Genomic DNA, 84,163 nt, shown 5'->3' on the forward strand with positions numbered 1-84,163 from the left:
CCGGTAGCGCACGAACGACGGCACGGCGAGCGCCGCCACGACCACCAGGACGACGACCAGGACGCCGCCACCGGCAGCCGCGGTCGCCGTACCGACCATGGCCGCGGTGGCGCCATGCGCGACGTCGGCGATCCGCGGGCCGCCGGCGACCACGACGATGAAGATGCCCTGCAGCCGGCCGCGGACCTCGTCGGCGGCCGCGGTCTGCAGCATCGAGGTGCGGAAGGCCGCCGAGGCCATGTCGGCGGCGCCGCCGACGACGAGCATGAGGACGGCGACGACGAGCCAGGCATGGGCCGGGCCGGGGAGGGAGTCGGCGGCGAACACGGCCAGGCCGAAGCCGACCATGGCCAGCCCCCACACCACGATGCACCAGATGACGGCGCGGCCCTGAGCGGTGATGCGCGAGACCCAGCCCGAGAAGACGCCGCCGAGCACGGCGCCGATGGGGATGCCGGCGAAGAGCAGCGCGAACGCCAGCCCGCCCTCCTCGGGGCCGAGGAAGCTCTCGTGGGCGATCTCGGGGAACAGCGCCCGCGGCATGCCGAAGACCATCGCGATGATGTCGACGATGAAGGACATCATCAGCACCGGCTGGCCGCGCAGGTAGGTGATCCCCTCGATCACCGACCGCAGGCCCGGCGTACCGGTGGCGATGCCCTCGACCGGCAGCGCGGGGAGCCGGATCACGGCCCACATGGTCGCGAGCAGGCAGACGGCGTCCGCGAGGTAGAGCCACGAGAAGCCGGTGAACGGGATGAGTACGCCGGCGATGAGCGGGCCGCCGATGGCGCCCGCCTGCATGACCGTCATGTTGAGGGAGTTCGCCGCGGGCAGCAGGTCAGCGCTGAGGAGCCGCGGCAGCACGGCCGCCCGGGTCGGCTGGTTGACCGCGAAGAACCCCTGCTGGACGGCGAACAGGCAGAGCAGCAGCCACACGTTCCCGACGTCGAGGGCCGCCTGCAGCCAGAAGAGCGCGGCGGTGCCGATCAGTCCGGTCGTGGTGATCATCAAGATGGTGCGCCGGTCGAAGTGGTCGGCGAGCGCGCCGCCCCACAGGCCGAACACGACGAGGGGGACCAGGCCGAAGACCCCGGTGAGGCCGACGTACGCCGACGAGCCGGTGTCGGCGTAGATCTGGGCCGGCACCGCCACCACGGTGAGCTGGGCGCCGACCACGGTGATGATGTTGGCGGTCCACAGCCGCCGGAAATGCGGATCCTGCAGTGGCCGGGTGTCGGCCAGCATCCCGCGAAGACTCACCAGAGAAGGCTACGGAGGTCGTCGCTCGGGCGATGAATCGAGCCCGGTGCGACGGTCGACACGTCATGAGCACCCCGGAGCAGAGCGGCGTCGGTCCGCTCGACATCACCTTCACCGAGACCCTCCGCCAGAGCGATGCCAAGGGCGGCTGGACCTATGTCGTCTGGCCCGAGTCCGTCGCACGCTTCGGCACCCGCGGCCGGGTCAAGGTCCGCGGCACCGTCGACGGGGCCCCCTTCGAGACGTCCTTCATGGCGCTCGGCGACGGCACCCACAAGCTGCCCGTCGCCAACGCCCTGCGCGTCGACACGGGCAAGCGCGCCGGCGACACGGTCGAGGTGCGCCTCACCGAGCGCCTGGCCTGAATGCCCGGCGCTACTGGATCGGGGCTACTGGATCGGCGGCCAGCAGTACCGGAAGTGCGGGATCTGATCGAAGTCGGTGCTGTCCCAGCCGTAGCCGGTCACGACGTCGCCGACGGCCTCGGCCCCGCGCACCAGCGCCCCGAGCACGCCCCGGTCGAGCGCGCTCTGCCGATCGACGGGTGCCCGGACGGCCGTGTCGACCGCGAGCTGGGCCTGCAGCACCTCGCGCTCGTACGCCGCCCAGCGGGCCCGCCCCGCGGCGTACTCCGGCTTGTCGCGATAGGCGACCACGACCCGGCTCCCGCCCCGGAACCGGCTGCGGACCTGGCCGTCGGCGGCCGGCTCGCTCTCCGCGCCCGTCGTGGTGACATGCGCCGTGCCGCCGATGATGTTGCCGACCTGGTCTTGGGTGACCTGGGCGCTGTAGCAGTCCCGCGGCTGGACGCCGACGATCTCCAGGTGGGCCTGCAGCAGTTCCTGCGGCGTGCTCGGAAGGTACGGGAAGGGCGACGGTACGACGGGGCGCCGGTCGGTGCGCGGCATCACGACCCGGCGGATCGCCAGCCAGTTGAGCACCGTCACCCGGACGTCGGGAGCGGGCACGACCTGGAGGGGGCGGGCGGCGGCCATCCGCTCCAGGACCGCACCGGCACCGTCGGCGGCATCCGCGGGATGGAGGACGACGACGCCGGTGACCCCGATCAGCACCCGCGGGCTCTCGCCCTCGTCGCCACCACCGGTGGCGGCGACGCCGACCCGCCGCGCGATGCCGAGGCACCGATCGGGACCGAGGCCGGCCTGGTGCAAGTACTCCAGCCCGAGGTCCTCGTCGAGCACGGACGGCTCACCCGGCGACCGCGCCGCCCACCGCTCGCGGGCGTCGAAGGCGACCTGCGCGGCGGGTGCCGTCGGCGGCAGGCCGGCGGTCGCGGCGTGCACGACCTCCCACTCGACGATCGCCGCCTTGCGGATACCGAGCCCGCCCGGCACGTGGTCCGGCACCCGGGCCACCCCGTAGACCAGGTCGGGCCGCCCGGCCAGCCCGGAGCTGCCGAGCCACGCGGCCAGCTCCTCGAGCGGCTGCTGGCGACCGGTCGCCACCCGGGTGAGCACGACCGGCGAGCGGTCCGGCGCGAGGTAGGGCGTCCGGGCCTCGTCGCGTCCGGCCCGCTCGTGCGCGGCCTGGACGGCGGGGTCCGCGCTGACCGCCGCCACCGGGGGGACGGGTGCGGTCCGGCCGCGCACCGTCTCGCGCAGCGCCTGGCCGAAGCCCGCTCGGGCCTGGGCGAGTTGCGCGCCGAGGTCGACCGTGGTCATCGCCTCGCGGTCCGGCATCGGCCCGTACAGATGCTCGCCCGCCGGCCCCAGCAGCACCCGCCGGGCCCGCTCGGCCCCGATCGCCTCGTCGACCGACGTCTGCATCCGGGCCATCGCGTCGTCGTACGTCGCCCGCTGCTCGGGCGTCATCGCGGCGAGCTGCTCCTCGCTGAGGCGCCCACCGCTCGCCATCGCCTCGCGGCTGGCGGCCAGTCCCTGCCGGATCGCGTCGGGGCTCAGCGCCCGGCCGATCTGCTTGAGCTTGTCGAACACACCTGCACGCTGCTGGTCCGGGCCCCGGCCCGCAACCGTTCGGCACCGGCCTGAGACCGGCGTGAGACGGCCCCGCCGAGCGAGTCGAGGAGACTCCGATGAAAAAGTTCGTGACAGGCTGTCGTAGGCAGCGTCCCCCGTTCGTGGATGGGGTGAGCGGCGGTCATCGGGACCGCCTCGCACCGACCGATACCAGGAGATTCCCATGACGCAGTACCTGCTGTCCGTGCACGGCAACGAAGAGGAGTACGCCGCGGTCCCCGAGGATCAGTGGCCCGAGATGTTCGCCGCCGTCGACCGGTTCAACGACCAGCTCCGTGCCGACGGCGTCTGGGTGTTCGCGGGGGGCCTGGAGGGCGCCGAGACCGCCACCGTCGTCGACGCGCAGGGGGACACCCCGGTGCTCACCGACGGTCCCTACCTGGAGACCAAGGAGCATGTGGGCGGCTTCTGGATCATCGAGGTGCCCGACCTCGACGCCGCGCTGAAGTACGCCGCCGCCGGCTCGAAGGCCTGCCAGGGCAAGGTCGAGGTCCGGCCGTTCCAGGCCGAGCCCCCGGCCGAGGCGTGAGCGAGGAACCCAGGTCTGCCGTCGAGCGGATCTTCCGCGACGAGTACGGACGGCTGATCGCCTCCCTGGTCCGCCGCTTCGGTGACATCGACATCGCCGAGGACGCGGCCGGGGAGGCGCTCGTCGCCGCTCTCGAGAAGTGGCCGAGGGACGGCGTTCCGCCCAACCCCGGCGCGTGGCTCACCACCACCGCCGGCAACCGGGCGATCGACCGGCTCCGGCGCGAGAAGCTCCGCGACGGCAAGCACCGGGCCGCCGTCATGATCGAGGACGACACTCCCCACGAGCCGACCGGCGTCATCGAGGACGACCGGCTGCGGCTGATCTTCACCTGCTGCCATCCGTCGCTCGCGCCGGAGGCGCGGATCGCGCTCACCCTGCGCCTGCTCGGCGGCCTCACCGTCGCCGAGATCGCCAGCGCCTTCCTCGTCCAGGAGACGACGATGGCCCAGCGGATCACCCGCGCCAAGGCCAAGATCAAGGGCGCGAACATCCCCTACCGGGTGCCCGAGACCGACGACCTGCCTGCTCGGGTCGGCGCCGTGCTCGCCGTACTCCTGCTCATCTTCAACGAGGGCTATCTCTCCTCCGGCGACGGCGATCCCGTCCGCGAGGAGCTCACCGGCGAGGCGATCCGGCTGGCCCGGATCCTCCACCAGCTGCTGCCCGCGGACCTCGAGGCGACCGGGCTGCTGGCGATGCTGCTGCTCACCGAGGCCCGTCGCTCGGTGCGCATCCGCGGTGGCGAGCTGGTCCCCCTCGACGAGCAGGACCGCGGCGGCTGGGACCACGCGCTCATCGCCGAGGGGCACGCCCTGGTCCGCCAGTGCCTCGCCGCCAACCGGCCCGGCCGCTACCAGATCCTCGCCGCGGTCAACGCCGTCCACACCGACGCGCCCACCGCCGCCGCGACCGACTGGTCCCAGGTCGTGGCGCTCTACGACCAGCTCGCGCGGCTCGACCCGTCCCCGATCGTCGCCCTCAACCGCGCGGTCGCGGTCGCCGAGCTCGACGGCCCCGAGGTCGCGCTCGCGATCGTCGACCGGCTGCCGCTCGACGGCTACCACGCCTGGCATGCGACCCGCGCCGAGCTGCTCCGCAGGCTCGGGCGCAGCGCCGACGCCCGCGGGCAGTACGACGCGGCGCTGGCCGTCTGCGACAACGTGGCCGAGCGCGCCTACCTCACCCGAAGGCGCGGCCAGCTGGCTTGATCGAGGCTGAAGGTTTGGGAGCGGGCGGCCGGTGACAGGAGACAGGCATGCGCATCCGAGTCATCGCCTCGTTGCTGTCCGCGGCCGGTGTGGCCCTCGCCGGGACCGTCGTGGCCGCTCCGCCGGTCCAGGCCGTCGGCAAGGTGATCGCGGTCTCCGGCGACCTCGTGGCGCACGGGAGCGTCACCCCGGGCACCAGCAACCCTGCTCGACAGCTGGTGAGTGGCCGGGTCCGGGTCGTCGAGGACGACGATCTGACGACGGCGACGGTGACGCTGGGTGCCGTTCCGGGGCCCGCGGATCAGGCATATCTCCGGCTGAACATCGGTCAGTTCAGCGCCACCGGGAGTTGCGATCCGACCGCGGAGTACACCACGCGCATCTATGGATCGCTCGATGCCGGCTGGTCGCGGTCGGGAGCGACGTACACCTTGGACAGCAACAGTGAGTGGCTGGTCGACGACTACAACTGTGCGTTCGCGGCGGTGGCGGGTGATCTGACGTCGTCGCCTCCCACCTACGACGTGCTCGGAGGCACCCTCAACCCCGAGTACGCGCAGCCCGCGCTCCAGGTCGCCTCGGTCGAGCTGCTCGGCAAGCCGAAGCTCAAGCTGGTGCCAGGCGTGTGGACGAAGATCGACGTCGAGGTCCGCAACACCGGCACCGGCGTCGCCGGCCAGGTGGTGGTGCGGGGAAAGGGCAAGGGCCTCAAGGTGAAGGCGGGCACCGTGCCGTACGAGGTGTACCCCGACTCCACCGGCACCGCGAAGCTGACGGTCAAGCTGACGAGGAAGCGTACGGCCAAGCTGGCGATCGCCGTCTCCAGCGGTGTCGCGCAGGCCGCGACCGCGGTGAAGGTGAAGCCGGGCAGGGCCCCGGCACGGCTGCGCGCGGGGAAGTACCGCAGCAAGAACGGCAACGTCACGTTCCAGGTCAAGGGCGGCCGGATGGTCGGCTTCCGGATCTACGCGCAGACCACCTGCGGCGGCTATCCGGAGTTCCCGACCCACACGATGACCTGGTACGACATGCCGACGACCAAGGTCTCGCGGGCCGGCATCGTCGACGCCGTGGACCGCGGCGAGCTCTACACCGCCACCTTGTCCGGCCGGGCCAAGGGCAGCAAGGTCAAGGCGAGGTTCACCTACGGCGGCCCGGACCGCTGCCGGGCATCGGAGTCGTTCGTGGCCCGCCGGGTCGGGTGAGTCGGCGGTCCCTGCAGTCCCTTCCTCGGACGGCCCGCGGCCGCGCGGCCCGGGCTCATCGGCCCAGCGGAAGGGGGACCACGACCCCTGCTGCCCGGGTCATCCGTTCCGGGATCGTCGGTCCGCCCAGCACGAACAGCGGAAGAGGACGAGACGATGCAGGCTCGACGTACGGCGATATTGACCGCGACCACGGTGATCGGCGCGTCACTGGTGACGATCGGGACGATGCCCGGTGCGAGCGCGGGCCCCCGGCGGGCGGACCTCGTGGTCTCCGCGCTGGGCACGCCGCCGGCGACGGTGAAGCACGGCAGCTCCTTCGAGCTCGGTGCCACCGTGGCCAACAAGGGCCGCGCCAGCGCCAAGCGGAGCTCCCTGCGCTTCTACCTCTCCCGGGACCGGGCACGGAGCGCCGACGACATCGTCGGCGGGAGCGTGGCGGTGAAGCGGATCAAGCCTCGCAAGAAGAAGACCGTCAGCGGCAAGGTCCACGTCCCCGTGGGAGCCAGCGGGACCTACTGGGTGCTCGCCTGCGCGGATGCGACCGCGAAGGTGAAGGAGACCAAGGAGCGCAACAACTGCCGGGTCTCGAAGAGCCAGGTGGAGGTCGACGCGGGTCTGCACGCGGCCCTGGTCGGGCGGCTCACCTTCCTCGATGAGGGGGAGCGGACCGATCCGACCACCGGGCGGGTCGAGACCTGGCGGCACACGGCGTCCGCCTCGATCTCGATGGCCGTCGACGGGGACCCCCGCAACCCGACCTTCGCCAGCACCGGCAGCACCTACGAGCGCGCCGGATCGGTGGTCGCTCTCGAGGAGTCGGACAGCTGCCGCGTCGAACTGGACCGCGAGGAGACCGGCGGCGGGACGCTGAGGTACGCCGGCGACCGGTTCAACGACGACATCAACGGTCGTTTCACGCGCACCGACCTGAGCGGGCTGCGGATCGGCCTGTCGCTGCGAGCCGACTGGACCGCGACCACCACGCGGACCGGCCGGGGCCAGTTCCCGTGCGACCCCTCGACCACCACCACCCAGGGCACCGTGCTCGACGTCAGCAGCATCGAGCTCGCCGAGGTCTCGGCCGCGGGCACCGGGATCACCTACCGCGTCGTCGGCTGGGTCGGCGAGCAGAACACCTCGTCCGAGTGGGACAGGGTCGAGGGCACGCTGACCCTGACCCCGCGCTGAGAAGATCTCGGCGACGCACGGCGCTCGCGACGGCGCCTCGGGTCGGTGTTTCCTAGGCTGGGCCCATGACGCTCGCTCCGCTCGCTCTGCCGACCTCGCCCGACGACTGGCCCGCCTGGTTCCGGGCCTACACCGAGGCGGAGCTGGACCGGGCGACGGCGCTGGTCGGCGCGCTGCGGGCGGCGCCGCCCACCGACCCGATCGACGCCCTCCGGCAGTGGGACCGCGCCTCGGGCCACCTCGGCAACGCGTCCGCCGCGGGCTCCCTCTTCGGCAACGTCCACCCCGCCGCGGAGGTCCGCGACCTCGCCGACGCGGCCGAGCAGGAGGCGCAGCGGATCGCCACCTCCTGGGGTCTGGACCGGGCGCTGTACGAGGTGTTCGCCGCAATCGACGAAGCGGCGGTCGCCGCCGACCCCGCGGCCGCCCGGATGCTCGCCAAGGTGCGCGACGACTTCCGCCGCTCGGGCGTCGACAAGGACGAGGCCACCCGGACCCGGATCGCGGAGATCCGGGAGCGGATCACCGAGCTGGACCAGGAGTTCAGCCGGGTGATCCGCGACGACGTACGCACCGTCCGGGTCGCGCCGCGGCAGCTCGCCGGGATGCCCGACGACTGGCTGACCGCCCACCCGGTCGACGACGAGGGCATGGTCACCGTGACCACCGACTACCCCGACTCGGTGCCGGTGCGGATGTTCGCCCGCGACCAGGACGTCCGTCGTGACGTCACCATCGCCTTCCTCGACCGCGGCTGGCCCACCACCGAGCCGCTCCTCGCCGAGCTGTTCGCGCTGCGCCACGAGCTCGCGACCACGGTCGGGTACGCCGACTGGCCGTCGTACGACGCCGACGTGAAGATGATCGGCGACGGACCCGCCATCCCGGCGTTCATCGAGCGGATCGTCGCGGCCGCCGAGGAGCCGATGCGTCGCGACCTCGCCCAGCTGCTCGAGCGCTACCGCCGCGACTTCCCCGACGCGGCCGAGGTCCCCGGCTACGACTACAACCACTACGCCGAGCTGGTCCGCGCCGAGAAGTACGACGTCGATTCCCAGCGGGTGCGCACGTACTTCGACTTCGGCAAGGTGCGCGCCGGGCTGTTGGAGGTGACCGGCCGGCTGTTCGGGCTGCGCTACGAGCAGGTCGACGTACCCGCCTGGCACGAGGACGTCACCGCCTATGACGTCTTCCGGGACGGTGAGGCCGAGCGGATCGGCCGGATCCACCTCGACCTGCACCCGCGCGAGGGCAAGTACAAGCACGCCGCGCAGTTCACCCTCGCCGACGGCGTCAGCGGCGAGCAGCTGCCCGAGGGGGTGCTCGTCTGCAACTTCTCCCGCGGCCTGATGGAGCACGACCACGTGGTCACCCTGTTCCACGAGTTCGGTCACCTGTTGCACCACGTGCTCGGCGGCCACGGCGACTGGTTCCGCTTCGCCGGCGTCGCCACCGAGTGGGACTTCGTCGAGGCGCCGAGCCAGATGCTCGAGGAGTGGGCCTGGCACGCCGACGTGCTGCGGACCTTCGCCACCGACGCCGCCGGCGAGCCGATCCCGGCCGACCTGGTCGCCGCGATGCGGGCGGCCGACGACTACGGCAAGGGCATCTACGCCCGGACCCAGATGTTCTACGCCGCGATGTCGTACTGGTTCCACGCCGATCGGGCCGCCGCCGAGATCCCCGACCTCACGTCGCGGATGATCGAGCTCCAGGACCGCTACGCCGCGCTGCCCTATCTCCCCGGCACCCACATGTTCGCCAGCTTCGGCCATCTCGGTGGCTACAGCTCGGGCTACTACACCTACATGTGGTCGCTGGTGATCGCGAAGGACATGTTCAGCGCCTTCGACGAGTCCGACCTGTTCGCACCCGAGGTGGCACGCCGCTACCGCGACCGCGTGCTGGTCCCCGGCGGCGCAGGCAACGCCGCAGATCTGGTCGCCGGGTTCCTCGGTCGCCCGTTCTCCTTCGAGACGTACGCCGCCTGGCTGGCCCGCTGACCGCGGCGATCGACCAGAGCGGCGTCCGGTCCGGGCCGGTGGCCGCCTCCGGGGCGCGACCGGGATCCGGGCCGTCCGGGTCCGCGCCGGCGAGGGCGAGGGCCAGCGGATCGAGCCGCGCCCGGGAGACAGCGGGCCGGGCACGCGCGGCGGGCGACGGCACACGGCGGGAGCGTCCGGCGTCGAGGCGGTGCGCCCACGCCCATACGCCGCCCGCCATACCCAGACCCAGCGCGAACACGACGAACACCGACGCGGTGGTCGGCGTGGTCGGCCGGCCGCGGGTGAGCGCCAGCGTGAGGGCCGGTCCGGCGGCGCCGAGCGCCCCGAAGACCGCGACGAGCCCGGCCTGGGCGCACCGCATCCGGGTCGGGATCGTCGGGGCGGACGTGCCGGCGCCGTGGCGCGCCTGCCAGGGACGTGCCGCCAGGAGTACGCCGGCCGCGGTCACGACGGTCGACGCCGCTGCGAGCGTGGTGAGTGCCTCGGGATGGGTGCCCATGTTTCGGGTGTCCGTTTCGCTGGGCGGCGGGGCCCGAGATCGAGGCCGCGGTGGTGGTGTCGGGGTACCCCCGGAAGCGGTCGGGGCGCACCCCGGTCCCGGGGTCAGGCGGATCGGCTCCGGCGGTGCGATCCGAGCAGGGCGGCGCCGGCGGCGGTGAGACCGAGGCCCAGCAGGCCGAGCGCGACGGAGGGGCCGCCCGTGTTCGGCAGTCCGTCCTCGGTCCGCGTGGACGCCGCGGCGTGGACCTCACCCTTCGGCTCGGCGTACGCGACGACGGCGACGCCGCCGACCTCGCCGGGCTTCTCGGTCTCGCCGCCGACCTCGCCCCCGACGTCGCCGCAGGGGGTGGTGTTGGTCTCGACCGGGGTGGGGTAGCCGTGGGTGGGCCGGTCGCCGGGGAAGGTGTGGCCGGTGGTGGCGGTGAGGGTGAGGGAGCCGTCGTTGTTGCGGGTGGTGGTGTAGTTCCCGGTGGGAACGGTGCCGTAGGTGGCGTTGCCGGTGCCGCAGGGGTCGATGACCGGGATGGTGGGCGGGACGATCTCGACGACCGGGTTCTCGGGCGGGGTGTCGTCGTCGCAGGGGGTGGTGTTGGTCTCGACCGGGGTGGGGTAGCCGTGGGTGGGCCGGTTGCCGGGGAAGGTGTGGCCGGTGGTGGCGGTGAGGGTGAGGGAGCCGTCGTTGTTGCGGGTGGTGGTGTAGTTCCCGGTGGGGACGGTGCCGTAGGTGGCGTTGCCGGTGCCGCAGGGGTCGACGACGGGGATGGTGGGCGGGACGATCTCGACGACCGGGTTCTCGCCCTCGCCCTCGTCGGTCGGACAGGCGGAGAGCGGGACGTTCGCGGCCTTCTCGCCCTTCTCGGCGAGGCGGACGGCGACGGAGTCGTGCGCGTCGGGGAAGTTCCACGGGAAGGTGGAGCCGTCCCAGCCCTTCAGGGTGTTCACGCTGACGATGACGATGTGGTCGAGTACGCCGCCCGGCCGGGCGACGTACTTGCACACGACGACCTTCTTGGCGTCGTCCTCAGCCGACGTCGTCGGCTCGCCGGCCCCCGTCGTCGCCGTGGTCGGGGCGTCGCGGTCCGACGGGTCGGCGGCGAGCGCCGGTCCCGCCAGCGCGGCCGTCAGCAGTGCGATCGCCGTCACGACGACACCGAGCAGACGGGTCCGGGGTATGCGTGCAGGGCGCGCAGGGAACGTCACGATTCTCCTTCAAGGGCGTAACGCCGATGAGGTCTCGGCGTTGAGCCGGAGAAACCGCCCGCAGATTTCTCTGGGATCCGGGGTTCTCCGGCCGATGATCCGGATGCGCCGCCGAGAAGAACGCGAAGCCATCTCAACATGGCCCGGCGAGCGCTCCGGCCGTCCGATTCTCGGATGCGATACGCCTGAGCGGCAGCCGTGGCGAAGGCCACCTTGCGCCGCGGGTAAAGACTCGGTGAGGTGCGCAATTGCGGAGTCAGCGGTCGCCTTGGCTGGCTAGGGTCGGTGCCGTCTCCTGTGGACGACCTGGCGGGTCTTCGGGTGGGCGCTCTCGGGAAAGGGAGCAGCCGCCACTTGTGAAAGAGGACCGGACGGGTGTGGGGGATCATCTCGTCGTTCGAGGCCGACATCGCCTCGAGTCCCGATGTCCGTGCGCTCTGGGACCGGGGACAGCCGCCGTGGGTGGCCCTGGAGGGCCGCGCGGCGCTGCTGCACCGCGCGGTGCTCGCCAACAGCCTGGCGCTCGCCCACTTCGTCTCGGCCGACGATGTCCGTCACCTCGAGGCGCTGATCGGCACGGAGGGGGCGCCGACCGTCGCCCGCATCCAGGAGCGGGTCCTGGCCCGGATCGACGACCCGGACCGGTCGTTGACCGTCCGCCTGGTCGGGCGACTGGGACGCCTCGCCTGGGGATCGCGGGCCCGTGCGGGGACCTCCGTCATCAGCGGCAGTCCCGAGCTGGAGCAGACCTGCGCCGAGGCGGCGCTGCGCCTGCTGTTGGTGGGGGCGCGAGCCGAGGAGCCGCCGGTCATCCGCTCGGCGGCGGACCTGGGCGCGGTGATCGACAGCCAGGACCTGGGCGCCTGGCGGGCATGGGCCGCGGCATCCGCGGCCGCGCCCTGGACCGGACGGGTCGAGGAGCACCTGGAGCTGGTCCGAGCCGGCGGCCGGATCGGTGAGACCGCGGGCCTGGAAGCCTTCGTCGGGCTGGTGCAACGCGTCACCCGCGAGGACGAGCGGCGTACCGTCGCCGACCAGATCCGCTCCAGTGTCGACAGCACCGGCCTCTCACAGCGGGAGTTCGCCGCACTGGTCGGGACCTCGCCGTCGCGGCTCTCGACGTACCTCACCGGTGCCGTGGTGCCCTCCGCGATGATGGCGCTGCGCATCGAGCGGGTCGCACGGTGGGTGGTGGCGTCGAGTGCCTCCTCTGGCCCTGACGGGCCCGCCGGTCCCCCGTCGCGGCCGCGGCGCCCGAGCGATCACGAGCTCGGGCCGAGGGCCCGGCGCCGGCACGCGCGGACCCGTCCCGACCGGGCGTGAGCCGTTCCTGCTTGCGTACGCCTCGTCGATTGCGTACCATTGCGATATATCGCGATACGGACACGAACTGTTTGCGCGATATCTTCAACTCCGACCCGGGGCCCACGAGGCCCCCGACATCGAAGGAGGTCCCGACATGGGACGCCATCACGAGAACCTTGGTCAGTACGACGACCGCGACCCCTGGGGTCGCTCCGAGCCCCGCGGATTCCAGCGCCGCCAGCGCGGCGGGGGCCCCGGTCCCTGGGGCGGCTGGGCCGGCTGGGACCAGTGGGGTGAGCCCGGCCGCGGCCGGGGACGCCACGGTGGTCCGGGCTTCGGCCCCGGCGGGCCGGGGCTGCCGCCGCCGTGGCTCGCCGGCCTCTTCGGCATGGGACGCCCCGAGCCCGGCCGAGGCCCGCGGGTCCGCCGCGGCGACGTCCGCTCCGCCATCCTCGGCGTGCTCCGCGACGCCAACCAGCGCGAGGAGTCGCCGAACGGCTACCAGGTGATCCAGGCGATCACCGACCGCAGCGGCGGCGTCTGGAAGCCGAGCCCCGGCTCGGTCTACCCGACCGTCCAGCAGCTCCAGGACGAGGAGCTCGTCGAGATCGACGAGGCCCGCGGACGCCGGGCCATGCGACTCACCGCCAAGGGCGCGACCTGGTGCGAGGAGCACGCCGACGAGCTCGCCGCCGTCTGGGTGCCCTTCGACCGGAGCCGGGAGCGGGCCCAGGGCGGCGCGGTCGACCAGGGTCACGCCGACCTCAAGGCCGAGATCGGCCAGGTCATGAGCGCGGTGTGGCAGATCGTCACCGGCGGCTCCGACGCCCAGCGCCAGGCCGCGGTCGGTGTGCTCGTCGACGCCCGCCGCAGCCTGTACGGCATCCTCGCCGACGGCCCGAGCCGGGAGACCGACCCCGACGACCCGGCCGACCCGGCCGACCCGGAAGACCCGCAAGACCCGACCGACCCGGAAGACCCGGCCGACGGCTGATCCGGATCCGCCGACCCGGCGCAGATGAAGTCGCAGATCCCGCCGACCCGGCGCAGATGAAGTCGCAGATCCCGCCGACCCGGCGCAAAGTAGCTCGACTGGAGTTCACTCTGCGCCGGGTCGATGCGTTCTCCTGTTCAGTCTGCGCCGGGTCGGCGCATTCTCGGGTTCAGTCTGCGCCGGGTCGCGCGAGGTGGATCAGCCCGTGTAGTAGTCGTCGGCTACGTCGAGTGCTTCGTCGAGGATCGCGAGCCCCTCGAGCAGCTCCTCCTGCGTGGTGGTGCACGGCGGGGTCACGTGGGTGCGGTTGAAGTGGACGAACGGCCACAGGCCGCGCTCCTTGCAGGCGGCCGTGAAGCGGCCCATCGGCTCGGCGTCGGGTCCGGCGGCGTTGAACGGCACGAGTGGCTCGCGGGTGGCGCGGTCGCGGACCAGCTCGACGGCCCAGAACATCCCCAGCCCGCGTACGTCGCCGACCGACGGGTGCTTCTCCGCCAGCGCGGCGAGACCGGGGCCGATCACGTCGGCACCCATCGCGCGCACGTGGTCGAGTACGCCGTCCGACATCACCCGGATCGACGCGACCGCAGCCGCGCAGGCCAGCGGGTGACCGGAGTAGGTGAGGCCGCCGGGGTACGCGCGCTCGCGGAAGGTGTCGAAGATCGACTCCGAGATCACCACGCCGCCGAGCGGCACGTAGCCGGAGTTCACGCCCTTCGCGAAGGTGATCAGGTCCGGTGTCACGCCCCAGTGGTCGATCGCGAACCACTCGCCGCACCGCCCGAAGCCCGCCATCACCTCGTCGGCGATCAGCACGATGCCGTGCTCATCGCACAGCGCGCGTACGCCGGCGAGGTAGCCCGGCGGGGGAATGAGGATGCCGTTCGTGCCGACCACGGTCTCGAGGATGATCGCCGCGATGGTCGCGGCTCCCTCGACCATGATCGTGTCGGCCAGGTGCTGCAGCGCGCGCACACCCTCGTCCTCCTCGGACGTCGCGTGGAAGGCCGAGCGGTAGGGATAGGGGCCCCAGAAGTGCACGGAGCCGGGGATCGACGGCTCCGACGGCCAGCGCCGCGGGTCGCCGGTCAGCGCGATCGCGCCCGCGGTGGCGCCGTGATAGCTGCGGTACGTCGACAGCACCTTGTGCCTGCCGGTGTGCAGCCGCGCCATCCGGATCGCGTTCTCGTTGGCCTCGGCACCGCCGTTGGTGAAGAACACATGGTCCAACGAGCCGGGTGCGCGCTCGGCGATCAGCCGGGCCGCCTCGCCGCGGACGTCGTTGGCGAAGGCGGGCTGCACCATGCACAGGCGGGCGGCCTGCTCCTGGATCGCCGCCACGAGTGCGGGGTGCTGGTAGCCCAGGTTGAGGTTGACCAGCTGCGAGGAGAAGTCGAGGTACGTCCTCCCGTCGTAGTCCCAGAACCGCGACCCCTCGCCGCCGGCGATCGGCAGCGGGCTGATCCGGTCCTGCGCCGACCACGAGTGGAAGACGTGCGCGCGGTCGTCGGCGACGACGGTGTCGACGGTGCCCATGGCGGCGTCGGTGGTGATCCCCTGGTCGGTGGTCGTCATGGCGTCACCGGTTCCGCGGGAAGCCGAGGTCGATGGTCGACGTCGCCGGATCGGGCCAGCGCGAGGTGATCACCTTGGCCCGGGTGAAGAACTCGATGCCCTCGGCGCCGTACATGTGGTGCGAGCCGAACAGCGACGACTTCCAGCCGCCGAAGGAGTAGTGCGCGACGGGCACGGGGATCGGCACGTTGACGCCGACCATGCCGACCTCGATCTCCCGCTCGAACCTGCGTGCCGCGCCGCCGTCGCGGCTGAACAGCGCGACGCCGTTGGCGAACTCGTTGCGGTTGACCAGGTCGATCGCCTCGTCGAAGGTGTCGACCCGCACGACCGAGAGCACCGGGCCGAAGATCTCGTCGCGGTAGACCGACATCTCCTCGGTGACGTGGTCGAGGAGCGAGGGGCCGAGGAAGAAGCCCGACTCCGGGACCTCGGTACGGCGCCCGTCGAGCACCACTGTGGCGCCCGCCTCCGCGCCGGCGGTGATATAGCCGGCGACCCGGTCGCGGTGGGCCCGCGTGATCAACGGCCCCATACCTGTATGGGGAAGGGTGCCGTCGCCGACAGTGATGTCGAGGGCGCGGTTCTCGATCTCCTTGACCAGCTGGTCGGCGACGTCGCCGACCGCGACCAGCACGGAGACGGCCATACAGCGCTCGCCGGCGGAGCCGTAGGCGGCCGAGATCGCCGCGTCGGCGGCCATGCCGAGGTCGGCGTCGGGCAGCACGATCATGTGGTTCTTGGCGCCACCGAGGGCCTGGACCCGCTTGCCGGCACGGGTGCCCGCCTCGTAGACGGCCTGGGCGACGGGGGTCGAGCCGACGAAGCTGACCGCCGCGACGCCACGGTGGGCGAGCAGCTCCTGCACGGTGCCGGCGTCACCCTGCAGCACCGTGAACACGCCGTCGGGCAGGCCGGCCTGCTGCCACAGCTCGGCGAGCAGCAGCGCCGCGGACGGGTCGCGGTCGCTGGGCTTGAGGATGAACGCGTTGCCGGTCGCGATCGCGTTGGCGCACATCCACAGTGGCACCATCACGGGGAAGTTGAACGGCGTGACGCCGGCGACGACGCCGAGCGGCTCGCGGATCGAGCGCACGTCGACGCCGGTGCCGACCTCGGCGGAGAAGGAGCCGCGCAGGTGCTCGGCGATGCCGACGGCGTAGTCGATGTTGTCGAGGCCGCGGGCGACCTCGCCGGCCGCGTCGTCGAGGACCTTGCCGTGCTCGGCGGTGATGGCCGCGGCCAGCTCGTCGGCGTGGGAGCGGACCAGCTCGCGGAACGCGAAGAGGACCTGGGTACGCCGGGCGAGCGAGCTGTTCCTCCAGTCGCGGGCCGCGCCGGTGGCCGAGGACACCGCGCGGTCGACGAGCGCAGCGTCGGCGAGCTGGACGGCGCCGGTGACCTCACCGGTCGCGGGGTTGAACACGTCGCCGGTCCGGGCGCCGTCGACGGTGAGCCGAGCGCCGTCGAGCCAGTGGGGGATGTAGGTCGCGGTCATGGTGGTGACCGTAGGTCGGGCGCCGTCCGGCCACCAGTGGCAGACTGTCTCAGATCAACCGAAGCGGTTGACACTCTGACAAGGAGGCCGAGCGCGTGCTGCCTACCCTCGCCGACGTTCTCCTCCTGCCCGAGCTCCGCCGCGGCGACCCCGTCGTCGTCGCGGGCCGCGATCGCCTCGACCGTCGGGTCCGGTGGGTCCACGTCAGTGAGCTGAGCGACATCGCCGAGCTGCTCGGCGGCGACGAGCTGCTGCTCACGACGGGCATCGCGCTGCCCGCGTCCGCCGCCGCCCTGCGCCGGTACGTCGACGGGCTGGTCGGGGTCGGCATCGCCGGCCTGGCGATCGAGCTCGGCCGGCGCTACACCGACGCCCTGCCGCCGGCCCTGGTGGCGGCAGCCGAGGCACAACGCCTGCCGTTGGTCGCCTTCCGGCGCGAGACCTCGTTCGTGGCGGTCACCCAGGCCGTGCACCAGATCGTCGTCAACTCCCACCTCGCCGAGCTCGAGGCCTCCGAGGAGGCGCACCGCGCGTTCACCCGGCTCACCCTCGGCCGCGCCCGGCCGCAGCAGGTCGTCGACCTGGTGGCCGAGATGGCCGACCGGCCGGTGGTCTTCGAGAACCTGGTGCACCATGTCATCGCCTACAACACCGCGGGGCGTGACCACGACGCCGTGATCGGCGACTGGGAACGGCGCTCCCGCAGCGCGCGGATGCTCGGGCCGGGAGGTCCGGGCGCGGCGGTCGACGTGGGCCCGGCGCCCGGCCGGTTCGGCCGTCTCGTGCTGCTCGCCGACGGCACCGACGAGGCGGTCATCCCCCGGCACCGGATGCTCCTCGAGCGCGGCGCGACGGCGTTGGCGATGGGCCGGCTGATCGACCGCGACGCCCAGAACCTCGAGCTGCAGGCGCACCGCACCCTGCTCACCGAGCTCGCGGCCGGCGTCGACGTGCCGCACCTCGCCGCCCGGCTGACCTCCCTCGGCCTGCGCTGGAAGGGCCGGCACGTGACCGGGCTCGTGGTCCGGATGCCCGGCCCGGACGGCGGCGCCGGAGAGCTCCGTGCGGTCGCCTCCGACCTGCTGGACGAGTTGCGGGTACGCCGCACCAGTGGGCTGGTCGGTCCGGTCGACGACGAGCGCGTGGTCGCCCTCGTCGCCCACGCACCGGGGTCGGCGGACGCGGTCGCCGACCGGATCGTCGAGCGGCTGGCCCGCGCCGGCGCCCGCCTGGTGGTCGGCGTCGGCTCGGCGGTCGACGACGTCGCCGGTGCCGGGGCCAGCGTCCGCGAGGCCCTGGTCGTCGCCGACTCGGCCGCGCCCGTCGATCCGCCGCGGGCGGTCCGGCTCTACGACCTGCGCCTGCGCGGACTGCTCCACCTGCTGCGCACCGACCCGCGGCTCCAGCAGTACGTCGAGCGCGAGCTCGGGACGCTCCTGGCCCATGACGCCCGCACCGGTGAGCGGCTGGCCGACACCCTGGCGGCGTACTGCCGCAGCGGCGGCAACAAGGTCCGCACCGCCGAGCTCTGCCACATCTCACGCCCGGCGCTCTACGCCCGGCTCCAGCGGATCGGCCAGATCGTCGACATCGACCTGGCCGACCCGGAGAACGTGCTGGCCCTCCACGTCGCGCTCCTCGCCCGCGAGGTCATGGCCGGGCCGACGGGGCAGACGGGTCAGCCGAGCATCAGGTAGTCGGCCGGCAGCACCAGCGGGTTCTCCTCGTCGATCCACGGGATCGGGGCGTCCTCGCACCGGCCATCGACGTCGCACCGGCGCAGCGTGCTGGTGCCGTCGACCTGTCCGACGACCCGGCCCCCGACGCTCCAGCTGCTCATGCCGGTGAAGCCCGGCAGCTCCACCGGCGTACCGCCCGCGGTCGGCTCGATGGTCGCCACGGACCCGTCGCCGTCGGAGCGTACGACGACGACGTGGTCGCCGTCGGGCGAGAGCGTCGTGGTCGAGATCCGTCGGCCGAGGTCGCGGATGACGTCGCCGGTCGCGGCATCGACGACGGTCCAGCCGGTCGAGCTGCCGTCGTCGTTCATGGACGTCGCCACGCCGTCGTGCACGGCGACCGGTGAGAACGGCAGCTCCTTCACGTCGCCGGTCCGCCAGTCGACTCGCTGGGCCGTGCGCCGGCCGGTCCCGACGTAGGCGAAGTCGCCGTCCAGCTGGACCTCGCGGACGCCCGACGTGCTTCCCTCAGGAAGCTCACCGGGCAGATCGACCCGGACGGTGGCGAGCTCCTTGTCGCTCGCCACGTCCCACACGTGGATCCGGCCCTCCTTCACGAGCGGCTCCAGCCAGGCCACGCGGGCGCCCCGCGGATCGCCGGCGACGCTCCAGGCGTCGGCGGGGATCGCCAGCGGCGTGACCGTGCCGTCGGGCCGGACCAGGCTGAACGGCTTGCCGCCGGTGCTGCCGAACTGCTGGGTGACGAGGCCCACCGACGTCTGGGCGAGGTGGTGGGGCGCCGGGGAGAGGTCGGCGCTCCCGTCGCCGACGACGACGTGCTCGCCGACCGCCCATGCGCCGAGCGCGGCGTACGCCTCGTCGGCCGGGTCCTGGGTGGCGACGTGGGAGTTGCGGGTCGGGCCGTCGTCGAGGCCGGCGACGACCGCGGTGCCGACCCCGGCCACCGCGACGACGACGGCCGCGGCCGTGATGGTCCCGACCCGGCGCCGGGTACGGCGCGCGCGGCCCGCCGCGGCGATCGCCGGTGTGTCGGGGTGGGGGATCGGCAGGTCGTCCACCGTGCGGTGGAGCAGATCGGCGAGGCGCTCAGCCACGGTGGCCTCCGGTGGTCAGCGAGGGGTGCGGGGGAGTGGGCTCGGGAAGCTCGACACCGTCCCCGAGCAGGCGCCGCAGGTTGCCCAGCGCGGCGGACGTCTGACTCTTCACGGTTCCGGTGCTGACGCCGAGTAGGTCGGCGGTCTCCTCGACGGAGAGGTCGTCGTAGTAGCGCAGCACCACGACGGCGCGCTGCCGCGGCGGCAGCTGCGCGAGCACGGCCATCAGGTCGATCCGGTCTCCGGTGGGGCCGCGCGGGTCGTGGTCGGTGTCCGGCTCGGGCAGCTCGGCGGTCGGCCGCTCACCGCGGAAGGAGCGTCGCCGGAACCAGCTGGTCGCCGTCGTCACGAGCGCTCGCCGTGCGTAGGCGCGCGCGGCGCCGACGTCGCGGATCCCCGACCAGCGGCTGTAGGTCCTCGCCAGCGCCGTCTGCACGAGGTCCTCGGCGAGGGCATGGTCGTGGACGAGCAGCACGGCGGTGCGGTAGAGACTCGGCCAGGCGGCGTGGACCAGCTCGGCGAACTGCTCGTCCGTCGGGCTCCGAGATGCGCGCGGCGCCATACGGCCATCCTCTCGTGGTGCGGTGCTTGCACTGAGAGGGACGCGCGAGGCGCCGGTTCGGTTGGGTGGGATCCGAAGTGGTCAGGTGAGCGCGATCGCGCGGTGCACCCAGGTGGCCGTCACGCGCATGCCGACGTTCTCGTAGAGGCTGAGGGCACCGGTGCGCGAGTCGGTGGACAGCGACGAGGAGGTCGCGCCGTGCTCGCATCCGGCCGCGAACGCCGCCACGAGCAGGGCTTGGGCGACGCCGCGGCGGCGGTGCTCGCGGGCCACGGCCAGCTTGGAGACGTAGGTGTCGGTGCCGGCGTTCCACGCGTGGGCCGCGGCCACGACGTCGCCGTCGGGTCCGGTCACGACGTGCAGGTGCCACGGCTCGGCGCCGGGACGTCCCCACACCTGCGCGGCGAAGTCGTCGAGGGTGGTGCGCTCGCGGACCGACCACTCCAAGAACGCGTCCTCGGTCACGATCCAGATCCGCTCGCGGTCGGCAGGCGCCGCCTCCCGCAGCCGATAGCCGGTGGGCAGCGGGCGCTCGGCCACGTGCGCACCCTCGGGGAGCCGCAGCATCCAGCTGGTCCAGCGCACGTGGTAGCCGAGTGCGCCCAGCAGCCGGTCGCCCGCCGAGTCCTCGGGCACCGGCATGCCGACGATCGCGACCCCGCGCTCGCGGGCGAGCCGCCGGATCCAGTGGGCCAGCCACGAGCCGATGCCCCGCCCGCGGTACGCCGGCGCGACCGCGGCGTCGTACCGCTCCTCGCCGAGGTGCTCGGCGTAGGCCACGATCCGCTCGCCGTCGAGCACCGCGACCGAGCTCGCCCCGAGGTCGTACGACGGCCGCCCCCAGTCGGCGACGAGGTCGGCCTCCTCGACCTCGACCGTGCCGACGTCGTGCTGCTCCTGCTCGGCGATCACCGCGAAGACCGCGGGTGCGTCGGCGAGGGTGAGGGGGCGGGAGGTCAGCCCGGAGGGCAGCGAAAGAGCGGACACCCGGGTGAGTCTGGACGACTCACCCGGGTGTCCGCGCGCGATTTATGCGGAACCGAAGGGGGTTCAGGCGTTCTTGATCGCGGAGATGTCGAACTCGAGCTTGATCTTCTCGGAGACGAGGACGCCGCCGGTCTCGAGCGCGGCGTTCCAGGTCAGGCCCCAGTCCTTGCGGTTGACGGTGACGGAGCCCTCGAAGCCCACGCGGATGTTGCCGAACGGGTCCTTGGCCGAGCCGTTCTCCTCGAACTCGATGGTGACCGGCTTGGTGACGTCCTTGATGGTCAGGTCGCCGGTGATGTTCCAGTCGTCGCCGTCGCGGGAGACGTCGGTGGAGACGAACTTCCACTCGGGGAAGGTCGCGACGTCGAAGAAGTCGGCGGAGGTCAGGTGACCGTCGCGGTCGGGGGCGCCGGTGCTGACGCTGGCCGGGTTGATGGTGAGGGTGACCGACGAGGCGGCGGGGTTGGCGGTGTCGATGTGCGCCGTCGCGTTCCAGTCGGTGAACTGGCCGCGGACCTTGGTGACCACCGCGTGCCGGGCGACGAAGCCGAGGCGGCTGTGGGCGGTGTCGAGGGTGTAGTCGCCGGTGATGTCGGTGAGGGCTGAGGACTCGCTCATGGTGGGGCTCCTGGATCGTGGGGTTTGTTGAATCTTCAAAGACCGGAACCAATGGTGACACGTCAACCATTCCCGGGCAAGTGTGTGACCCGGGTCACCCTGCCGGGCGCCCTCGCGGGTCGGTACCCGCAAATGCGACAAGCCGCCCCGGTCGGGGCGGCTTGTCGAAGAGAGTCGCGTGCGTCAGGCAGCGTGCGAGTGCGTGGCGGCGGGCTGGCCGACCTCGACCCAGACGGCCTCCATGCGCGTGCGCCCGTCGGCGCCGGTCACCGGCAGCCAGCGCATCTCCAGATGCGTGTCGGTCATGTGCGTGTTGGTCATGGGTCACCTCCTGTTCACCTTGTGTTCACCAAGGTAGCACATCCCCCACTCGCGTGGCTGAAAGAGGGCGATCCGTGCCACCTGCGCTCCACTTCGGCAGGCAGGCGTCCGGTCCCCCGCGCATTGTTGCTCCACCTGCTCGCGAGCCGGCAGAGATCGAGGCCAATCGGGTCGATCTGCCCGATTCCGGGCAGGAATTTGAACAATCGGCTCTGGGGGTGCACGCTCACCGGGTGCACGTCGATCAGCGACTCCTCCAGCACGTCCAGGACAGCACCGGTCTGGGCACCGCAGAGGCGATCCGGCTGGTCCAGGACGTCCTCGCCTTCCATGACGAGACGGTGGAGGCCTGGGTCCGGCGTCGGCACGCGGAGCTCAAGACGCACGGCGCGAGGAACGACGAGATCTTCGCCCGGCTCCGCGAGGAGCTGCGGACCACCGTGGTCGCGGCGCCGGAGCTGTCGGAGCGTCAGCTCCGGCGAGTCATCTACGGCTGAGAGAGGACCAGGACATGTGCGGGATCGTCGGCTACATCGGCACCCAGCAGGCAGCGCCCCTGCTGTTGGAGGGGCTGGCCCGCCTCGAGCACCGCGGCTACGACTCGGCCGGGGTCGCGGTCCTCGGCGGCAGCGGGCTCAAGGTGGCCAAGCGAGCCGGCCGGGTCCGTGACCTCGCCGACGGCCTGCCCAAGCGGTTCGGCGGCAAGATCGGCATCGGGCACACCCGCTGGGCCACCCATGGTCCGGCCAACGACGCGAACGCCCACCCCCACACGGACCAGGCGGCCCGGGTCGCGGTCGTCCACAACGGCATCATCGACAACGCGGCCGCGTTGCGCGCCGAGCTCGCCGACGACGGGGTCGTCCTGGCCTCCGACACCGACACCGAGGTGCTCGCCCATCTGATCGCCCGGTCGCGGGCGAAGACCCTCGAGCAGCGGATCGCCGAGGCGCTCGGCCGGGTCGAGGGCACCTACGGCATCGCCGTGGCCCATGCGGACTTCCCCGACCGGCTCGTCGTCGCCCGCAACGGCAGCCCGCTGATCATCGGCGTCGGCGACCGCGAGATGCACGTCGCCTCCGACCTCGCGGCCCTCGTCCGCTACACGACCAGGGTCGCCCACCTCGACGACGGCGAGATGGCGACGATCACCGCCGGCGGCTTCACGACGTACTCCCTGGGCGGGCTCGAGGCCACCGGCCGCACCGAGCTGATGGCCACCGACCGCCGCGCCCAGGAGGTCGACATCGACCCGGCGGCGTACGACGCCGGCGAGCACGACTCCTTCATGCACAAGGAGCTGCTCGAGCAGCCCTCGCGCGCGGAGGCGGTGCTCCGCGGCCGCCTCGACGACCGGTTCGGCACCGGGCACCTCGGCGGACTCAACCTCGACGCACGTGAGCTGCGCGGGATCCGCCGGGTCAAGATCCTCGGCTGCGGATCGGCGTACTACGTCGGACAGATGGGCGCCTCGCTCCTCGAGGAGCTGGCCCGGATCCCGGCCGACGCGGAGCCGGCGAGCGAGTTCCGCTACCGCAACCCGATCGTCGAGCACGACACGCTGTACGTCGCCGTGAGCCAGTCGGGCGAGACCATCGACACCCTGCTCGCCGTCCAGGAGGTCCAGCGCAAGGGCGGTCGCGTGATCGGCCTGGTCAACGTGGTCGGCTCCGCGATCGCGCGCCAGGTGGACGGCGGCATCTACCTGCACGCCGGCCCCGAGGTCGCCGTCGCCTCGACCAAGGCGCTGACCAACATGTTCCTCGCCTTCGGCATGCTCGCCGTCCAGCTCGGCCGGGTCCGCGATCTCTCCATCGCCGACGGCAAGCGGCTGATCGCGGGCCTCACCCGGATCCCCGAGCAGATCGACCAGGTGCTGGCGACCGAGGCCGAGCTCGCCGTCATCGCGAAGCGGCTCGCGGAGGCGGAGAACCTCTTCTTCGTCGGCCGGGTCCGCGGCTTCCCGGTGGCCCGCGAGGGGGCACAGAAGTTCAAGGAGATCAGCTACCGGCACGCGGAGGCGTACCAGACCAGCGAGCTCAAGCACGGCCCGCTGGCCCTGGTCTCCCCGGACGTCCCGACCGTCGCGATCGTCCCCGACGACGAGCTGGTCGAGCGCAACGTCGCCGCCCTCCACGAGATCGCCGCCCGCGGCGGCCCGCTCGTGGTCGTCACCCACGCCGGGGTCGACCTCGGCGACCTCGACCGCCCGGGTGGCGCGGTGGCCGGCCGGATCGACGTACCCCGCAACGAGCGCGAGCTCGACCCGATCCTGCTCACCATCCCCTTGCAGCTGCTGGCCTACCACGCCGCGCTGGAGCTGGGTCACGACATCGACAAGCCCCGCAACCTGGCGAAGTCGGTCACCGTGGAGTGAGGGCCCGGCCGCGTCCGGTCAGGGGATCTCGACCGTCACCCGGACGGGCGCGTGGTCCGAGAGCTGGAGACCACCCGCGAAGGGCTGCTCCATCTGCCAGCTGGTGACCCGCGCGTTCGGCGGGACGAAGACCCGGTCGACGTGCCCGCCCCAGCGCAGGGAGACCGGCGGCGGAGTCGTCCAGTTGTTCCAGGAGTTGAGGTACGGCAGGGAGTTGTAGCTCTCGGCCGCGTCGAAGGCGTCGTCGTAGCCGATCGAGTTGAGGAACGTGAGGGGGCCGTCGAGCGCCCGGTTGCGGTCCGAGTTGTAGTCGCCGGCCAGCACGACCGGCAGACCCGCGGCGTTCGGGTCGGCGTTCAGCGCTCCCCAGAACGCGGCCATCTGGGCCAGGCGGTCCTGGTCCGAGGCGGGCGCCGCCGGGTTGGACAGGTGGATGCTGGCGAGGATCAGTGGACGGGTCGTGACGGTGTCGGTCACCCGGACCCAGCAGCCGCCGTGGCTGTAGCCCGAGAAGCGCACCCCTCGAGCGGTGTCGGGGACGATGTCGAACTTCGCCGACTTGACGATCAGCGACTGGTTGCGGGCGTTGGGCTGATCGGGCAGTCCGACGCCCACCTGGCAGGCGCGTTCATAGCCCGCCGCCGTGTCCAGCTCGTCGACCGCGGGACTCGACTCCTGCAGCGCGACCGCGTCGGGCTGCACCCGCTCGATCAGCTCCTTGGCCGCGACCTTGCGGTCGTCCCACGGACGGTTCATGCAGGCCGGGACACTGGAGCTGCTGCACATGTTCCAGGTCATCATGTTGACCTGGATCCCGCCGCCCGTGAACCGGCTGGCCGGCTCGGTGTACTTGCAGCCGGCCACGCCCCATGCGCCGGTGCCCCGCGGGCCGCTCGGCCGGACCTGGAAGCAGTAGGTCTGGCTGGGGGCGAAGCCGCCGATGAGCGCGCCCGCCGTGCCGGTGCCCGTCGCGGGCACGGTGACGACCTTCTTCTTCTTGTGCTTCTGGATGTCCTTCTCGCCCGGCACGTAGGCGAGCTCGTACGACGTCGCGCCCGGCACCTCGTTCCACCGGAAGGTCAGCGCGACGGTGCCGCCCTGGGGCTGCTGACGGTCGACCCACACCGGCTGGACCGGGGCGAGCCGCGGCGACGTACGGCATCGGGACTTCGACCACTTGCCCTTGCGCTTCCCGTTGTAGGCACGCACCTTCACGCAGTAGTCCGCGCCCTGGGCCAGGCCGTCGATGACGTGGGCGGTCTTGCTGGTGCGCGCCTTGCGGGCCTTGCCTCCTGGCGTCTTCCACTTCACCTTGTACGACGTCGCGCGGGACGCGCGCTTCCACTTCACCTTGAACGACGCGGTCGAGCCGTCGATCCGGGGCTTCTTGAGCTTGACGCCCTTCACCTTGGCCGGCTTCGGTGCGGCGCTGGCCGGTTCGGCGACGCCGACGACGAGGCCGGAGGTGCACAGGAGGACGGCGATCGCCGCGAGCAGCAGCTGCCGCATGCGGCGGTGGGTGGTGTCGGGCCTCATGAAGTTCTTTCTCGTCGCGGAGCATGACCGTGTGCCGAAGGTGAAAGCGGATGCAGCCATTCCGGCATTACATGGTGTCCTTACCAGACAGTGCCCGGTTGAACCCTCCTCGACAGCCGGGTGACCCAGCGCACCGCGACGTGGATCACGCTCCGCACGCTTGACGGCACTACGCTTGACGGGTGAGTGACACCGAGGAGCAGCCCGCCACGTTCGCCGACCTCGGTCTCGGCGCCCGCATTCTCAAGGCGCTCAAGGACATCGGCTACGAGTCGCCGTCCGCGATCCAGGCCGAGACCATCCCGCACCTCCTCGAGGGACGCGACGTGATGGGCCTCGCGCAGACCGGCACCGGCAAGACCGCCGCGTTCGCGCTGCCGATCCTCGACCGGCTCGACCTGGCGCAGAAGACGCCGCAGGCGTTGATCCTCGCCCCGACCCGCGAGCTCGCCCTCCAGGTCTGCGAGGCGTTCGAGAAGTACGCCGCCAACCTGCGCGGCGTCCACGTGCTGCCCGTCTACGGCGGCCAGGGGTACGGCGTCCAGCTGTCCGCGCTGCGCCGCGGGGTGCACATCGTGGTCGGCACGCCCGGCCGCATCATGGACCACCTCGACAAGGGCACCCTCGACCTGACCGAGCTGCGCTTCCTGGTCCTCGACGAGGCCGACGAGATGCTCAACATGGGCTTCGCGGAGGACGTCGAGACGATCCTCGCCGACACGCCGAGCGACAAGCAGGTGGCGCTCTTCTCGGCCACGATGCCCAAGCAGATCAAGGCGCTGTCGTCGAAGTACCTCAACGATCCGGTCGAGATCGCCATCGAGCGCAAGACGCGGACCGCGGAGAACATCCGGCAGCGCTACCTCATGGTCAGCTACCCACAGAAGGTCGACGCGCTGACCCGGATCCTCGAGGTCGAGAACTTCGAGGGCGCGATCGTCTTCGTGCGCACCAAGAACGAGACCGAGACGCTCGCCGAGAAGCTGCGTGCCCGCGGCTACAGCGCCGCCGCGATCAACGGTGACATCGTCCAGGCTCAACGCGAGCGGACCGTCAACCAGCTCAAGGACGGCAAGCTCGACATCCTGGTCGCGACCGACGTCGCCGCGCGAGGCATCGACGTGCCCCGGATCAGCCACGTCTTCAACTACGACATCCCGACCGACACCGAGGCCTACGTGCACCGGATCGGCCGCACCGGCCGGGCCGGGCGCAGCGGCGACGCGGTCTCCTTCATCACCCCGCGTGAGCGCTACCTCCTCAAGCACATCGAGAAGGCAACCCGCTCCACGTTGGAGCAGATGCAGCTGCCGGGCGTCGACGCGATCAACGAATCGCGGCTGAGCCGCTTCGACGACCAGATCACCGCGGCCCTCGAGTCGCCGCAGATCGACTTCTTCCGCGACGTCGTCGGTCACTACATCCGTGAGCACGACGTGCCCGAGGTCGACGTCGCCGCCGCCCTCGCCATCGCCCTGCAGGGGGACACGCCGCTGCTGCTGGAGGCCGAGCCGGAGCCGGAGCGTCGTCCGCGGCGCGAGTTCGACGACCGGGGCGACCGGGGCGAGCGCCGGGACCGTGACGGCGGCCGCGGCGACCGGGGTGGACGCGACCGTGCGCCGCGTTCGGGCGGCAACTTCCAGGCCTACAAGATCCAGGTCGGCAAGCGGCACCGGGTCGAGCCGCGGCAGATCGTCGGCGCGCTCGCCAACGAGGGTGGTCTCGACCGTCGTGACTTCGGCAAGATCACGATCCGGCCGGACTACTCGATCGTCGAGCTGCCCGCGCAGTTGACCAGCGACCAGTGGGAGCGGCTCAAGAGCACCCGGATCAGCGGCAAGCTGATCGAGCTCGCCAAGGACTTCGGCCCGCCGAACCGGTCCCGTCGGCCGCGGGACTGACCTACCCTCGGGTCCCATGGGGAGCCCGCGGCATCCGGGCGGGTCGGTCGCGCTCGCGATCGGCGCGCTGCTGGTGAGCGCCTGCGCGGGGACGTCGTCACCGGTCGCCGAGTCGGAGCCGTCCGCGCCGTCGGTCGCCGTGCCGTCGGCCACGCCCACCGAGCCCGCGCCCGAGGTCTCCCGCTCCGGAGCCCGGGCCGACGTACCGACCGCCGCGATCATGGCGCAGCTGGCCCGCCGGGCCGAGCGGATCGCGAAGCGGACGCCGCTCGCGCCCCTGCCCGCCGAGATCGACGCCGGCTCGAACCGGGCGCTCGGCTACCGGGAGATGCTGGAGTTCGGATTCCCCGCCGACCAGTGGCCCTACCTCGACGCGCTCTGGCAGCGCGAGTCCGGCTGGAACCACCTCGCCGAGAACCCCAGCTCCGGCGCCTACGGCATCCCGCAGTCGCTGCCCGCGACCAAGATGGCGGTGGTGGGTGGCGACTGGCGGACCAACCCGGAGACCCAGATCCGTTGGGGCCTGGCCTATATCGCCGCGAGGTACGGCAACGCCCAGAAGGCCTGGGAGCACTCCGAGCGCACGGGTTGGTACTGAGCTCTGTGCGATAGTCCCTGCTCAAAAGCACCGGTTGTCGTCGGATTTTGGTGCTTTTGAGCAGGGACTGTCGCGATCAGGCGATCCGGGCCAACGCGGCGTCCTGCACACAGGCGGCGGCGGCCATCATGCCGGCGGACGCGGCGACGAGAACCGAGGCCATCGGCATCGGCAGGCCCGGGCCCTGGGCCAGGTCGCCGGCGGCGTAGACGCCCGGCAGGCTGGTCCGGCCGAAGGCGTCGACCACGACCGCGCCGACCTCCGACAGCTCCAGGTCGAGCTGCTCGGCGAACGGGGCCGCCTGCCGCCAGTCGGTCTTCACGATCATCCCGCCGAGCGTCAGCTCGGTGCCGTCGGCCAGGGTGACGACCAGCCGGTCCTCCGCACGGCGTACGGCGGCGACCGGGTCGGTCACGACGGTCGCGCCGAGGCGGTCCAGGAGCGCGCGCGTGGCCTCGTCCGGGGTCTCGCCGTGGGTGAGCACCACCCGGTCCGCGGAGAGCGGCTGGAGCATCGAGGCCATGGCGCCGACGTGGGCGCCGGCGCCGAGGATGCCGATCGGCGTGCCGGCGTACTCGTGGCCGTGGCAGAACGGGCAGTGTGCGACCAGGTCGCCGAAGTTCTCGGCGACCCCGGGCACGTCGGGCAGGGTGTCCCGGACGCCGGTCGCGAGCAGGACCCGGCGCGCGTGCACGGTCGGCTCGCCCTCGATCTCGAGGACGAACGCGCCGAGCTCGCCGGAGATCCGGGTGACACCGGCGCCGGTGGTGTCGAGGAAGCGGACGTCGTCGTACGCCTCGGCGTCCTTGCGTGCGGCCAGGCGCAGCTCGGCGGGCGGGGCGCCGTCGTGGCCGAGGAAGTTGTGCATGTGGCCGGTCGGGTCGTTGCGGTAGTGGTCGGTGCTGATGACGATCGCCGACTGGTGCATCCGGCCGAGGGTCTGGGCGGCCTGGAGGCCGGCGGATCCGGCGCCGATCACGGCGACGTCGTAGCGGTGTGAGTTGTCCATGTGCCTAGGATGTGACTTCATGTTCACATGAAGTCAAGTCGCAAGGACGTCCGGTGGTCGGTGGGGGAGCTCGCCGCGCGGTTCGAGCTGGAGACCCACGTGCTGCGGCACTGGGAGGACAAGGGCCTGCTCCGGCCGGAGCGGGACTCCGCCGGACGGCGGGTCTACGGCGAGGACGACGCCTACCGCGTGGCGGTGATCCTCGCGAGCAAGGCGTCGGGCATGAGCCTGGAGCAGATCCGCACCCTCGTCGACGCCTCGGTCGACGGTCGACGCGACGCGCTGCGCGCCCACCTCGACGAGCTGGACCGGCGACAGGCCGAGCTCGAGCGCTCCCGTCACCTGACCCAGCACGCCCTGGAATGTCGCGCCCACGACATCACCACCTGCTCGGGTTTCCAGGCCCACGTGGCCGACATCGTGGACGGTACGACGCGCGGCATCCGCTTCCTCGCGGCGCACGGGTGACGCGGCTCGGCCGAGGCGGCGGCTGGTAGAACCTAGGTCATGCGGCGGACCTCGGCAGCCCTGACCTCCCTGCTCGTGCTCGGCGGTGCCCTGAGCGCGTGCTCCGGCAGCAGCGCGACGGACGAGGCCGACGCCGCGGCGCGGAAGCTGGAGAAGGCCCTCGTCGCCGCTGCGGCACCGGCGAAGGACGGCGAGCCGAACCCGTTCGCCGGGCTCGCCTTCAGCGGCGGCACCCTCGACGAGGTGCTCGAGGCGTACCGCGGCATCGTCGGCGGGATGGACGGCGTCACGCCGACGGTGACGATCGGCGAGGCGTCCGAGAGCAAGGACCTCTACACCGCCCCGGTCACCTGGTCCTGGCCCGTCGTCGACGGGGCCGACCCGTGGTCGTACGAGACCGTCGCCGAGTTCCACCCCGCGAGCACCCTCGACGAGGGCCCGACCCAGGTGGTCTTCGCGCCGGAACTCGTCGCGCCCGACCTCGCCGAGGGCGAGGCCCTGGACGCCGTCACGCAGGCGACCGACCGCGGGGACATCACCGGTGCCGGCGGCGCGGTGCTGGTGACCGAGCGTGCGGTGGTCAGGGTCGGCATCGACCGCTCGCGGGTCGACCCGGCGGTGGCGCCGGACTCCGCGCGGTCCGTGGCCCGGCTGGTCGGCATCGACGTGAAGCCGTACGTGAAGGCGGTCGAGGGAGCGGGGCCCCGCGCCTTCGTCGAGGCGATCACCTATCGGGCCGGGCAGGAGCCGCCCGGTCTCGCCGACGCCCTCGCCGCGATCGCGGGCGGCCACACGGTGGACGGGGAGGTCGCCCTCGCCCCCAGCCGCGACTTCGCCGCACCGATCCTCGGCCGGGTCGGACCCGTGACGGCCGAGATGGTGGAGAAGGAGCCCGAGAAGTACCGCTCCGGTGACGTCGCCGGACTCTCCGGCCTGCAGGCGCGCTATGACGACCAGCTGCGGGGCAGCGCCGGCCGGGTCGTCTACGCCGTCCCGGCGGCCGAGGGCGCCGACCGTCGTGAGCTCTACCGCCACGACGCCGTTGCGGGGCAGCCCCTCGCGATCACCCTGGACGAGCGGCTGCAGGCGCTGGCGGAGGAGACGCTGGCCGCGACCGGCCCGGCCGGAGCGCTGGTGGCGCTGCGCCCGAGCGACGGCGCGATCCTGGCCGCGGCGAACGACGAGGCCACGGACGGGCAGAACTACGCCACCTTCGGCCAGTTCGCCCCCGGGTCGACGTTCAAGATCGTCACCTCGCTCGCGCTGCTGCGGGCCGGGCTCACCCCCGACAGCCAGGTCGAGTGCACCCCCACGGTCACGGTCGACGGCAAGGAGTTCAAGAACTACTCCGACTACCCGTCGAGCTCGCTCGGGGCCATCCCGCTGCGCGAGGCGATCGCCCAGTCCTGCAACACCGCCCTGATCGGTCAGCGCGACGCGCTCGATCCGGGCGATCTCGCCGCGGCCGCCGCCACGCTGGGCCTCGGCGTCGACCACGACCTCGGCTTCCCGGCGTACTTCGGCGAGGTCCCGGACCCCGGCAGCGACACCGAGGCCGCCGCCGCGCTGATCGGACAGGGCAAGGTGCTCGCCTCGCCGATGGCGATGGCGACCGTGATCGCCAGCGTCCAGGCGGGGCGGACCGTCGTCCCGCGCCTCGTCGACCAGGTCGACGTCACCGTGCCCGCGGAGGTGACGGCGCTCGCGCCCGGCGAGGCCGACCAGCTGCGCGCCATGCTCCGCCAGGTGGTGACGGAGGGCAGCGGCCGCGGGCTGGCCGACGTCCCCGGTCCGCCGGTGATCGCCAAGACCGGCACCGCGGAGTACGCCGACGGCGGCACCGTCCGCACCCATGCCTGGATGGTGGCGGCGCAGGGCGACCTCGCCGTCGCCGTGTTCGTGCGGACCGGAGAGTCCGGCTCGCAGACCGCCGGCCCGGTCCTCGAGGACTTCCTCCGCAACGCGCAGTAGCCCCTCCCGCTCTTGTCCGGGCGCGCAGGCCCGGGCCCGGCAGCCCCCGCCGTTCCACCCATGCCCGCCCCCTCAGGCCGGCAGCGTCAGGTGGGTCGCACCCAGGTAGGCCCACTGATGCCGGCAGCGTCAGCCGGGTCGCACCCAGGCCGGCCGCCCCCGGCCGGCAGCGTGTCGGACGGCGGCGAAGCCGCACGGAGCGAAGCCCGGTCGATCCGGGCCCGCGCCGCCCGGGGTCCACCCATGCCTGCCCCCTCTGGCCGGCAGCGTCAGGTGGGTCGCACCTGAGCCGGCCGCCCCGGCCGGCAGCGTGTCGCCCCGCGCGCAGCGCGTCGAGGACGCCCGCGGGGCGAGCGAAGCGAGTCCCGTGCGGCTGTCCTCGACAGGGCGACACGCTCGGCCCAATCAAAACGGAGAGAGCCCCTCATCGCATGGGGTCGACGAGGGGCTCAGTCGTATCGGTGCTCCCTCCGAAGTACGACTGGTGCCACTCTAGCGCGCTGCCGGTGAGGGACAAGACCTGAGGCCCAGATTTCCTCCGGAAGCCCTCCGGAGGTCGGGACTCGGCCTCGGATCGTGGCCTCCCGGAGTGACCGGCGCAGTGCCAGAGTGGGTCCATGACCTTCCGTGACCGTCTCGCCCACCTGCTCCCGGAGTCACGCCGCCAGCTGTACGTCGGAGGTGAGTGGCGTCCTGGCGCGGGCGGGGCGCGCATCGACGTGCTCGATCCGGCCGACGGGTCGGTGCTGACGGATGTCGCGGACGGCACGCTCGACGACGCGCGGGCTGCCTTGGACGCGGCCGTGGCCGCCCAGCAGGGATGGGCGGCCACGGCCCCGCGCGAGCGCGGCGAGATCCTGCGCCGCGCCTTCGGTCTGGTGACCGAGCATGCCGACGACCTCGCTCTGGTGATGAGCCTGGAGATGGGCAAGCCGATCGCCGAGGCCAAGGGCGAGGTGACCTACGGGGCGGAGTTCCTGCGCTGGTTCTCCGAGGAGGCGGTGCGGATCCATGGCCGCTGGATGCAGAACCCGGCGGGTGGCAGCCGGCTGCTGACGGTCCGCAAGCCGGTGGGCCCGTGCCTGTTCATCACCCCGTGGAACTTCCCGCTCGCGATGGGCACCCGCAAGATCGGGCCGGCGGTGGCGGCCGGCTGCACGATGGTGGTCAAGCCGGCGTCGCAGACCCCGCTGACCATGCTGCTGCTGGCCGCCCTGCTCGCCGAGGCGGGCCTGCCTGCCGGCGTACTCAATGTCGTGACGACATCAGACTCCGGCGGGCTGAGCAGGACGCTGCAGGCCGACCCGCGGCTGCGGAAGGTGAGCTTCACGGGGTCCACCTCGGTCGGCAAGCGCATCGTCGAGCAGTCGGCCGGCGAGTTGCAGCGGGTGTCGATGGAGCTCGGCGGCAACGCGCCGTTCCTGGTCTTCGCCGACGCCGACCTCGACGCGGCCGTCGAGGGCGCGATGATCGCCAAGATGCGAAACATGGGCGAGGCCTGCACCTCGGCCAACCGGTTCCTGGTCGAAGCCTCGGTCGCCGACGAGTTCGGCACCAGGCTCGCGGAGCGGATGGGCGGGCTCAAGGTCGGCCGCGGCCAGGAGGTCGGCGTCCAGGTCGGACCGCTGATCGACGCGAAGGCCGTCACCTCCGTCTCCGCGCTGGTCGACGACGCGATCGACCGCGGCGCCCGCCTGCTCACCGGCGGCCGCGCCCCCGGAGGTGCGGGCTTCTTCTATCCGCCGACGGTGCTGACCGGCGTGCCCGCCGACGCCGACGCGGTGCGCAACGAGATCTTCGGCCCGGTCGCCCCGATCACCACCTTCACCGAGGAGGACGAGGCGATCCGGCTCGCGAACGCCACCGAGTACGGCCTCGCCGCCTACGCCTACACCCGCGACCTCGCCCGCACCATCCGTCTCGCGGAGCGCCTGGAGACCGGCATGCTCGGCATCAACACCGGCCTGGTCTCCAACCCCGCCGCGCCGTTCGGTGGGGTGAAGGCCAGCGGGTTCGGCCGCGAGGGCGGGTTCGAGGGCATCGAGGAGTACCTCGACACGACGTACGTCGCGCTGCCCGCCGGGTGAAGCCGCGGGACTGGCCCCGCGCGGACCGAGTCATGGCTCCGCTCGCCCGGACCCCGAGTCCGGCCATGATGCTAATATGCGTTTATGCGAACGACCATCGATCTTCCCGACGCGCTCGTCCGGGCGGCTCGAGTGCGGGCGGCCGAGGGCGACGAGACCCTCAAGGACCTCTTCGCCCGCGCCCTTGCGCGCGAGCTCGGTGGCGCGGGCACGAAGCGGCGGGGTGAGCTCCCCCTCATCGCCTCCAAGCGGCGGGGGATGGTCGAGACCAGTCCCGAGGAGCTCGAGCAGACGCTCATCGACGATGACGTCGACCGGCTCCCGTGATCCTGCTCGACGTGAGTACGTGCCTGGCCGGCTTCTGGCCCGCGCACGTCTTCCATGCTCAGACGCGGTCGTGGCTCGATGAGGCTGCTGATGACTCACTGGGGCTTTGCCGGATCGTCCATCTGGGCTGGCTACGGCACCTCAGCAACCCGGCCGTCCTCGGCGAGGATGTGCTTACTCGCGTCGAGGCGTGGAACTTCGTCGCCTCGGTCCTCGCCGACGCGCGGTTCGGATGGGTCGACGAGAGCCGCGATGTCGACGATTGGCTCTCGTCGCACGCCGCCGGCGTCGACCACAGCCACAAATTGTGGACCGACGACTACCTCGCCGCCGTGGCCTTGGCCGGCGGACACTCCTTCGCCACCTTGGAGACCAAGATCGCCCGACGGTATCCGCGGCTCGAGGTCGTCAACCCGGCAGTCGGCTGAACGCCATCGCTACCGGCCGACGTCCCCGACCTGAGGGGACGGTGGGCATGCGTGATGCGGTGGCATCGATGCCTGCGCATGGCGTCGATGACGCGGTGCCGCTCCCGGTGGTTCGCGGAGGGATCGCGGAACATCTGGCCATGCCCTGAACCCCAGGCTGGTGCGACTTGACCTGAACCGGACCTGAGGTTGTCCACTCGACGTGGACCGAGCCGATGAATCCGATGGCCGATGTCGGTCCTGCCGTGCAGACTCCAAGGACCGTCATGACCGATCAGCTCTCTCCCCTCGTGCCCACGCCGGGCGATCCCGGCCCCGGGCTCCGCGGCCCGCGGCGGCTGCCGCGCGCCCTGACGCCGTTCCGGCACTCCTCCTACCGGCGCCTCGGGGCGGCCCTGGTGCTGACCAGCTTCGGCGGGGGCGTGTGGATCGTGGCGCTGGTCTGGGAGGTGATCCGGATCGGCGGCGGCGCCAGCGCGCTCTCGGCGGTGACGACGGCGGGCGCGGTGGGGGTCGTCCTCCCGGCGCTGCTCGGCGGAGTGGTCGCCGACCGGGTCCCGCAGAAGCTGATCCTCATCGTGACCACGACCGTCGAGCTGCTCGGCATGACGCTGGTCGCGGTGCTGTCCTTCGCCGATGTCGCCCAGATCTGGCACCTCGCCACCGTGGCGTTCGTGGCCGGCATGGCGATGGCGTTCTACTACCCGGCCTACTCCGCGTGGCTGCCGGCGCTGGTGCCCGAGGAGGACCTGCTCGCGGTCAACGGCTTCGAGGGCATGGTGCGCCCGACCATCGGGCAGGCGCTCGGCCCCGCCGTCGCCGGTGTCGTGGTCGGGGCCGCGTCGTCGTCGGCGGCGATCTCGGTGGCCGCGGTGTCCTACCTGGGCGGCCTGCTGGTGCTGCTCCTGGTGCCCCTGACCGCCGTACGCCGGGACCTGCCGGCCGCCGTCGCGGGCGCGGGAGGAGGTGCCGGTCGGGCGGTGGCGACAGCGCTGGCCGACATGCGCGAGGGCTTCGCCTACATGGTGCGCACCCCGTGGCTGCTCGCGACGCTCCTGTTCGCGTCGGTGATGATGCTGGTGATCATGGGTCCCCTCGAGGTCCTCGTCCCGTTCCTCATCAAGGACGAGCTGGGTGGCGGGCCCGGCGACCACGCCGTCGTGATGGCGTGCTTCGGGATCGGGGGCGCGGTCGGCTCCCTGGCGACCGGCTCGCTGCCGCTGCCGCGGCGCTACCTGAGCGTGATGACCCTGATGTGGGGGGTGGGCTGCCTCCCGTTCCTGGTGGTCGGCTTCGCGACCGCGGTCTGGCAGGTCGCGGTGGCGGCGTTCGTGATCGGCGCGCTGTTCTCCGCCCCGATGGTCATCTGGGGCACCCTGCTGCAGCGCCGGGTCCCGCCGGAGCTCCTCGGCCGGGTGGCCTCGCTCGACTTCTTCGTCTCGATCAGCCTGATGCCCGTCTCGATGGCGGTCGCCGGTCCGGTGGCCGAGGCGATCGGCCTCAAGCTGACGTTCGCGATCGCCGCCGTGGTCCCCGTCGTCGCCGCGGTCGTCGCGGTCGTGGGGGCGCGGCTGCCCGCCGACGAGCTGGCGCACCCGCTGCGCGACACCTGAGCGGTCGGATCAGGGGAGGTCAGCGCAGCCGCGCCTCCAGCCCGCCGACCACGCAGTCCACGGTGAAGTCGAACATCTCGGCGAAGGTACGCTCGCCGTCCTCCGCCCAGCTGTCCAGGAAGCCGTGCATGAGCGCCCAGGCCGGAGCCGCGTCGGGGCTCGGGGCGAAGGCGCGGATCCGGTCGGCGACGTCGCTCCGCTCCTGACCCGCCTCGACCCGGTCGTCGGCCAGCGCCACCAGCAGCAGGGCGCTGTTGAGCAGCAGCGAGTACGCCCGAGGGGCGTCGTCGCCGAAGCCGCCGTCGATCAGTCGGCTCACTCCGCGCTCCATGATCGGCATCGCCGACGGCACGGCCGGCCCGTCGCGGCACAGCCGCCGCGCGACGCCGCCGTACTGGAGCAGCACGTCCCGGCCGTCGCGGAGGAACGTCCGGAACCAGTCCTGCCACGGCAGTTCCGCGGACGGGTTGGTCATGTCGGCGACCACCCGCTCGACCACGGCCTGGCAGACCTGCTCGCGGGTCCCGACGTGGTGGGTGACGGTGTTCGGCCAGGTGTCGAGATCGGCCGCGAGGTCGCGCAGACTCCAGCCGTCGATGCCTCGCGCTCGGGTGAGGTCGAGGGCGGCGGCCACCACCCGGTCGGGTGTCAGCTGAGCGCGGGAGGCGGACGTTCGGGCGGCCACGTGTCCACCGTCCCACACCGGGGTTGGCAGGCGATCAACTTAGGGTTACCTTATTGGACACTGTCCAATAAGGAGTTCGCATGAGTACGCCGACCGCCGCCGCGCCGACGACCACCACCCGCCCCGGCCTCGTCCTCACCGTGGTCTGCCTGTGTCAGCTGATGGTGGTCCTCGACATCACCGTCGTGAACGTCGCGCTGCCGTCCATCCGCGACGACCTCGGCTTCCGGCCCGCCGACCTGCCGTGGGTGGTCAACGCCTACACGCTCACCTTCGGCGGCCTGCTGCTGCTCGGCGGCCGTGTCGCCGACCTGTTCGGACAGCGCACCGCCGCGATCGCCGGGTTGAGCGTCTTCGGGCTCACCTCGCTGGTCGGCGGCCTGGCCAGCGAGCCGGGCCAGCTCATCGCCGCGCGCGCCCTCCAGGGTGTGTCCGGTGCGTTGCTGCTGCCGGTCAGCCTGACCGTCATCACGACCTCGTTCGCCGAAGGCCCCGACCGCCGCCGTGCCCTCGGAATCTGGGCAGCGGTGATGGGCGTCGGCGGCGCGGCGGGTGTCCTCCTCGGCGGCGCCCTCACGGAGTGGCTGGACTGGCGCTGGGTGTTCTTCGTCAACGTACCGATCGCCCTGGTCGCCATCCCCCTGGCCCTGGCGAGCATCCGCAACCTGCACCGCGGAAGCCCGCGCCTCGACCTCGCCGGGGCCGTCCTGGTCACCGGCGCGACGACCTGCCTCGTGTATGCCGTCGTGCGCACCGACCGCCATGCCTGGGACTCGGCCCACACGCTCGGTCTCCTCGGCCTCGCGCTCGTCCTCGGCGCGCTGTTCCTCCTGGTCGAGGCCCGCTTCGCCGGCGAGCCGCTGGTCCGGCTCGGGCTGCTGCGGCAGCGGTCCCTGGCGGTGGCGAGCGTGCTCGTCTTCTTCATCGCACTGGGCCAGTTCGGCGCCTTCTACCTCGCGTCGCTGTACCTGCAGAACGTGCTCCACTACTCGCCGCTGGAGGCCGGCCTCGCGTTCGTGCCGTTCAGTCTCGGCACGGTCGCCGGGACCGTGGTCGGCATGAGACTGGTCGCGGCCCGCGGCCCCTGGCTCCCCGTCGTGCTGGGGCTCGGTCTCACCGCCGCAGGCATCGGCTGGTTCGGCGCGATCAGCCCCGACGGCAGCTTCGTCGCCGACATGCTCGGCCCGTCGATGGTCGCCAGTGTCGGGCTCGGCGCCTGTCTGGTCGCGAACACCTCCCTGGGCACCACGGGCGTCGATCCTTCCGAGGCCGGCCTTGCCAGCGGCATCCTCAACGCCGCGCGCCAGATCGGCGGCAGCATCGGTCTCGCGGCTCTCGTCGCGGTCGCCGGTTCGGTGACCCGGCACCACGACGGACCGCCCCTGGCCGCCCTGAACGCGGGCTACGCGCGCGGTTTCCTGGTGGCCGGGTGCCTGGTCGCGGTCGCGACGGTCGTCTGCCTGGTCGCGGCGCCGCGCGACCGGGCGGAGGGCATCACCTGAGTCGCGCCGCGCCCGCGGGCGGAACCGGTTGTCGCTCGTGGTCGTATCCCGAAGCCCTCCGGGCGTCCCGCACCCGGAGCGCGGGCCACTCCCGAACAACGTCCGGAGATGACCACTAGGCTGGCGCACCGAAAGGTGATCCCGGATGACAGTCTCCTCCTCCCCGTCGCGGCGACGGGGCGCGTTCGCCGCGGTGCTCCGGCGGCTCCGCGAGGCCGCGGGGCTGACCCAGGCCGAGCTCGCCGAACGCTCGGGGATCGGCGTGCGCACGGTGAGCAACCTCGAGCGCGGGATCAACGCCTCGCCGTACCCCAGCACCATCCGGCTGCTGGCCGATGCCCTGGCGGCCGACGGGCCGGCCCGCGCGGAGCTGCTGCGGGCCGCCCGGCGTGAGCCCGGCTCCGAGGGACGACGCGTCGCGCCGACGGGCGGCTACCTGGGTGCCCTGCCGTTGTCCCCGATGGTGGGCAGGGACCGCGAGGGGGCGGTTCTCAGCACCGCGCTCTCGGCCGTCGCCGAGGGGGACGCCCGGGTCGTGCTGCTGGCCGGCGAGCCCGGGATCGGCAAGACACGGCTCGCCCAGGAGATGAGCCGGTACGCCGCGGAGCGCGCGTTCCTCGTCGCTGTCGGACGCTGTCACGAGCCGCTGCGGGCCACCCCGTTCGCGCCGATGCTGGACGTGGTCGGCGCGCTTCACGCCGGCCTGGAGCCGGAGACACGGGACGTCGTCGTCGATCGCTGGCCTCCCCTGGTGACGCTGCTCCCGGACCGGTTCCCCACCGCGACACCGGCCGGGCCCGGCCCGGACGCGGCGCAACGGCTGCACCGAGCGGTGGCCGGCCTGGTCCGACAGGTGGCCGAGGACCGTCCGGTCGCGATCCTCGTCGACGACCTGCATTGGGCTGACGTCGCCACGGTGGAGCTGTTCACCCACCTGGCTCGGCACAGCCACGGAAGCCGGGTGCTCCTGCTCGGCACCTATCGCGACACCGAGGTCGGCGGCATCCCTCTGGTCCGGCGACTCGGGCGCGAGCTGCGGCGTGAGGGCCTGGTCGAGATCGTCCCGGTCGGCCGGCTCGACCGGGATGCGACGGCTCAGCTGATCACCGATCGCCTGGCCGAGGACACGGTCTCGGAGGAGGTCACCACCCTGGTCCATCGCCAGACCGACGGGAACCCGTTCTTCGTCGTCGAGACGGTGGCCGCCCTCGTCGAGCGCGGGGACCTGGCCCACCTCGACGGGGGGAGCACAGGCCGGGACGCCACCGAGCTGGTGGTGCCGGCGAGTGTGAGCGAGGCGATCGGTGAACGGGTGGCGCGGCTCTCGGCCGCCGCCCAGCGGCTGCTGAACGCCGGAAGCGTCCTCGGGGAGCTTTTCGACGCGGACGACCTCCCCGTTTCCGACGCCGACGACGAGGCCTTGGAGGAGACCCTCGACGAGGCCGTCGACTCCGGGCTGCTCACCATCGCCGAGGGCCGCTACGCCTTCAGCCACAGCCTGACCCGGCAGACCCTGTACGCAGCCCTGTCGCCGGCGCGACGCCGACGGCTGCACCGCCAGGTGGGGGACGGCCTCGCGATGCAGCCCCCGGTGCATCGACGCCGAGCCGCCGAGATCGCCCGCCACCTGGAGGCCGGAGCGGCGCCCGACCGGGCCGTCCCCTTCCTCCTGCTCGCCGGGGCCGTCGCGGCAGAGCTGCATGCGTCCCAGGACGCGCTGCGGCACTACCGGCGCGCCCTGGAGCTGGCCGGTGAGCTGGGAGACGGCGCGGCCGCGACCGCCGCGCTCGAGGGGATCGGGCAGGCGGAGCTGACGACGGCGGCGTACGACGATGCGGTGGATCACCTCGCCCGCGCAGCCGACGATCACCGCCGCCGCGGGGACGTCGGCGGCCAGCTCCGGGCCGAGGGCCTCCTGGCGCAGGCCCAGTACCGCCGGGGCGAGGGCGAGGTGGGCGCCTTCCGGCTCGCCGAGATCGTCGCCGAGATCGACGGCCGATCCGGCCCCGACGGCCAGGTCACCGGTCTCGCGGCGATGCATGTCGGGCTGGCTCGGGTGCGGCTCGCGCTCGGGCAGCGGGCGGGTGCACTGGCGGCGTCCGAGCATGCGACCCGGCTGGCCAGGGCGGAGGGGGCGGTCGCCGTCGAGGCGGACGCGGACGCCGTCCGTGGCACCAGCCTGCTCTTCCTGGACCGGCCCGACGATGCGGTCACCGCTCTCGAGCGGGCCGTCGAGCTGGCCCGGCGGGTGGATGCGGTCACCGTCGAGAGCGGCGCGCTGCTCGCGCTGCAGTGGACGCTGACCATGCGCGGCGAACTCGACCGGGCCCGCGTGCTCGGCGCGCGGGGGGTCGAGGTCACCCGGCGCTCGGGGGACACCGATGCCGAGGCCCTGCACCTGGCTAATGTCGGACTGACCGCGTTCTACGGCGGTGATCTGGCCGGGGCCGAGCGCCATCTCGAGACCAGCGTGGAGCTGGCCCGCGCCGGCTCCCGCACCCTCTTCTCGGGGATCCCGCCGGCGTACCTGGGTCTGCTCCGGAGCGCACAGGGGGATCGGGTGGCCGCGCTCGCGTGCTTCGACGACGCGGCCGGGGCGCCGAACCTGAAGACCTTCGAGTTCGCGGCCTACATCGAGGCGCGCCGCGCGGGCCTGGATCTGGCGGACGGCCGACCGGGCCCGGCGCTGTCCCGGCTCGAGCCCTGGCTCTCGGTGGAGGCGCCGACTCGGATCCACGACGTGATGCTGCAGTCGACGGCTGCGGCGGCCTGCCTGGAGCTCGGTGACCTCGACCGTGCGCACCTGCTGGTCGCGCGCGCGGTACGCCGGGCCGAGGCCACGCGCAACGTCATCGACGGCGGCGACGCCCGGGGCCTGGCGGACCGGGTCCGGCGGGCCCGGGAGCGCTGACCTACCGACTGCCCACCGACTGCCCACCGAGTCGGCGCCGTGGGCTCCACGCGGGCCCGGCGCTCCCTAGCCTCGATCGACTGACCGCGCATCAGGAGCGCGGTCCGAGCGAGGAGCTGCATCGTGGGGATCCAGCAGAGGCTGCGGACGACCGGACTGAGCGCGCTGACCGTGGCGCTCATCGTCACCGGGATGCAGGTGGCCACGCCGTCGCCCGCTCGCGCCGACGACCCGCCCGACAACATCCTGATCCAGACCAACCCGCTGGTCGCCACCACCAGCGTCCCGCCGCTGACGGTCAACGAGAACATCGGGACCGGCTCGATCACGGTCACCAACCCCGGCGGATCGGCCCCGACCACCCAGCAGTGCGTCCAGGGCGTGACCGACGCCAGTTTCTGCCTCGGCACCTCCGACCAGCTCGTCTACCCCGAGGACACCGAGCTCGGGCCGATCACCATCACCGACGCTCCGAGCCAGGACAGCGGTCTGCCCGGGTCCGACCTCGACTGGATCATCGACGACGCGGTGAGCAGCGTGGCGCGCACGCACGGCGTCCGGGCCGACGACCTGGTGCGCAGCTACGCGCGCCCGGAGATCCGGGCATACGTCGCGATGCGGATCAACAGCATCCTCGACAAGAAGCTGTACGGCGAGCCGATGTCGCCGCAGGAGGACCGGGCGTACGCCGCGCTGGCGGAGATCTACAAGGCCAAGCTGGTCGCGAAGTCCAAGCGCGCGCTGCGCGAGTACGACCTGTGGTCCGCGAACCCGTGCGGCTACCCCGTGCCTGCCCCGCCGCCGGGGCTGCCGTACGTCGCCAACGACGTCGCGCTCAGCCCCGCCTGCCTGCCCAACCAGCTCGTGCAGGCCTTCAAGCTGATCAACAACACGCCCCCGGTCGAGGTCTTCGACGCCTGGGCGAGCTATCGCCACCCTTCGCCGCTGGTGGCCCACGGGAGCGACCCCGAGGTCGTGCGGATGCTCGGTGACACGATGGACAACTACGTCACGCTGGGCAGCCTGGGCGCGGCCCTGGCCGTCGGCGGCGCGACGGGCACCGCGATCACCGCGCTCAACCTGGCGCTGATCCACATCTGGTACTGCGAGGCCAGCAGCAACGGCGTCATCACCTGGACGCTGGCGAGCGGGGGCGTGGCCTCGGTGGTCGCCGCCGTCGTGATCGCGGCCCTGGTCGCTGCCATCGCGATCTGGAAGATCGTCGAGGACGCCAAGCCGGGCATCGAGCTGCGCCGCCGGGTGACCGCGGCCGTTGCGGACAACGACCCGTTCGGGATCCAGGCCAGCCAGGCCGACTACGCCGGTCTGGACTACGCCAGCGACGACGGGCCGCAGGACCCCGCAGACCCGGCCAAGAAGGCGTTGATCCACCAGGAGGACTTCAACCGGCAGCTCGCCTCGAACACCTACGAGTGGATGATGTTCGACAGCGACGGGGACCTCGTGCGCGATCCGTTGACCGGCTGGAACGAGGCGGGTACGACGACCGAGGGCGACCTCAAGCTCACCGACGACGGCAACGGCACCGTCTACGACCCCTTGGTCGTGCTCGCCCCGGACGGCACCCGGGACCACACCGGGAAGCAGGTCTCCGGCTACCGGGTCAAGGTCGCCCGGGGCTGGCTGCTGGTCGCCACGCAGTACCTCGGCGAGGCTCCCTCGAACGTCTACCAGCCGCGGACCAGCCTGCGCTACCGGACGCCGTCCGGCGGCTCGGCGATGGTCTCGCTGTGGCGCGACCTCAACCCCGACGGCTCCGCGAAGACCCGGTTCGTGCACACCCGGCCGCTCGCCTCGGGCGAGGAACCGGTCGTCGAGGGCGCGAACTTCGAGCCGACCGTCAGCGACACCTGGACGCTCTCCTCGATCGGCTTCGCGACCCGCACCGTGCGGCTCGACGCGGCCGCTGCCGAGCCGGTGCTGCCGCCGCTCTCGGTCGTGCCCAGCGCCCAGGGCTCGATGGTCGCCGGCACCGACGTCCGGCTGAAGGCCAACCTGTCCGACACCTCCGACGGCTCGGGCACCTACGCCTGGACCATCCAGCGCCTCGACGAGTCGGGCGCCGTCGCGCAGACCATTCCGATGCCGGGCAACGTGCCCGCCAACTCGTCCGGCTTCCCGGTCAAGCTGACCGCTCCGGGGCGCTACCGGGCGACCGTCGACTACACCGACACCTCGCCCGTCCAGCACGCCTCCGGGCGGGTCGAGTTCACCGTGCTCCCACCCGAGCCGGAGGTGACCGGTACCAGTGCCAGCGATCCACCCACGGTGCGCGACGACCGGGTGCTCGACGGCTCCCTGTCGCTGGACCTGCGGATGAAGCAGAACACCCCGACCGACACCTTCGACGTCGAGGTGGAGTGGGCCGACGACGCCCGCGGCAACAAGGCGGTGAGGACCTACACCGTCGCGTGCGTCAACGCAGGTGGGGACACCTGCGACACCGGACCCCTCCCGGTGCCGGCGCCGGGTGATCCACCCGTCAACGCGCAATGGAGCGAGTCGCCGTCGTACCGGATAGCCGACGACCAGGACTATCTGCCCCAGGTGACCGCACGGATCACCAACGGCTACGGGAACACCATCACCCGGGTCTTCCCGATCACGGGTGATCACCGACCTCGGTACGCCTCGATGACGCCGTCGGTGGAGATGGCGGCGGGTCGCACCTCGGAGGTCGACCTCGTCGAGGTCTTCCCGTCGCCGCTGCTGACGGAGAGCCAGAACCTGACGATCCTGCCGTACGTCGGCGCGATCGCCGACCAGCTGCCCGAGGGCATCCACCCGGACCTCGCGAAGCGGAACGGCCGCTGGTTCCTCCAGCTGGTCGGCGCCCCGCAGGCCGACGCGATCGGCTCCTACACGTTCTACTTCCCCTTCGAACAGGAGCCGCTCGGCAAGGCGCTCCGTCCGGCGCCGGCGCTGGCGACCCTGGAGATCAAGGCCGCCACCGAGCCGGGCTACCGGGCCGTGCTGCGGGGTACGCCGACGGAGTTCCTGGATCGGCAGTACCGCAACAGCTATCCGGCCTACCAGGTGCAGGTCGCGGAGGTCCTCGCCGACGAGGACGACGAGTACGGCACCTTCACCGGCACGGTGAAGTGCCGGCTGACGGCAGGCCCGACCCTGGTCTTCGACAAGCCGTGCGCCGCGAATGCGCCGTTCCCGTGGCCCACCGAGCTCTACAGCGACACGCTCGTCGCGTCGACGTACCTCGAGTCGGGGAGCCAACCGCTGTCGGCGGACGGTGCGTACGAGGTCAACCTGGGCACTCGGTTCGTCGATCCGATGCTCACCCAGGTGGCCGCCCCGGCCGGGAAGGTGCGCTTCGAACTGGCCCTCCGCGACCGCAACGCCGTCCCCCCGCCCTACAGCGGGTACCAGGTGCGGTGCTCGGTCGACGGCGGTGTGTACGCCCCCTGCTTCGCCGACGGGACGCTGACCCTGCCGCAACAGATGGGCACGCACCGGCTCGAGGTCCAGGTCGTGGCACCGGACCAGGCGGTCGGCACCGCCCGGGCGACGTGGGAGGTCGCGGCACCTCCGGGCGTGGTCAAGGTCAAGGCACCGAGCAAGCCGAAGCACCGTGGCGCCAAGGTCCTGGTCCGGGGCACGGGCTTCGTGCCCGGCGAGCGCTATGTCGTGCGGATCGGCGGGATCAAGGTCGCGACCGGCACGGTGTCCGCAACGGGCTCGGTGCGGGTCAAGGTGCGGATCCCGCGCGCCATCGGTCTCGGCAGGGCGAAGGTCGTGGTGGTGGGCACCACCTCTGCTCGTCGAGGCAAGGACACGGTCCGGGTGGTCCGCTGACGAGGGCCCGCCGTCAGCGGTGCAGGCCCTCCAGCACCTCGGCGTTGTGCCGGTAGCCGGCCGTCTCGTAGCCGACCACCGTCACCCACGGCGTCAGGGAGAGCACCAGCAGGCACCAGACCAGGTCGACGTCGGCCGTGGCCATCAGCACCGAGGCGGCGATGGCCGCGGCCGAGACGACGAGCAGCACGAGATGGAAGGTGTCGAAGGTGCGGGTCAGCGCCGCGTAGCCGCCGTAGAGCAGCAGCGTGAAGAGGGCGACCGGGATCGCCACGGTCAGCACGGTGGCCACCAGGCTCAGGTGAGCCACGTGCTCGAGGTAGTAGGCGCCGACGTGCAGGCCGGCTCCGATCGCGACGATGCTGCCGAACAGGGCCATGTGTCCGTAGCCGAAGGAGAAGGAGCGCTCGGGACGAGCGTGCAGGATGTCGCCGGTCGGCACGACGAAGTAGGACCACCAGATGCCGAAGGTCAGCGCCGTGCCGGAGATCGCGAAGAGCCCGATGTCCCAGGTGAGACCGCCCTCGGCGAGGGCGCTGATGGACGCCATCGTGCCGATCATCCCCTCGCCCAGGGCGATGATCACCATCAGGCCGTATCGCTCGGCCACGTGGTGCGGATGCCACGGCGTGCCGCCGCGGCGCAGCTCGGCGTACGCCGGGCCGCAGATCTCGATGAGGAACGGCACCGCCATCGCGGCGAAGGTCGTACCCACGGGCAGGTCGACGAGGGCGAGCGTGCACCAGAGTACCTGGGCGGCGAGGATCGAGACGATATAGGTCTGGCACACCGGCCGCCGGGAGACGTCGTGCCGTCCCGCCCGCCACCACTGGAAGACCATCGCGACCCGCATCACGACGTAGCCCCAGACCATGAGGTCGTTGTCGAGGGTGTCGCCGTGCTCGTAGACCGACTTGAACATCGGCTTCAGGCCGAGCGCGAACACCAGCACGCCCACCATTTGCAACATGGTGGTGAGGCGGTAGATCCAGTCGTCGGTGTCGTAGGCGGAGGCGAACCAGGTGAAGTTGATCCACGCCCACGAGATGCCGAAGGTCGCGAAGCAGAACGCGACGATGCCGGCGCCGACGTGGTCCTCGGCCAGCGCGTGCGCGAGCTCGCTCGCCGCCGTGCCGAAGGCGACGACGAAGGTCAGGTCGAACAGCAGCTCCAGCGGCGTCGCGACGCGGTGGGCCTCGTGCGGGTCGCGGCCGAGCATGCGACGGCTGCGGTGCCGGAGGTCCGGCGCGGTGCTCTCGGGCATGTTCGGCAGTGTAAGGACATCGGACCGCCGCAAGCGGCACCTGCGCAGCGGCGCGGACGGGGCCGGGTTACCGGCCGTCCTCCGCGGGTAGGGGGTGTGGGCCCGCTGCGGCCCCCGCAACGGACATCACGAGACGGGACTCCTCCATGCGCAAGCGACTGACGGCACTCGCAGCCATCGTGACCACCACCCTCGGTCTGGGGGCGCTCACCGCCCCGAACGCGTCGGCGGCGACCGGGTGGGAGACGGTCACCTCCTGGGAGGGCGGCCGCACGCTGGTGTGCGCCACGCCCCACGGCGACGGCACATCCACGGTGTACGCCCACTGGGACGGACGCCGGTACCCCACGACCGGAGGTCAATTCCGGGAGAAGGGCGCCGGTGGTCTCGCGCACGTCTCCGACGGCTTCGCCATCTCCGGGTGGACCTACTCGTTCGGCGACAAGGGCACGGTAGGCCAGACCGTCTCGCTCCAGCGGCCCAGCAACGGCTGGGTCTACGTGCTCTCGGGCTCGCAGGTCGGGATCACCGTCGAGGCGGTCGTGCCCGTCAAGACGCTCGCCACGTGCCCGGGCGCCGGTCGCGTCGTCGCGCCCGCGGCCCGGCCGGCCGCCGACGGCGACGCAGCGCGCGCGGCGAAGTGCGTGTCCAAGAAGGAGTTCCGCCGCATCGACAAGAAGATGCGCCCCGGCGCTGTCAAGCGTGCCCTCGGCTTCGGCGGCCAGGAGGTGACCGCGGCCGAGTTCAGTGCGGTCCGGGCCTACACCCGGTGCCAGGGCGGCTCCGTCGTGGTCAACTTCAAGCGCGCCGGGGCGGGCAAGCCGTTGAAGGTCGACAGCCGCTTCAAGGGCTGACGCCTCCCGGGGCCGGCGGTCGGGGCCAGCGGTCAGGGTCTGCGGCCCAGCAACGCGAGGACGTGGACGCCTGCCGGTGCCTCGATGTCCACCGGCAAGGGCGGCGCGAACCGCTCGTCGCCGGTGAGGGCGATCCGCAGCGCGGAGGGGAGCAGGGCCGCGGCGAGCGGCTCGGGCAGCGGCCGGCCGTTCCCGGTCGCCCGGCCGACGTCCCAGCCGTGGACCGCGATCTCGAGCGCCGCGATCCGGGCGATCGCGTCGACCGGCAGCGGGTGGCCACCGACGTCGACGTACGGCTGGTCCGCGTCCATCCAGGCACCGAGGAGGGCGCACGCCTTGACCTGCAGTGACTGCACCCGCGCCTCCAACGGGGTGGGTGCGGCACTGCTCAGGCCGACGGCGCCGTCGGCCGCCTCGGAGAAGGCGTCGAGGGCGTCCTCCATGTGGGCGAGCAGGTCGGCGAGGTTCCAGCCGGTGCAGGGCGTCGGCCGGTCGACGTCGGCACAGGTGACGGCGGCGAGGGCGTCGCTGGTGTAGTCGAGGGCGCGCTGCATCAGGTCGAGACCTGCGACCATCCCGTCCGGCGCGGTGGCGGCGGACATCAGATCACCCCCGGCTCACGCCGGGACGTAGTCGGCGGGCAGCCGCTCCGGGAGCCCGAATCGCGCGAACAGGCGGGCGTCGAAGAACGCCGTGACGTGCTCGACCCGCAGGTCGTCGTCGGCTCCCGTCAGCTGCAGGACCTGCAGGTGGAAGGGCTCGAAGTGCCCGTCGGGCTGGCGCATGTAGAGCCCGAAGGCCGGCTGCCCGTTGGCGACCGTCTCGATCATCGGCATGTCGTTGCAGCCGCCCGGGCACTTGGTGCCGACGAGCTCGCCGATGGCGGCGGCTCCCTGGTAGTGGTTGAGGAAGGGCGGCATGTCCCACGTGGCGTCGTACTTGAGGAGCTGGACGATCTGGTCGATGTCCTTGCGCCAGAACGCCTGCAGGTAGGCGTCGAGCAGGGTGCGCTGGGCCCGGTCGAGGTCGGGCTCGACGGTGTCGGGGGACAGCCCCCGCTCGGCGAGCTGGGCGTGCGCGCGCTGGAGGGCGGAGTTGACGGCCGCGGTCGTCGTGTCGAGGGCCTGGGCGGTCTCCGCCGCCGACCACCGCAGGACGTCGCGCAGGATGAGGACGGCGCGCTGGCGCGCCGGCAGGTGCTGGAGCGCCGCGACGAAGGCGAGCCGGATGGTGTCGCGCTCGGCGACCTCGACCGCCGCGTCGGGGATCGGCTCCAGCCACGGCACCTCGTGGTCCTCGAGCAGCTCGTCCGACGGCGCCGAGTCGGCGGTCCCGAGCCCGGTCGGCAGCGGCCGCCGTGGCTTGGCCTCGAGGTTGGTCAGACACACGTTGGTGGCGATCTTGTAGAGCCAGGTGCGCACCGAGCTGCGGCCTTGGAAGCTCGCCGAGGCCTTCCATGCCCGTAGGAAGGTCTCCTGGACCAGGTCCTCGGCCTCGTGCACGGACCCGCTCATCCGGTAGCAGTGCGCCATCAGCTCGCGCTGGTAGCGCCCGGTGAGGGTGTCGAAGTCGGCGAGCTCGTCACTCGCCTGTGCTGCCGTGTCGGTCTCGGTCACCGTGGTTCCCATCGCTGCCCCCGTGGTCTCGCCAGTCTGCCTGATGGGGGTGACCGGGGTCGATGGCGAAACTCATCGGTGCGACAGCATCACCTCTGAAGCGGCGATTCCTGCACCACGGCCAGCACCTTCTCGGCGGCGGGGACGGCGCGGGCCCGGTCGGCGGGGACCAGTCCGATCCGGGTACGCCGGTCGAGCAGGTCGGCGACGTCGGCGGCACCTTCGTGGGTGACACCGAAGACGAGCTCGGCCGCCACGGTCGCGAGGCCGTCGTCGAGCGGGGCGAGCAGGTCGGCCTCGGTCCAGCCGGTGGCCTCCCGGGCGGCGGCGAGGACGAGATCGGCGTCCGCGCCGTACCGCCGGATCAGTCGGGCTGTTCCGGGGTGGGCGGCCTTCGCCGCCAGGTCGGCGAGCTCGGCGCGCGGGGCGGCACCGGCGAGCGGGAGGGTGGCGGTCACGCAGGGGCCGGCGGTCAGACCGGCCTGGGCGACGGCCGCGTCGACGGCGTCCTCCGCCATCCGGCGGTAGGTCGTGAGCTTGCCGCCGACGATGGTCACCACCCCGCCGGAGGACGTCAGGACCGCGTGCTTGCGGGACAGGTCGGCGGTCGAGTCGTCTTCGCCGGGACCGCTGTCGAGCAGGGGCCGCAGGCCGGCGAAGGCGCCGACCACGTCGGCGCGGCGCAGGGGGCGGGCGAACGACGCGGCCACGACGTCGAGCAGGAAGCCGATCTCGACCTCGGTGGGCTGCGCCACATCCGGCACCGGGCCGTCGGCGGGCTCGTCGGTCAGCCCGACGTAGAACTGGCCGTCGGGCTGCGGCAGGACGAGGACGAAGCGGTTGGTCTCGCCGGGGATGGGTGCGAAGACCGCGACGTCGAGTCCGGGCAGGGTCTCGGGCCGGAGCACCAGGTGGGTGCCGCGCGAGGGACGGAGTCGGACGTCGTCGACCAGGTCGCCGGCCCAGACGCCGGCCGCATTGACCACGGTCCGGGTGGCGACGGTGGCCGTCGCGCCGGTGAGCTCGTCGCGCAGGCGCACCTCCCGGCCGGTCGCGGCGACGACGCGGGCGTGGGTGCGGACGTGGGCGCCGCGCCGGGCGGCGGTCCGCGCGATGGTGGTGACCAGCCGGGCGTCGTCCTCGAGCTGGCCGTCCCAGCCGAGGTAGGCGCCGCGCAGCCCGTCGGTGCGCAGCGGCGGCGCGATCCGGCGGGTCTCGGCGGCGCTGAGCCGGCGCGGCCGGGGCAGGGTGTCGCCGCTCGTGCCGGCGGCGCGACGGAGCAGGTCGCCGCCGAGGAGGCCGGCACCGGCGAGCGTGCCCATCGGCCGGCTGACTCCGGCGGAGAGCGGGATGATCGAGGGCAGCGGCCGGGTCAGGTGGGGGGCGGTGGTCTCCATCAGGATCCCGCGCTCGACCGCGCTCTCGTGGGCGATGCCGACCTGTCCGGACGCGAGATAGCGCAGGCCGCCGTGCACGAGCTTCGAGGAGAAGCGCGACGTGCCGAAGGCCAGGTCGTGGGCATCGACGGCCAGGACCGAGAGCCCGCGGGAGACGGCGTCGAGGGCGACGCCGGCGCCGGTGACGCCCAGGCCGACCACGACGACGTCGACCTCGGCGGGGAGGCCGGCGAGGCCGGGCGTGATGCGGGTCGCGGTCCGCGGGGCCGTCCTCATGGCGTGAGGCTCCGGGAGACGAGGGTGTGCAGCTCGTCGTCGAGCGCGGACTGGTCGACCCCGGTCCCCGATGCGTCGGTGTCGACCATGGTGTGGGCCGACAGGACGAAGCCGTGCGTGGCGAGCACCAGCCCGCGCGCGATGGCCCGCGGGTCCCCGTCCGCGATAGCACCGGCGGCCTGGCCGGCGCCGATCGCGGCCTCGAGGACCTGGAGGATCAGCTCCTGCGACCGGCCACGGCGGGACAGCAGGTAGGGGAGGATCAGCTCGGGGTCGAGCTCCACGATCCGGGTGAACAGCTCGTTCTCGCGCAGCGCGTCGACGGTCGCGACCACGGCGTCCGCGATCGCGTCGGGGGTGGGGGTCGCGGAGACGTCGACCCGGTCGGCGACGAGCGTTCCCCACTCGCGGGTCATCAGGTCGCCCAGGAGCGCGGGCATGTCGGACCACGCGCGGTAGATGGTCATCCGCGAGACACCTGCCCGGCGGGCCACCTCGGTGAGGGTGGTGCGTCGCCAGCCGACGTCGAGGATGCACTCCCGTGCGGCGTCGAGGTAGCCGTCCCGGGGAGTGGCGTCGGTTTGATTGTTGTGACGATGTGACGTCATGTGTCACACTGTAACACATGACGATCGAGCGCCCCTCCGTTCTGCAGCCCGAGATGCCCCCCACGCGCTGGGGCGACCCGGCCCGTGCCACCGGCCTGCCGGACGGCGTCCGCGACCTCGTCGGCCTGGTGTTCCCGATCCAGGACACCCCCGCCCGCGCCGACGTCGAGGTGCCCGCAGCACGCCTCGCCGAGGACCTGGTCGATGGCCTGCGTGCGATCGTCGGCGCCGAGCATGTCGTGACCGACGACGCGCTGCGCCGCCGCCGCACCCGCGGCAGGTCCACCCCCGATCTGCTCCGTCAGCGCTCCGGTGATCTCGCCGATGCCCCCGACGTCGTCGTCCGTCCGTCCGGCCACGACGACGTCGTCGCGGTGCTCGCCTATGCCCAGGAGCGGCGGATCGCCGTGGTCCCCTTCGGTGGCGGCACGGCGGTCACCGGCGGTCTGGTCGCCGACACCGAGGGCACCGGTCTCGCCGGCGTGCTCTCCCTCGACCTGGGCCGGATGCGTGGCCTGCTCGCGCTCGACCCGGTCTCCTCGACCGCCTCCCTCGAGCCCGGTCTGCGCGGCCCCGAGGCCGAGGCGTTGCTCGCCGAGCACGGCCTGATGCTCGGCCACTTCCCGCAGTCCTTCGAGTACGCCACGATCGGCGGCTTCGCTGCCACCCGCTCCAGTGGCCAGTCCAGCGCCGGCTACGGCCGGTTCGACGCGATGGTCGTCGCGCTGCGTGTCGCCACCCCGGTCGGTGAGGTGCGGCTCGGCGCCTCCCCGGCCAACGCGTCCGGCCCCGACCTGCGCGAGCTCTTCCTCGGGTCCGAGGGTGCCTTCGGCGTGATCACCGAGGTGACCGTCCGGGTCCGCCCGCTGCCCGAGGTCAAGGAGTACGAGGGCTGGCGCTGGGCGAGCTTCGCCGACGGTGCCGACGCGATGCGGGCGCTCGCCCAGTCCGACCTGCTGCCGACGGTGATCCGACTCTCCGACGAGAACGAGACCGCGATCAACCTCGCCGACCCGGAGTCCATCGGCGGTCAGGGCGATGCCGGTGGTGCGGGCCAGGGCTGCCAGATGATCGTGGGCTACGAGGGCACGCCCGCGGCGGTCGCGGCGAAGAAGGCCGCGGTCACCGAGGCGCTGACCGCGCTCGGCGGTGCCGCCCAGGGCTCCGGCCCGGGGGACGCATGGGTGCACGGGCGGTTCGACGCGCCGTACCTGCGCGACAGCCTGCTCGACGTCGGCGTCCTCGTGGAGACGCTCGAGACGGTCACCTTCTGGGGCAACCGTGAGAACCTCTACCTGCGCGTGAAGGCCGCGCTGCAGGAGACCCTCGGCGACAGCGCGATGGTGCTCTGCCACATCTCGCACGTGTACGCCACCGGGTGCTCGCTCTACTTCACCGTCGCCGCTCCCGGTGGCGCGGACCCGCTCGCCACCTGGCTCCCGGCCAAGGCCGCGGCCTGCGAGGCGATCGTCGCCGCCGGCGCCTCGATCACCCACCACCACGCGGTCGGCACCGACCACAGGCCCTACCTCACCGCCGAGATCGGGGAGGTCGGCGCCGCGGTGCTGCGCGCGGTCAAGAAGGCCGTCGACCCGGCCGGCGTCCTCAATCCCGGGGTGCTGATCCCGTGAGCGCGGGGCCCCGGGCCTTCGCCTTCCTCGTCAACCCCGCCTCCGGGGGTGGCGCGGCGCCAAGGGTGGTCGTGCCCCTGGCGCGGGCCCTGCGCGAGGCGGGCGCCGCGGTCGAGGTCACCTACACGACGTCGGTGGCGGAGACCCCTGCCCTCGTGGACGCCGCGGTCGCCCGCGACGCGATCGTCGTGTCCGTCGGCGGCGACGGGATGCTCTCCTCGGTCGCGGGCTCGGTCGCCGACCGCGGCGGCGTGCTCGCCGTGGTGCCCGCCGGGCGGGGCAACGACTTCGCCCGGATGCTCGAGGTGCCCACCGAGACCGGTGCCCAGGCGCGACTCCTGCTGGACGGGGAGCCCCGGCCGATCGACCTGCTCCGGGTCACGCAGCCGGGGCCGGCCGGCCCGGCGTCGTACGTCGTGGCGGGATCGGTGTACGCCGGCGTCGACGCGCGCGCCGCCGAGATCGTCGACCGGTCGCACTGGCTGCCGTCGCGGCTGCAGTACCCGGTGGCCGCGGTCCGCGCCCTCGCGACCTACCGCCCCGTCGCGTGCACCCTCGAGGTCGACGGCGTCCGCACCACCCACCAGGCGGCGACGGTCGTGATCGCGAACTCCCGCTTCTACGGCAAGGGCATGGCGATCGCGCCGGGCGCGATCGTCGACGACGGCCTGCTCGACGTGATCGTCATCGAGGCGGCCTCCCGCACCGGTCTGATCCGCTCCCTCCCCAAGGTGTACGACGGCAGCCATGTCGCCCTCGACGAGGTGACGGTGCTGACCGGCCGGCGCGTGAGCCTCTCAGGACGCCACCGGGGAGGTGCCGCGGTGCCGGTGGGTGCCGACGGTGAGGCGCTCGGTGTCCTCCCGGCCGACCCGGTCGACCCGCTCACGGTCGAGTTGCTGCCCGGTGCCGTGCGCATCCTGGCGTAGCCCGCGTCGCCGCGGAGCTCGATCCGCCGGATCGGAATACCGGGCCGGGTGTGCGCCTTGGGTCTCCATCATTTCAAGTTTGAAATAATGGAGCGACCATGACGACCTGCCCCACCCGCGCCCGCCGGGCGCACCCCGTCGGCGACCTGCGCGAGATCTCCGGGGTCCCCGAGACGCCCGCGGCATCCGTGGGGCTCGGGCCCGCCGCGGTGCGCACCCGGGTCGTCGTACCGCTGCGCTTCCCCGACGGCTACGAGACGTCCGCCGACGTGCTCACCTTCGACGGCCTGGTGGACGGCCGGGAGCACCTGCTGCTGGGCCTCGGCGCCTGGCGGGAGCGCCTCGCCGACCTCGCCCGCGGGGGTGCGGCACCGCTGGTTCGCCCCCACAGCGAGTGCCTGACCGGTGACGTGTTCGGGTCCCAGCGCTGCGACTGCGGGCCGCAGCTGCGCGAGGCGGTGGAGCGGATCACCGACGAGGGCGGCTTCCTGCTCTACCTGCGTCAGGAGGGGCGCGGCATCGGGCTCTACGCCAAGTTCGACGCCTACGCCCTCCAGGACGCCGGTCTCGACACCTACGAGGCGAATGTGGCGCTCGGCCGCGGTGAGGACGAGCGTGACTACCGGGCCGCCGCGCAGATGCTGTGGGCCGTGGGCGCCGGGCGGATCCGGCTGCTGAGCAACAATCCCGACAAGGCGAGCCAGCTCGCGGCGTACGGCGTGGGCGTCGACGCGCGGGTCCCCACCGGTGTGCATCTGTCCCCCGCCAACGAGCGCTACCTCACCGTGAAGCGCGACCACACCGCGCACACCCTCGACCTGAGCGGCCTTCCGGCGTGAGCGGCGTGAGCGGCGACGACGCGGGGGAGGTGCCGCGCTGGCTCGACGAGGACGAGATGGCGGCCTGGCTGCCGCTGATCCGGGTCGTCCAGGAGCTGCCGCAGGCCATCGACCGCCGACTGCGTGAGGAGGCCGGCATCACGCACACCTACTACGCGATGCTCGCCAACCTCGCCGCGGCCCCGGACCGGAGACTGACCATGGGCGAGCTCGCGCGGCTCACGACCACCAGCCCGTCCCGGCTGACCCACGCGGTCGCGGTCCTCGAGGAGCGGGGCTGGGTCACCAAGCGGAGCTGCCCGAGCGACCGGCGCAGTCAGTACGCCGTCCTCACCGACGAGGGCCGGGCGCTGCTCGAGCGGATCGCCCCCGGCCACGTCGCGCAGGTGCGGGAGCTGGTCTTCGACCGGCTCACCCGCGCGCAGGTGCACGCCCTGGCCGACGTCGCGGCCGCGCTCGTGGCTCCCGCCGACGTGCTCGGCGCGGGCTGATCACCCGAAGGACCAGACCAGGATCTCGGTCGGCACCGCTGCGGTCACGTCGTACGACGGCCCGTCGGTCACGCACAGCGCGTCGCCGGCCACGAGCGGCTCGGCCAGGGAGGACCGGAGCAACGCGCCGGTCGTGAGGAAGGCATGCAGGGCGCCGGCGGCGGGGAGGGCCAGCGTCTCGCCGGCGCCGAGACGGGCCACGTCGAGGGCCGCGCCCGCGACCCGTACGGAGAGTGGGCCGCCGTCGCCGACGAGCCGCACGAGTCCCGCGCCCGGGGCGGCGGTGCCCGCGGCCCGGGCGTAGGTGGGCGGGGTGTCCGGGTCGTCGGGGGTGAGCCAGACCTGGACGAAGCGGGCCGGCCCGTCGTCGCCCGCGACCTCCGCGTGGCGCACCCCCGTGCCCGCGGACAGCACGCCGCAGTCGCCGGCGGACAGCGTCTCGGCGGACCCGCCGGAGCCGGTCCCGTCGCGGTGCACCACGGACCCTGACACCACCCAGGTGACGATCTCCAGCCCCGCGTGCGGATGCTCCTCGAAGCCGCGGCCGCTTCCGACGACGTGGTCGTCGTGGCACACCATCGGACCGAAGGACAGGCGGTCGGGGTCGAGGTGCGGACCGAAGGAGAATCCGTGCTGGCTCAGCCGCCCGGCCTCTCGCTCGACGAACCGTGCGGTTCCCCTGCGGATCTCGACGCTCACGTGTCAGATTGTGCCGGTGTCATGGGAGGCTGGTCCGATGGGGGACAGAGTGGGGGATCTGGCGAGCCGTCTTCCGGGGGAGTTCCGGTTCGGCACCAGCACGGCGTCGTACCAGATCGAGGGTGCCGTGACCGAGGACGGTCGCGGGCCGTCGGTGTGGGACACCTTCTGCGCGGAGCCGGGCCGGATCGTCGACGGGTCGAGCGGCGCGGTCGCCTGCGACCACTACCACCGCTGGCCCGAGGACGTCGCGCTGATGCGCACCCTGGGCGCTACCGGCTACCGCTTCTCGATCGCGTGGCCGCGGATCCAGCCCACCGGGTCGGGCGCCGTCAACCAGGCCGGGCTCGACTTCTACGACCGCCTCGTCGACGGCCTGCTCGAGGCCGGCATCGCGCCGATGGCGACGCTCTTCCACTGGGACCTCCCGCAGGCGCTGGAGGATGACGGCGGCTGGCTGAACCGCGCGACCGTCGACCGGTTCGCCGACTACGCGGCGATCGTCGGCGAGCGTCTCGGCGACCGGGTGGCCGACTGGGTGCCGGTCAACGAGCCCAACGTCGTGACCCTGATGGGGCACGCCGTCGCGATGCACGCGCCGGGCAAGGCGCTCATGTTCGACGCGCTCCCCGTGGGCCACCATCTGCTCGTCGCCCACGGCCGCGCGGCGATCGCGCTGCGCGCCGCCGGCGCCACCAGCGTCGGCTGCGCCAACAACCACGCACCGATCTGGCCGGCCAGCGACGACCCGGCCGACGTCGGCGCCGCCAAGCTCTTCGACCTGCTGTGGAACGCCCACTACCTCGAGGGCATGCTCCTCGGCCGCTACTCCGACGACCTGATGATGCTGCTCGAGGGTCACGTGCGCGAGGGCGACTTCGCGACCATGCGCCAGCCGCTCGACTTCTACGGCGTCAACTACTACAACCCGATGCGGATCGCCGCCGCCGACGAGACCGCCGAGCTGCCGTTCGAGTTCCGCGAGGTGCTCGGCTACCCGATGACCGACTTCGGCTGGCCGGTCGTGCCGGACGCACTGCGCGAGTGGCTGATCACCTTCCGCGCGCGCTTCCGCGCCGCCGTACCCCCCATCGTGATCACCGAGTCCGGCTGCTCCTACGGCGTCGGGCCCGACGAGCACGGCGTGGTCGACGACCACCAGCGCGTCGACTACCACGCGTTGCACCTGACGGCGGTCGCCGAGGCGATCGAGCGCGGCGTCGACGTCCGCGGCTACTACGCCTGGTCGCTCATCGACAACTTCGAGTGGTCCGAGGGCTACACGCAGCGCTTCGGGCTCGTGCACGTCGACTACGAGACCCAGCGGCGCACCCCCAAGCGGTCGTTCAACTGGTACGCCGCGCTGGTGGCCGAGCACGCCCGCCGGTCGGCCCAGACCTGAATCCCGCCGTAACGTCATACGTCCTGGGGGCTCAAGCCCACGGAACGTATGACGCTAGGACGGGACACCGGCCAGGGCGCCGCTCACCGAGCGGTGCAGGTCGCTGGCCCGGCTCGCGGCGGCGGCGCTGCGCTCGCTCGCGTCGCGCACGGCCGCGGCCTCCTGGTCGATCTGCCGGCCGGTCGCCGCGAGGGTGCTGGAGCGTCCCTGGTCGAGAGTGCGGCGCTGATGCAGGGCCGCGACGACGAGGCCGGCACCGACGCACCCGCCGAGCAGGCCGACCAGCAGGAAGCCACCCGCCACCAGGACCAGCAGGCAGCAGACGGCGCCCAGACCGAGGACCGCGAGCCCGGCGGGGAACAGACGGCGGTCGCGGGGGTGACGTCGGTCGAACCCGGCGGCCACCCGCTGCTGCCAGCCGGCCTCGGCCCCCTCACGGTCGACGGTCAGCACCTCGCCGACCACCTCCACGGTCCGGGTGTCCGCCGCGGGGAGGGCGGCCTGCTGGACCAGCTCGTCGCCGATCGCACCGAGCACGGGCGCGAGCGCGCTGCGGGCCACGGCGTACCGGCCGTCGGTGACCGGGGCGGCCAGGTCGCGCAGGAGCAGGCTGAGGACGTCGCCCGCACTCGCGTTCCAGACCGCCGTGTCGGCTGCGACCCGCTCGTCGAGGAAGCCCATGTCGGCGCGGGCCGTCGCCATCCGGTCGAGGATCTCGGCCTCGCCCGGCGAGCCCTCGTCGATCAACGAGCGCAGGCAGTCGGCCAGCGGGTCCTCTGATGCCGTCCGCGCCGCGTCCGCCGCGGCCGTCGTGTCCGTCGTGTCCGCCGCGGCCGGGGGCTCCGCGCCCGCCGAGGCCGGCGCCGGGGCGCCGGTGCTGAGCACCTGGTGCAGCACCTCCAGCTGGGCGGCCGCCTTCTCCGCCGGCAGGGCGCGCCGCGCGCCCGGCACCCGGCCCTCGAGCCACGCCGCGACCTCGTCGGGCCCGGCGCTGCCGGTGGCGGCGACCCGGTGGCCGAGGGCCTCGACGAGGTCGTCGGTGAACGCACCCGGGAGGCGTCCCTCGGCGATCGCGAGCCAGACCTGCCGCTGCGCCTGGGTGACGACCACGGCGTCGGGCAGCACGCCGTCGCCAGAGGTGGGCGCGGGCGCCCAGCGGGGGTCACGGGTGAGCGCGCCGAGCAGGGTCAGCAGGAGGGCGGTCCGGCCGCGGTCCCGCAGCGCCGCCTCCTCGAGGAGGGCCGCACCGCCGGCCTCGCCGCGCGCGGTGGCCGCCACCCCGCGCGCCGCGGCGGCCAGCCAGTAGCCGGGTACGTCGGCCGGTTCCGCCGAGCCACGCAACGCCGCGCCGCCGGTCGCCACCACGGTCGACACGACCTCCCGGGCGTAGCGCCGGCACGCCGCCGCGTCGGCGTACTGCCCCAGCTCGGAGCGGATGTCCTCATGCTCGACGAGGGCGACCAGGGCCCGGGTGAGCCGGTCGAGCTGGGCCTGGGTGTTGCCTTGCTGAGCCCGCATCTGCTCGGCCAGCCGGTTGCGGGCGTGGCGCTCCGCGGCCAGCTGGGCCTCGGCCTCCTCGATCCGCTGGTCCTGCTTCCAGTCCCCCCACGCGCTACTCACCTGCGGTCCCTGCCCGGCGCCCGGGCCGGGCAAACGCCCGGCGTACGCTCCGGTCCATGCGCGCAGTCCAGGTCGTCACCCCCTCCGGTCCCGCCGACGTCGTCGTCCGGGAGGTGCCCGACCCGACGCCCGGTCCCGAGGACGTGCTGGTCGAGGTGCACAGCGTCGGGGTGTCCTTCCCCGACCTGCTGCTCAGCCGCGGCCAGTACCAGCTGCGCCCGGAGCCGCCGTTCACACTCGGCGTCGACTACGCCGGCGTCGTGGTGTCCGGTCCCGGCTTCGAGCCGGGGGAGCGGGTCGTCGGTGTCGGTGGGTACGGCGGCGCGGCCGAGCTGGTCGCCGGCCCGCGCCTGTCCACCTTCGCGCTCCCCGACGAGGTGAGCTTCGACGAGGCCGTCGCGCTGCCGATGAACTACCTCACCGCGCTGTTCGCGCTCGACGAGCGGGCCGGCCTCCGCCCGGACGAGACCGTCCTGGTCCACGGTGCCGCCGGCGGCGTCGGCACGGCGACGATCCAGGTGGCGAAGGGGCTCGGCGCCCGGAGCATCGCCGTGGTGAGCACGGAGGAGAAGGCGGCGTACGCACGGGCCGCGGGTGCCGACGAGGCCGTCCTGTTCGACGGCTTCAAGGAAGCAGTCCAGAAGCTCACCGGAGACCGAGGCGTCGACGTCGTCCTCGACGTGGTGGGTGGCGACGCGTTCACCGACTCCCTGCGGGTCCTGGCGCCGCAGGGACGCCTCCTCGTCGTGGGCTTCGCCGCCGGCGCGGGCATCCCCGAGGTGAAGGTCAACCGGCTGTTGCTCAACAACATCGACGTCCGCGGTGTCGGCTGGGGTGCCTACGCCTTCGCCCGGCCGGGCTACCTCCAGCAGCAGTGGGCCCAGCTGGTGCCGATGATCGAGTCCGGCGTCGTCAAGCCGCCGGTCGGCCGGGTCTACCCGATGGCCGAGTTCGGCCGGGCGCTGTCCGACATGGACGCCCGCGCGGCGCTCGGCAAGCTCGTCGTGCGCCTGCGGGACTGACGCGGTGCGGCGACTCGTCGCCTACCTGTCCGGCTGGAGCGGCGGCGGCGCCGGCCGCGCCGCCGCGATCCTGGTCGTCGCCAACCTCGGCGCCGTCGTCGTGGCCTGGGCCGGCTGGGGGCTGTTCCTGCTCCCCGCGTTCTACGACGCCCGGGTGCTGCCGGCCATCGTGATGTGGACGTTCGCGGTGGTGGTCTCGACGACCCTGCTGGGGACGCTCGGCTTCTGGGGCACGGTCGCGACCCGCGGCGTCGGCCACGGGGAGCACCTGGCGGCGTACCCGCCGGGCACGGCGCTCGGGCTCGGCCTGCTCCGCTGGGCACTGCAGATCGTGATGATCGGTGGCGTCTTCGCGGCGGCCGTCTTCGTGACCGTCGACGGCCGGTGGTGGCATCTGTTCGGCACCGACGAGATCCGGGGCCTCCCCGACCGGGTGGCCGCGGTCCCCATCCCGGACGACTGGGAGCTGACCTCCTCCGAGAAGGGCGACGACGGCGGCAACCACCACCCGAACATGCGCCACTGGCTGACCTACGACGTGCCGGCGGCGTACACGTTCGACGACCTGAGGGCATGGCTGTCCTCCCCTGCCTGGACCGACAACCCGGCCGGCCGCTCCTTCGGCGCGATCCGCGTGGTGCGCTGCGACACCGAGCAGCAGGACTGCCGGGCGCAGCTCGTCCCGCCGCCCGGCGTGGAGCCGGAGTACTTCGTGTACGTGCAGCGCAGTGATCCGTCGGCGTACGACCCCGGGGTCGCCGAGGTCGACGTCCAGGTCACCTATCGGCAGTACGTCGAGCCGGACTGGGAGGTCGGTCCCGACGTGGTGGCGCGGTCCCGGTCGATCCCGGTCCCCGAGGACTGGGTCCGGTACGACGAGGACGCGTCCGACAGCGACAGCGGTGAGTCCTTCAGCCGCTCCTTCGGTGTGCCCGAGGCGTTCCTGCCCGACGACCTCGAAGCCTGGATCACCGGGCCGGGCTTCACCGATCCGGCCGTGGGCTCGCCGTTCGGTGCGATCACCCTCGACGAGTGCCGGTCCTACGACGGCGGCCGGCACAGCTGCGATGCGACCGTCGACGACAGCTGGTACACCGACGCCTACGACATGGAACGCGCGCGGGACTGGGTCGAGGCCACGCTCGACAACACGGATCACACGGTCCGGGTCTCGTTCCGGCGCACCGATCGGTCCTGAGCCTCAAATCGGTGATTTGAGGCTGAGGCCCGGTCAGCGGCGGACCAGGTCGATCGTCCACCACAGCTGCCTGCCGACCGCGTGCACGCCGAGACCGGCCAGCCGGAGCCGGCAGTCGAGCAGCACGGCGCGGTGCGGCGGGCTGGCCAGCCACCGCTTCAGCGCGCTGCGGGCACTCTTCGGGCCCATCGCGACGACCTCGCCCAGGCGGGAGACGTCGCCGTACCCTGCCGCGGCGATCCGGTCCCGCAGGCTCGGCTCGCCCGGCACCTGGTGGGAGAGGGTCCGCTGCGCGGCCATTGCGGCGGAGTGCGCGGCGGCCGAGCCGTGCAGACCCTCCGCAGGGCGTAGGCGACGGCATCCGTCCTTGCGCCGCGCGCGGTTGACCGCGGCGAGGAGCCGCACCTCGAGCCGGGCGGTGTCCGCGGCCGGCGGGGCGGCCGCAGCCGTCGCGGAGGCGACCGGGACCGCCGGGCTCGCCGCCGGGCCCACGGTCAGCAGCGCCGTGGCGACGACGGTGACGCCGACGACGATGGTGACGACGGTCGGGAAGGAGGATGCCGAGCGCACGGGAGCATCATGGCGGTGATCGTGCGGTTCCGTCAGCGGCGTCCGAAGTCCTGGGTCCACCAGAGCTGGCCGTCGTTGAGAACGACGCCGACGCCGAGGTCGCGCAGTCGACAGTTGAGGATGTTGTGGCGGTGGCTGGGACTGTTCATCCAGGCGGTCACCACCGACTCCGGAGAGCTGAATCCGCGCGCGATGTTCTCGGCCACGAGCGTCCAGCCGCGGTAGCCGGCCGCGGCCGCCCGCCGCCCCAGCGTCGGCTCGCCCGGCAGATAGTGAGTCATGGTCAGCGCCGACGCCATGGCGGTGCTGTGGGTGCGGGCCGCGCGCCGCAGCTTGTGGTTGAGCCGCACCGGCGGGCAGCCGGCCTCGACGCGTTGCTGGTTGACCAGCTGGATCACGCTCTGCTCGAAGGCCGGGTCGATGGGGAGCGCCGTACCGCCGGCCGGGTCCGCCGCGGCGGGTGCCGGCTGCTGACACTGCAGCACGACGACGATGCCGAGGAGTGTCGTCACGAGGGCCCGGAAGCAGTCGGAGAGCATGCATCCGATCGTCGCGTCCGGAGGGGCCCGGCCGCGACGGTGCTCCGTGTCGGGTCTGCTGGTCACGAAGGGCTAGCAAAATCCGGCGATCGCCCGGCACCGGCGCCTTCGACGGCGCCGGGCGTGGTGGTGCTCGTGCTGGTCAGCGGACCCCGAAGTCCTGGGTCCACCACAGTTGGTCGTCCTGGAGAACGACGCCGACGCCGAGGTCGCGCAGCCGGCAGTTGAGGATGTTCTTGCGGTGACTCGGACTGTTCATCCAGGCGGTCATCACCGACTCCGCGGAGCTGAACCCGCGCGCGATGTTCTCCGCCACCAGGGTCCAGCCGCGGTAGCCCGCGCGGCTGATCCGGGTCGAGAACTTCGCCTCACCCGGCAGCTGATGGGACATCACGCCCGCCACCGCCATCGCCACGGTGTGCCGACGCGCTGCCTTGCGCAGCTTCTTCGAGAACTTCAGCGCGCGGCACCCGTTGGCGGCGCGCTCGACGTTGGTCAGCTCGAGGATCCGGTCCTCCATGGCGCGCTGCACCAGCTTGCGGGCCGGGACGACGTCCGGCGAGGCCGGTCGCAGCACCGCCGTGGGCGTCGTACCGACGCTCGCGGAGGCCGACAGCGGCGCAAGCAGCGCCAGACCGAGCGCGAGGCACCCCACCATTCCGAGTAGGCGGATCATGGGTCACTGATCGGCGGCCCCGGTGCGCGACCTGAGCGTGGTCCCGGAAAATCGGGACATAGGTCCCGGCAGACGTGCTTGCCCCCGACTGCGTAGGCTCGACGCGTGAGCATCCTCGATGACGCCCGGCCGGGCATGGACCTCGGCATCCGTCCCCAGGACGATCTCTTCGGCCACGTCAACGGCGCGTGGCTGACCGAGACGGAGATCCCGTCCGACCGCTCCAGCTGGGGCCCGTTCGTCCAGCTCGCCGACCAGGCGGAGGAGGACGTGCGAGCGATCATCACCGAACTGGCCGCGGCGAGCGACGGACGCAGCGATGCCGGGGACGCCGGGGACGGCGGGGACAGCGGGGACGCCCGCAAGATCGCCGACCTGTTCAACTCCTTCATGGACACCGATCGGGTCGAGGCCGCCGGGATCGCTCCGGCGCAGCCGCTCATCGACGCCGTCGCCGCCCTGCGCGACGTCCGCGACCTGGCGGCCTTCCTCGGCGAGTTCGAGCGGATCGGCGGCTACGGCCTCTTCGGCTCCTACGTCGACACCGACGACCGGCAGTCCGACCGCTACCTGTTCCACCTCGTGCAGGGAGGCCTCGGGCTGCCCGACGAGTCGTACTACCGCGACGACAAGTTCGCCGAGATCCGCGCGGCGTACGTCGGCTACCTCACCCGCCTGCTCACGCTCGGCGGCCACACCGACCCCGCGGCCGCGGCGGACCGGATCCTCGAGCTCGACACCGACCTGGCCAAGGGGCACTGGGAGCGCGCCGACACCCGCGACGTCCAGAAGACCTACAACCGGCTCACCGCCGCCGAGCTCGCGGCGCTGTGCCCGGCCTTCGACTGGGCGGCCTACATCACCAACCTGGGCGGCCGCCTCGACGGTGCCGGCGCCACGATCGCCGAGGTCGTGGTGCGCCAGCCGTCGTACCTCCAGCACCTCTCCGGCGTCCTCGAGGCGACCCCGATCGAGATCTGGCGCGACTGGTTGCTGTCCCGCGTGCTGCGCTCGGCGGCGCCGTACCTCACCGACGAGCTGGTGCAGACCAACTTCGACTTCTACGGCCGCACGCTCTCCGGCACACCCGAGCTGCGGGCCCGCTGGAAGCGCGCGGTCTCCTTCGTCGAGGGCGCGATGGGCGAGGCGGTCGGCCGGGAGTATGTCGCGCGGCACTTCCCGCCGACGTCCAAGGCGATGATGGACGAGCTGGTCGCCAACCTGATCGCCGCCTATCGCCAGTCGATCAGCAGGCTCGACTGGATGACCGACGAGACCAAGGAGCGGGCCTACGAGAAGCTCGCGACCTTCCGGCCCAAGATCGGCTACCCGGAGCGGTTCCGCGACTACAGCGCGCTGGTCGTCGTACCGGACGACCTGGTGGCCAACGCCCAGGCCGCGGCCGGCTTCGAGACCGACCGTCAGCTCGCCAAGATCGGCGCGCCGGTCGACCGCGACGAGTGGTTCATGCTGCCGCAGACCGTCAACGCCTACTACAACCCCGGCACCAACGAGATCTGCTTCCCGGCCGGCATCCTGCAGAAGCCGTTCTTCAGCCCCGACGCGCTCCCGGCCGAGAACTACGGCGGCATCGGCGCTGTCATCGGACACGAGGTCGGCCACGGCTTCGACGACCAGGGCGCCCAGTACGACGGCGAGGGCAACCTCAACGACTGGTGGACCGCCGACGACAAGGCCGCCTTCGAGGTGAAGTCCAAGGCCCTGATCGCCCAGTACGACGGCTTCTCGCCGCGCAACCTGCCCGGCGAGCACGTCAACGGCGCGCTCACCGTCGGCGAGAACATCGGCGACCTCGGCGGACTGACCATCGCGCACACGGCGTACCTCATCGCCGCGGCCTCGGAGGACGGCGCGCCCTCGGTGGAGGATCGCAAGACGCTGTTCCTCAACTGGGCCTACGTGTGGCGCACCAAGCGCCGTCTCGAGCAGGAGCAGCAGTACCTCACCATCGACCCGCACAGCCCGCCGGAGTTCCGCGCCAACATCGTGCGCAACCTCGACGAGTTCCACGAGGTCTTCGGCACCGCGCCCGGCGACGGTCTCTGGCTGGACCCGGCCGACCGGGTGCGGATCTGGTGAGCGCCGTGCCCCACGCCTTCGATCCCGCCGTCGTCGACGCGGTGCTCGCGCACATGAACGGCGACCACCTCGACGACAACCTGCTCATCGTGCGCGCCCACGGTGTTCCCGAGGCGACCGCCGCGTCGATGAGCGACGTCGACGGCGAGGCCGGCACCTGGACCGTCATCGGCCCGGAGGGGCCGCTCGGCGAGCGGCGGATCCTCTGGCCGGGCGCCCCGATCACCGAGCGCGCGGAGATCCGTCGCGAGGTGGTCGCGCTGTACGACGCCGCGTGCGTCGCGCTCGGCGTGGAGCCGCGTCCCCACTGATCCCCGGCGTCAGTTGATGACGAAGGTGAAGCCCTGGTCGGCGATCGTCAGAGCGCCGGCACCGAACGAGTACGTGTAGACCGGGAAGCCGTTCGGGCACCCGGCGGTGGTCCCACCGTTGACCTCGATCACGGAGTGGACATCGCTCCCGTCGCTGGTGCTGTCGTCGGCGAAGTTCGGGCTCGCCACCATCACCGCGGTGTTCGCGTTCACCGGAGTCGACGTGCCCGCGACGGTGACGCACCAGATGCCGGCCCCGGCGCGGCTCACGCTGGCCGTGCTCCCGGCCGGGCCACGGAAGTGGTCCAGGGTGACGTTCTTGTGCACCAGGCCCGACGCGCGGGGACCGAGCAGCCCGTCGCGGGTGCTGCCGGCGAGGTCGGCGAGGCTCACCGAGCCGTCCTGGATGTCCGCGCCGCCGAGGCCCCCGTCGGCGACGTCGGCGCCGGTGAGGGAGCCGTCCTTGATGTCCTTGGTGGTGACCGTGTTGTTCTTGATCTGCTTGCCGGTGATCATCGCGCCCGCGACCGCGCCGCCCGTGCCGGCGGTCAGGACGAGGCCCGTGGCCACGGCGATGGTGACGATGCCGGATCTGCTGAGGAGTGCCATGACGGCTCCTGGTCTCTGGTGTCGGATGTGCCGGATGTGCCGGTCGGGCGGAGCCCGGGTGGGTGGATCAGGGGGTCAGGTGGCGTCGACCATGAGCCGCAGCAGCTTCTCGCTGACGGTGACCAGCTCCGCCTCGCTCATGCCGGTGCCCTGCGCCAGGTTGAGCGTGTAGACGGTGCCGCCGACGAGCGCGCCACCCCCGACCTGGAGGTTCTCGCCGCCCGCGATGGTGCCGATGTCGACGTACGCCGCGTCCCCGATGCCGTCGAGGTCGTGCCGGACCGGCTCGTCCATCGCGCCCTTCGAGCCGGACTGGTAGGCCTCGTAGCCGCCGCCCGCCTCGACATCGACCGCGCCGAGAGAGCCGCTGAGGGCCCGCGGGTCCTCCTGGTCGAACTCGCAGGCGTCGAACGGGCCAGTGCTCGTGGTCACCGTGACCCCCGCCGCGGCGGAGATCTGGTCGGCGCTCAGCAGGTCGCAGAACACGGGCAGGACGGCCTCGTCGCCGTCGTCGCCGCCCCCTGAATCGCCGGCCCCCTCCGTGCCGTCCGCGCCCGTCGCGGGAGATGATGCCGGGGCCGGGCCGGACGACGTACCCCCGTCGTCGCCGCACCCGGCCGCCAGCACCACCACGAGTACCGACCCGAGCAGCCGTCCGCTGATCGTCCCCACACGCCGCATCTCGGCTCCTTCGTCTCTCGCCGCGACGACTCTCCCGGACCGGGGCGGGGCGCGTCGGTAGGGAACAGTCGTAATTCGAGATCCGCACCGGCGGCGCCGGGTCCGTGGGAGCGTTCGGAGCATGGACCGCGACCTCCTGCTCGCCGAGGTGCTCGAGCACCTGGCGGGTGGGACCGCCGAGGCTGCCCGGGAACGGGCCCTGAGCGTGGCGCTCGGAGGCGACGCGGCGGCGTACGGCCTCGCCGCCCTAGCGGACTTCTGGCTCGGGGACTTCGCCGACGCCACCCGGCACGCGACCACCGGCCTGGCCGCGGCCGCCGGCGACGACCGGGCCCGGGGGATGTGCCTGGCAGCCGTGACGCTCGCCGCCGGTGGCGACCTCGACGCCGCTCTGCCCGACACGTCCGCGCTGCGCGACCTGCTCGCCGCAGCGGACGCCCCGGCGTCGCGCTGGTGGTCGGCGGTCCGGTACGTCGCGGCCGAGGCCGCTCTCGTCGGTGCCCGGATCCGGGACGCCGCCGAGCTGGACGCGCTCGGGCCGCCCGGGGGCCTGGCGTGGGCCGGCCATCCGTTCGCCGCCGTGCAGTGGGTCTGCCAGGCCCGGATCGCGGCCTTCTCGGGGCGGATCGAGGCGGCTGACGTGCTGCTCGGTCAGGTCCGTGACTCCGTCGTCCCGGGCACCCGCCTCGACCCCGTCGTCGAGGCGGTGGCGGTGCTGGTGCGCGGCAACGCCGGGGACGAGGACGGGGTCCGGGTGGCGCAGGCGATCGCCGTCCAGGTGCCCGCCGAGCCCCGTGACTTCATCGACCGAGGCGCGCTGCTGCTGCTCTCCTACGGAGCGATCGCGCTCTACGACGTCGCCGGTGCCGCGGCGTTGGCCTTCCGCGCGGGAGCCGACGAGGCACTCAGCCGGTGCACCCTGATCGACCGGGCGATCTGCTTCGAGATGTTCCTGCACGCGGCCCTCCTCGAGCAGGACCGCGGTGCGGTCGAGGCCTGGCTCGCCGCGCTCGCGGAGCTCGCCGAGCACCCGATCACCGAGCCCACCGTCCAGCGCGCGCGTGCCCGGGTGGCGATCGCGGCCGGTGACGCCGGGACGGCGATCGAGCTGCTCACGCCGAGCATCGAGCGCTGCGTCGCCGACGAGCGTGGTGTGGAGGCCGGCGAGGGGAAGATCCTGCTCGCGCGGGCCCGCATCCTCGGTGCGGACCTCGGCACCGCCTCGCGCGCCCTGCGCATGCTCGTCGCCGAGAGCGACCGCGCCGGCTTCGGAGCCATCCGCCGGGCGGCCGGCGCCGCCCTCGCCTCCTCCGGGCGTCGGCTGCCGCCGGTCGCCGGGGCCGGTTGGGACGGCCTGTCCGCGCGCGAGGCCGAGGTCGCCCGCGCGGTGCTCGCCGGCCAGGAGGTCGAGGAGATCGCGGCCGGGCTGTTCCTGTCCCAGCGCACCGTCCGTGCCCACCTGTCCCGGGTGCTCTGCGCCTTCGGTGTCGCCACCCGGGTGGGCCTGCTCGCCGCGGTGAGCGATGGCGCCGTCGGGCCCGCCACGAGTGCTCCCGCGCTGAGCCCCCGCCAGGGCGAGGTCGCCGCCCTCGTCGCCGCCGGTCGTACCAACCAGCAGATCGCCGGCGACCTCGGCATCTCGGTCAAGGGCGTGGAGAAGCACGTCGGCGACGTCCTGCTGCGCTGGGACGCCGGATCGCGGTTCGAGCTGGCCCGGATCTGGTGGTCGATCGCCTGACCGGCGCCCGCGAACCCAGTGGCCGTGACATACCCCACGACCACCTGTGGCGTCCGGATCCGCCTGCGCAGAAACGGCCGGCAGCGTGGCGCATGGCCGCGAAGCGGCACGACGCGAAGCCCGCGGGGCGAGCGAAGCGAGTCCCCGGGCGGCGAGCGCCGTATGCGACACGCTCGGCCCAACAAAAAGGGTGCAACCGCAGGCGTCTCGGGTCACCTGCGGTTGCGTGAGCGAGCGTAGAGGAAGGCTGCGGAGCCTGTCAGCGAAATGCCGGAAATCAGAGCAGCGACAGCTGCCGCAGCTCGGTGACGGTAGCGATGGCCTCGAAGTCGGCGTCCCTGTGGAGCAGCGGGACGTCGTGGCGGATGGCGATGGCGGCGATCAGGCAGTCGACCTTCGAGTGCACCGTGCGTCCGGTGCGTCGCACGCTGCGGAAGATGGCCGCTGCGGCGCGGAAGTCGAGCTCGGTCTCGATGGAGAGATCCACGGCGGAGCCGAGGATCCGCTCGATCCGGCGTACGGCCAGCTCGTCGGTCGGCCCCATCGACAGCTCCATGGCGATCGGCTCGGCCGTCGCCACCTCCTCGCGCCGGATCAGGTCGCGCAGCGGCTCGTTCCCCGGATCGCCGGGGCGGCGGAAGTAGTCGATCCAGACCGAGCTGTCGACGAGGGTCACCACGTCTCGACCGGATCGTTGCGAATCTCGTCGAGATCGCCGTCCCAGCCCATGCCTTCGTAGCTGAGGATCTCCTCCGGCGTGAGCTTGGGTCCCGCTGCCCGGCGCAGCGCGAGGTCGACCGCCTCCCGCTTGGTCCTCAGGCCGTACTTCTTCATGACACGGGCGATCAACTCGTCGTCGATGTCGATGTTGGTGCGTGTCATACACATACGATACACCTCCTGGTCGGGGTGGTGCCGACCGTAGACGAGGGGCCCGACGACGCGCTCCCGCTCGCCGCGGCCCTGTGGACGACCCCGCTCGCGGGACCTGCCTGTGGAGGCGCGGGCGGCCGTGTCGGGCGACGCTGGTAGACACGGGACATGGACACCGAGGCCCCGACCGACGCCGCTGTCCGCGACCGCGCGGAGCAACACCTCCGTGCCCTCGTGGGCAGCCCCGACGCCACGCTGTACGACGACCAGTGGGCCGCCATCGCCGCGCTGGTCGTCGACCGGCGCCGTGCCCTCGTCGTCCAGCGCACCGGGTGGGGCAAGTCGGCGGTCTACTTCGTCGCGACCCTGCTGCTGCGCGAGCAGGGCAGCGGGCCGACGGTCATCATCTCGCCGCTGCTCGCGCTGATGCGCAACCAGATCGCGGCGGCGGAGCGCGCCGGCATCCGGGCGGTGACGGTCAACTCGACCAACATGGAGCAGTGGGACGAGGTCCACCGCTCGATCGCCGCGGGCGAGGTCGACGTCCTCCTGGTCAGCCCCGAGCGGCTCAACAACCCCGGTTTCCGCGACGAGGTGCTGCCACGGCTGGCCGCGACCTGCGGTCTGCTGGTCGTCGACGAGGCCCACTGCATCTCCGACTGGGGCCACGACTTCCGTCCCGACTACCGACGCATCCGCACGCTGCTGCGCGACCTGCCCGCCGGGATCCCGGTGCTCGCCACCACGGCGACCGCCAACCAGCGCGTCACCGACGACGTGGCGGAGCAATTGAACTCGGCCGAGCGTGTCTTCGGCGACGAGCAAGCCAACAAGTTCCCGGAGGTCGCCTCTCGCCACGCTGCCGGCCAGTTGAACTCGGCCGAGCGTGTCTTCGGCGACGAGCAAGCCAACAAGTTCCCGGAGGTCGCCTCTCGCCACGCTGCCGGCCAGTTGAACTCGGCCGAGCGTGTCTTCGGCGACGAGCGTGTCTCCGGCGGCGACACCCTGGTGCTGCGCGGCACCCTCGACCGTGCGTCCCTGCGCCTGGGCGTGATCCGGCTGACGACCGCCGAACAGCGGCTGGCCTGGCTGGCCGACCACCTGGCGGAGCAGCCCGGCAGCGGCATCGTCTATTGCCTGACCGTGGCCGCGACCCAGGAGGTGGCCGACTACCTCCGCTCCCGTGGCCACCAGGTGGCGGCCTACTCCGGTCAGACCGAGCAGACCGAGCGGCTCGCGCTCGAGCAGGCGCTCATCGACGGCGAGGTCAAGGCGCTGGTCGCGACCAGCGCTCTCGGGATGGGGTTCGACGCCGCGCTGGGGTTCGTGGTCAACCTGGGCGCACCCAACAGCCCCGTCGCCTACTACCAGCAGGTCGGTCGTGCGGGCCGCGGCGCGATCGACGACGCCACCGTGGTGCTGCTGCCGGCGACCGAGGACCGCGACATCTGGGCCTACTTCGCCTCCCTCGCCTTCCCGCGCGAGGAGCTGGTCCGCGAGACCCTCGCCGTGCTGGCCGAGGAGGGCCGGGCGCTGAGCACCGCAGCCCTCGAGCCCCGCGTCGACCTGTCCCGCAACCGGCTCGAGACCATGCTCAAGGTGCTCGACGTCGACGGTGCCGTCCGCAGGGTCAAGGGCGGCTGGGAGGCGACCGGGGAGCCGTGGGCCTACGACGCGCAGCGCTACGCCCGGGTGGCCGCGGCGCGCCAGGCGGAGCAGCAGGCGATGCTCGACTACCTCCGCAGCGACGAGTGCCGGATGCGCTACCTGCGCCGCCAGCTCGACGACCCGGAGGTGCTGGCCGACCCCGGGTGGCGGTGCGGCCGGTGCGACAACTGCGGTGGGCTCGGTCTGTCGTCGGAGGTGTCCGCCGCGGCGGTCGAGGAGGCCGCCGAGCGGATCGCCCGCCCGGGGGTGCCGATCGAGCCGCGCAAACTGTGGCCGACCGGACTGGCCGCGATCGGCGTCAGCCGGTCCGGGCGGATCAAGCAGCCCGCCGCGGAGGGCCGGGCGATCGCCCGACTCACCGACCTCGGCCACGGTGCGGCGCTGCGGGGGCTGTTCGCGGCGCCGGCCGACGCGGCCGCCGGCGGTGCGCAGGACGGCCCGGTGCCCGACTCGCTGGCTCGGGCCATGGTCGCGATGCTCCAGGACTGGCAGCCCGAGGTCGACGCGATCGTGGTGGTCGAGTCGGAGCGCCGGCCCACGCTCACCGCCGACCTCGCCGCCGGGCTGTCCCGCTTCCTCCGGGTGCCGATCGTCGGCCGGTGGGCCGTGGTCGACCCCTCGGTCGGTCCTGACCGCGGCGCCACCAACTCCGCCCAGCGGGTCGCCGCCGTCAGCCGCCGGTGCGCGCTCCGGCTCGACGATCCCGACGGGGTGCGCGACGCCCGGGTGCTGCTCGTCGACGACCGGTTGGTCACCGGCTGGTCGCTCACCCTGGGGGCCGAGGCGCTCCACGACGCCGGCGCGGCGAGCGTCGTACCGCTCGTGTTGGGCATCGCGGGCTAGGAGTGTCTCGCGTAACAGGTGCCGCCTCGGGAGAAGCAGGCTCCTCGGTGTGACCCGGCCTCCCACGCCCCGCCGCTCCGCACCGTGCGGGACTGGTCCAGACCAGTGGGCAGCGCGGGGTGAGGTTGGGGGGTAAAAGTCCGTGCGGGCCTGCCGGAGTCCCTCGCGGGCCGATAGACCTCTCCCCGTGGGGCTCCGACCCCACATCGCCGGGGGAGGAGAGGACCGAGGCGGCGAGCCGAATCTCACCGAGGAAGTGCGATGCGTACTCACCACCCGGCCCGCCGCCTGCGCGCGCGACGGCCACTCTCGATCGCCGCGGCGCTGGTCACCACCGCCGCGGCCCTGACCGTCACGGGCTCGCTCGGCGCGCCCGCCGTCGCTGACCCGCCGCCGGCCGCGTCCGGCACCGCGCCCCTCCAGACCTGCACCGCCGAGCAGGTGCGCGCCTCCGAGCGCAACTGGATCTTCGGCAACAACGGCGGCATCGACTTCGGGGTCTCCGGGACGACCGCCACTGCGGTGCGGGTCCCGGGATCCACCGTCGAGGGATCCACCGTCGTGTCCGACACCACCGGTAACCTGCTGTTCTGGTCGAACGGCTCGACGATCTTCAACCGCGACAACCAGGTGATGCCCAACGGCAGCGGCCTGCTGATCAACGCCTCGGCCACGCAGACCGTGGCGTCCTTCCCATCGATCACCAACCCCGGCACGTACTTCGTGGTCACCACGACGGGCGCGTCCGAGGTGGGCGGCGACGGTCAGCTCTACTACAGCAAGGTCGACATGAGCCTCGACGGAGGCCTGGGCGCCGTGACCTCGGTCAAGAACGTGCCCCTCGGCGGATCCGACGACGGCAGCGAGGCGCTCACCGCCGTGCCGAATGCCACCGGCGACGGCTTCTGGGTGCTGTCGACGAAGGCCAACGCGCCGGAGATCCTCGCCTTCGAGTTCGACGGCGACGGCCCGGTGTCCGGCACGGCGGTCGCCAGCACGCTGTCGACGGCCAACGGCAACCAGTACGGCACCCTCAACATCAGCCGGGACCTGAGCCAGGTCGTGCAGATGACCGGCTCCAGCACCGGTCGCTCGCAGGTCCGGGTGCTCGACGTCGACGGCGCCACGGGCGTGCTGACCGAGAAGTTCAGCTGGGACCTGCCCACCGGCTCAGGCACGGGCAGCAACGGCTACTCGGCGGACTTCTCCCCCGAGGGCGACTACGTCTACGCGACCAAGATCTTCGGCGGTGCGCACCTCTTCCGCTACCGGCTCGACGGTGCGGCGACCTCCGCCGACGTCGCCGCGTCCGTCGAGAACCTCTCGGGGATCGGCAACGGCGGCCAGGTCCGCCGGGCTCCCGACGGCCGGATGTACGTCGCCAACCGGGCCGCGACCACGCTCAGCGTCGTCAACACCCCCGACGCCACGGACCCCGGCCTGGTCATCGGCGGCTTCCCGCTGGCCGCCGGCGTCTCGAACAGCTGGGGTCTGCCCCAGACGGTGACCGGCTGCCCGAAGCCGCCGAACCCGCCGGTCGTCGAGGTCGAGGGACCAGGTGACGGCGAGGTCTACTTCGAGGGTCAGGAGGTGCCGGCGGCGTACTCCTGCACCTCTCCGGACAGCACCATCGCATCCTGCGAGGGCCCGGTCCCGGACGGCGAGAACATCGACACCTCGACCCCGGGGGAGCACGAGTTCACGGTGACCGGCACCGACGACAAGGGCCTGAGTACGACGACGAAGGTCACCTACAAGGTCGTCGCCACCGTCGGGCTGTGCCGCGGTACGCCGCTGTCGCTGCTCAACCTGACCCCCGGGACGGCGAATCCGGCTACCAGCCCGTGTGCGACCGACGACCGCAGGGTGCTGCGGATCAACGAGCGTCTCGCGGTGAACCCGGGCCTGCTCGGCGGACTGCTCAACCCGCTACTGCGCAGCACGGTGAGCACCGGGGTGCTGACCGGCACGACCACCACGGGCGCCGGTCTGGCGACGGCGACCGCAACGGTCGACAACGCGAGCGTGAGTCTGCCGGGGCTGGTCACGCTGACCGTGTCGGGTGTGCACAGCGAGGCCCGCTCCCAGCTGCGCAGTTGCGTGGCCGCGGACGTCGCCGGTTCGTCGCATCTCGCGACCTTGACCCTCAACGGCAAGACGATCGCGGTCGGCGACAAGCCGCTGACGATCCCGCTGGTCGTGGGCTCGCTGTCCATCAACCAGCAGGTGCGCACCGGCAACACCGTCACGCAGCGTGCGGTGTTCCTCGACCTGCCGGGCAACCTGCTGGACATCGCGATCGGCGAGTCCACCGCGGGCGTGGTCTGCGGCGGCTGACCGGCGGCTGACCGGCAGCTGACCGGCAGCTGACGGGTGCCCGATCGCGGGCGGTGGGCCTCACCTCCCGCGATCGGGCGCCGAACCGACCTAGAGTCGAAAGCATGACCGACGACGCTCCCGCGAACGGCACCCCCGAGCACCCCGCCGACGGGCCGCCGGCCGCGCCGCCGGCTCCGTCCACCGCGCCGGGCGCTGCACCGTCCACCGCGTCCGGTGCCGGCCTGACGCCCCCGGCCGGGGCGATCGTCACCGACCCCGATCCCGCCACCGACGACCGCGGCGCGGGCGACGCGCCCCCGCCGCCCGTCGGGACCGGTCTCCCGGGCCCGATCGAGCCGGAGTTCCCGACCCGGGCGACCCGGGCGGGCAGCACCGGCGGCGTGGTCGCGCTGGGGACCGGCCTGCTCGGCGCCGCGGTGCTCGTCGGCGCCATCCGCGCCCGCGACGGCGGGGATCTCGACTGGTCCAACTACGGCGTCGGCCTCGGCGCGACCGCGGTGCTGCTCGTCATCGCCGTCCTCGGGGCTCTCGCGGACCGCCGCGCCGGCGGCCGTGCCCGGGAGGAGGTCGTCACCTGGCCGGGTGTCGTCGGCATCGGCGCCACCGCGTTGATGATCGGCATCGGGATCGACCGCGACGACGACTGGGTCGCCTACCTCATCGGCGGCACGATGGTCGCGCTCGCCGTGATCGGGTACCTCGCGGCCCGGCGGGCCGCCTTCGTCGTCGTCGCGATCCTCGGTCTCGCCCTGATCTACGGCGTCGCGTTCGACAACGTGGTCGCCGACAGCATCGGTGACGGCCATCCGCAGGTGACCGCCGCGGTACTCGTGGCCGTGTTCGTCGTGGTCGTCACCCTGCTCGGCTGGGCCCTGCCGAGCAGGGCCGTCTCCGGCGTGGCCGTCGGGGCGTTCGGCCTCGTCGGCTTCCTCGGGATCCTGGGGTCCTTCGCCGTCATGCGCTTCTTCGCGGGGGTCTTCGGCGGCATGTCGATGATGCTCGACCGCGAGACGGGCGATGTGACCTCCGGCCTGGGGGCGGGCGGCGGCTTCGAGGAGTCCGACGTGTGGTGGGTGGTCGTGCTCGGGGGACTGCTCGCCGTGCTGTGGGCGCTGGCCGCCGCGGTGTCCAACCACTCCGGCTTCTCTCTGCTCGCCATCGCCATGCCGGCGCTCGGCGTCCCGCTCGCGTCCGTGGCGCTCGCTGTCGAGCACCCGACCTGGTGGGCCGCGACGGCGGCGACGGCAGGCGGCCTGGTGCTGCTCGCCGGAGTCCTCCTCGCCCGGGTGCGCGGTCGCCGGACCGGGAGTGCCCTGGGGTAGCACGCCCGAGTAGGGACTCCGGGTTAGGTTCCCCCTGTGAGCTTCGTTCCCGTCACCGGCCCCGCCACCTTCCGGGCCGGGGACCCGGCGACCATCGAGTTCACCGACGCCGACGGCGCGCGTCGGGTCGCGCTGCCGGTCAGCGCGGCACTGCCCGTCCTGAGCCGGTCGCGAGCCGACGCCGACGCCCACCCCAGCGTCCAGCTGCTCAGCGGCGCGGCGCTGCTCGGGCTGCGGCTGGTGGCCGCGGGCAAGGTCGTGCCCGACCCGACCGGGCGGACGTGGCGGGTCCACGGTCTGGAGCCCCACGACCAGGACGCGGTCGAGCGCCTCGCCCACGCCCGTGCGTACGACGACCTCCCCGTCGCCGACGCGGCCGGACTGGTCCGCGGCATGCTGGACGCGGTCGCGGGCACGCTCCCGCGCGCGGCCCCGAGCGGTCGCCGCGCCCGCGTCGCCGAGCCGGCCGCCGCGGCGGCCCGGCCCGAGGACTTCGCCGACCGGGTCCGTCGCCGTCTGGCCGTGCGCCGCGACGAGCGACCGGACCGGGACGCGGACGACACCGTGTTGCCCGAGCTGGTGCGGGTCTCCCTGCGGGTGGAGGCCGACGAGGAGGAGCTCGTCGCGGGCACGGTCCGGGTGGTGCTCCAGGTCCACGACGAGCGCGACCCGCTCCATGTCCGCGACGCGGCCCTGCTGTGGACCGGTGGCCCCGCCGAGCACGGCTTCGGGAGCCGGGCCCGGGTGCACGCCAGCATCGCGCTGCGGGCCGCCGCCGACGCGTGGCCGGTCCTCGACCGGCTGCTCGCGCTCGCCGTACCCGACCAGCTCACCCTCGACGGCGCGGAGATCGGCAGCCTGCTCGACCATGTGGGTGCCCTGCGCGACGCCCGCGTCGACGTGCACTGGCCACGCTCGCTCGGCCCGGACCTGACCACGCGCGCCGTGCTCGACCAACGTCGCGACGGGACGGGCCGCAACCCGGAGCTGCCGCTGCAGGACAGCCCGTTCTCGACCGACGGCCTGTTCTCCTTCTCCTGGCAGGTCTCCCTCCATGGCGAGGCGCTCACCACCGCCGAGATGGCCGAGCTCGCCGAGGCCGCCAGCCCGGTGATCAAGCTGCGTGGCGCCTGGACCGTGGTCGACCCGACGACGGCCGCGCGGGCCCGCAGGCGGCTGATCCGCAAGGCCACGGGCGCCCAGGCCCTGGCCGCCGCGCTCGCCGGGATCACCGAGCTGCCCACGACGGGCGACGTGCCGTCGGCGAGCACCGAGGTGGTCGTCGGCGCCAGCCTCCTGCAGGTCCGCGAGCAGCTGCTCGCGGCCGCGACCCGCGCGCCCCTCCCTGAGCCCGACGGTCTGGCCGCCCGGCTGCGCGGCTACCAGCGCCACGGGCTGACCTGGCTCGCCGATCTGACCGGGCTCGGGCTCGGTGCCTGTCTCGCCGACGACATGGGCCTCGGCAAGACGATCACCCTGATCGCGCTCCACCTCCACCGGCTCGAGCAGGGCCTGTCCCACGGCGGCCCGACCCTCGTCGTCTGCCCGGCCAGCCTCCTCGGCAACTGGGAGGCGGAGATCGAGCGGTTCGCGCCCGGCATCCCCGTCCGCCGCTTCCACGGCGGCGCTCGCTCGCTCCAGGGCCTGCGTGGCGGCTTCGTGCTGACCACCTACGGCACGCTCCGCCGCGACATCGACACCTTCGCCGGGCTCACCTGGGACATCGTCGTGGCCGACGAGGCCCAGCACGTCAAGAACTCCCGGACGTCGACGTCGCGCGCGCTGCGACGCCTGACCAGCCGCGCCCGGGTCGCGCTGACCGGCACGCCGGTCGAGAACGACCTGACCGAGCTGTGGTCGATCCTCGACTGGTGCGTCCCCGGCCTGCTCGGCAGCCGCCAGGCGTTCCGCCGGGTCTGGGGCGCGCCGATCGAGTCGGGAGCGGAGCCGACCAAGGCACGCCAGTTCGCGGACCTGATCGGCCCGTTCCTGCTGCGCCGCCGCAAGTCGGATCCCGGGATCGCGCCCGAACTGCCGCCCAAGACGGAGACCGACCACCTGCTCGGCCTGACCCGCGAGCAGGTGGTGCTCTACGAGGCGTTCGTCAGGGACACCATGGCGCGGATCGAGCGCGCCGACGAGGACGCCCGCCGTGGCATGGTGCTCGCACTGCTGACCGGCCTCAAGCAGATCTGCAACCACCCGGCACAGTTCCTCAAGCAGTCCGGCGCGATCCGGCTCGCCGGTCGCTCCGAGAAGCTGGAGCTGCTCGAGGAGCTGGTCGCGACCGTGCTCGCCGAGGGCGGCGCCGTCCTGGTGTTCACCCAGTACGTCGCCATGGCCCGTCTCATCGAGCAGCACCTCACCGCGCTCGGGGTCCCCCACCAGTTCCTCCACGGCGGCACCCCGGTCGCCCAGCGGGAGGCCATGGTGCGGCGGTTCCAGGGCGCCGACGGGCCCGTCGGCCCGGACGGTCCCGGTGTCCCGGTGTTCCTGCTCTCGCTCAAGGCGGGGGGCACCGGACTGAACCTGACCCGCGCCGACCACGTCGTCCACTTCGACCGCTGGTGGAACCCGGCGGTGGAGGAGCAGGCCACCGACCGGGCGTACCGGATCGGGCAGACCCGACCGGTCCAGGTGCACCGGATGGTCACCCGCGGCACCATCGAGGAGCGGGTCGCCCAGCTGCTCGACCGCAAGCGCCGGCTGGCCGACGCCGTCCTCGCCCGGGGCGATGCCGCGTTGACCGAGCTCAGCGACGAGGAGCTGCGCGACCTGGTCACCCTGCGTCGCGAGGCGCGGAGGACCACCGGCTGATGCGGACCACCTTCACCCGCCAGACCCGGCCCGTCCGCGGCGTCCGCTCGTGGTGGGGCAAGGCCTGGCAGCGCGCGGTCGAGGAGGCGGCGTACTCCGACGCGGAGCTGCGTCCCGGACGGACCCATGCCCGCCGCGGCGACGTCGGCGCGATCAGCATCGAGCCGGGCGGGCTGCTCGCCGCCTGCCGCGACGGCGACGACGCCTGGACGGTCGAGATCACGATCCCCGTCCTGGACGACGCGGCCCGGACGGCGCTGGTCGAGGTCGTCGCCGCCGAGTCCGGGCGGATCGCCGAGCTGCTGGCCGGCAACCTCCCGCACGACCTGGTCGAGCATGCCGAGGAGGTCGGTGTCGAGCTGCTGCCCTTCGGCGGTGAGCTGGCGGCGACCTGCACCTGCCCGCACTACCTCGACCCCTGCCCGCACGCCGTCGCGGTCCTGATCCAGGCCGGCTGGCTGGTCGACGCCGACCCGCTGGTGCTCCTCGCGCTGCGCGGCGTCGGCCGGGACCTGCTGCTCGCCGAGCTCCACGCGCGCACGATCACCCCGCGGGACGCCACCGACGACGCCCCAGTCTCGGCCGACCTCGCCGACGACGTCGAGCTCGTCGTCGATGCGGCGGTCCGTGCAGCACGCCTGCTGCCGCTGTTCGAGGCTGGCGCCGAGCTGCCCGACGGGCTGGTGTGAGCCGCCCGATCATCCGCCGGGTCAGTCGACGAGATCGGCCGGCGTGATGGTCACCGGGAAGGGCAGCTCGGCGGACCAGGACTCGTCCCCCGTCACGTCGGCGATCTCGACGTACGCGCCGTCGCGCAGCTCCCAGGCGATCAGGCGCAGCCGGACGGGGTCGATCACCCAGTACGACGCGACGCCGGCTCGCTCGTAGCGCTTGAACTTGGTGTTGAGGTCGTAGAGGGCGGTGCTCGGCGAGAGCACCTCGACCGCGAGGAGCGGTGGGCCTTCGACGTAGCCGTGCGCGGCGATAGGCTTCTTTGTGATCACCACGATGTCGGGCTGGACCGCAGTCTGATTGTCGATGATGTCGAACGGAGCTGGCAGCACCTTCAGGCCGGGCGGTCGGAGCCCGAAGAGAAGTGCCGAGAGGTGCATGACGACGTCCTGGTGCTCCGGGGAGCAGCCGGCCATCTCGGTCAGCACCCCGTCGATGAGCTCATAGCGGGCGCCCTCGCCGGTCAGCTCCGCGACGTCCAACGCCGTCAGCGCTCGACCGACGGGGATCCCCGCCAGCAGGTCCGCATCCGGCGACAGGCTGGTCATGACCACCATGGTGCCTCACCTCCGTGGGATTTCCGAGAGTCATGGGGCCATGCTGGCTGCTGTGGAGTGGCCTCGCCACCGTTGATCGGGGACCTGTGGAGAACCCCGGCAGTCGGCGGTCAGGGGAGCGGTCGGGCCAGCGCGTCGAGGTGGTCGTCGAGGGCCCGGGTGGCCGCGCGCCGCAGCCGAGGGTCGCGCATGGCGTGCAGGGCGAGACCGTCGAGGAGGGCGTGCAGGGTGGTCGTCTCGCGCCCCAGGTGACGATCGGCAGCGATCTGGCCGGCGTCGCGCAGATCGGTGAGGCACTGCAGGCACAGCGCGCGGATCGCCTCCTGGGCGTCGTCGGCCAGCGCGGTCAGCTCCTGGTGCCGGGGGCCCTCGGCCAGCAACGCGAGGTGCACGTGCATCTCGACGGTGCGCTCGTCGTCGAGGGGGAGCAGCTCACGCAGGGCGGCGACGGCCCGGCGCCGCGGGTCCCGCACCCGGCGGTGACGGGCGACGCGGGCTGCGGCCCGCTCGTGCGCCAGGCGCATGGCGAAGGCGAGGAGCTCGGCCTTGGTCGGGAAGCTGTGTCGCAGCGAGCCGAGGACCAGACCGGCCTCGGCGGCGACGGTCCGCAGCGACACCGCGCCGACGCCCTCGCGGAGCACGAGCCGCCACACCGCCTCGCCGATCAGCTGTCGCCGCTCGTCGTGGTCGATCGTTCGCGGCATGTCTTGATGTTAGCACGATCGTGCTACTGTCCTGGTTCTGGCATGCTCGTGCTACGAAAGGAGTGTGACCGTGTTCGTCGCCGGCTTCATCGCGGCTTCCGAGATCGGCCTGTGGGTGCTGCTGGGCCTCGGCCTCGCGCTGCGCTACGTCTTCCGCCGACGCCGAGCGAGCACGGTCACCCTCGCCCTGATCCCGCTGCTCGACCTCGCTCTCGTCATCGCGGTCGCGGCCGACCTGCGCCGCGGCGCCGAGGCCGGTACGACGCACGGGCTGGCCGGGATCTACCTCGGCTTCTCCATCGCCTTCGGCCCCGCGATCGTGCGCTGGGCCGACGTCCGCTTCGCGCACCGCTTCGCCGACGGCCCGGCTCCGGTCAAGCTGCCCAAGCACGGCCCGGAGCGGATGGCGGCGCTGTGGCGTGAGTGGTTCCGGGTCGTGCTCGCCGCGGTCATCGCGTCGGTCGTGATGCTCGGGCTGGTCGCCCTCGTCGCGGACGGCGACCAGGACGGCGTCCTGCTCGACTGGATCCGGCCGCCGTGGACGCTCGTCGGCCTCTGGTTCCTCTTCGGGCCGCTCTGGGAGCTGCCCACCTCACGTCGGGTCGATCAGAGGGAGGCGGAGAGCGCCAGCTCGCGCAGCTCGTCTTGATAGGCCGCGTAGGCGGTCCGCATCGCGGCCGCCGGCCAGTCGGTGGGCAGCAGGGCGGCGGGCAGCAGCGGGTCGGCCGCCAGGTGGCGCACGAGGTGCGCCGCGACCGCCAGCCGCGGTGCGGGGGCGGTCGTCCGCTCCAGGCGTCGGAGCAGACGCCGGCCCTCCCCGGCCCAGGCGGCCAGGTCCCACAGGCCGGCGGCGAGGCGCGCGGGATCCTCCCCGGGCGTGGCCGCGAACGTCATGAGGACCGTCTCGTCGGCGTACTCCTGCGGGCGACGGAGGTTCGCGGGCCGGGTCCACACGCCTTCCCGCAGCTCCGCCAGCCGGTACGACGTCAGCCGCTCGCGCAGTGCGGCGCGCTCGGCGCCGGTGCGGCCGGTGACCACGACGACAGCCATCTCCCAGGTGCCCTCCCAGGCGGTCTCGGCGTCGAGGACCGCCTCGTCCTGCCGGCGCTGGCGGGCGGCGAGCCGCTCGCCGAGGACGTACTGACGGGGGTCGTCGGCGTCCCGCTCCAGGTCTCCCGCTGCCACGGCGCGGGTGAGCGCGACCCGGACGGTCGTGGGCGGGATGCCGAAATGCTCGCCGGCGCGGACGAGCTCGGCGGCGGACATCCGGTCCGGGTGCGACCCGAGCAGCAGGCTCAGCATCGCCGAGCGCGCCGACAGCGGGGCGATCTCCTCCATGCGGGCAATGCTACACATCTAGACACGATTGTGGAGCGATATGTAACATCGTCGTATGGCCGACGAAGCACCGTGGCGCCGCTCCGCGACCGAGGGCGACGAGTCGCCCTACCGCGCCGCCGCGCCGCTGTCCGACGAGGCTCCGGCGTACCGGACCCTGACCTACGAGGTCGACGACCGGGTGGCGCGGCTGACCTTCGACCGACCCGAGCAGGGCAACTCGATCACGCCGGACACCCCGGTCGAGCTCGCCGACGCGGTCGAGCGCGCCGACCTCGACCCGCGGGTGCACGTGATCGTGCTCAGCGGTCGCGGCAAGGGCTTCTGTGGCGGCTACGACCTCGCCGCCAGTGCGGAGCATCTGATGGACGGCGGCATGACCGGTGCCGCGTCGCGGAGTGGCACGGTGCTCGACCCGACCGTGCAGATGCTCAACCACGACCCGGCCGGCACCTGGGACCCGATGGTCGACTACGCCATGATGAGCCGCTTCACGAAGGGCTTCGCGAGCCTGCTCCACGCGAACAAGCCCACCGTGGCCAAGATCCACGGCTTCTGCGTCGCCGGCGGCACCGACATCGCGCTGCACTGCGACCAGATCGTCATCGCCGCCGACGCCAAGATCGGCTACCCGCCGACCCGCGTGTGGGGCGTGCCCTCCGCGGGGCTGTGGGCGCACCGCCTCGGCGACCAGCGGGCCAAGCGCCTGCTCCTGACGGGAGACACGCTCACCGGCCGCGAGGCCGCGGAGTGGGGCCTGGCGATCGAGGCGCCCGCGCCCGAGGATCTCGACGAGCGCACCGAGCGGCTGGTGCAGCGGATCGCCGCGATGCCCCTCAACCAGCTGATGATGGTCAAGCTCGCCCTCAACTCCGCCCTGCTCGCCCAAGGCGTACAGAACAGCCAGCTGATCAGCACCGTCTTCGACGGCATCTCCCGCCACACCCGCGAGGGCTACGGCTTCCAGCAGCGCGCCGCCGAGGCGGGCTTCCGGCAGGCCGTCCGCGAGCGCGACGCGGCGCCGTACGACGACGGGGGTCCCTCGACCAGCAACGTCACCGACCGCACTGACCGCACCGACCGCACCGACCGCAAGGGGTAGCGACATGTCCACGACCCACGACGTCTTCAACCAGGTCCCGCCGCTCACCGGCCACGACACCTCCGCCGACCCCGCGCTGCTCGAGGGGATCGAGCGCGAGGGCGCCGGCTGGGCGCTGCCCGGGATCCAGGAGGTCGGCCGACTCGCCGGCACCCCCGAGGCGATGGAGCTCGGCCGCCTCGCGGAGCGGGTCCCGCCGCGGCTGCACACGCACGACCGCTACGGCCGGCGGGTCGACGAGGTGGAGTACGTCCCGGCGTACCACCGGCTGATGGAGACGGCTGTCTCCCACGGCATCCACGCGGCCCCGTGGGCCGACGACCGCCCGGGCGCCCACGTCGCGCGGGCCGCGAAGTTCTACTCCTGGAACGTCGACGCCGGCCACGGCTGCCCGATCTCGATGACGTACGCCGTCGTCCCGGCCCTGCGCGCGAACCCGGAGCTCGCCGCGCGCTTCGAGCCGCTGCTCACCAACCGCGAGTACGACTTCGGGCTGCGCGACCCCGAGACCAAGCGCGGCCTGATCGCGGGCATGTCGATGACCGAGAAGCAGGGCGGGTCCGACGTACGCGCGAACACGACGACCGCGCGCCCGCAGGTCGACGGCTCGTATCGGATCGTCGGCCACAAGTGGTTCACCTCGGCGCCGATGTCCGACCTGTTCCTCACCCTCGCCCAGGCGCCGGGCGGGCTGTCGTGCTTCCTGCTCCCGCGCGTGCTGCCGGGCGGCGAAGCCAACCCGATCCGCTTCCTGCGGCTCAAGGACAAGCTCGGCAACAAGTCCAACGCGTCGTCCGAGATCGAGTACGACGACGCCGTCGGCTGGCTCGTCGGCGAGGAGGGCCGCGGGGTCAAGACGATCGTCGAGATGGTCAACATGACCCGCCTCGACTGCGTGATCGGATCCGCCTCGGGCATGCGGTCCGCACTGGTGCAGGCCGCCCACCACGCCCGGCACCGCTCGGCGTTCGGCAAGCTGCTCGTCGACCAGCCGCTGATGCGCAACGTCCTCGCCGACCTCGCGGTCGAGTCCGAGGCCGCCACCACCGCGATGATGCGGCTGGCGGGCGCCAACGACCGTGCTGTGCGGGGGGATGCGGGAGAGGCGTCCCTGCGCCGGCTCGCGCTCGCCGCGACCAAGTACTACGTCTGCAAGCGCGGCCCGGTCCTCGCCAACGAGGCCCTGGAGTGCCTGGGCGGCAACGGCTACATCGAGGACTTCGACCTGGCCCGGATCTACCGCGAGCTGCCGCTCCTCTCGATCTGGGAGGGATCCGGCAATGTCGCTGCCCTCGACGCCCTGCGTGCCATCGGCCGTGAGCCCGAGTCGCTCGACGCCTTCTTCGGCGAGGCCGAGCTGGCCCTCGGCGCCGACGCCCGCTACGACGACGCGGTCACCTCGCTCAAGAAGGAGCTCACGGACTTCGACGACATCGAGCTGCGCGCCCGCCGGCTCGTCGAGCAGATCGCCGTCGTCTTCCAGGCCGGGCTGCTGATCCGCCACGCCCCGACCGCCGTCGCGGACGCCTTCTGCGCCACCCGCCTGGCCCGTGACTGGGGCAGCGCCTTCGGCACCCTGCCCGCCGGCCTCGACCTCGCCCCGATCCTGGAGCGCACCGAGCCGGGCTTCTGACCGGCCTGTGTGCGGTTCAACTACCGAATTCGTCGCCGATCCAGCGGCAAGGTCAAGCGGTCTAAGCAACTCCTAGGCTGCTGCCGGTTTGGTCAGCAGCCGGTCCAGCGCTTGGGCTGGGGTCTGCATGTCAAGAGTAGGGCGTGGCCGGGCGTTGAGGCTG

At 72.8% G+C, this 84,163-nt stretch carries 71 protein-coding genes (1 of these 71 cut by a window edge); 41 read left to right on the forward strand and 30 right to left on the reverse strand.

All coding sequences use genetic code 11. The annotated features are described in order from the left end of the window. Positions 1-1,263: the 5' portion of an MFS transporter gene (locus RB608_RS21510; protein WP_308090107.1), read on the reverse strand. Its footprint begins 21 nt before the window's first position; the window shows 1,263 of its 1,284 coding nt (coding positions 1-1,263); its start codon is at positions 1,261-1,263; the stop codon falls past the left edge of the window. Positions 1,264-1,328: 65 nt separating this feature from the next. On the opposite strand from RB608_RS21510, the gene RB608_RS21515 reads away from it, so the two are divergent. Then, on the forward strand, positions 1,329-1,628 hold the full coding sequence (locus RB608_RS21515; RefSeq protein WP_308090108.1) for a DUF1905 domain-containing protein: 300 nt from the start codon (positions 1,329-1,331) through the stop codon (positions 1,626-1,628). 24 nt (positions 1,629-1,652) lie between these two features. Here RB608_RS21515 and RB608_RS21520 read toward each other — a convergent pair whose 3' ends face one another. After that, on the reverse strand, positions 1,653-3,218 hold the full coding sequence (locus tag RB608_RS21520; RefSeq protein WP_308090109.1) for a hypothetical protein: 1,566 nt from the start codon (positions 3,216-3,218) through the stop codon (positions 1,653-1,655). Between the two features lie 205 nt (positions 3,219-3,423). On the opposite strand from RB608_RS21520, the gene RB608_RS21525 reads away from it, so the two are divergent. The 5 genes from RB608_RS21525 to RB608_RS21545 all read left to right on the forward strand — a co-directional run bounded on the left by RB608_RS21525 (position 3,424) and on the right by RB608_RS21545 (position 9,399). After that, entirely contained in the window at positions 3,424-3,789 is a 366-nt protein-coding gene (locus RB608_RS21525) for a YciI family protein (protein WP_308090110.1), read from the forward strand. Beyond that, complete coding sequence (locus tag RB608_RS21530) at positions 3,786-5,000, forward strand: sigma-70 family RNA polymerase sigma factor (RefSeq protein WP_308090111.1); 1,215 nt, start codon at positions 3,786-3,788, stop codon at positions 4,998-5,000. Before RB608_RS21525 ends, RB608_RS21530 begins: the two co-directional genes overlap by 4 nt. A 47-nt stretch (positions 5,001-5,047) precedes the next feature. Then, on the forward strand, positions 5,048-6,205 hold the full coding sequence (locus RB608_RS21535; protein ID WP_308090112.1) for a hypothetical protein: 1,158 nt from the start codon (positions 5,048-5,050) through the stop codon (positions 6,203-6,205). Positions 6,206-6,361: 156 nt separating this feature from the next. Next, entirely contained in the window at positions 6,362-7,396 is a 1,035-nt protein-coding gene (locus RB608_RS21540; RefSeq protein ID WP_308090113.1) for a CARDB domain-containing protein, read from the forward strand. A gap of 65 nt (positions 7,397-7,461) precedes the next feature. After that, positions 7,462-9,399: a M3 family metallopeptidase gene (locus RB608_RS21545; RefSeq protein ID WP_308090114.1), complete on the forward strand. Its 1,938-nt coding sequence runs from the start codon at positions 7,462-7,464 to the stop codon at positions 9,397-9,399. A gap of 606 nt (positions 9,400-10,005) precedes the next feature. On the opposite strand, the gene RB608_RS21550 is transcribed toward RB608_RS21545, so the two are convergent. Then, a complete protein-coding gene (locus tag RB608_RS21550) occupies positions 10,006-11,046 on the reverse strand; it encodes a hypothetical protein (RefSeq protein ID WP_308090115.1) in 1,041 nt (346 codons plus the stop codon). A gap of 432 nt (positions 11,047-11,478) precedes the next feature. Between RB608_RS21550 and RB608_RS21555 the strand changes: the two genes are divergently transcribed. After that, the gene (locus RB608_RS21555; protein WP_308090116.1) at positions 11,479-12,426 is read left to right on the forward strand and encodes a helix-turn-helix transcriptional regulator; all 948 of its coding nucleotides are present in this window, start codon (positions 11,479-11,481) and stop codon (positions 12,424-12,426) included. Positions 12,427-12,562: 136 nt separating this feature from the next. Then, complete coding sequence (locus tag RB608_RS21560; RefSeq protein ID WP_308090117.1) at positions 12,563-13,402, forward strand: PadR family transcriptional regulator; 840 nt, start codon at positions 12,563-12,565, stop codon at positions 13,400-13,402. Between the two features lie 198 nt (positions 13,403-13,600). Here the strand turns inward: RB608_RS21560 and RB608_RS21565 are convergent, their stop codons facing one another. Together RB608_RS21565 and RB608_RS21570 are read right to left on the reverse strand one after the other, a co-directional pair. Then, positions 13,601-14,977 (reverse strand): aspartate aminotransferase family protein, encoded by a 1,377-nt coding sequence (locus RB608_RS21565; RefSeq protein WP_308090118.1) that lies wholly within the window; start codon positions 14,975-14,977, stop codon positions 13,601-13,603. Positions 14,978-14,981: 4 nt separating this feature from the next. Next, positions 14,982-16,475, reverse strand: a complete 1,494-nt coding sequence (locus tag RB608_RS21570) for a CoA-acylating methylmalonate-semialdehyde dehydrogenase (RefSeq protein ID WP_308090119.1) — start codon at positions 16,473-16,475, stop codon at positions 14,982-14,984. A gap of 95 nt (positions 16,476-16,570) precedes the next feature. Between RB608_RS21570 and RB608_RS21575 the strand changes: the two genes are divergently transcribed. Beyond that, the gene (locus RB608_RS21575) at positions 16,571-18,172 is read left to right on the forward strand and encodes a PucR family transcriptional regulator ligand-binding domain-containing protein (protein WP_308090120.1); all 1,602 of its coding nucleotides are present in this window, start codon (positions 16,571-16,573) and stop codon (positions 18,170-18,172) included. Here the strand turns inward: RB608_RS21575 and RB608_RS21580 are convergent. The 5 genes from RB608_RS21580 to RB608_RS21600 form a co-directional block, all read right to left on the reverse strand. After that, the gene (locus tag RB608_RS21580) at positions 18,154-19,269 is read right to left on the reverse strand and encodes a hypothetical protein (RefSeq protein WP_308090121.1); all 1,116 of its coding nucleotides are present in this window, start codon (positions 19,267-19,269) and stop codon (positions 18,154-18,156) included. The two genes, RB608_RS21575 and RB608_RS21580, sit on opposite strands and share 19 nt — an antisense overlap. Beyond that, positions 19,262-19,831 (reverse strand): SigE family RNA polymerase sigma factor, encoded by a 570-nt coding sequence (locus RB608_RS21585; RefSeq protein WP_308090122.1) that lies wholly within the window; start codon positions 19,829-19,831, stop codon positions 19,262-19,264. Before RB608_RS21585 ends, RB608_RS21580 begins: the two co-directional genes overlap by 8 nt. Positions 19,832-19,912: 81 nt before the next feature. Continuing rightward, positions 19,913-20,818: a GNAT family N-acetyltransferase gene (locus tag RB608_RS21590; RefSeq protein WP_308090123.1), complete on the reverse strand. Its 906-nt coding sequence runs from the start codon at positions 20,816-20,818 to the stop codon at positions 19,913-19,915. Between the two features lie 63 nt (positions 20,819-20,881). After that, complete coding sequence (locus RB608_RS21595) at positions 20,882-21,436, reverse strand: YceI family protein (protein WP_308090124.1); 555 nt, start codon at positions 21,434-21,436, stop codon at positions 20,882-20,884. A 183-nt stretch (positions 21,437-21,619) separates the two neighbouring features. Further along, the gene (locus RB608_RS21600) at positions 21,620-21,757 is read right to left on the reverse strand and encodes a hypothetical protein (protein ID WP_308090125.1); all 138 of its coding nucleotides are present in this window, start codon (positions 21,755-21,757) and stop codon (positions 21,620-21,622) included. A 233-nt stretch (positions 21,758-21,990) separates the two neighbouring features. On the opposite strand from RB608_RS21600, the gene RB608_RS21605 reads away from it, so the two are divergent. Together RB608_RS21605 and glmS are read left to right on the forward strand one after the other, a co-directional pair. After that, positions 21,991-22,254 carry a hypothetical protein gene (locus RB608_RS21605; RefSeq protein WP_308090126.1) on the forward strand — a complete coding sequence of 88 codons (264 nt, stop codon included), beginning with the start codon at positions 21,991-21,993 and terminating at the stop codon, positions 22,252-22,254. Between the two features lie 14 nt (positions 22,255-22,268). Continuing rightward, positions 22,269-24,134 (forward strand): glutamine--fructose-6-phosphate transaminase (isomerizing), encoded by a 1,866-nt coding sequence (glmS, locus tag RB608_RS21610; protein ID WP_308090127.1) that lies wholly within the window; start codon positions 22,269-22,271, stop codon positions 24,132-24,134. An 18-nt stretch (positions 24,135-24,152) separates the two neighbouring features. On the opposite strand, the gene RB608_RS21615 is transcribed toward glmS, so the two are convergent. Beyond that, positions 24,153-25,670, reverse strand: coding sequence for an endonuclease/exonuclease/phosphatase family protein (locus RB608_RS21615; RefSeq protein ID WP_308090128.1), 1,518 nt, complete (start codon positions 25,668-25,670; stop codon positions 24,153-24,155). A gap of 182 nt (positions 25,671-25,852) precedes the next feature. On the opposite strand from RB608_RS21615, the gene RB608_RS21620 reads away from it, so the two are divergent. After that, the gene (locus RB608_RS21620; protein ID WP_308090129.1) at positions 25,853-27,571 is read left to right on the forward strand and encodes a DEAD/DEAH box helicase; all 1,719 of its coding nucleotides are present in this window, start codon (positions 25,853-25,855) and stop codon (positions 27,569-27,571) included. 16 nt (positions 27,572-27,587) lie between these two features. Further along, complete coding sequence (locus RB608_RS21625; RefSeq protein WP_308090130.1) at positions 27,588-28,169, forward strand: transglycosylase SLT domain-containing protein; 582 nt, start codon at positions 27,588-27,590, stop codon at positions 28,167-28,169. A gap of 76 nt (positions 28,170-28,245) precedes the next feature. Here the strand turns inward: RB608_RS21625 and RB608_RS21630 are convergent, their stop codons facing one another. Then, the gene (locus RB608_RS21630; protein WP_308090131.1) at positions 28,246-29,178 is read right to left on the reverse strand and encodes an NAD(P)/FAD-dependent oxidoreductase; all 933 of its coding nucleotides are present in this window, start codon (positions 29,176-29,178) and stop codon (positions 28,246-28,248) included. A gap of 27 nt (positions 29,179-29,205) precedes the next feature. Between RB608_RS21630 and RB608_RS21635 the strand changes: the two genes are divergently transcribed. From RB608_RS21635 to RB608_RS21660, 6 genes are all read left to right on the forward strand, one after another. Continuing rightward, positions 29,206-29,646, forward strand: a complete 441-nt coding sequence (locus RB608_RS21635) for a MerR family transcriptional regulator (RefSeq protein WP_308090132.1) — start codon at positions 29,206-29,208, stop codon at positions 29,644-29,646. 39 nt (positions 29,647-29,685) lie between these two features. After that, positions 29,686-31,617, forward strand: coding sequence for a penicillin-binding transpeptidase domain-containing protein (locus RB608_RS21640; RefSeq protein ID WP_308090133.1), 1,932 nt, complete (start codon positions 29,686-29,688; stop codon positions 31,615-31,617). Between the two features lie 617 nt (positions 31,618-32,234). Then, entirely contained in the window at positions 32,235-33,704 is a 1,470-nt protein-coding gene (locus tag RB608_RS21645; RefSeq protein WP_308090134.1) for an NAD-dependent succinate-semialdehyde dehydrogenase, read from the forward strand. Positions 33,705-33,788: 84 nt separating this feature from the next. Beyond that, positions 33,789-34,031 carry a hypothetical protein gene (locus tag RB608_RS21650; RefSeq protein ID WP_308090135.1) on the forward strand — a complete coding sequence of 81 codons (243 nt, stop codon included), beginning with the start codon at positions 33,789-33,791 and terminating at the stop codon, positions 34,029-34,031. Further along, a complete protein-coding gene (locus RB608_RS21655) occupies positions 34,028-34,459 on the forward strand; it encodes a TA system VapC family ribonuclease toxin (protein WP_308090136.1) in 432 nt (143 codons plus the stop codon). Before RB608_RS21650 ends, RB608_RS21655 begins: the two co-directional genes overlap by 4 nt. A gap of 266 nt (positions 34,460-34,725) precedes the next feature. Further along, positions 34,726-36,072 (forward strand): MFS transporter, encoded by a 1,347-nt coding sequence (locus RB608_RS21660; RefSeq protein ID WP_308090137.1) that lies wholly within the window; start codon positions 34,726-34,728, stop codon positions 36,070-36,072. A 19-nt stretch (positions 36,073-36,091) separates the two neighbouring features. On the opposite strand, the gene RB608_RS21665 is transcribed toward RB608_RS21660, so the two are convergent. Further along, entirely contained in the window at positions 36,092-36,757 is a 666-nt protein-coding gene (locus RB608_RS21665) for a hypothetical protein (RefSeq protein WP_308090138.1), read from the reverse strand. Positions 36,758-36,837: 80 nt separating this feature from the next. Between RB608_RS21665 and RB608_RS21670 the strand changes: the two genes are divergently transcribed. The 3 genes from RB608_RS21670 to RB608_RS21680 all read left to right on the forward strand — a co-directional run bounded on the left by RB608_RS21670 (position 36,838) and on the right by RB608_RS21680 (position 45,001). Continuing rightward, a complete protein-coding gene (locus RB608_RS21670) occupies positions 36,838-38,259 on the forward strand; it encodes an MFS transporter (protein WP_308090139.1) in 1,422 nt (473 codons plus the stop codon). A 145-nt stretch (positions 38,260-38,404) separates the two neighbouring features. Continuing rightward, positions 38,405-41,170 (forward strand): BREX system ATP-binding domain-containing protein, encoded by a 2,766-nt coding sequence (locus RB608_RS21675; protein WP_308090140.1) that lies wholly within the window; start codon positions 38,405-38,407, stop codon positions 41,168-41,170. 123 nt (positions 41,171-41,293) lie between these two features. Beyond that, positions 41,294-45,001, forward strand: coding sequence for a hypothetical protein (locus RB608_RS21680; protein ID WP_308090141.1), 3,708 nt, complete (start codon positions 41,294-41,296; stop codon positions 44,999-45,001). A 13-nt stretch (positions 45,002-45,014) separates the two neighbouring features. Here the strand turns inward: RB608_RS21680 and RB608_RS21685 are convergent, their stop codons facing one another. Then, positions 45,015-46,265 (reverse strand): low temperature requirement protein A, encoded by a 1,251-nt coding sequence (locus RB608_RS21685; RefSeq protein ID WP_308090142.1) that lies wholly within the window; start codon positions 46,263-46,265, stop codon positions 45,015-45,017. Between the two features lie 146 nt (positions 46,266-46,411). On the opposite strand from RB608_RS21685, the gene RB608_RS21690 reads away from it, so the two are divergent. Continuing rightward, positions 46,412-47,119, forward strand: a complete 708-nt coding sequence (locus tag RB608_RS21690) for a hypothetical protein (protein WP_308090143.1) — start codon at positions 46,412-46,414, stop codon at positions 47,117-47,119. A 32-nt stretch (positions 47,120-47,151) separates the two neighbouring features. On the opposite strand, the gene RB608_RS21695 is transcribed toward RB608_RS21690, so the two are convergent. The 4 genes from RB608_RS21695 to RB608_RS21710 all read right to left on the reverse strand — a co-directional run bounded on the left by RB608_RS21695 (position 47,152) and on the right by RB608_RS21710 (position 51,016). Continuing rightward, positions 47,152-47,721 carry a TIGR03086 family metal-binding protein gene (locus RB608_RS21695; protein WP_308090144.1) on the reverse strand — a complete coding sequence of 190 codons (570 nt, stop codon included), beginning with the start codon at positions 47,719-47,721 and terminating at the stop codon, positions 47,152-47,154. Positions 47,722-47,736: 15 nt separating this feature from the next. Further along, complete coding sequence (locus RB608_RS21700) at positions 47,737-48,735, reverse strand: sigma-70 family RNA polymerase sigma factor (protein ID WP_308090145.1); 999 nt, start codon at positions 48,733-48,735, stop codon at positions 47,737-47,739. 89 nt (positions 48,736-48,824) lie between these two features. Continuing rightward, positions 48,825-50,408: a glycerol-3-phosphate dehydrogenase/oxidase gene (locus tag RB608_RS21705; protein WP_308090146.1), complete on the reverse strand. Its 1,584-nt coding sequence runs from the start codon at positions 50,406-50,408 to the stop codon at positions 48,825-48,827. Beyond that, positions 50,405-51,016, reverse strand: coding sequence for a helix-turn-helix domain-containing protein (locus RB608_RS21710; RefSeq protein WP_308090147.1), 612 nt, complete (start codon positions 51,014-51,016; stop codon positions 50,405-50,407). The genes RB608_RS21705 and RB608_RS21710 overlap by 4 nt, the downstream gene beginning before the upstream one ends. A 17-nt stretch (positions 51,017-51,033) precedes the next feature. Here RB608_RS21710 and RB608_RS21715 point away from each other — a divergent pair, with 17 nt between their 5' ends. From RB608_RS21715 to RB608_RS21730, 4 genes are all read left to right on the forward strand, one after another. Beyond that, positions 51,034-52,647, forward strand: coding sequence for an FAD-binding oxidoreductase (locus tag RB608_RS21715; protein ID WP_308090148.1), 1,614 nt, complete (start codon positions 51,034-51,036; stop codon positions 52,645-52,647). Continuing rightward, positions 52,644-53,576: a diacylglycerol kinase family protein gene (locus RB608_RS21720; RefSeq protein ID WP_308090149.1), complete on the forward strand. Its 933-nt coding sequence runs from the start codon at positions 52,644-52,646 to the stop codon at positions 53,574-53,576. Before RB608_RS21715 ends, RB608_RS21720 begins: the two co-directional genes overlap by 4 nt. Positions 53,577-53,674: 98 nt before the next feature. Continuing rightward, complete coding sequence (gene ribA / locus RB608_RS21725; RefSeq protein WP_308090150.1) at positions 53,675-54,415, forward strand: GTP cyclohydrolase II; 741 nt, start codon at positions 53,675-53,677, stop codon at positions 54,413-54,415. Then, positions 54,412-54,906, forward strand: a complete 495-nt coding sequence (locus RB608_RS21730) for a MarR family transcriptional regulator (protein WP_308090151.1) — start codon at positions 54,412-54,414, stop codon at positions 54,904-54,906. Before ribA ends, RB608_RS21730 begins: the two co-directional genes overlap by 4 nt. Here RB608_RS21730 and RB608_RS21735 read toward each other — a convergent pair whose 3' ends face one another. Further along, positions 54,907-55,605, reverse strand: coding sequence for a pirin family protein (locus RB608_RS21735; RefSeq protein WP_308090152.1), 699 nt, complete (start codon positions 55,603-55,605; stop codon positions 54,907-54,909). A gap of 37 nt (positions 55,606-55,642) precedes the next feature. On the opposite strand from RB608_RS21735, the gene RB608_RS21740 reads away from it, so the two are divergent. Continuing rightward, positions 55,643-57,007, forward strand: coding sequence for a GH1 family beta-glucosidase (locus RB608_RS21740; protein ID WP_308090153.1), 1,365 nt, complete (start codon positions 55,643-55,645; stop codon positions 57,005-57,007). Positions 57,008-57,061: 54 nt separating this feature from the next. On the opposite strand, the gene RB608_RS21745 is transcribed toward RB608_RS21740, so the two are convergent. Next, the gene (locus RB608_RS21745) at positions 57,062-58,627 is read right to left on the reverse strand and encodes a hypothetical protein (RefSeq protein WP_308090154.1); all 1,566 of its coding nucleotides are present in this window, start codon (positions 58,625-58,627) and stop codon (positions 57,062-57,064) included. 56 nt (positions 58,628-58,683) lie between these two features. Here RB608_RS21745 and RB608_RS21750 point away from each other — a divergent pair, with 56 nt between their 5' ends. Beyond that, positions 58,684-59,649, forward strand: a complete 966-nt coding sequence (locus tag RB608_RS21750) for an NADPH:quinone oxidoreductase family protein (RefSeq protein WP_308090155.1) — start codon at positions 58,684-58,686, stop codon at positions 59,647-59,649. Positions 59,650-59,653: 4 nt separating this feature from the next. Next, complete coding sequence (locus RB608_RS21755) at positions 59,654-60,847, forward strand: hypothetical protein (RefSeq protein ID WP_308090156.1); 1,194 nt, start codon at positions 59,654-59,656, stop codon at positions 60,845-60,847. Between the two features lie 33 nt (positions 60,848-60,880). Here the strand turns inward: RB608_RS21755 and RB608_RS21760 are convergent, their stop codons facing one another. The 3 genes from RB608_RS21760 to RB608_RS21770 form a co-directional block, all read right to left on the reverse strand. Then, positions 60,881-61,417, reverse strand: coding sequence for a CAP domain-containing protein (locus tag RB608_RS21760; RefSeq protein WP_308090157.1), 537 nt, complete (start codon positions 61,415-61,417; stop codon positions 60,881-60,883). A 32-nt stretch (positions 61,418-61,449) separates the two neighbouring features. Beyond that, on the reverse strand, positions 61,450-61,956 hold the full coding sequence (locus RB608_RS21765; protein ID WP_308090158.1) for a CAP domain-containing protein: 507 nt from the start codon (positions 61,954-61,956) through the stop codon (positions 61,450-61,452). 142 nt (positions 61,957-62,098) lie between these two features. Further along, on the reverse strand, positions 62,099-62,632 hold the full coding sequence (locus tag RB608_RS21770; protein WP_308090159.1) for a CAP domain-containing protein: 534 nt from the start codon (positions 62,630-62,632) through the stop codon (positions 62,099-62,101). Between the two features lie 105 nt (positions 62,633-62,737). On the opposite strand from RB608_RS21770, the gene RB608_RS21775 reads away from it, so the two are divergent. Together RB608_RS21775 and RB608_RS21780 are read left to right on the forward strand one after the other, a co-directional pair. Beyond that, entirely contained in the window at positions 62,738-64,732 is a 1,995-nt protein-coding gene (locus RB608_RS21775) for a M13-type metalloendopeptidase (protein WP_308090160.1), read from the forward strand. Next, a complete protein-coding gene (locus RB608_RS21780) occupies positions 64,729-65,043 on the forward strand; it encodes a DUF2470 domain-containing protein (RefSeq protein WP_308090161.1) in 315 nt (104 codons plus the stop codon). Before RB608_RS21775 ends, RB608_RS21780 begins: the two co-directional genes overlap by 4 nt. A gap of 9 nt (positions 65,044-65,052) precedes the next feature. On the opposite strand, the gene RB608_RS21785 is transcribed toward RB608_RS21780, so the two are convergent. Both RB608_RS21785 and RB608_RS21790 read right to left on the reverse strand, forming a co-directional pair. Next, the gene (locus RB608_RS21785; RefSeq protein WP_308090162.1) at positions 65,053-65,652 is read right to left on the reverse strand and encodes a hypothetical protein; all 600 of its coding nucleotides are present in this window, start codon (positions 65,650-65,652) and stop codon (positions 65,053-65,055) included. Positions 65,653-65,727: 75 nt separating this feature from the next. Further along, positions 65,728-66,333 carry a hypothetical protein gene (locus RB608_RS21790; protein ID WP_308090163.1) on the reverse strand — a complete coding sequence of 202 codons (606 nt, stop codon included), beginning with the start codon at positions 66,331-66,333 and terminating at the stop codon, positions 65,728-65,730. Between the two features lie 121 nt (positions 66,334-66,454). Between RB608_RS21790 and RB608_RS21795 the strand changes: the two genes are divergently transcribed. Further along, complete coding sequence (locus RB608_RS21795) at positions 66,455-68,071, forward strand: helix-turn-helix transcriptional regulator (protein WP_308090164.1); 1,617 nt, start codon at positions 66,455-66,457, stop codon at positions 68,069-68,071. 277 nt (positions 68,072-68,348) lie between these two features. On the opposite strand, the gene RB608_RS21800 is transcribed toward RB608_RS21795, so the two are convergent. Together RB608_RS21800 and RB608_RS21805 are read right to left on the reverse strand one after the other, a co-directional pair. Beyond that, entirely contained in the window at positions 68,349-68,750 is a 402-nt protein-coding gene (locus RB608_RS21800) for a PIN domain nuclease (protein WP_308090165.1), read from the reverse strand. Further along, complete coding sequence (locus RB608_RS21805) at positions 68,744-68,953, reverse strand: type II toxin-antitoxin system VapB family antitoxin (RefSeq protein WP_308090166.1); 210 nt, start codon at positions 68,951-68,953, stop codon at positions 68,744-68,746. Before RB608_RS21805 ends, RB608_RS21800 begins: the two co-directional genes overlap by 7 nt. Positions 68,954-69,112: 159 nt before the next feature. On the opposite strand from RB608_RS21805, the gene RB608_RS21810 reads away from it, so the two are divergent. From RB608_RS21810 to RB608_RS21830, 5 genes are all read left to right on the forward strand, one after another. Further along, positions 69,113-71,455, forward strand: coding sequence for a DEAD/DEAH box helicase (locus RB608_RS21810; RefSeq protein WP_308090167.1), 2,343 nt, complete (start codon positions 69,113-69,115; stop codon positions 71,453-71,455). 261 nt (positions 71,456-71,716) lie between these two features. Continuing rightward, on the forward strand, positions 71,717-73,792 hold the full coding sequence (locus RB608_RS21815; protein ID WP_308090168.1) for a hypothetical protein: 2,076 nt from the start codon (positions 71,717-71,719) through the stop codon (positions 73,790-73,792). A gap of 104 nt (positions 73,793-73,896) precedes the next feature. Beyond that, the gene (locus RB608_RS21820) at positions 73,897-75,117 is read left to right on the forward strand and encodes a hypothetical protein (protein ID WP_308090169.1); all 1,221 of its coding nucleotides are present in this window, start codon (positions 73,897-73,899) and stop codon (positions 75,115-75,117) included. Between the two features lie 36 nt (positions 75,118-75,153). Next, entirely contained in the window at positions 75,154-77,934 is a 2,781-nt protein-coding gene (locus RB608_RS21825; protein WP_308090170.1) for an SNF2-related protein, read from the forward strand. Further along, positions 77,934-78,623 carry an SWIM zinc finger family protein gene (locus RB608_RS21830; RefSeq protein ID WP_308090171.1) on the forward strand — a complete coding sequence of 230 codons (690 nt, stop codon included), beginning with the start codon at positions 77,934-77,936 and terminating at the stop codon, positions 78,621-78,623. Before RB608_RS21825 ends, RB608_RS21830 begins: the two co-directional genes overlap by 1 nt. A gap of 21 nt (positions 78,624-78,644) precedes the next feature. On the opposite strand, the gene RB608_RS21835 is transcribed toward RB608_RS21830, so the two are convergent. Both RB608_RS21835 and RB608_RS21840 read right to left on the reverse strand, forming a co-directional pair. After that, entirely contained in the window at positions 78,645-79,214 is a 570-nt protein-coding gene (locus tag RB608_RS21835; RefSeq protein ID WP_308090172.1) for a Uma2 family endonuclease, read from the reverse strand. A gap of 119 nt (positions 79,215-79,333) precedes the next feature. Next, positions 79,334-79,927, reverse strand: a complete 594-nt coding sequence (locus RB608_RS21840; protein ID WP_308090173.1) for a TetR family transcriptional regulator C-terminal domain-containing protein — start codon at positions 79,925-79,927, stop codon at positions 79,334-79,336. A 64-nt stretch (positions 79,928-79,991) separates the two neighbouring features. Between RB608_RS21840 and RB608_RS21845 the strand changes: the two genes are divergently transcribed. Then, positions 79,992-80,576 carry a hypothetical protein gene (locus tag RB608_RS21845; protein WP_308090174.1) on the forward strand — a complete coding sequence of 195 codons (585 nt, stop codon included), beginning with the start codon at positions 79,992-79,994 and terminating at the stop codon, positions 80,574-80,576. On the opposite strand, the gene RB608_RS21850 is transcribed toward RB608_RS21845, so the two are convergent. Beyond that, on the reverse strand, positions 80,534-81,265 hold the full coding sequence (locus RB608_RS21850) for a PaaX family transcriptional regulator C-terminal domain-containing protein (RefSeq protein ID WP_308090175.1): 732 nt from the start codon (positions 81,263-81,265) through the stop codon (positions 80,534-80,536). The genes RB608_RS21845 and RB608_RS21850 overlap by 43 nt on opposite strands. Positions 81,266-81,320: 55 nt before the next feature. Between RB608_RS21850 and RB608_RS21855 the strand changes: the two genes are divergently transcribed. Together RB608_RS21855 and RB608_RS21860 are read left to right on the forward strand one after the other, a co-directional pair. After that, the gene (locus RB608_RS21855; RefSeq protein ID WP_308090176.1) at positions 81,321-82,367 is read left to right on the forward strand and encodes a crotonase/enoyl-CoA hydratase family protein; all 1,047 of its coding nucleotides are present in this window, start codon (positions 81,321-81,323) and stop codon (positions 82,365-82,367) included. A gap of 4 nt (positions 82,368-82,371) precedes the next feature. Further along, positions 82,372-84,000, forward strand: a complete 1,629-nt coding sequence (locus RB608_RS21860; RefSeq protein ID WP_308090177.1) for an acyl-CoA dehydrogenase family protein — start codon at positions 82,372-82,374, stop codon at positions 83,998-84,000. The last annotated feature ends 163 nt before the right edge of the window (positions 84,001-84,163 follow it).

The sequence above is a fragment of the Nocardioides sp. LHD-245 genome (assembly GCF_030929495.1).
GTDB lineage: Bacteria > Actinomycetota > Actinomycetes > Propionibacteriales > Nocardioidaceae > Nocardioides.

What these genes read in the sequence shown, in the direction of transcription:
- RB608_RS21515 (WP_308090108.1), top strand. Translation starts at nt 1,329, where the DNA reads ATGAGCACCCCGGAGCAGAGCGGCGTCGGTCCGCTCGACATCACCTTC.
- RB608_RS21525 (WP_308090110.1), top strand. Translation starts at nt 3,424, where the DNA reads ATGACGCAGTACCTGCTGTCCGTGCACGGCAACGAAGAGGAGTACGCC.
- RB608_RS21535 (WP_308090112.1), top strand. Translation starts at nt 5,048, where the DNA reads ATGCGCATCCGAGTCATCGCCTCGTTGCTGTCCGCGGCCGGTGTGGCC.
- RB608_RS21540 (WP_308090113.1), top strand. Translation starts at nt 6,362, where the DNA reads ATGCAGGCTCGACGTACGGCGATATTGACCGCGACCACGGTGATCGGC.
- RB608_RS21545 (WP_308090114.1), top strand. Translation starts at nt 7,462, where the DNA reads ATGACGCTCGCTCCGCTCGCTCTGCCGACCTCGCCCGACGACTGGCCC.
- RB608_RS21560 (WP_308090117.1), top strand. Translation starts at nt 12,563, where the DNA reads ATGGGACGCCATCACGAGAACCTTGGTCAGTACGACGACCGCGACCCC.
- RB608_RS21565 (WP_308090118.1), bottom strand. Translation starts at nt 14,977, where the DNA reads ATGACGACCACCGACCAGGGGATCACCACCGACGCCGCCATGGGCACC.
- RB608_RS21570 (WP_308090119.1), bottom strand. Translation starts at nt 16,475, where the DNA reads ATGACCGCGACCTACATCCCCCACTGGCTCGACGGCGCTCGGCTCACC.
- RB608_RS21585 (WP_308090122.1), bottom strand. Translation starts at nt 19,831, where the DNA reads ATGGCGCCGCGCGCATCTCGGAGCCCGACGGACGAGCAGTTCGCCGAG.
- RB608_RS21595 (WP_308090124.1), bottom strand. Translation starts at nt 21,436, where the DNA reads ATGAGCGAGTCCTCAGCCCTCACCGACATCACCGGCGACTACACCCTC.
- RB608_RS21600 (WP_308090125.1), bottom strand. Translation starts at nt 21,757, where the DNA reads ATGACCAACACGCACATGACCGACACGCATCTGGAGATGCGCTGGCTG.
- glmS (WP_308090127.1), top strand. Translation starts at nt 22,269, where the DNA reads ATGTGCGGGATCGTCGGCTACATCGGCACCCAGCAGGCAGCGCCCCTG.
- RB608_RS21615 (WP_308090128.1), bottom strand. Translation starts at nt 25,670, where the DNA reads ATGAGGCCCGACACCACCCACCGCCGCATGCGGCAGCTGCTGCTCGCG.
- RB608_RS21625 (WP_308090130.1), top strand. Translation starts at nt 27,588, where the DNA reads ATGGGGAGCCCGCGGCATCCGGGCGGGTCGGTCGCGCTCGCGATCGGC.
- RB608_RS21630 (WP_308090131.1), bottom strand. Translation starts at nt 29,178, where the DNA reads ATGGACAACTCACACCGCTACGACGTCGCCGTGATCGGCGCCGGATCC.
- RB608_RS21635 (WP_308090132.1), top strand. Translation starts at nt 29,206, where the DNA reads ATGAAGTCAAGTCGCAAGGACGTCCGGTGGTCGGTGGGGGAGCTCGCC.
- RB608_RS21640 (WP_308090133.1), top strand. Translation starts at nt 29,686, where the DNA reads ATGCGGCGGACCTCGGCAGCCCTGACCTCCCTGCTCGTGCTCGGCGGT.
- RB608_RS21645 (WP_308090134.1), top strand. Translation starts at nt 32,235, where the DNA reads ATGACCTTCCGTGACCGTCTCGCCCACCTGCTCCCGGAGTCACGCCGC.
- RB608_RS21650 (WP_308090135.1), top strand. Translation starts at nt 33,789, where the DNA reads ATGCGAACGACCATCGATCTTCCCGACGCGCTCGTCCGGGCGGCTCGA.
- RB608_RS21660 (WP_308090137.1), top strand. Translation starts at nt 34,726, where the DNA reads ATGACCGATCAGCTCTCTCCCCTCGTGCCCACGCCGGGCGATCCCGGC.
- RB608_RS21670 (WP_308090139.1), top strand. Translation starts at nt 36,838, where the DNA reads ATGAGTACGCCGACCGCCGCCGCGCCGACGACCACCACCCGCCCCGGC.
- RB608_RS21675 (WP_308090140.1), top strand. Translation starts at nt 38,405, where the DNA reads ATGACAGTCTCCTCCTCCCCGTCGCGGCGACGGGGCGCGTTCGCCGCG.
- RB608_RS21685 (WP_308090142.1), bottom strand. Translation starts at nt 46,265, where the DNA reads ATGCCCGAGAGCACCGCGCCGGACCTCCGGCACCGCAGCCGTCGCATG.
- RB608_RS21690 (WP_308090143.1), top strand. Translation starts at nt 46,412, where the DNA reads ATGCGCAAGCGACTGACGGCACTCGCAGCCATCGTGACCACCACCCTC.
- RB608_RS21695 (WP_308090144.1), bottom strand. Translation starts at nt 47,721, where the DNA reads ATGTCCGCCGCCACCGCGCCGGACGGGATGGTCGCAGGTCTCGACCTG.
- RB608_RS21705 (WP_308090146.1), bottom strand. Translation starts at nt 50,408, where the DNA reads ATGAGGACGGCCCCGCGGACCGCGACCCGCATCACGCCCGGCCTCGCC.
- RB608_RS21710 (WP_308090147.1), bottom strand. Translation starts at nt 51,016, where the DNA reads ATGACGTCACATCGTCACAACAATCAAACCGACGCCACTCCCCGGGAC.
- RB608_RS21715 (WP_308090148.1), top strand. Translation starts at nt 51,034, where the DNA reads ATGACGATCGAGCGCCCCTCCGTTCTGCAGCCCGAGATGCCCCCCACG.
- ribA (WP_308090150.1), top strand. Translation starts at nt 53,675, where the DNA reads ATGACGACCTGCCCCACCCGCGCCCGCCGGGCGCACCCCGTCGGCGAC.
- RB608_RS21740 (WP_308090153.1), top strand. Translation starts at nt 55,643, where the DNA reads ATGGGGGACAGAGTGGGGGATCTGGCGAGCCGTCTTCCGGGGGAGTTC.
- RB608_RS21750 (WP_308090155.1), top strand. Translation starts at nt 58,684, where the DNA reads ATGCGCGCAGTCCAGGTCGTCACCCCCTCCGGTCCCGCCGACGTCGTC.
- RB608_RS21765 (WP_308090158.1), bottom strand. Translation starts at nt 61,956, where the DNA reads ATGCTCTCCGACTGCTTCCGGGCCCTCGTGACGACACTCCTCGGCATC.
- RB608_RS21770 (WP_308090159.1), bottom strand. Translation starts at nt 62,632, where the DNA reads ATGATCCGCCTACTCGGAATGGTGGGGTGCCTCGCGCTCGGTCTGGCG.
- RB608_RS21785 (WP_308090162.1), bottom strand. Translation starts at nt 65,652, where the DNA reads ATGGCACTCCTCAGCAGATCCGGCATCGTCACCATCGCCGTGGCCACG.
- RB608_RS21790 (WP_308090163.1), bottom strand. Translation starts at nt 66,333, where the DNA reads ATGCGGCGTGTGGGGACGATCAGCGGACGGCTGCTCGGGTCGGTACTC.
- RB608_RS21795 (WP_308090164.1), top strand. Translation starts at nt 66,455, where the DNA reads ATGGACCGCGACCTCCTGCTCGCCGAGGTGCTCGAGCACCTGGCGGGT.
- RB608_RS21805 (WP_308090166.1), bottom strand. Translation starts at nt 68,953, where the DNA reads ATGACACGCACCAACATCGACATCGACGACGAGTTGATCGCCCGTGTC.
- RB608_RS21810 (WP_308090167.1), top strand. Translation starts at nt 69,113, where the DNA reads ATGGACACCGAGGCCCCGACCGACGCCGCTGTCCGCGACCGCGCGGAG.
- RB608_RS21815 (WP_308090168.1), top strand. Translation starts at nt 71,717, where the DNA reads ATGCGTACTCACCACCCGGCCCGCCGCCTGCGCGCGCGACGGCCACTC.
- RB608_RS21820 (WP_308090169.1), top strand. Translation starts at nt 73,897, where the DNA reads ATGACCGACGACGCTCCCGCGAACGGCACCCCCGAGCACCCCGCCGAC.
- RB608_RS21830 (WP_308090171.1), top strand. Translation starts at nt 77,934, where the DNA reads ATGCGGACCACCTTCACCCGCCAGACCCGGCCCGTCCGCGGCGTCCGC.
- RB608_RS21835 (WP_308090172.1), bottom strand. Translation starts at nt 79,214, where the DNA reads ATGACCAGCCTGTCGCCGGATGCGGACCTGCTGGCGGGGATCCCCGTC.
- RB608_RS21840 (WP_308090173.1), bottom strand. Translation starts at nt 79,927, where the DNA reads ATGCCGCGAACGATCGACCACGACGAGCGGCGACAGCTGATCGGCGAG.
- RB608_RS21850 (WP_308090175.1), bottom strand. Translation starts at nt 81,265, where the DNA reads ATGGAGGAGATCGCCCCGCTGTCGGCGCGCTCGGCGATGCTGAGCCTG.
- RB608_RS21855 (WP_308090176.1), top strand. Translation starts at nt 81,321, where the DNA reads ATGGCCGACGAAGCACCGTGGCGCCGCTCCGCGACCGAGGGCGACGAG.
- RB608_RS21860 (WP_308090177.1), top strand. Translation starts at nt 82,372, where the DNA reads ATGTCCACGACCCACGACGTCTTCAACCAGGTCCCGCCGCTCACCGGC.